Annotated in this window: 114 protein-coding genes, 3 tRNA genes and 4 pseudogenes (1 of these 121 only partly in view); 65 read left to right on the top strand and 56 right to left on the bottom strand. The window is 49.5% G+C overall.

Annotated elements, in window-relative coordinates; genetic code table 11:
- Positions 1-179 precede the first annotated feature (179 nt).
- Positions 180-4,484 (top strand): RHS element core protein, encoded by a 4,305-nt coding sequence (locus FEK47_RS02880; protein WP_138183093.1) that lies wholly within the window; start codon positions 180-182, stop codon positions 4,482-4,484.
- A 12-nt stretch (positions 4,485-4,496) separates the two neighbouring features.
- Positions 4,497-4,871: a DUF6258 family protein gene (locus FEK47_RS02875; protein WP_135487621.1), complete on the top strand. Its 375-nt coding sequence runs from the start codon at positions 4,497-4,499 to the stop codon at positions 4,869-4,871.
- Between the two features lie 346 nt (positions 4,872-5,217).
- Here the strand turns inward: FEK47_RS02875 and FEK47_RS02865 are convergent, their stop codons facing one another.
- Positions 5,218-6,282: a glycosyltransferase family 9 protein gene (locus FEK47_RS02865; RefSeq protein ID WP_135487650.1), complete on the bottom strand. Its 1,065-nt coding sequence runs from the start codon at positions 6,280-6,282 to the stop codon at positions 5,218-5,220.
- 290 nt (positions 6,283-6,572) lie between these two features.
- A complete protein-coding gene (hchA, locus tag FEK47_RS02860) occupies positions 6,573-7,424 on the bottom strand; it encodes a glyoxalase III HchA (protein ID WP_135487623.1) in 852 nt (283 codons plus the stop codon).
- A 694-nt stretch (positions 7,425-8,118) separates the two neighbouring features.
- Between hchA and FEK47_RS02855 the strand changes: the two genes are divergently transcribed.
- A complete protein-coding gene (locus FEK47_RS02855) occupies positions 8,119-8,523 on the top strand; it encodes a universal stress protein (protein WP_130216439.1) in 405 nt (134 codons plus the stop codon).
- Between the two features lie 89 nt (positions 8,524-8,612).
- Here the strand turns inward: FEK47_RS02855 and ompC are convergent, their stop codons facing one another.
- Positions 8,613-9,800 (bottom strand): porin OmpC, encoded by a 1,188-nt coding sequence (gene ompC, locus FEK47_RS02850; RefSeq protein ID WP_135487624.1) that lies wholly within the window; start codon positions 9,798-9,800, stop codon positions 8,613-8,615.
- A gap of 647 nt (positions 9,801-10,447) precedes the next feature.
- Here ompC and drpB point away from each other — a divergent pair.
- Genes drpB through FEK47_RS02830 form a run of 4 tightly spaced genes read left to right on the top strand, consistent with a single transcriptional unit; the run spans position 10,448 to position 13,400 of the window.
- The gene (drpB, locus tag FEK47_RS02845; protein WP_254446237.1) at positions 10,448-10,729 is read left to right on the top strand and encodes a cell division protein DrpB; all 282 of its coding nucleotides are present in this window, start codon (positions 10,448-10,450) and stop codon (positions 10,727-10,729) included.
- Positions 10,730-10,768: 39 nt separating this feature from the next.
- Positions 10,769-11,488 (top strand): phosphohydrolase, encoded by a 720-nt coding sequence (locus FEK47_RS02840; RefSeq protein ID WP_135487625.1) that lies wholly within the window; start codon positions 10,769-10,771, stop codon positions 11,486-11,488.
- A gap of 42 nt (positions 11,489-11,530) precedes the next feature.
- Positions 11,531-12,949, top strand: coding sequence for a DNA-cytosine methyltransferase (dcm, locus tag FEK47_RS02835; protein WP_138183092.1), 1,419 nt, complete (start codon positions 11,531-11,533; stop codon positions 12,947-12,949).
- Positions 12,930-13,400: a very short patch repair endonuclease gene (locus FEK47_RS02830; RefSeq protein ID WP_130257626.1), complete on the top strand. Its 471-nt coding sequence runs from the start codon at positions 12,930-12,932 to the stop codon at positions 13,398-13,400. Before dcm ends, FEK47_RS02830 begins: the two co-directional genes overlap by 20 nt.
- On the opposite strand, the gene yedA is transcribed toward FEK47_RS02830, so the two are convergent.
- The gene (gene yedA / locus FEK47_RS02825) at positions 13,389-14,309 is read right to left on the bottom strand and encodes a drug/metabolite exporter YedA (protein ID WP_135487626.1); all 921 of its coding nucleotides are present in this window, start codon (positions 14,307-14,309) and stop codon (positions 13,389-13,391) included. The genes FEK47_RS02830 and yedA overlap by 12 nt on opposite strands.
- Before the next feature lie 171 nt (positions 14,310-14,480).
- Between yedA and FEK47_RS02820 the strand changes: the two genes are divergently transcribed.
- From FEK47_RS02820 to dgcQ, 3 genes are all read left to right on the top strand, one after another.
- On the top strand, positions 14,481-15,398 hold the full coding sequence (locus FEK47_RS02820) for a DUF808 domain-containing protein (protein ID WP_135487627.1): 918 nt from the start codon (positions 14,481-14,483) through the stop codon (positions 15,396-15,398).
- Positions 15,399-15,476: 78 nt separating this feature from the next.
- Positions 15,477-15,659 carry a DUF2158 domain-containing protein gene (locus FEK47_RS02815; protein ID WP_130216455.1) on the top strand — a complete coding sequence of 61 codons (183 nt, stop codon included), beginning with the start codon at positions 15,477-15,479 and terminating at the stop codon, positions 15,657-15,659.
- 182 nt (positions 15,660-15,841) lie between these two features.
- A complete protein-coding gene (gene dgcQ / locus FEK47_RS02810) occupies positions 15,842-17,536 on the top strand; it encodes a cellulose biosynthesis regulator diguanylate cyclase DgcQ (RefSeq protein WP_135405103.1) in 1,695 nt (564 codons plus the stop codon).
- On the opposite strand, the gene FEK47_RS02805 is transcribed toward dgcQ, so the two are convergent.
- Both FEK47_RS02805 and yodD read right to left on the bottom strand, forming a co-directional pair.
- Positions 17,533-18,348: a mannosyl-3-phosphoglycerate phosphatase-related protein gene (locus tag FEK47_RS02805; protein ID WP_135487628.1), complete on the bottom strand. Its 816-nt coding sequence runs from the start codon at positions 18,346-18,348 to the stop codon at positions 17,533-17,535. The two genes, dgcQ and FEK47_RS02805, sit on opposite strands and share 4 nt — an antisense overlap.
- A 297-nt stretch (positions 18,349-18,645) precedes the next feature.
- Positions 18,646-18,873, bottom strand: a complete 228-nt coding sequence (gene yodD / locus FEK47_RS02800; RefSeq protein ID WP_000844800.1) for a peroxide/acid resistance protein YodD — start codon at positions 18,871-18,873, stop codon at positions 18,646-18,648.
- A 163-nt stretch (positions 18,874-19,036) separates the two neighbouring features.
- Between yodD and dsrB the strand changes: the two genes are divergently transcribed.
- Positions 19,037-19,225 (top strand): protein DsrB, encoded by a 189-nt coding sequence (gene dsrB / locus FEK47_RS02795; protein ID WP_000867217.1) that lies wholly within the window; start codon positions 19,037-19,039, stop codon positions 19,223-19,225.
- Positions 19,226-19,268: 43 nt separating this feature from the next.
- Here dsrB and rcsA read toward each other — a convergent pair whose 3' ends face one another.
- From rcsA to fliF, 14 genes are all read right to left on the bottom strand, one after another.
- Positions 19,269-19,892, bottom strand: a complete 624-nt coding sequence (gene rcsA, locus FEK47_RS02790; protein ID WP_130216461.1) for a transcriptional regulator RcsA — start codon at positions 19,890-19,892, stop codon at positions 19,269-19,271.
- Between the two features lie 289 nt (positions 19,893-20,181).
- Positions 20,182-20,967 carry a flagellar biosynthetic protein FliR gene (gene fliR, locus FEK47_RS02785; RefSeq protein ID WP_135487629.1) on the bottom strand — a complete coding sequence of 262 codons (786 nt, stop codon included), beginning with the start codon at positions 20,965-20,967 and terminating at the stop codon, positions 20,182-20,184.
- Between the two features lie 8 nt (positions 20,968-20,975).
- Positions 20,976-21,245 (bottom strand): flagellar biosynthesis protein FliQ, encoded by a 270-nt coding sequence (fliQ, locus tag FEK47_RS02780; protein ID WP_000187358.1) that lies wholly within the window; start codon positions 21,243-21,245, stop codon positions 20,976-20,978.
- Between the two features lie 9 nt (positions 21,246-21,254).
- Entirely contained in the window at positions 21,255-21,992 is a 738-nt protein-coding gene (gene fliP / locus FEK47_RS02775; protein ID WP_130223627.1) for a flagellar type III secretion system pore protein FliP, read from the bottom strand.
- A complete protein-coding gene (fliO, locus tag FEK47_RS02770) occupies positions 21,992-22,357 on the bottom strand; it encodes a flagellar biosynthetic protein FliO (RefSeq protein WP_135487651.1) in 366 nt (121 codons plus the stop codon). The genes fliP and fliO overlap by 1 nt, the downstream gene beginning before the upstream one ends.
- Positions 22,358-22,359: 2 nt before the next feature.
- Positions 22,360-22,773, bottom strand: coding sequence for a flagellar motor switch protein FliN (gene fliN, locus FEK47_RS02765; protein ID WP_130208597.1), 414 nt, complete (start codon positions 22,771-22,773; stop codon positions 22,360-22,362).
- Positions 22,770-23,774: a flagellar motor switch protein FliM gene (gene fliM / locus FEK47_RS02760; protein ID WP_130216469.1), complete on the bottom strand. Its 1,005-nt coding sequence runs from the start codon at positions 23,772-23,774 to the stop codon at positions 22,770-22,772. The genes fliN and fliM overlap by 4 nt, the downstream gene beginning before the upstream one ends.
- A gap of 4 nt (positions 23,775-23,778) precedes the next feature.
- Positions 23,779-24,243: a flagellar basal body-associated protein FliL gene (gene fliL, locus FEK47_RS02755; protein WP_130223621.1), complete on the bottom strand. Its 465-nt coding sequence runs from the start codon at positions 24,241-24,243 to the stop codon at positions 23,779-23,781.
- Positions 24,244-24,347: 104 nt separating this feature from the next.
- Positions 24,348-25,475, bottom strand: coding sequence for a flagellar hook-length control protein FliK (locus FEK47_RS02750; RefSeq protein WP_135487630.1), 1,128 nt, complete (start codon positions 25,473-25,475; stop codon positions 24,348-24,350).
- Entirely contained in the window at positions 25,472-25,915 is a 444-nt protein-coding gene (gene fliJ, locus FEK47_RS02745; RefSeq protein WP_130208591.1) for a flagellar export protein FliJ, read from the bottom strand. The genes FEK47_RS02750 and fliJ overlap by 4 nt, the downstream gene beginning before the upstream one ends.
- 21 nt (positions 25,916-25,936) lie before the next feature.
- Entirely contained in the window at positions 25,937-27,307 is a 1,371-nt protein-coding gene (fliI, locus tag FEK47_RS02740; RefSeq protein WP_021550941.1) for a flagellar protein export ATPase FliI, read from the bottom strand.
- Positions 27,307-27,993 (bottom strand): flagellar assembly protein FliH, encoded by a 687-nt coding sequence (fliH, locus tag FEK47_RS02735; RefSeq protein WP_130216477.1) that lies wholly within the window; start codon positions 27,991-27,993, stop codon positions 27,307-27,309. Before fliH ends, fliI begins: the two co-directional genes overlap by 1 nt.
- The gene (gene fliG / locus FEK47_RS02730) at positions 27,986-28,981 is read right to left on the bottom strand and encodes a flagellar motor switch protein FliG (RefSeq protein WP_032184453.1); all 996 of its coding nucleotides are present in this window, start codon (positions 28,979-28,981) and stop codon (positions 27,986-27,988) included. Before fliG ends, fliH begins: the two co-directional genes overlap by 8 nt.
- Positions 28,974-30,632 (bottom strand): flagellar basal-body MS-ring/collar protein FliF, encoded by a 1,659-nt coding sequence (gene fliF / locus FEK47_RS02725; RefSeq protein ID WP_138183091.1) that lies wholly within the window; start codon positions 30,630-30,632, stop codon positions 28,974-28,976. Before fliF ends, fliG begins: the two co-directional genes overlap by 8 nt.
- Before the next feature lie 214 nt (positions 30,633-30,846).
- Between fliF and fliE the strand changes: the two genes are divergently transcribed.
- Entirely contained in the window at positions 30,847-31,161 is a 315-nt protein-coding gene (fliE, locus tag FEK47_RS02720) for a flagellar hook-basal body complex protein FliE (RefSeq protein WP_135487632.1), read from the top strand.
- Positions 31,162-31,178: 17 nt separating this feature from the next.
- On the opposite strand, the gene FEK47_RS02715 is transcribed toward fliE, so the two are convergent.
- The 5 genes and pseudogenes from FEK47_RS02715 to FEK47_RS25300 form a co-directional block, all read right to left on the bottom strand.
- Positions 31,179-32,483, bottom strand: coding sequence for a site-specific integrase (locus tag FEK47_RS02715; protein ID WP_135487633.1), 1,305 nt, complete (start codon positions 32,481-32,483; stop codon positions 31,179-31,181).
- Between the two features lie 45 nt (positions 32,484-32,528).
- Entirely contained in the window at positions 32,529-32,774 is a 246-nt protein-coding gene (gene xisR / locus FEK47_RS02710) for an excisionase family protein (RefSeq protein WP_135487634.1), read from the bottom strand.
- A gap of 73 nt (positions 32,775-32,847) precedes the next feature.
- Positions 32,848-33,192 carry a hypothetical protein gene (locus FEK47_RS02705; RefSeq protein WP_135487635.1) on the bottom strand — a complete coding sequence of 115 codons (345 nt, stop codon included), beginning with the start codon at positions 33,190-33,192 and terminating at the stop codon, positions 32,848-32,850.
- A 64-nt stretch (positions 33,193-33,256) separates the two neighbouring features.
- Positions 33,257-33,571, bottom strand: coding sequence for a hypothetical protein (locus tag FEK47_RS02700; protein ID WP_016248830.1), 315 nt, complete (start codon positions 33,569-33,571; stop codon positions 33,257-33,259).
- Positions 33,572-33,603: 32 nt separating this feature from the next.
- Positions 33,604-33,741: pseudogene (locus FEK47_RS25300) on the bottom strand (DNA repair protein); the annotation flags it as partial.
- Positions 33,742-33,955: 214 nt separating this feature from the next.
- Between FEK47_RS25300 and FEK47_RS02690 the strand changes: the two are divergent.
- Entirely contained in the window at positions 33,956-34,657 is a 702-nt protein-coding gene (locus FEK47_RS02690; protein ID WP_135487636.1) for a hypothetical protein, read from the top strand.
- A 250-nt stretch (positions 34,658-34,907) separates the two neighbouring features.
- Here the strand turns inward: FEK47_RS02690 and FEK47_RS02685 are convergent, their stop codons facing one another.
- From FEK47_RS02685 to yedE, 6 genes are all read right to left on the bottom strand, one after another.
- The gene (locus FEK47_RS02685; protein ID WP_001550856.1) at positions 34,908-35,321 is read right to left on the bottom strand and encodes a hypothetical protein; all 414 of its coding nucleotides are present in this window, start codon (positions 35,319-35,321) and stop codon (positions 34,908-34,910) included.
- 543 nt (positions 35,322-35,864) lie between these two features.
- Positions 35,865-36,743 carry a DUF2971 domain-containing protein gene (locus FEK47_RS02680; protein WP_138183090.1) on the bottom strand — a complete coding sequence of 293 codons (879 nt, stop codon included), beginning with the start codon at positions 36,741-36,743 and terminating at the stop codon, positions 35,865-35,867.
- 775 nt (positions 36,744-37,518) lie between these two features.
- Positions 37,519-37,998 carry a GNAT family N-acetyltransferase gene (locus FEK47_RS02675; protein WP_130223609.1) on the bottom strand — a complete coding sequence of 160 codons (480 nt, stop codon included), beginning with the start codon at positions 37,996-37,998 and terminating at the stop codon, positions 37,519-37,521.
- A gap of 403 nt (positions 37,999-38,401) precedes the next feature.
- On the bottom strand, positions 38,402-38,806 hold the full coding sequence (locus FEK47_RS02670; RefSeq protein WP_130218640.1) for a DUF1398 domain-containing protein: 405 nt from the start codon (positions 38,804-38,806) through the stop codon (positions 38,402-38,404).
- Between the two features lie 189 nt (positions 38,807-38,995).
- Positions 38,996-39,229: a sulfurtransferase-like selenium metabolism protein YedF gene (yedF, locus tag FEK47_RS02665; protein WP_000790504.1), complete on the bottom strand. Its 234-nt coding sequence runs from the start codon at positions 39,227-39,229 to the stop codon at positions 38,996-38,998.
- Entirely contained in the window at positions 39,226-40,431 is a 1,206-nt protein-coding gene (yedE, locus tag FEK47_RS02660) for a selenium metabolism membrane protein YedE/FdhT (RefSeq protein ID WP_130208577.1), read from the bottom strand. The genes yedF and yedE overlap by 4 nt, the downstream gene beginning before the upstream one ends.
- 185 nt (positions 40,432-40,616) lie before the next feature.
- On the opposite strand from yedE, the gene yedD reads away from it, so the two are divergent.
- Positions 40,617-41,030, top strand: coding sequence for a lipoprotein YedD (yedD, locus tag FEK47_RS02655; protein ID WP_064529329.1), 414 nt, complete (start codon positions 40,617-40,619; stop codon positions 41,028-41,030).
- 120 nt (positions 41,031-41,150) lie between these two features.
- Here the strand turns inward: yedD and amyA are convergent.
- The 4 genes and pseudogenes from amyA to fliD form a co-directional block, all read right to left on the bottom strand.
- A pseudogene (gene amyA / locus FEK47_RS02650) lies at positions 41,151-42,639 on the bottom strand (alpha-amylase).
- A gap of 70 nt (positions 42,640-42,709) precedes the next feature.
- Positions 42,710-43,108, bottom strand: a complete 399-nt coding sequence (gene fliT / locus FEK47_RS02645) for a flagella biosynthesis regulatory protein FliT (protein ID WP_130257635.1) — start codon at positions 43,106-43,108, stop codon at positions 42,710-42,712.
- Complete coding sequence (gene fliS, locus FEK47_RS02640) at positions 43,108-43,518, bottom strand: flagellar export chaperone FliS (protein ID WP_130208571.1); 411 nt, start codon at positions 43,516-43,518, stop codon at positions 43,108-43,110. The genes fliT and fliS overlap by 1 nt, the downstream gene beginning before the upstream one ends.
- 15 nt (positions 43,519-43,533) lie before the next feature.
- Positions 43,534-44,949, bottom strand: a complete 1,416-nt coding sequence (fliD, locus tag FEK47_RS02635) for a flagellar filament capping protein FliD (RefSeq protein WP_130218648.1) — start codon at positions 44,947-44,949, stop codon at positions 43,534-43,536.
- Positions 44,950-45,195: 246 nt separating this feature from the next.
- On the opposite strand from fliD, the gene FEK47_RS02630 reads away from it, so the two are divergent.
- The 4 genes from FEK47_RS02630 (at position 45,196) to tcyJ (ending at position 49,028) form a co-directional block, all read left to right on the top strand.
- Positions 45,196-46,506: a FliC/FljB family flagellin gene (locus FEK47_RS02630; protein ID WP_135487637.1), complete on the top strand. Its 1,311-nt coding sequence runs from the start codon at positions 45,196-45,198 to the stop codon at positions 46,504-46,506.
- A 317-nt stretch (positions 46,507-46,823) separates the two neighbouring features.
- On the top strand, positions 46,824-47,543 hold the full coding sequence (gene fliA / locus FEK47_RS02625) for an RNA polymerase sigma factor FliA (RefSeq protein WP_064529323.1): 720 nt from the start codon (positions 46,824-46,826) through the stop codon (positions 47,541-47,543).
- Between the two features lie 45 nt (positions 47,544-47,588).
- On the top strand, positions 47,589-48,140 hold the full coding sequence (gene fliZ, locus FEK47_RS02620; RefSeq protein ID WP_130208735.1) for a flagella biosynthesis regulatory protein FliZ: 552 nt from the start codon (positions 47,589-47,591) through the stop codon (positions 48,138-48,140).
- Between the two features lie 87 nt (positions 48,141-48,227).
- The gene (gene tcyJ, locus FEK47_RS02615; RefSeq protein WP_130218652.1) at positions 48,228-49,028 is read left to right on the top strand and encodes a cystine ABC transporter substrate-binding protein; all 801 of its coding nucleotides are present in this window, start codon (positions 48,228-48,230) and stop codon (positions 49,026-49,028) included.
- Positions 49,029-49,049: 21 nt separating this feature from the next.
- On the opposite strand, the pseudogene FEK47_RS02610 reads toward tcyJ, so the two are convergent.
- The 3 genes and pseudogenes from FEK47_RS02610 to FEK47_RS25295 form a co-directional block, all read right to left on the bottom strand.
- Positions 49,050-49,300 (bottom strand): annotated as a pseudogene (locus FEK47_RS02610) (integrase core domain-containing protein); the annotation flags it as partial.
- Positions 49,301-49,311: 11 nt separating this feature from the next.
- Positions 49,312-53,286: an autotransporter outer membrane beta-barrel domain-containing protein gene (locus tag FEK47_RS02605; RefSeq protein ID WP_138183089.1), complete on the bottom strand. Its 3,975-nt coding sequence runs from the start codon at positions 53,284-53,286 to the stop codon at positions 49,312-49,314.
- Between the two features lie 438 nt (positions 53,287-53,724).
- Positions 53,725-53,859 (bottom strand): annotated as a pseudogene (locus tag FEK47_RS25295) (integrase); the annotation flags it as partial.
- Positions 53,860-54,100: 241 nt separating this feature from the next.
- Between FEK47_RS25295 and dcyD the strand changes: the two are divergent.
- The 4 genes from dcyD (at position 54,101) to sdiA (ending at position 57,471) form a co-directional block, all read left to right on the top strand.
- Positions 54,101-55,087 (top strand): D-cysteine desulfhydrase, encoded by a 987-nt coding sequence (gene dcyD, locus FEK47_RS02595; protein ID WP_135487638.1) that lies wholly within the window; start codon positions 54,101-54,103, stop codon positions 55,085-55,087.
- A 14-nt stretch (positions 55,088-55,101) separates the two neighbouring features.
- Complete coding sequence (gene tcyL, locus FEK47_RS02590) at positions 55,102-55,770, top strand: cystine ABC transporter permease (protein ID WP_130223595.1); 669 nt, start codon at positions 55,102-55,104, stop codon at positions 55,768-55,770.
- Positions 55,767-56,519, top strand: coding sequence for an L-cystine ABC transporter ATP-binding protein TcyN (gene tcyN, locus FEK47_RS02585; RefSeq protein WP_130218658.1), 753 nt, complete (start codon positions 55,767-55,769; stop codon positions 56,517-56,519). The genes tcyL and tcyN overlap by 4 nt, the downstream gene beginning before the upstream one ends.
- A gap of 229 nt (positions 56,520-56,748) precedes the next feature.
- Positions 56,749-57,471, top strand: a complete 723-nt coding sequence (gene sdiA, locus FEK47_RS02580; protein WP_130208555.1) for a transcriptional regulator SdiA — start codon at positions 56,749-56,751, stop codon at positions 57,469-57,471.
- Positions 57,472-57,537: 66 nt separating this feature from the next.
- Here sdiA and yecF read toward each other — a convergent pair whose 3' ends face one another.
- Together yecF and FEK47_RS25290 are read right to left on the bottom strand one after the other, a co-directional pair.
- Entirely contained in the window at positions 57,538-57,762 is a 225-nt protein-coding gene (gene yecF, locus FEK47_RS02575; RefSeq protein WP_000106474.1) for a DUF2594 family protein YecF, read from the bottom strand.
- The gene (locus tag FEK47_RS25290; protein ID WP_240727862.1) at positions 57,749-57,883 is read right to left on the bottom strand and encodes a hypothetical protein; all 135 of its coding nucleotides are present in this window, start codon (positions 57,881-57,883) and stop codon (positions 57,749-57,751) included. The genes yecF and FEK47_RS25290 overlap by 14 nt, the downstream gene beginning before the upstream one ends.
- A gap of 338 nt (positions 57,884-58,221) precedes the next feature.
- Between FEK47_RS25290 and uvrY the strand changes: the two genes are divergently transcribed.
- From uvrY to yecA, 7 genes are all read left to right on the top strand, one after another.
- Positions 58,222-58,878, top strand: a complete 657-nt coding sequence (gene uvrY / locus FEK47_RS02570) for a UvrY/SirA/GacA family response regulator transcription factor (RefSeq protein WP_064529316.1) — start codon at positions 58,222-58,224, stop codon at positions 58,876-58,878.
- On the top strand, positions 58,875-60,707 hold the full coding sequence (gene uvrC / locus FEK47_RS02565) for an excinuclease ABC subunit UvrC (protein WP_130208553.1): 1,833 nt from the start codon (positions 58,875-58,877) through the stop codon (positions 60,705-60,707). Before uvrY ends, uvrC begins: the two co-directional genes overlap by 4 nt.
- A gap of 56 nt (positions 60,708-60,763) precedes the next feature.
- A complete protein-coding gene (gene pgsA, locus FEK47_RS02560) occupies positions 60,764-61,312 on the top strand; it encodes a CDP-diacylglycerol--glycerol-3-phosphate 3-phosphatidyltransferase (RefSeq protein WP_001160187.1) in 549 nt (182 codons plus the stop codon).
- Between the two features lie 151 nt (positions 61,313-61,463).
- Positions 61,464-61,539 (top strand) — tRNA-Gly (locus FEK47_RS02555).
- Between the two features lie 53 nt (positions 61,540-61,592).
- A tRNA-Cys gene (locus tag FEK47_RS02550) sits at positions 61,593-61,666 on the top strand.
- Between the two features lie 11 nt (positions 61,667-61,677).
- Positions 61,678-61,764, top strand: a tRNA-Leu gene (locus tag FEK47_RS02545).
- Between the two features lie 194 nt (positions 61,765-61,958).
- Complete coding sequence (gene yecA / locus FEK47_RS02540; RefSeq protein ID WP_130218660.1) at positions 61,959-62,624, top strand: UPF0149 family protein YecA; 666 nt, start codon at positions 61,959-61,961, stop codon at positions 62,622-62,624.
- 104 nt (positions 62,625-62,728) lie between these two features.
- Here the strand turns inward: yecA and tyrP are convergent, their stop codons facing one another.
- Positions 62,729-63,940 (bottom strand): tyrosine transporter TyrP, encoded by a 1,212-nt coding sequence (tyrP, locus tag FEK47_RS02535; RefSeq protein ID WP_130208549.1) that lies wholly within the window; start codon positions 63,938-63,940, stop codon positions 62,729-62,731.
- 190 nt (positions 63,941-64,130) lie between these two features.
- On the opposite strand from tyrP, the gene FEK47_RS02530 reads away from it, so the two are divergent.
- Entirely contained in the window at positions 64,131-64,370 is a 240-nt protein-coding gene (locus tag FEK47_RS02530) for a YecH family metal-binding protein (protein ID WP_130208547.1), read from the top strand.
- 37 nt (positions 64,371-64,407) lie between these two features.
- Here FEK47_RS02530 and ftnA read toward each other — a convergent pair whose 3' ends face one another.
- Together ftnA and yecR are read right to left on the bottom strand one after the other, a co-directional pair.
- Positions 64,408-64,905 (bottom strand): non-heme ferritin, encoded by a 498-nt coding sequence (gene ftnA / locus FEK47_RS02525; RefSeq protein ID WP_000917207.1) that lies wholly within the window; start codon positions 64,903-64,905, stop codon positions 64,408-64,410.
- 178 nt (positions 64,906-65,083) lie between these two features.
- Positions 65,084-65,407: a YecR family lipoprotein gene (gene yecR / locus FEK47_RS02520; RefSeq protein WP_135487639.1), complete on the bottom strand. Its 324-nt coding sequence runs from the start codon at positions 65,405-65,407 to the stop codon at positions 65,084-65,086.
- A gap of 252 nt (positions 65,408-65,659) precedes the next feature.
- Here yecR and azuC point away from each other — a divergent pair, with 252 nt between their 5' ends.
- Together azuC and yecJ are read left to right on the top strand one after the other, a co-directional pair.
- Positions 65,660-65,746: a stress response protein AzuC gene (gene azuC, locus FEK47_RS02515; protein ID WP_010723106.1), complete on the top strand. Its 87-nt coding sequence runs from the start codon at positions 65,660-65,662 to the stop codon at positions 65,744-65,746.
- A gap of 115 nt (positions 65,747-65,861) precedes the next feature.
- Positions 65,862-66,113 (top strand): DUF2766 family protein YecJ, encoded by a 252-nt coding sequence (yecJ, locus tag FEK47_RS02510; protein WP_064529310.1) that lies wholly within the window; start codon positions 65,862-65,864, stop codon positions 66,111-66,113.
- A gap of 82 nt (positions 66,114-66,195) precedes the next feature.
- Here yecJ and FEK47_RS02505 read toward each other — a convergent pair whose 3' ends face one another.
- Positions 66,196-66,699: a non-heme ferritin-like protein gene (locus FEK47_RS02505; protein WP_130208543.1), complete on the bottom strand. Its 504-nt coding sequence runs from the start codon at positions 66,697-66,699 to the stop codon at positions 66,196-66,198.
- A gap of 792 nt (positions 66,700-67,491) precedes the next feature.
- Between FEK47_RS02505 and araF the strand changes: the two genes are divergently transcribed.
- The 5 genes from araF (at position 67,492) to otsA (ending at position 73,432) form a co-directional block, all read left to right on the top strand.
- Positions 67,492-68,481, top strand: a complete 990-nt coding sequence (gene araF / locus FEK47_RS02500; protein ID WP_130208541.1) for an arabinose ABC transporter substrate-binding protein AraF — start codon at positions 67,492-67,494, stop codon at positions 68,479-68,481.
- 70 nt (positions 68,482-68,551) lie between these two features.
- On the top strand, positions 68,552-70,066 hold the full coding sequence (gene araG, locus FEK47_RS02495) for an arabinose ABC transporter ATP-binding protein AraG (protein WP_130218664.1): 1,515 nt from the start codon (positions 68,552-68,554) through the stop codon (positions 70,064-70,066).
- 14 nt (positions 70,067-70,080) lie between these two features.
- Positions 70,081-71,067 (top strand): arabinose ABC transporter permease AraH, encoded by a 987-nt coding sequence (araH, locus tag FEK47_RS02490; RefSeq protein WP_130208537.1) that lies wholly within the window; start codon positions 70,081-70,083, stop codon positions 71,065-71,067.
- A 162-nt stretch (positions 71,068-71,229) separates the two neighbouring features.
- Positions 71,230-72,033, top strand: coding sequence for a trehalose-phosphatase (otsB, locus tag FEK47_RS02485; protein ID WP_130208535.1), 804 nt, complete (start codon positions 71,230-71,232; stop codon positions 72,031-72,033).
- The gene (gene otsA, locus FEK47_RS02480; protein ID WP_130218668.1) at positions 72,008-73,432 is read left to right on the top strand and encodes an alpha,alpha-trehalose-phosphate synthase; all 1,425 of its coding nucleotides are present in this window, start codon (positions 72,008-72,010) and stop codon (positions 73,430-73,432) included. Before otsB ends, otsA begins: the two co-directional genes overlap by 26 nt.
- Before the next feature lie 6 nt (positions 73,433-73,438).
- On the opposite strand, the gene uspC is transcribed toward otsA, so the two are convergent.
- Positions 73,439-73,867 (bottom strand): universal stress protein UspC, encoded by a 429-nt coding sequence (uspC, locus tag FEK47_RS02475; protein ID WP_135487640.1) that lies wholly within the window; start codon positions 73,865-73,867, stop codon positions 73,439-73,441.
- Positions 73,868-74,646: 779 nt separating this feature from the next.
- On the opposite strand from uspC, the gene flhD reads away from it, so the two are divergent.
- The 14 genes from flhD (at position 74,647) to flhe (ending at position 88,756) form a co-directional block, all read left to right on the top strand.
- Positions 74,647-74,997: a flagellar transcriptional regulator FlhD gene (gene flhD / locus FEK47_RS02470; protein ID WP_130218670.1), complete on the top strand. Its 351-nt coding sequence runs from the start codon at positions 74,647-74,649 to the stop codon at positions 74,995-74,997.
- A 2-nt stretch (positions 74,998-74,999) separates the two neighbouring features.
- A complete protein-coding gene (gene flhC / locus FEK47_RS02465) occupies positions 75,000-75,578 on the top strand; it encodes a flagellar transcriptional regulator FlhC (RefSeq protein ID WP_064529301.1) in 579 nt (192 codons plus the stop codon).
- Positions 75,579-75,703: 125 nt separating this feature from the next.
- Positions 75,704-76,591 carry a flagellar motor stator protein MotA gene (motA, locus tag FEK47_RS02460; protein ID WP_130208527.1) on the top strand — a complete coding sequence of 296 codons (888 nt, stop codon included), beginning with the start codon at positions 75,704-75,706 and terminating at the stop codon, positions 76,589-76,591.
- Positions 76,588-77,514, top strand: a complete 927-nt coding sequence (motB, locus tag FEK47_RS02455; protein WP_130218672.1) for a flagellar motor protein MotB — start codon at positions 76,588-76,590, stop codon at positions 77,512-77,514. The genes motA and motB overlap by 4 nt, the downstream gene beginning before the upstream one ends.
- 4 nt (positions 77,515-77,518) lie before the next feature.
- Positions 77,519-79,483: a chemotaxis protein CheA gene (gene cheA, locus FEK47_RS02450; RefSeq protein WP_135487641.1), complete on the top strand. Its 1,965-nt coding sequence runs from the start codon at positions 77,519-77,521 to the stop codon at positions 79,481-79,483.
- A 21-nt stretch (positions 79,484-79,504) separates the two neighbouring features.
- Entirely contained in the window at positions 79,505-80,008 is a 504-nt protein-coding gene (gene cheW, locus FEK47_RS02445; protein ID WP_130218676.1) for a chemotaxis protein CheW, read from the top strand.
- Positions 80,009-80,153: 145 nt separating this feature from the next.
- Positions 80,154-81,815, top strand: a complete 1,662-nt coding sequence (gene tar / locus FEK47_RS02440) for a methyl-accepting chemotaxis protein II (RefSeq protein WP_138183088.1) — start codon at positions 80,154-80,156, stop codon at positions 81,813-81,815.
- Positions 81,816-81,976: 161 nt separating this feature from the next.
- Complete coding sequence (gene cheR, locus FEK47_RS02435) at positions 81,977-82,837, top strand: protein-glutamate O-methyltransferase CheR (protein ID WP_135487643.1); 861 nt, start codon at positions 81,977-81,979, stop codon at positions 82,835-82,837.
- A gap of 2 nt (positions 82,838-82,839) precedes the next feature.
- Positions 82,840-83,889, top strand: a complete 1,050-nt coding sequence (cheB, locus tag FEK47_RS02430; RefSeq protein WP_064529294.1) for a protein-glutamate methylesterase/protein glutamine deamidase — start codon at positions 82,840-82,842, stop codon at positions 83,887-83,889.
- 14 nt (positions 83,890-83,903) lie between these two features.
- Positions 83,904-84,293 carry a chemotaxis response regulator CheY gene (gene cheY, locus FEK47_RS02425; RefSeq protein WP_000763855.1) on the top strand — a complete coding sequence of 130 codons (390 nt, stop codon included), beginning with the start codon at positions 83,904-83,906 and terminating at the stop codon, positions 84,291-84,293.
- Between the two features lie 10 nt (positions 84,294-84,303).
- Complete coding sequence (gene cheZ / locus FEK47_RS02420) at positions 84,304-84,948, top strand: protein phosphatase CheZ (RefSeq protein WP_064529292.1); 645 nt, start codon at positions 84,304-84,306, stop codon at positions 84,946-84,948.
- A gap of 193 nt (positions 84,949-85,141) precedes the next feature.
- Entirely contained in the window at positions 85,142-86,290 is a 1,149-nt protein-coding gene (gene flhB, locus FEK47_RS02415; RefSeq protein ID WP_135487644.1) for a flagellar biosynthesis protein FlhB, read from the top strand.
- Positions 86,283-88,361 (top strand): flagellar biosynthesis protein FlhA, encoded by a 2,079-nt coding sequence (gene flhA, locus FEK47_RS02410; RefSeq protein ID WP_000066967.1) that lies wholly within the window; start codon positions 86,283-86,285, stop codon positions 88,359-88,361. Before flhB ends, flhA begins: the two co-directional genes overlap by 8 nt.
- Positions 88,361-88,756: a flagellar protein FlhE gene (gene flhe / locus FEK47_RS02405; protein WP_135487653.1), complete on the top strand. Its 396-nt coding sequence runs from the start codon at positions 88,361-88,363 to the stop codon at positions 88,754-88,756. The genes flhA and flhe overlap by 1 nt, the downstream gene beginning before the upstream one ends.
- A gap of 52 nt (positions 88,757-88,808) precedes the next feature.
- Here the strand turns inward: flhe and argS are convergent, their stop codons facing one another.
- A complete protein-coding gene (argS, locus tag FEK47_RS02400) occupies positions 88,809-90,542 on the bottom strand; it encodes an arginine--tRNA ligase (RefSeq protein WP_138183087.1) in 1,734 nt (577 codons plus the stop codon).
- 215 nt (positions 90,543-90,757) lie between these two features.
- Between argS and FEK47_RS02395 the strand changes: the two genes are divergently transcribed.
- From FEK47_RS02395 to torZ, 4 genes are all read left to right on the top strand, one after another.
- A complete protein-coding gene (locus tag FEK47_RS02395) occupies positions 90,758-91,324 on the top strand; it encodes a VOC family protein (RefSeq protein ID WP_130257649.1) in 567 nt (188 codons plus the stop codon).
- A gap of 13 nt (positions 91,325-91,337) precedes the next feature.
- Positions 91,338-92,084: a copper homeostasis protein CutC gene (gene cutC, locus FEK47_RS02390; protein WP_135487645.1), complete on the top strand. Its 747-nt coding sequence runs from the start codon at positions 91,338-91,340 to the stop codon at positions 92,082-92,084.
- 387 nt (positions 92,085-92,471) lie between these two features.
- Complete coding sequence (locus tag FEK47_RS02385; protein WP_138183086.1) at positions 92,472-93,572, top strand: NapC/NirT family cytochrome c; 1,101 nt, start codon at positions 92,472-92,474, stop codon at positions 93,570-93,572.
- Positions 93,573-93,596: 24 nt separating this feature from the next.
- Positions 93,597-96,026, top strand: a complete 2,430-nt coding sequence (gene torZ / locus FEK47_RS02380; RefSeq protein ID WP_135487646.1) for a trimethylamine N-oxide reductase TorZ — start codon at positions 93,597-93,599, stop codon at positions 96,024-96,026.
- 164 nt (positions 96,027-96,190) lie between these two features.
- Here torZ and cmoB read toward each other — a convergent pair whose 3' ends face one another.
- From cmoB to FEK47_RS02355, 5 genes are read right to left on the bottom strand one after another with little or no spacing between them, the layout of a single operon-like run.
- On the bottom strand, positions 96,191-97,162 hold the full coding sequence (gene cmoB / locus FEK47_RS02375; protein ID WP_000564727.1) for a tRNA 5-methoxyuridine(34)/uridine 5-oxyacetic acid(34) synthase CmoB: 972 nt from the start codon (positions 97,160-97,162) through the stop codon (positions 96,191-96,193).
- Positions 97,159-97,902, bottom strand: a complete 744-nt coding sequence (cmoA, locus tag FEK47_RS02370; RefSeq protein WP_130208500.1) for a carboxy-S-adenosyl-L-methionine synthase CmoA — start codon at positions 97,900-97,902, stop codon at positions 97,159-97,161. Before cmoA ends, cmoB begins: the two co-directional genes overlap by 4 nt.
- A gap of 40 nt (positions 97,903-97,942) precedes the next feature.
- Complete coding sequence (locus tag FEK47_RS02365) at positions 97,943-98,338, bottom strand: MAPEG family protein (protein WP_130218694.1); 396 nt, start codon at positions 98,336-98,338, stop codon at positions 97,943-97,945.
- 52 nt (positions 98,339-98,390) lie between these two features.
- Positions 98,391-99,209 carry a DUF72 domain-containing protein gene (locus FEK47_RS02360; RefSeq protein ID WP_135487647.1) on the bottom strand — a complete coding sequence of 273 codons (819 nt, stop codon included), beginning with the start codon at positions 99,207-99,209 and terminating at the stop codon, positions 98,391-98,393.
- Entirely contained in the window at positions 99,206-99,772 is a 567-nt protein-coding gene (locus FEK47_RS02355; RefSeq protein ID WP_130218698.1) for a hydrolase, read from the bottom strand. Before FEK47_RS02355 ends, FEK47_RS02360 begins: the two co-directional genes overlap by 4 nt.
- 310 nt (positions 99,773-100,082) lie before the next feature.
- Here FEK47_RS02355 and aspS point away from each other — a divergent pair, with 310 nt between their 5' ends.
- The 4 genes from aspS to ruvC all read left to right on the top strand — a co-directional run bounded on the left by aspS (position 100,083) and on the right by ruvC (position 103,750).
- Positions 100,083-101,855: an aspartate--tRNA ligase gene (gene aspS / locus FEK47_RS02345; protein ID WP_138183085.1), complete on the top strand. Its 1,773-nt coding sequence runs from the start codon at positions 100,083-100,085 to the stop codon at positions 101,853-101,855.
- A 117-nt stretch (positions 101,856-101,972) separates the two neighbouring features.
- Positions 101,973-102,425, top strand: coding sequence for a dihydroneopterin triphosphate diphosphatase (gene nudB / locus FEK47_RS02340; protein WP_001308712.1), 453 nt, complete (start codon positions 101,973-101,975; stop codon positions 102,423-102,425).
- Between the two features lie 28 nt (positions 102,426-102,453).
- A complete protein-coding gene (locus FEK47_RS02335) occupies positions 102,454-103,194 on the top strand; it encodes a YebC/PmpR family DNA-binding transcriptional regulator (RefSeq protein ID WP_000907248.1) in 741 nt (246 codons plus the stop codon).
- Positions 103,195-103,228: 34 nt separating this feature from the next.
- The gene (ruvC, locus tag FEK47_RS02330; protein ID WP_001295503.1) at positions 103,229-103,750 is read left to right on the top strand and encodes a crossover junction endodeoxyribonuclease RuvC; all 522 of its coding nucleotides are present in this window, start codon (positions 103,229-103,231) and stop codon (positions 103,748-103,750) included.
- A gap of 4 nt (positions 103,751-103,754) precedes the next feature.
- On the opposite strand, the gene FEK47_RS02325 is transcribed toward ruvC, so the two are convergent.
- Positions 103,755-104,354, bottom strand: a complete 600-nt coding sequence (locus FEK47_RS02325) for a YebB family permuted papain-like enzyme (protein ID WP_130208495.1) — start codon at positions 104,352-104,354, stop codon at positions 103,755-103,757.
- Positions 104,355-104,627: 273 nt separating this feature from the next.
- Between FEK47_RS02325 and ruvA the strand changes: the two genes are divergently transcribed.
- Entirely contained in the window at positions 104,628-105,239 is a 612-nt protein-coding gene (gene ruvA, locus FEK47_RS02320) for a Holliday junction branch migration protein RuvA (protein ID WP_000580323.1), read from the top strand.
- Between the two features lie 8 nt (positions 105,240-105,247).
- On the top strand, positions 105,248-106,258 hold the full coding sequence (gene ruvB / locus FEK47_RS02315) for a Holliday junction branch migration DNA helicase RuvB (RefSeq protein ID WP_000568522.1): 1,011 nt from the start codon (positions 105,248-105,250) through the stop codon (positions 106,256-106,258).
- A gap of 340 nt (positions 106,259-106,598) precedes the next feature.
- Here ruvB and znuB read toward each other — a convergent pair whose 3' ends face one another.
- The gene (gene znuB, locus FEK47_RS02305; protein ID WP_130208494.1) at positions 106,599-107,384 is read right to left on the bottom strand and encodes a zinc ABC transporter permease subunit ZnuB; all 786 of its coding nucleotides are present in this window, start codon (positions 107,382-107,384) and stop codon (positions 106,599-106,601) included.
- Positions 107,381-108,136: a zinc ABC transporter ATP-binding protein ZnuC gene (gene znuC, locus FEK47_RS02300; RefSeq protein WP_130208493.1), complete on the bottom strand. Its 756-nt coding sequence runs from the start codon at positions 108,134-108,136 to the stop codon at positions 107,381-107,383. The genes znuB and znuC overlap by 4 nt, the downstream gene beginning before the upstream one ends.
- Before the next feature lie 78 nt (positions 108,137-108,214).
- Between znuC and znuA the strand changes: the two genes are divergently transcribed.
- The 3 genes from znuA (at position 108,215) to lpxM (ending at position 111,575) form a co-directional block, all read left to right on the top strand.
- On the top strand, positions 108,215-109,147 hold the full coding sequence (gene znuA, locus FEK47_RS02295; RefSeq protein ID WP_135487649.1) for a zinc ABC transporter substrate-binding protein ZnuA: 933 nt from the start codon (positions 108,215-108,217) through the stop codon (positions 109,145-109,147).
- Positions 109,148-109,162: 15 nt separating this feature from the next.
- Positions 109,163-110,485: a murein DD-endopeptidase MepM gene (gene mepM, locus FEK47_RS02290; protein WP_130218704.1), complete on the top strand. Its 1,323-nt coding sequence runs from the start codon at positions 109,163-109,165 to the stop codon at positions 110,483-110,485.
- Between the two features lie 118 nt (positions 110,486-110,603).
- Positions 110,604-111,575, top strand: a complete 972-nt coding sequence (gene lpxM, locus FEK47_RS02285; RefSeq protein ID WP_130208491.1) for a lauroyl-Kdo(2)-lipid IV(A) myristoyltransferase — start codon at positions 110,604-110,606, stop codon at positions 111,573-111,575.
- 131 nt (positions 111,576-111,706) lie between these two features.
- Here lpxM and pyk read toward each other — a convergent pair whose 3' ends face one another.
- Positions 111,707-113,149, bottom strand: coding sequence for a pyruvate kinase (gene pyk, locus FEK47_RS02280; protein WP_130223539.1), 1,443 nt, complete (start codon positions 113,147-113,149; stop codon positions 111,707-111,709).
- 125 nt (positions 113,150-113,274) lie between these two features.
- Entirely contained in the window at positions 113,275-114,144 is an 870-nt protein-coding gene (gene hexR / locus FEK47_RS02275) for a DNA-binding transcriptional regulator HexR (RefSeq protein ID WP_105289041.1), read from the bottom strand.
- A gap of 336 nt (positions 114,145-114,480) precedes the next feature.
- On the opposite strand from hexR, the gene zwf reads away from it, so the two are divergent.
- Positions 114,481-115,343 carry the 5' portion of a glucose-6-phosphate dehydrogenase gene (gene zwf, locus FEK47_RS02270; RefSeq protein WP_130208489.1) on the top strand. It continues 613 nt past the right edge of the window, so only the first 863 of its 1,476 coding nucleotides appear in the window; it begins with the start codon at positions 114,481-114,483; the stop codon falls past the right edge of the window.

Raw genomic sequence — 115,343 nt, 5'->3', positions numbered from 1 at the left:
GCACTGAATAATATGCAAACGTTTTTCAATAAAAATCCTGTCAGTTAATTCTTCCCGTTGATATCAGTCAAAAAATAAATGTAAAAAGAGCGTATTTCGTTTCATACAGTAACGTTATTTATCATTTTGCCCAGTGCCGCCAGCATCAGGCCAGATGAACCATAAAAAGGATATCAACGATGAGCGGAAAACCAGCAGCACGACAGGGAGACATGACCCAGTACGGCGGCCCGATAGTCCAGGGGTCGGCAGGCGTGAGGATTGGTGCCCCCACCGGCGTGGCCTGTTCGGTGTGCCCCGGCGGGGTGACGTCCGGCCATCCGGTCAATCCGCTGCTGGGTGCAAAGGTCCTTCCCGGTGAAACCGACATCGCCCTGCCCGGCCCGCTGCCGTTCATTCTCTCCCGCACCTACAGCAGTTACCGGACAAAAACGCCCGCGCCGGTGGGGAGCCTCGGTCCCGGCTGGAAAATGCCTGCGGATATCCGCTTACAGCTGCGCGATAACACACTGATACTCAGTGATAACGGCGGCAGAAGCCTGTATTTTGAGCACCTGTTTCCCGGTGAGGACGGTTACAGCCGCAGCGAGTCACTGTGGCTGGTGCGCGGCGGCGTGGCGAAACTGGAGGAAGGTCACCGGCTGGCCGCACTCTGGCAGGCGCTGCCGGAAGAACTCCGCTTAAGTCCGCATCGTTATCTGGCGACAAACAGTCCGCAGGGGCCGTGGTGGCTGCTCGGCTGGTGTGAGCGGGTGCCGGAAGCGGATGAGGTGCTGCCCGCGCCGCTGCCGCCGTACCGGGTACTGACCGGGCTGGTGGACCGCTTCGGGCGCACACAGACGTTCCACCGCGAAGCCGCCGGCGAATTCAGCGGCGAAATCACCGGCGTGACGGATGGCGCCGGGCGTCAGTTCCGCCTGGTGCTGACCACGCAGGCGCAGCGGGCGGAAGAGGCCCGGCAGCAGGCGGTTGCAGCCGGAGCAAAACAGCCGGATATCCCGGATTCACTGCCGGGTTACACAGAATATGGCCGGGATAACGGCATCCGTCTGTCTGCCGTGTGGCTGACGCACGACCCGGAATACCCGGAGAATTTACCTGCCGCGCCGCTGGTGCGCTATGGCTGGACGCCGCGCGGCGAACTGGCGGCGGTGTATGACCGCAGCGATACACAGGTGCGCAGCTTTACTTACGATGATAAATACCGGGGCCGGATGGTGGCGCACCGTCACACGGGCCGACCGGAAATCCGTTACCGTTACGACAGCGACGGGCGGGTGACAGAACAGCTAAACCCGGCAGGCTTAAGCTACACGTATCAGTATGAGAAAGACCGCATCACCATCACCGACAGCCTGGACCGCCGTGAAGTGCTGCACACGCAGGGCGAAGGCGGGCTGAAGCGGGTGGTGAAAAAGGAACACGCGGACGGCAGCGTCACGCAGAGTCAGTTTGACGCGGTGGGCAGGCTTAAGACCCAGACGGATGCCGCAGGCCGGACAACAGAATACAGCCCGGATGTGGTGACGGGCCTCATCACGCGCATCACCACGCCGGATGGCAGGGCATCGGCGTTTTACTATAACCACCACAACCAGTTAACGTCAGCCACCGGGCCTGACGGGCTGGAAATACGCCGGGAATATGATGAATACGGCCGTCTGATTCAGGACACTGCCCCTGACGGCGATATCACCCGCTACCGTTATGATAATCCACACAGTGAATTACCCTCTGCAATTGAAGATGCGACGGGTAGCCGCAAGCAGATGACGTGGAGCCGCTACGGGCAGTTACAGACCTTCACCGACTGCTCAGGCTATGAAACGCATTACGAATACGACCGCTTCGGTCAGATGACGGCAGTACACCGTGAGGAAGGCATCAGTACATACAATACCTATAATCCGCGCGGTCAGTTGGTCAGTTGGAAGGACGCACAGGGCCGTGAAACGCGGTATGAATACAACGCCGCAGGCGACCTGACAGCCGTCATTGCCCCGGACGGCAACCGGAGTGAGGCAAAGTACGATGCGTGGGGAAAGGCCGTCAGCACCGCACAGGGCGGGCTGACGCGCAGCACGGAATACGATGCAGCGGGACGTGTCACCTCGCTGACTAACGAGAACGGCAGCCACAGTGATTTCAGTTACGATGCACTGGACCGCCTGGTACAGCAGCGCGGCTTTGACGGGCGGACACAACGTTACCGTTATGATCTGACCGGGAAACTCACGCAGAGTGAAGATGAGGGGCTTGTCACCCTCTGGCACTACGACGAATCGGACCGCATCACTCACCGCACGGTGAACGGCGAACCGGCAGAGCAGTGGCAGTACGACGAGCACGGCTGGCTGACAGAAATCAGCCACCTGAGCGAAGGCCATCAGGTGGCGGTGCATTACGGTTATGATGATAAGGGCCGCCTGACCGGGGAGCGCCAGACGGTGCATAACCCGGAGACGGGGGAACTGCTGTGGCAGCATGAGACAGAGCACGCATACAACGAACAGGGGCTGGCAAACTGCGTCACGCCGGACAGCCTGCCGCCGGTGGAGTGGCTGACCTACGGCAGCGGTTATCTGGCGGGCATGAAGCTGGGCGGGACGCCTCTGGTCGAGTACACGCGGGACAGGCTGCACCGGGAGACGGTGCGCAGCTTCGGCAGCATGGCAGGCAGTAATGCCGCATACGAACTGACCAGCACATACACCCCCGCAGGCCAGTTACAGAGCCAGCACCTGAGCAGCCTGGTGTATGACCGTGACTACGGGTGGAATGACAATGGTGACCTGGTGCGCATCAGCGGCCCGCGACAGACGCGGGAATATGGCTACAGCACCACGGGCAGGCTGGAGAGTGTGAGCACCCTTGCACCAGACCTGGACATCCGTATCCCGTATGCAACCGACCCGGCGGGTAACCGTCTGCCGGACCCGGAACTGCACCCTGACAGCACGCTCACGGCGTGGCCGGACAACCGTATCACCCGGGATGCGCATTACCTGTACCGTTACGACAGATATGGCAGGCTGACGGAGAAAACGGACCTCATCCCGGCGGGTGTGATACGGACGGACGACGAGCGGACCCACCACTATCACTACGACAGCCAGCACCGTCTGGTGTTCTACACGCGGATACAGCATGAGGAGCCACTGGTCGAGAGCCGCTACCTCTACGACCCGCTGGGCCGCCGGACGGGTAAACGGGTGTGGCGTCGCAGGCGTGACCTGACGGGGTGGATGTCGCTGTCGCGTAAACCGGAGGTGACGTGGTACGGATGGGACGGCGACCGGCTGACGACGGTACAGACCGACACCACGCGTATCCAGACGGTGTACGAACCGGGGAGCTTCACACCGCTCATCCGCATCGAAACAGACAACGGTGAGCTGGAGAAAGCGCAGCGGCGGAGCCTGGCGGAGAAGTTACAGCAGGAAGGGAGTGAGGACGGCCACGGTGCGGTGTTCCCGGCTGAACTGGTGCGGCTGCTGGACAGGCTGGAGGGAGAGATACGGGTAGACCGCGTGAGCAGTGAAAGCCGTCAGTGGCTTGCGCATTGCGGGCTGACGGTGGAGCAACTGGCCAGACAGGTGGAGCCGGAATACACACCGGCGCGAAAAATTCATCTTTACCACTGTGACCACCGGGGCCTGCCGCTGGCGCTCATCAGCGAAGACGGCAATACGATGTGGAGCGCGGAGTATGATGAGTGGGGAAACCTGTTGAATGAGGATAACCCGCATCATCTACACCAGCCGTACCGTCTGCCGGGACAGCAGTACGATGATGAATCGGGGCTGTGCTATAACCGTCACCGGTATTATGATTCGTTACAGGGACGTTATATCACCCAGGATCCGATAGGGCTGGATGGCGGATTAAATCCATACACGTATTCCCTAAATCCTATTGAATATATTGATCCTCTTGGGCTAGAGCAATTACTTTTGCCCTCTCATGGACAAAAAGCAGCAGGGCAATCATGTGTGATTGATCCCTTAACTAAACAGCCAATAGGAAGTTTTGCTGTTGATTCCAAAGGAAATGCGATGGCGGTCCCTATCGGTGGGAAGGTTATTGGATATCCGCCTAATAAGATAAATCCCCCTAGTATACATACAACTTATGCTAACGGTTCAAATATGTATCGTTTAGATCCTTTGGGACATCCTCCTGCCAATACAAAGCCTCACGCACATGCTCATTTGCCAGGAACTGGACCTCATAATACTGGTCAAGGGGCATCCCTTGATATTAACGGAGAAATTGTTCCTGCAAATAGTAAGGCTGCCCATTTTTACAACGTAAAAATGATGGGTATGTTCTCATTTATTAGTTCTATAGTTCATATGTATACATTTGGAAGCTGTAAAAATGGAACTACTGGTCAGTGCTTTTGTGCTATGACTAAAGAGATGGAATACAATGTAAGTCAGGAAGATGCCGATGCCATGTGTGGCTATATTGATCCAATTTAAGATGAGGTAAATATGAACCGTGAAGTATACTTGGGTGATCGGGGAATATTGGGGATTGAAATAAACAGTTGGACATCAGAGGTAAGAGTAAAAATAGATGTTATTTCATTCTTGTTCTCGGAGGGTGATACAAGCGGTGATTGGGATGAATCTGAAAACATTGAAGAGGGTTATCTTGTTTTTGCTGATATCCAATATTTTGAATTATCCCCAATAGGTATGATGCCTGGAGATTATATAATAGAATATGATTTTAAAGAAGAGGGTGAAATGATTATTTTTACTATCCTTTCAATAGGTAGGCCATATTGTGACAAACTAAGTACAATGAAAATAAAGAGCAAAAATAGCTGGGTTGAAGATAAGTTTAAGCAAAAAGTTATCTGACATGAGTGGTAACTTGTGCAAGTGTTTTGTCCTCCGACAGACGCGTATGATCTGCGCAGCAAAAATCGCTCAGTTCAAACGTCGGTTGAATGCACCTTAGAACACAATAAATGGCGTATCTCTTAGGCTGTATACAATAAATCTGGAGCCAGTGTCGTTCAAACAAAAGGTGGTCAGTCTGGTAGTCTTGACAAATTCGATTTTTTGTTTTAGCTTACCAATCAGCCAGTTAATGGCTACGGAGCTCCCAGTCAGAGGAGCCAAATTCAAAAAAGCCTGCTTTCGAGCAGGCTTTTTGCTTTTCTGCAAACGTGCTTTAGTGTTTGAATTTTTGTTAGAGCTTTCATTACGCTGTGACTGAAATTTTCGCGATAATCCTTTTCAGCGTATTGCTGAATTCATCCAAATTTAGATGATCAATAGCCTTTCCTACCACAATCGTCTCTGAAATATCGGCCATGGCAGGCCAGCGAGTCTTATAATCAGCATACACGGCGATGACAGGAACATTATAAGCACTTGCCATGTGTAAAATAGATGTGTCTGGCGTTATTGCAAGGAAGGCATCTCTTATGATTGCTGCAGACCGCATTATTGAAGGTGATAACGACAAATGATAAACGTTATCAAAATGCCGGGTTAGTTCCAGGGCTGTTTCCGAACCTTTCGGACCATGAACAATGACAATTGGCATGTCTGATTGTATTTTAATCATCTCGATTATTTTTTGTGCCATTGTTAGTGAAAATGTTCTCTCTTGCACGCTACCTTCTAAATTAAGAGCAATATATGAACCTAATGAATGCATCTCACAACGTACTTCGTTTAGCACTATTTCGCTGAGGGGCAATTCAAATCTGGGCGGGGGAGCCGGAAATCCTACTTCTCGCATCATGAAGGCCCATGTCAGCGGTACTGGGGCGCGTAGTGACTGATCCATTTTCGACGCTGACTTACATATCGGTGAATAACATTTCATCGTTAAACCCACAACCTGTAAATTTGCATTGGCTCGTAAGTTACTAATAAATAGCATCGTCTTCAGGTTTTTCTTGCGCATTGCTTCAATACAAAGATCAGGAGTTCCATATTGTTCATTGATGTTTTTTGCTAATTTTTTTATTTCTTTAATACTGGCATGATCCTGCATTGTTATACTGACCAATGTTAATTTTGTTTGTTCCAGATGAAGTGCATCAAAAACAGATTTATTAATTGTTGATGTGACAATCAATAAGTGTTTTATTTTATGCATTTCTAGCGATCGGATTATTGGGTAAATAGCCATTGCATCCCCAATTTGATCGGGAATGTGAATAACTACAAATTCACTTTTTGCAATATCAGTATCTTTGCAGCGATAATCATAATACGCAAATGCAACACGTCTGAAAAATGATACAAATGACATTTCCAACCTCGCTTCCATTCTGGTTAAAACGTGGTGAAGTTTAGCAGAAATGATTGATTTCTAAAATCGATAAATAATAACGTGAAATATACTATATATTTATGGTTTATGTGTTAATCATTTTCGGGAATTATTGTTCTATTTAAAAACAGCTTGTGTCGCATTCTTCAGTCTGGGGGCGTAAAGTGAAGGGAAGCGTTAAAAGGTCAGCAATTGGAGGTGGTCGTTTTCATGTTTGTTAAGTGGGGGAGAGCTACCCCCACTTTTACTCCACAGTAAGTGTCAGCCGATTAACCTACGTATGCGGCCAGCATCTCCTGTGCTGCCAGTTTGCCTAACGCATTTGCTGCGAAAGGACTGTCACCGGTTAAAAGTTTGCGATCTTTGTGTACCCGGCCGGTAATATCATCATTGACGATGTTCATGCCCATTTTCTTCAGTTCTTCACCAAAGTACCAGGTCAGATGACCCGGCATGTAGCCAATCTCTGGCGTTTGTTTGTCTGCAGCGTCAGGGAAAGCGCAAATTGAATAACCATTTAATGGGTTATCGCCGTGTCGAAGCGCCAGAAAGGCTGCTGGACCGTGGCAAAGGGAGATAACAAAACGGTCATTTTCGATTGCCCACTGCAGAGCGGCAGCCACGTCTCTGCTTTCTGGTAAACCAATGAGTGCTCCGTGACCGCCAGGAACAAAGATTGCTGCATACTCGCTGTCTGCGTTGAGGCTGGCGACAACATCTGCCAATTTTTTCGGATTGCGGAACAGAGATTTGTGCTGCTCAAAGAATGGCATAATTTTTTCATCTTTCCGCGGCATAGCCCAATATTCAAATTTTGTCATCAGGCCAGAAAGCGTCGCAACCTCGAACTCGAAACCAGCAGCATGCAGATGATATAACGGCAGCAACGTTTCAATCGGATGGTTTCCTGTTGAGAAGAGCTTACCATTATCGGTTGGCAAATAGCGTTCATCGGCGGCGATTACCAGGATTTTTTGCTTTCCGCTATACGGTTTTGGATAGTCTACCCCATCAAGATCAGAAATCGGGCTGGTATATTGGCCTAACGAATATTCTGACGGGAAGAAAGCATTATCTTCAGCCATATCGATTTGCGGATTCTTACTTTGTTGAACAGTCATAGTGTATTCCTTGTTGTTACTTATGTAGGTTAGTCACTATATTCGCGACTGAGCTGGTTGCTATTTTTAACCAGATAGGAAATTGGAGTCAATATATCGAAAGCGGTATGCAAGGGGGAGTGTGCGATGACTATGCTGTACTTGTGTAGGATATTAGTCATGCCAATTTTCTCCTTATTGCGTAAAGTGGTTGGAACTGGTGTTAATTTATTTTAGTCTATTTTTCAGAAATCAGGATATTGACACCCTGGTAGCACAATTTTTAATTGTGGGGATTTTTTGTGCTCACGTGATGCTTAGAGCGGCGCCGGGGGAACTGACAACAGAATGATTTGCCTGAGGCCTGCTTAAGATAGGTAAATGCTGGAGCAAAGAATCTCCCCGGAACATGCGATGAGAGTGTAAGTTAAGAAAATGAGATTATTAGCAAAAAAATAATCGTAAAACTGTCTGGCACGAAAGATTATCGCGAAAGAATGATGATCCAGATTAAGGTTTAACTGATGACAGATATGATTAATTACTTGTCATCAGATGTACTCTTTGCGCAATTTGCCAGAGGGAATGGGCTGGAGACTAAAGTGGGGCAGCAACGATAACTTTTCTAAAGATAATGACATAAATATAGCATTAAAAATATGCACTAATCATTCAAGCGCAGTTGATTAATATTGAATTTTTTCAGGGAATACCTATGTACCGAAATATTGTTATTCCGGTGAATGTTTTTTCTCGGGATGATAGAGAGCAAGCGTTTTTTCATGCGCAATTTTTCGCCAATGTTTCTTCTGGGCATGTTCACTTACTTGGCTTCATACCGGAATATTTAAGAGTTCTCGAGCGTGGGTATATTTCTGATATGCATCGTTTTAAAGAAGCTCTACGTGGGCAGGCTGTGTGCCGTTTAGCTCATATAGCAGAACAACTGGTTTTGCCTGAAGGATTTATTCATACATATGTTCATTTCGGCACTCTTCCGGAAGGGATAAAGGAACTTGCTGAACAACAACTGGCTGATGTTATTGTGCTGGGAGCTACGCAGGAATTAGGGTTTATCGACATGCTACGGCAGTTTAGCGTGCCGCTGTTGGTGATTTGATGTGGGATATAAAAAAGCCTGAATTCGATGAGGGACGAACTCAGGCCGATATTATGTTTTACAGTTACGTGCCGCGGCGCGTTGGCTGATTAGAACTGGTAGACTAAGCCCACAGCAACGATATCGTCGGTCGCGATGCCGTTTTCTTTGTAGAAGTCGTCGCCGTTGTCCAGCAGGTTGATTTTATAATCAACATAGGTGGACATGTTTTTGTTGAAATAGTAGGTCATACCGATATCAACATATTTAACCAGGTCTTTGTTGGTGTAATGATGATTACCCTGGCTGTCAAAGTTATCGCTATTTACACCGCCTAAATCCTTACCTTTTGATTGCAGGTAAGCGATGGACGGACGCAGACCGAAGTCGAACTGATACTGAGCAACAACTTCAAAGTTTTGGGTTTTGTTAGCGATAGCATCAGCATTACCGTAACCAGTCATGTTACGAGTTTCAGCATACATGGCTGCTAAGTAAACGTTATTAGCATCGTATTTAGCACCAACGGTCCATGCTTCAGCTGTTTCACCGCCAGCAGTTGCATCGAAGCGATCTCCGTAACGAGAATCATGCAGACCTTTGTGAACCTGGTTATCAGAACGGTCAGAGTTAGAGTATGCCGCACCCAGACTTAAACCGAAGTCGAAGTCATAAGAAGTTGACATACCGTAACCGTCGCCGTTCTCTTTGGCCAGCTTACGGCCATTACCGTTACCGGAACCTTCTTGACCAAATAATCCGCTTTTCTCGTTATTACCCTGATATTGCAGAGCAAAGTTCAGGCCATCAACCTGACCAAAGAAGCCATTGTTACGGTAGGTTGCAACGCTGTTAGCACGACCGTTCATGAAGTTGTCGGCACCAGCATAGGTATCGCCACCAAATTCTGGCAGCATATCGGTCCATGCTTCTACGTCATATACGACACCGTAGTTACGACCATAGTCGAAAGTACCGTTCTGACCGAAACCTAAACCTGCAAATGCCAGACGAGTTGCGGTATTACCCTTGTCGCTTTCAGGGCCGTTTGCGCCAATGTTAAATTCCCACTGACCATAGCCAGTGAACTGATCAGCGATCTGGGTTTCACCTTTGAAACCGATACGGGCATATGACATGTCGCCATCACTGCCAGAGTCATCAGAGAAGTAGTGCAGACCCGCTACTTTTCCGTATAAATCCAGTTTATTGCCATCTTTATTATAGACTTCAGCCGCATTTGCTGCGCCAGCAACTAATAACGCCGGGACCAGCATTGCCAGAACTTTTCTTTTCATTATGTATTCCCTTGTGATTATAATCTTCATGAATATATCAATAAGTGCCGTTATCCAAAAAAAAGCACATTTGGATACTATTCTATGAAGTTCATTTTATTTTAAAGATTACATGTAACAAATGTATTTAAAAGATTTCAAAATGTTTCTATTATATTTAATATAATTCATGATTATGAATTTCAGACATAAGTATTCATCATATTTATATATGCATATCAATTGGTTATTGTTCTTTTGGAAGGATAGCTTGCGTCAATGGTTGTTGAGCTAAAGACTGAGTGTGATCTACTGCACATAAATAAACGCATAAAAAAAGCCGGCATCATGCCGGCCCAAAAATATAAACAAGACGATAAAAGGCTAATAACGTAGTCATCATGACACAGAAAACAAAAAAGGTATAATTGTATTCAATGCCTATATATTCAAAATATGAATTAATCAATTATGCCCAAACAAAAAACAAATGCCTTCTGACTTGTTTTTTCTGCACATAATGTCACTGGTTAAGATTCATATATTTGTTCAAAAAATGAGTGAGACTTGACTGGCTCGACCGATGTGGAAAAATGTGACTTTTATCACATAACAGTATAAGTCTGAATTTTCCGGGTTATCTCAAAATGGAGTATGGTTCGACAGCAATGGAAGAAAGACTCTCTCGCAGCCCTGGCGGCAAACTGGCTTTATGGGCTTTCTATACCTGGTGTGGTTATTTTGTCTGGGTAATGGCGCGTTACATCTGGGTAATGAGCCGCATCCCCGATGCCCCCGTGTCTGGATTTGAAAGTGATTTAGGTTCAACTGCGGGTAAGTGGTTAGGTGCGTTAGTGGGATTTTTGTTTATGGCCATGGTCGGTGCGTTGTTAGGCGGCATTGCCTGGTACACGCGACCTCGACCCGTACGTAACAGACGCTATGAGTAAAAACTGCTAAGGTTGCGACTCTTTGGCAGCGGAGCGCATATGGACTTACAACACTGGCAGGCACAATTCGAGAACTGGTTGAAGAGCCATCATCAGTATCAGGACGCGGCCCATGACCTGTGTCATTTTCGCCGCGTCTGGGCGACGGCACAAAAACTGGCGGTAGATGAAGACGTGGACATGCTGGTGATTTTAACCGCCTGTTATTTTCACGATATCGTGAGTCTGGCGAAAAATCATCCGCAACGGCAGCAATCTTCAATGCTGGCAGCAGAAGAGACGCGTCGCCTGCTATGTGAAGAGTTTGCGCAATTTCCAGCGGAGAAAATAGAGCCCGTTTGTCATGCCATTGCCGCACACAGTTTCAGTGCGCAAATTACGCCCTTAACGGCGGAAGCTAAAATCGTGCAGGATGCGGACCGGATGGAAGCCTTAGGCGCGATTGGCCTGGCGCGTGTGTTTGCGGTTTCAGGCGCGTTAGGTGTGGCGCTGTTTGATGGCGAAGATCCGTTCGCGCAGCATCGCCCGCTCGATGATAAACGTTACGCGCTGGACCATTTCCAGACCAAGCTGCTAAAACTACCCCAAACGATGCAAACCGCAAAAGGCAAACAACTGGCGCAACACAACGCCCGTTTTCTGGTGGAGTTTATGGCCAAACTTAGTGCGGAACTGGCGGGGGAGAATGAAGGTATCGATCACAACGTGATTGATGCGTTTTCGTCAGCTGACTGCGCGCGTGGCCCTAAACCGATGTAATTATGTTAACCTGTCGGCCATCTCATATGGCCGGTTAAATCTATGCAGGAAAATATTTCAGTAACCGATTCATACAGCACCGGGAATGCCGCACAGGCAATGCTGGAGAAACTGCTGCAAATTTATGATGTTAAAACGCTGGTGGCGCAACTTAATGGTGTGGGTGAGAACCACTGGAGCGCGGCGATTTTAAAACGTGCGCTGGCGAATGATTCGGTATGGCACCGTTTAAGTGAAAATGAGTTCGCCCACCTGCAAACGTTGCTACCCAAACCGCCAGCACATCATCCGCATTATGCGTTTCGCTTTATCGATCTCTTTGCCGGGATTGGTGGCATCCGTCGCGGTTTTGAGTCAATTGGCGGTCAGTGCGTATTTACCAGTGAATGGAATAAACATGCGGTGCGCACCTATAAAGCCAACCATTATTGCGATCCGGCAACTCATCATTTTAATGAAGATATCCGTGACATCACCCTGAGTCATAAAGAGGGCTCGAGTGATGACGCGGCGGCGGAACATATCCGTCAGCACATTCCTGAACACGATGTTTTACTGGCCGGTTTTCCTTGTCAGCCGTTTTCACTGGCTGGCGTATCGAAAAAGAACTCGCTTGGGCGGGCGCACGGTTTTGCCTGCGATACCCAGGGGACGCTGTTCTTTGATGTGGTGCGCATTATCGACGCTCGTCGTCCGGCGATTTTTGTGCTCGAAAACGTTAAGAACCTGAAAAGCCACGACCAGGGTAAAACGTTCCGCATCATCATGCAGACGCTGGACGAACTGGGCTATGACGTTGCCGACGCAGAAGATAACGGCCCGGACGATCCGAAAATCATCGATGGCAAACATTTTCTACCACAGCACCGTGAGCGCATCGTGCTGGTGGGCTTTCGTCGCGACCTTAATCTGAAAGAAGATTTCACCCTGCGTGACATTAGCGATTGTTTCCCGGTGCAGCGAGTGACGCTGGCGCAGTTGCTGGACCCGATGGTCGAAGCGAAATATATCCTGACGCCGGTGCTATGGAAGTATCTCTATCGCTATGCGAAAAAGCATCAGGCGCGCGGTAACGGCTTCGGTTATGGGATGGTTTATCCGAACAATCCGCAAAGTGTCACGCGCACGCTTTCTGCCCGTTATTATAAAGACGGCGCGGAAATCTTAATCGATCGCGGCTGGGATATGGCGACAGGTGAGAAAGACTTTGACGATCCGCAGAATCAGCAACATCGCCCACGAAGATTAACGCCTCGCGAATGCGCGCGTCTGATGGGCTTTGAAGCGCCGGGAGAAGCGAAATTCCGTATACCGGTTTCTGATACGCAAGCCTATCGTCAGTTCGGTAATTCGGTGGTAGTACCGGTCTTTGCCGCGGTGGCAAAACTGCTCGAGCCAAAAATCAGACAAGCGGTGGCGTTGCGTCAGCGAGAAACACAACATGGCCGATGTTCACGATAAGGCCACGCGTAGCAAAAATATGCGCGCGATTGCCACGCACGATACGGCAATCGAGAAACGTCTCGCCAGCCTGTTAACTGAGCAGGGGCTGGCGTTTCGTGTTCAGGAGGCCAATCTTCCCGGACGTCCGGATTTTGTCCTTGATGAATTTCGCTGTGTGATATTTGCCCACGGTTGCTTCTGGCACCATCACCATTGTTATCTGTTTAAAGTCCCCGCCACGCGAACAGATTTTTGGCTGGAGAAGATTGGTAAAAATGTCGAGCGCGATCGGCGCGATATCAGTCGTTTGCAGGAACTCGGCTGGCGCGTGTTGATTGTCTGGGAATGTGCGTTACGCGGGCGGGAGAAATTAACGGACGCGGCACTTACCGAGCGTCTGGAAGAGTGGATCTGCGGCGAGGGCGCCAGCGCGCAGATCGACACTCTGGGGATTCATTTACTCGCTTGATGCATCCTGAATGACGGGAGCGACAACGGGTTTTGCCGGGAAGAGATATTTCCCCAACGTGACCAGTACCACGGCGAAAACAATCACTCCTAGCGCCAGCCATTCAATCTTCGACAGCGTTTCGCCGCCCAGACCCGTACCCAGCAATACCGCGACCACGGGATTAACATAGGCGTAGCTGGTGGCCAGAGCCGGACTGACATTGCGGATTAAATACATATAAGCGTTGATGGCGATAATCGAGCCAAACAGCGTCAGATAACCGACTGCAAGGAAACCAGAAAGCGAAGGGACTGCTGTCAGTTTTTCACCCGCAATCATCGACGCAATCATTAACACTACGCCAGCCGCCAGCATCTCAATGGCACCGGCCATCATCCCTACCGGTAAGGTAATGCGTGAGCCATAAACCGACCCAAACGCCCAGCTAATTGAGCCGATTAAAATCAGCATTGCACCCCACGGGTTACCGCTTAAATTACCGCCACTATTGAGCATGATGATCCCGGCAAGCCCAATGGAGATACCCACCCATTCCAGTTTGCGCGTTTTAATGCCAAACAGGCGGCTGAAGCAAAGAGTAAAGAGTGGCACCGTTGCCACCACCACGGCGGCAATGCCGGAAGGGACGTTTTGATGTTCGGCAACCGTCACCATACCGTTACCGACAGCCAGCAGTAACAGGCCAATAAGCGCGGCGTTGAGCAGGGGACGTAGCGGCGGCAATTTGTGCCCACGCAGCAGTAAAAACGCCATCAATAAAATACCTGCTGCCAAAAATCGCACCCCCGCCATCATTAACGGTGGCCAGCTTTCAACGCCAATCCGAATGACAAAATAGGTCGAACCCCAAATGATATACAACGCAAACAGCGCGCCAAAAAGCGGTAACAACTGGCGGAAACGCATAATCCCTCACGGTGGAAATAAAAAGGTGGTTCATAGTAAACGTGAAAATCATTCTGCTGGCGAGAGATATAATTGAGCTTGATTGTTAAAAAAATGTTGACCTGTGAAGCAAGTATCAGGCAAGCCGATTTTGCTTCATACTTAGCGCGTCAACGATAAACATGAGAGGGAATGCTTTTGGCCGGGAGTAGTTTATTGACGTTGCTCGATGATATCGCCACTTTGCTGGACGATATCTCCGTGATGGGCAAGCTGGCGGCGAAGAAAACCGCCGGTGTATTAGGGGATGACTTGTCGCTTAATGCGCAACAAGTTTCAGGTGTGCGTGCCAACCGGGAACTTCCTGTGGTCTGGGGCGTGGCGAAGGGATCGCTAATCAACAAAGTGATTCTGGTGCCGCTGGCGCTGATCATCAGTGCATTTATCCCGTGGGCAATTACGCCACTGTTGATGATTGGTGGTGCGTTTCTCTGCTTTGAAGGGGTAGAGAAAGTGCTACATATGCTGGAGGCGCGTAAACACAAAGAGGATCCGGCGCAGAGTCAGCAGCGTCTGGAAAAACTGGCGGAGCAAGACCCGCTCAAGTTTGAAAAGGACAAAATAAAAGGGGCCATTCGCACCGATTTTATTTTGTCTGCGGAAATTGTCGCCATAACGCTGGGCATTGTGGCGGAAGCGCCGCTGATTAATCAGGTGCTGGTGCTCTCAGGGATAGCTCTGGTGGTAACGATTGGCGTGTATGGCCTGGTGGGGATTATCGTTAAGATTGATGACCTGGGTTACTGGCTGGCAGAAAAGTCCAGTACGTTGATGCAGGCGTTGGGTAAGGGGCTGTTGATTATCGCGCCCTGGCTGATGAAAGCATTATCGGTTGTCGGCACGCTGGCGATGTTCCTGGTTGGTGGCGGTATTGTGGTGCATGGCGTTGCGCCGCTGCATCATGCCATTGAACATTTTGCCGGACAGCAGAACGCGCTGGTGGCGATGATATTACCGACTGTTTTAAATCTGATTCTTGGATTTATCATCGGTGGCATCGTGGTGCTGGGAGTGAAAGTGGTAGCGAAAATGCGCGGCCAGGCACATTAAAATTCACATTGGCTGTTATGCAAAATTCGCCATCCTCGACTAAGGTGAACAAGTTTCACTCGAAAAAAGGAGGCGAGTATGAGCTTTATGGTTAGTGAGGAAGTCACAGTAAAAGAGGGCGGCCCGCGGATGATTGTCACCGGGTATTCCAGCGGTATGGTTGAGTGCCGGTGGTATGACGGTTATGGGGTCAAGCGGGAAGCTTTTCATGAAACCGAGCTTGTTCCGGGGGAGAGGAGTTGTTCGTCGGAAGAAGTTTGAAAGTGTGCAATTAACACCAGGCCGGATGTGGCGTTCACGCCGCATCCGGCAGTTGTGCCAGTGTCAGTATCGAATGCCTGATGCCTCGTATCATGCCTACATTATAAAATTATCGTTGTTTGGCGGTACGCTATCGCCAGGTTATGCCAGAATCATTAAAAAGCAGGTTGGGAGTCGTCAGGGTGCAGCACGAGACAAAAATGGAAAACCAGAGCTGGCTAAAAAAACTCGCGCGCCGCCTGGGGCCTGGTCATGTCGTTAATCTGTGCTTTATCGTGGTGTTGATCTTCTCCACTTTGCTCACCTGGCGTGAAGTTGTGGTGCTGGAAGACGCCTATATCTCCAGCCAGCGTAATCACCTGGAAAACGTTGCCAACGCGCTCGACAAGCAATTGCAATATAACGTCGATAAACTGATTTTTTTGCGTAATGGAATGCGTGAAGCTCTTGTTGCGCCGCTGGATTTCACTTCTATGCGAAACGCTGTTATCGAGTTTGAACAACATCGCGACGAGCACGCCTGGCAAATCGAACTCAACAGACGACGCACTCTGTCAGTAAACGGTGTCTCGGATGCGTTAGTGAGCGAGGGAAATCAGCTTTCTCGCGAAAATGAATTACTCGACAATGAAATTACCGCCGCACTGGAAGTCGGCTACTTACTGCGACTGGCGCACAACTCTTCTTCGATGGTTGAACAGGCGATGTATGTCTCGCGCGCCGGATTCTACGTTTCGACGCAGCCGACGTTGTTTACCCGAAATATCCCTACGCGTTACTACGAATTTGTCACACAACCCTGGTTTATCGGCCAATCAGAACGAGAAAATCGTCAACGTGGCGTACGTTGGTTTACCTCTCAGCATGACCATAACAATGTTACTGAACCGCAGGTCACCGTAAGCGTGCCGGTCGACAGTAATAATTACTGGTATGGCGTGTTGGGGATGAGTATCCCTGTGCGCTCAATGCAGCAATTTCTAAAAAACGCTATTGATAAAAACCTGGATGGCGAATATCAACTCTACGACAGTAAACTGAAATTATTAACTTCCTCTAACCCGGAACACTCGGCGGAGGATCTCTTTGATCCTCGAGAGCTGGCATCTCTGGCGCAGGCTATGGAACACGATACGCGCGGTGGCATCAGGATGAGCAGTCGCTATGTTAGCTGGGAGCGACTGGACCATTTTGACGGCGCATTGGTGCGCATTCATTCGCTCAGTGAAGGTGTGCGTGGTGATTTCGGCAGCATCAGCATTGCGTTAACCCTTCTGTGGGCGCTTTTTACGACGATGTTACTTATCTCCTGGTATGTGATTCGCCAGATGGTCAGCAATATGTTTGTCCTGCAAAGCTCGTTGCAGTGGCAGGCGTGGCATGACACCTTAACGCGCTTGTATAACCGTGGCGCATTGTTCGAAAAAGCGCGTCCGCTTGCTGAATTGTGTCAGATACACAAACATCCGTTTTCTGTCATCCAGGTCGACCTTGACCATTTTAAAGCGATTAATGACCGCTTTGGTCATCAGGCAGGCGATCGTGTGCTGTCGCATGCTGCCGGATTAATCAGTCATTCATTGCGTTCACAGGACGTTGCCGGCCGCGTGGGCGGCGAGGAGTTTTGTGTGATTCTGCCTGGCGCTAACCTGGCGCAGGCAACGGAAGTGGCCGAACGTATTCGCCTGAAGCTGAATGAAAAAGAGATGTTGATCGCCAAGAGCACGACCCTACGCATCAGTGCTTCGCTGGGGGTGAGTAGCAGTGAGGAAACTGGCGATTATGATTTTGAACAATTACAGTCTCTGGCCGACCGACGGTTGTATCTTGCAAAACAAGCGGGGCGCAATCAGGTTTGCGCCAGCGATAGCCCTTAACTGGCCGTGAAAAAGTGATCCAGCCCTTCGCGCCAGCCTTCCGGTCCTTCTCGCTGTGTCCGCCAGACACGGGCCGGATCCTCATTTTGCAAATGCACGCCTTCCCGGTTTAGCCCTTTTACGATCACCACATAATCCATCACTTCCAGTAATGGTGCGTCATTTGGGCCATCGCCTAAGCCAAGCGTGGTCGGACGTTTTCCACTCGATTGCTGATATGCCGCAATGATCCAGTTGGCTGCCTGATCTTTCCCGGCTGAGACATCCAGCACATGCCAGAAACGCGCACCTTGCACAAACTGCAAGCCCAGTTCATTCAGGCGAGCGGTAAATTGCGCCATCCGCTCGTCAGTGTCGCGCCAGATAAGCGTGACAGAAGCCTCATGCAACTGCGTCAGTGCTGCCTGGCTGTGGCTTAAGCCAGTCCATTCAGCGATGGTTGTATCATCCACGTCATCAAAGGTGGTGAATTTGAAGTGTTCTTTCTCACGCAGCGTATTTAATACCAGGCTGATTTCACTATGAGCAATCCCCGAGATGATGCGTGGAAAGCCGTCCAAATCCTGCCAGTGTTGATCCAGTTGGATCACCGCGCCGTTCTCTGCAATGAGTGACAATCCTTGCAGACCTAACATCTTTTGCAGGTACAGCATCTCAGCCGAGGTTTTACTACTACACAGGATCACGGGGATATCCGCTTCCCGCAGGCGGATTAACCAGGAGGCGGCAGGTTGCCAGTCATAGCTATGGCTGTCCAACAGGGTGCCATCAAGATCGGTAAAAATCAGCAGCGGTTGATGAATTGAAAGCATGATCGCGCAGTACTCCCCTTGCCTGGATGTTTCTTAAAACAGCACGAATAATAAAAAATCGTTTTTCGGGAGCGATCACGTGAACGCCAGAGCCTTCAAGGGGTGACGTGGATCACACTTCCATTCATAAGTGACGTTAATCATTCATATCAAGAATATTTTCTTGTCAGCATAAAAAATTGCGGATAAGGTGATGAACGCATCAGATTTCCTGGTGTAACGAATTTTTTAAGTGCTTCTTGCTTAAGCAAGTTTGATCCCGACCCCAACAAGGGCCGGGATTTTTTTATGACGCATTTAGCGATTCACTTCAGAGACGCTAAAGTCATGAATATCAAGTTCAAAGGCATCGGCTAATTCACGCCATGTATGATATTCACGGCCATCGACGCTGACGTGTTCTGAATCGTTCTGGCTGCGATGAACTTCGCTTTCGCTAATTTCATTGATCGCCGCCAGCAGGGCATCGACATCGACGCTGACCTCACGTTTTGCAGTATCGCTGTACTCTTTTGCGGTTTTCATCATCTATCCTCGCAACCGTTGCTTATATGTTGCTGCCGACACGTCATGTCAGCCAGGCATTTCTTAAGTATAGACCGTTGAGAAAATCAGCACTCGCACGCGCCTGGCGCTGTCAGAAAAACGAAATTGTTCTAAACTGGCACAAAGCCACAGGAGGAAAACGATGAAGGTGAATGATCGGGTAACAGTCAAAACGGATGGCGGTCCGCGTCGTCCTGGCGTGGTACTGGCAGTTGAGGAGTTTAGTGAAGGCACAATGTACCTGGTTTCGCTGGAAGACTACCCGCTCGGCATCTGGTTCTTTAATGAAGCAGGGCATCAGGATGGTATCTTTGTGGAGAAAGCAGAGTAATTTCTGTCAGCCTGACTGGTGGAATACCACCAGTCAGTATGCCCTAGCGCATGTTGACAAAAATACCATTTGTCACATTATCCGTCAGTCGGACGACATGGTAGATAACCTGTTTATTATGCGTTTTGATCTTACGTTTAATATTGCCTTTATGCGATGAAACGGTCTTGGCTTTAATATTCATTTGGTCGGATATTTGAATCGTTCCCTGGCCAGCCATCCACATTCGCAACATACTCGATTCGGTCCGGCTTAATGATAGCGTTGGCATATTTAAAATGCTGGCCATCGTTGTCTCTTTTTTCAGAATATCGCCAAGGATATCATCAAGAGATTCCGGTTTAATCGATTTGGAACTGATCAATAAATTTTTTCTGACCAATAGATATTCATCAAAATGAACATTGGCAATTGCCATAAAAACGATAAATAACGTATTGGGATGTTGATTAATGATGTACTTGATACGTTGACTGTTAGAAGCATCGTGGATAAAACAGTCCTCATTAATAAACACCACTGAAGGGTGCTGTGAATCACAAGCGATGGCAAGGTCATCAACGGTTTCAATGTCGTTGATTTCTCTTTTTTTCACCCCTCTACTCAACAGATACCCGGTCAAACCCAGCCGGGTGTAACTACATAAATCCATAATAATCGTTGACATGGCATACCCTCACTCAATGCGTAACGATAATTCCCCTTACCTGAATATTTCATCATGACTAAACGGAACGACATGGGTCACCTAATGCGCCACTCTCGCGATTTTTCAGGCGGACTTACTATCCCGTAAAGCGTTGTATAATTTGCCTGGAATTGTCTTAAAGTAAAGTAAATGTTGCGATATGTGAGTGAGGTTAAAACAAATATTTCGCCACAGGAGTATCCTGGAAGATGTTCGCTGGTATTATTTTTCAGATAATCCTTAGGATAACAAGAGAAACATTAGGGAATCATATTACAGGCAATTCGCTGATAATATCCGCCAGCAAATTAAAAATTTCACTAAATAAATGTTCGCAAAAAGGAGCAATTAACGGCATTAATGCCGCCATTAATGAGATGCCGACAGTCAACGTTAATGGAAAACCAATAACAAAAATTGATAATTGCGGGGCCATACGATTCAATAAACCTAATGCCAGATTCAGGGTCAGCAACAGGGTAATCAGCGGTAACGCCAGCATCAGCCCGTTAAGGAAAATCAAACTCCCTGCTTTGGTGAGTGCCAGAAATGCATTGCTGTTCAGCGGTTCGCCACCAATGGGTAGAGTGTGAAACGTATCGACCAGCAGTGAAATCAACCATAAATGACCGTTAAATGTCAGGAACAGCAGTAACGCCAGCATATCCATAATGCGCGCTAAGACGGGCATATTGAGATGACTGCCAGGATCGACAAACGTCGCAAATGACAGCCCCATTTGCAGACCGATAATTTCGCCAGCGGTTCGCACAGCGGCAAAGGCAAATTGCATGGTAAAGCCAAGTGCAATGCCAATCAGGATTTGCTGCACCGCCAGCCATAGGGCATAGAACGAAAAAACGGCAACATCGTTGGCGGGTATTGTCGGAGCAATGGCGAACGTAATCATCATTGCGAGGCCCAGTTTTACCCGTTTTGGTACGCTGCGTTCGCTCAAAATGGGCGCGGTGGAGATCAGCGCCAGCACGCGCAGTAATGGCCAGAAATACAGGCTTAACCAGGAAAGCCATTGATCGCTTGTTACCTGCAACATTACATCGATTACCCGATGATATACGGCAGGTTAGTGAATAAGGTACGAACGTAATCCAGCAACAGGTTGAGCATCCACGGTCCGGCAATAATAATGGCGATAAATACGGCGATGATTTTCGGAATAAACGACAGCGTCATTTCGTTAATCTGCGTGGCGGCCTGCAAAATACTGATGATAAGGCCAGTGACCAGCGCCACCAGCAACAGCGGGGCAGCCAGTGCCAGCGCGACTTTCATCGCTTCTGTCCCCATCATCATGACCGATTCGGGTGTCATTTGGCCTCTCTAGCTGTAAAAGCTTTGTGCCAGTGAACCGACCAGCAATTGCCAGCCATCCACCAGTACAAACAGCATCAGTTTAAACGGCAGAGCAATGGTCGCGGGGGGAACCATCATCATCCCCAATGCCATCAACACGCTTGCAATAACCAGGTCGATAATCAAAAACGGAATGAAAATCGTGAAGCCTATCTGGAAGGCGGTTTTCAACTCGCTGGTCACGTAGGCCGGGAGCAAAATGCGCATCGGTACTGCTTCAGGTCCCTGCAACGGGCCGGTATTCGCCAGCCTGGCAAACAACCCTAAATCCGCCTCGCGGGTCTGGCGCAGCATAAACTCACGCAGTGGCTGCGCCCCTTTTTCCAGCGCCTCCTGCATTGATATTTTCTCTTCGCTGAACGGCTGATACGCATCGACATAAATTTTGTCGATTACCGGAGACATAATAAAAAAGGTCAAAAACAGCGCCAGCCCCAGCAATACCTGGTTGGGCGGCGCGGAGGGCGTTCCCAGTGCGTTACGCAATAAACCAAAAACAATGATGATGCGGGTGAAGCTGGTCATCATCAGTAAAATTGCCGGAATAAAAGTCAGCGAGGTGATGAACACCAGCGTCTGCACCGGGAGTGACCAGCTTTGTCCACCGCCAGGCAGCGGCTGGCTGGTGATGCCAGGCAGTTGAGCAAAGGCGAGGGGAGTAAACAGCCAGAGAAGGGCCGGTGCGGCAGACAAGAGACGACGCATCAGGCTCTCCCGCCACGCTTAAGTAAATTTTTCATGACCGACTGAAAATCGGCTTGAGGTAAATCTTCCGTTGGCGCAGAAGGGGGAAGTTTATGCAGCAGATTGATTTGCCCGGCAGTAACACCGAGCACCAGTCGTGCATCTTCCACATCGACCACCACGACCCGTTCACGCGCCCCCAACGAGGCACTTGCGCTGACTTTCAGCCCGTTCGTGCCATTACGTTTGGGAGCAAATCCCAGCCTTTTTACCAGCCAGGCCGCAGCGAGGATCAGGACAATAATGGCAATTAGCGCGCCGCTCACCTGAAGGAGCGGAGCAGCAGAAACCGGCGCGGAAGGTTGTACAGTAGCGTGGTTATTCATCACTAACGGCTCAGGCGGCGCATTCGCTCGGACGGGGTAATGATATCGGTGATCCGCACGCCATATTTATCAGCGACTACGACAACTTCGCCCTGAGCAATTAAATAACCGTTGATCAGAATATCCAGTGGTTCGCCCGCCAGACCGTCCAGCGCCACGACTGACCCTTGCGTCAGACGCAACAACTCTTTGATGGTCATTCGTGTGCGGCCCAGTTCGACGGTCAGCTTGACCGGAATATCCATAATCAGGTCGATATCCTGCAATGTTCCACTGACGTCGCCGCCGCCAAGCTGCTGGAACACCGCTTCAGCCGCGCTTTTGCCGCTTGTTGATTTTTGTTCGCCTAACGCTTCAGCCCACAGATCGTCCATTGCGCCGTTGTTGTCATCGGCCGGATTATTCAAGTCACTCATTTGGGCTGTTCCTCGTTCAGAGAATTCAAAATCGGGTTAATCAAATGTTCTATCCGTAACGCATACTGACCGTTGATGGTGCCGTACTGGCTGGTCAGTACCGGAACGCCGTCAACATGGGCGATAATGCGATCGGGTTTTTCAATCGGCAGGACATCGCCGGGCTTCAGCTTTAAAATCTGCGACAGGCGCAGCGAAATATCGGCAAAGTTGGCGACCAGCTCCAGTTGTGAATGCTGAACCTGGCGCACCAGGTTATCGCGCCAGTTCTGATCTTCATTACGCGAGTTTTCCAGCGGCGGGTTAACCAACAATTCCCTCAGCGGCTCGATCATGCTGAATGGCAGGCAGATATTAAATTCGCCGGTCAGGTTGCCAATCTCCACATGGAACGGCGTGTTAACTACAATGTCGTTCGGTGAGGTGGTGATATTGGTAAATTTCACCTGCATTTCGGAACGCACGTACTCGACTTCCAGCGGATTAATCGCCTTCCACGCGTCGCTATAGCCTTCAAGTGCCAGCTTCAACATGCGATTGATGACGCGCTGTTCGGTATGAGTAAACTCGCGTCCTTCTACTTTGGTAGGGAAGCGTCCATCGCCGCCAAACAGGTTATCCACGGCGATAAACACCAGACTCGGCGAAAATACCACCAGCCCTGTTCCGCGCAGCGGTTTCAGATGGATAAGGTTCAGGTTGGTCGGCACCGGCAGGTTGCGGGCAAATTCATGGTACGGCTGTATGCGGATGGCCCCGACGGTAATGTCCGGGCTACGGCGCAGCAGGTTGAACAGCCCCATACGAAAATGGCGGGCAAAACGTTCATTGATGATTTCCAGCGCCTGTAACCGTTCGCGAACAACCCGGCGTTGCGTGTTGGGATCGTACGGACGAATGTCACTTTCGCCGCTAACACTGGTTGTCGGTTCGTCTTTGACCTCGCTGTCACCATTCAACAGCGCATCAATTTCAGCTTGAGAAAGAATACTATCGCCCATGTCGTTATCGCAGAATAAAAGCGGTATACAGCACGTCGGTGACATCCTGTTTCGGTTGCCCGGCAACAAGCGGGGGGGAGAGTGTGGCTTTAATTGCGGCAATCAGTTTTTGCTTGCCTTCTTCCGTTGCCAGCACGGCGGCATCCTGGCGCGAAAACAGTAACAGCAAGCGACTGCGGACTTCCGGCAAGTACTCGCTCAACCGCGAACGGGTGGCTTCATCTTTCAGCCGCAGCGTTATACCGATATAAAGCACGCGATCTGCATCGCCAAGATTGACCGTAAAAGTGTCCAGCGCATAGAAGACAGGTGAGAGTACGACGCGTTGCTGTGCTTTGTCGCCAGCGGTCACTTGTTGCGAATGCCAGTAGCTGTAACCCGCGCTGGCACAAGCCGCGAGAGTGATGAATACCAGGATCGGGAGCCAAAGCGATCGCCTGCTTTTCTTGCTTATCGCGTAATCAGTCATGTGTTGCGGTCTTCCTGTGTCGCTACTGCTTATCGGCTAATTATCCTGCGTCTTAAGTGTGGCAAAGCGGGGAAAAGACGCGGATTAAGGTGCTACCTCTGACGTTAGGCGAAAATATCGACGCCGCTATTGCCCGATGAAACTCTCTGGAGAGTTGTGGGAACTGGCAATGCATCGTCATCCTCGGTTGTCAGGCCTTCATGGCCTGATGTGCGTGGACGTTGTTGTTGCTCGGAAGCTGCCTGCTGCTGACCGCTAAAACTCTCTCCGCTGATATTGCTCTGCCCCAACTGAATTCCGCTTTCTGCCAGTTGTGTGCGCAGTACCGGCAAAGCCGCTTCCAGAGCGGCTCGCACGTGCTGATGCGGCGAAACCATCTGAATTTGCGCCTGGTTGTCATCCACCTTAAGGGAGATTTGCACTTCGCCTAAATCTTGCGGATGCAAACGCAGTTCGGCACTTTGTTGCCCCTGGCGGGTAAACAGCGAAATATGCTGGCTTAAGGATTGTTGCCATTCGTGGGAACCCAGAGGTGCGCTCAAAACAGGCGCTGCGACGGTGGGCAGCGCCTGCGTCTGGTGCGGAGTAATTAGCGGACTGGCGACAGTAGTAACAGGTGAAGGCGTGCTGATGACCTCCGCTTTACTCTGGGCTTCAGCGACCAGCGGTGTTAATGGCTGATCTGGCGCGCCAGGGGCGTCGTCAGGTTGTGCTGTTGCGAGTTGCGCGGTAGTCAGTTTTGTTGAGAGTGCTTGCTTCTGCGTCGGTAACGTTGTTACAGGCGCATCAGTCACTTTGGGGGTATTGTCAAAACCGGGCAGCATAGCAAAAAGGGCGCTCAGGCTGGCGACAGCATCTTCATTAAGGTCATCCGTTTTATCGTCGGCGACCGTCTCCTTTTCTGGCATGGCTGCCAGCGTATTAACCAGAGCCGTCGTCAGCGGCGTTGTATCGGGTAGTGCTGCGGTTATTTCAGCCAGCGTTTCGTCAATAGCGATGTGTAAATCAGACGGCAGTACCCCGGCCAGGATTTCGTTGGCGCGTTCTTTACCTTGCGCGTGTGGGGTATCCACTGCAACCTGAAGCAATGGCGAAGCTTTGCCTGGTGCTGCATCTCCTGCTAATGCCCCGCTCAACAACGCAAGAAAATCCTGTGCCGTGTCAGTGGCGCTAGCACCGGGCAATGTGGATGTGTCAACGTCAGCGGTAATCAAGGGCGCTAAACGAATCATTCAGTTTTCCTCATGGCGGCGCGCTGGGCGAACTCGTCCATCTTTTTCTGATCGAGGCGGTTTTCTGCTAACAGGGCCGCCGTGGATTGCCGTTCCTGGAGGGTCTGCCAGGCCTGCAAGCGTTGTTTCTTTTCTCGCCAGCTATTCAGAGCAATGTCAACTTTCTGCGTCCACTGATTAAGCTGCTGGCGGTGCTGGGTAATGGCCTTTTCCAGCGTCTGAATGAACTGCTGGTAGTTGATCCAGCGATTACTGGTCATTCCTGCACTCATGTCGTTGTTCAGGTTGCTGCGATATTCGTTTTGATAATCGATCAGCATTTTGAGTTGTTCTTCCGCTTGCTGACATCCGCGACGCATTTCACCCAGCAGGCGGGCCGCATTATCCACCTCTTTTTCTGCCAGATCTTTCAGGGTCGCCAGGGCGCCATGTTCTGCCATCTGTTGCTATCTCCTGCGTAATCACACCGTCGGAAAAATACGTTCCAGCCCCTGGAGAGAGTCTTCCCAGTCCGCGCGTTCAAAAATGCCTTGTTGCAAATAGCCCTCCAGCTGCGGCCACAAGGCGATAGCTTTATCGAGCATTGGATCGCTGCCTTTGGCATACGCGCCGACGCTGACCAGATCGCGGTTACGTTGAAAACTCGACAACAGCTGTTTGAACGTACGTACCCGCGCGTAATGCTGCTCGCTGATCAACGCCGTCATTGCACGGCTGATTGAGGCTTCAATATCAATCGCCGGATAGTGTCCGGCTTCTGCCAGACGGCGAGACAGCACGATATGACCGTCGAGGATCGCCCGCGCGGAGTCGGCAATCGGATCCTGCTGGTCATCGCCTTCGGTGAGCACGGTATAAAACGCGGTAATCGAGCCGCCGCCACTGATTCCGTTTCCGGCACGTTCGACCAGCGCCGGTAATTTGGCGAATACCGACGGCGGATAACCTTTGGTGGCTGGTGGTTCGCCAATCGCCAGCGCAATCTCACGCTGGGCCATCGCGTAGCGGGTGAGGGAGTCCATAATCAGCAACACATGCTGACCACGATCGCGAAAATCTTCGGCAATGCGCGTGGCATAGGCGGCACCTTGCATTCGCAGGAGCGGAGAAACATCCGCCGGAGCGGCAATCACCACGGAGCGCGCACGCCCTTCGGCACCGAGAATATTTTCAATAAAATCTTTTACTTCTCGCCCACGTTCACCAATCAAACCAACGACGATCACATCGGCACGGGTGTAGCGCGCCATCATTCCCAGCAGCACACTTTTACCGACGCCGGAACCGGCAAACAGCCCCATACGCTGCCCGCGCCCAACGGTAAGCAGGGCATTAATTGGGCGCACGCCCGTATCCAGCACATGCTCAATCGGTGTACGTTGCAACGGGTTAAATGGCGGGGTAATCAGGGCGCCAGTTTCAGTCGTATCGGGGGAGGGCAGACCATCGAGCGGTTTACCGCTGCCGTCCAGAACGCGACCTAATAACGCCGGACCAAGTGGAAGCTGCTTGCCGCTTTGCAGCCCATCGCCGGAGATATTTTTGGCGTAAACACGTGCGCCGGGCAGCACGCCTTCCACTTCCTCCAGCGGCATTAAAAACAGCCGTTGACCGTTAAAGCCAACCACTTCGCTTTCCACTTCGTGCGTTTCAGTGCCGTTCTGACGTTCAATGACACAGGTTGCGCCGAGCGGCAGTTGCAATCCGGTGGCTTCCAGCACCAGCCCGGTGGCGCGGGTTAATCGCCCGTAGCGACGCACCGCAGGCAACTGAGCCATTTTGGCTTCAAAATTATCCAGCGTGGTTAGCCAACGTGTCAGGCGCGTGGTCATTACACCACTCCTGGCGCTGCCAGACGGCAGAGTTCTTGCCAGCGGGTGGCGACACTGGCGTCGAGATCGCCTTCATCAGCGGAGACTTTACAACCGCCAGGATGGAGGGTCGGGTCGCCGCGCAAGCGCCAGCCATGCAAACTTAAGGTTGCGCCGAGCATCTCATCAACACGTTGCAGATCATCCGGGTGCACGCGTAGCTGCGGTTTGCCACTGAATAACGGTTCTTGCTGTAACAACTGTTGGATCTGTTTGATCAGTGCCGAGTTGTCCACCGTTGGCGTCTGGCCGATCACCTGACGCGCTGCCTCCAGCGCCATCTGCATCAGGCGTGAAGCAATCACGCTATCCAGCGCGTCAAGGGTGGTCTGAAACTCGCTGACCAGTTGCTGCATCCGGGCATGAATCGGCGCTTGCTGGGATTTTGCTTGCGCCAGTCCTTGTTCCAGCCCCTGAGCCAGACCTTCCTGATAGCCCTGTTCGTGACCTTGCTGGCGACCTTCGGCAATCCCCGCCTGATAACCTTGCTCGTGGGCCTGCATTTGCAGTTGCGCCAGTTGTTGCTCAAGGCTGGGTTCGGCCTCTTCAGTGACGGTTTCTTCTGGCTCCATCAGTGGCACAAACTCCGCCTGGGGTGGCGCGAGATCGTCCGGTGTCCAGGTTTTCCACGGCAGATTATCAGACATAGGTATCCTCGCCGCTGCCAATCACCATCTCGCCGGTTTCGGCAAGGCGGCGCACAATCAGCAGAATCGCTTTCTGTTCGTTTTCCACCTGCGACAGACGCACCGGACCACGGTTGGCGAGATCGTCGCGCAGAATATCGGCGGCACGTTGCGACATATTGCGCAGGAATTTTTCGCGTAGCGGCTGCTCGGCCCCTTTCAGCGCGATCAGTAACGATTCGGAATCCACTTCCTGCAACAGACGCTGGATGCTGCGATCGTCGACATCCACCAGATTTTCGAACAGGAACATCTCGTCGATGATTTTCTGCGCCAGTTCACCGTCAAATTCACGCACGGCGGTAATAACCGCTTCTTCCTGCTGAGTTTTCATCAGGTTGATAATTTCCGCTGCTGTTCTCACGCCGCCCATTTTGCTGCGTTTGAGATTCTGGCCATCGAGCAGGCCATTCAGCACTTCTGTCAGTTCAGCCAGTGCGGCAGGTTGTACGCCGCCAAAGGTAGCGATACGTAGCATCACGTCGTGGCGCAGGCGTTCATCGAACAACGCCAGAATATCGGCGGCTTGAGCGCGTTTCAGATGCACCAGAATGGTGGCGATAATCTGCGGATGTTCATCGCGAATCAGATCGGCGGCGCTCTGCGGCTCCATAAAGTTGAGCGTTTCTATACCGCTGGCAGTGTCGCGGGTTTCGAGAATATCTTCCAGCAGGCTGGCGGCACGCTCTTCGCCCAGCGCTTTGACCAGCACTGAACGCAGATAATCATTGGCGTTAATATTCAGTGCGGCAAACTGTTCGGCTTCTTGTTCAAACTCTGCCAGTACTTCAGTTAATTGTTTGTTGGAGATCTGCGAGACGTTCGCCATTGCCGCGCTCAGGGTCTGCACTTCTCGTTGGGACAGGTGCTTGAATACCTCTGCCGCCCGGTCTTCGCCAATGGTCATCAGCAGAATGACGCTTTTATCGGTGCCTGTCAGGTTACTCATGATCGTTATTTATCCACTGGCGAATGACCAGCGCCACTACGCGCGGATCGTTATCAGACATGTCGCGGATGCGCTGGCTCATTACCTCAGCCCCCAGACGCTGGTTAGCGCGGCGTTGTTGCAGTTGTTCGTCTTTGCTCAGGCGTACTTCCACTGCATCTTCCGTCTCCTGGCGAGTTTGTGTCTGTTGCTGAACGGCTTTCACCACCTCAGCGCGGCGGATTAATTGCGGACGTACCGCTTTACGCCACAGCAGCCACGCCACCAGCAGTACCAGCAACCAGCGACCGGCAGCCAGCAACTGATCGATAAACGCTTGTTGTTGCCAGAACGGCAACTCACCGCCACTTTCATCACTACTGGTAAACGGCGAGTTGACGACATTGAGCGAATCACCGCGTTTTTCCGAAAAGCCCATTGCCTCGCGGGTCAGATCATCAATTTGTTTCATCTGTTCGGCGCTCAGTGGCAACGGTTTGCCATCCGGCAGCGTTTTGTAATTCACCACTACCGCGACAGACAGACGTTGCACGTCGCCGACGTTCATTTTGGTATGACGAATGGTGCGATCGACTTCGTAGTTGCTGGTTTCATTACGCTGTGTGCTGCGCGGCCCACTATTGCTGGTGGTGCTCGTCTGTTGTTGGCGATTGTTTTGATTTGCCGGAGGCGTACTGATCGGCGCGTTATTTGCAGGCGCGGGCTGATTAGACAATGCACCCGGCACGCCGCCCGGATAACCGGAACCGCTCTGCTCGCTTTCATTCAGTTGACGGGAACGAAGTGCTGCCTGTGACTCATTGCCATTAGGGCGATACTGCTCTTCTGTTTGCTCTTTACTGGCGAAATCCAGCTGCGCTGTGACTTGCGCATGAATATTGCCGTTGCCGACAATAGGCGACAGAATTGCTTCAATACGACGCTGAATGCGGCCTTCGACATCGCTGGTATATTTCAACTGAACATCATTGAGATCGCGCCCGCTGGTATTGGACTGGGTTAACAGATGCCCACCTTGATCCACCAGCGTAACGTTACCCGGTGGCAGCCCAGCTACTGCACTTGAAACCAGATGCACAATGGCGCTAATTTGCCCTTCATCCAGCGCACGTCCTGGCAACAAATTCACAGTCACCGATGCGGAAGGGGATTTTTGTTCACGGACAAATAAAGACGGTTTCGGCATCGCCAGATGCACGCGCGCCCCTTTTACCGGGCCGATAGTTTCGATGGTACGAGAAAGTTCGCCTTCCAGTGCTCGCTGATAATTCACCTGTTCGCTGAACTGGCTGATACCAAACTTTTCCTGATCGAGCAGTTCAAAGCCGACCGCTCCGCCTTTAGGTAAGCCTTGCTGCGCCAGACGCAGACGCAACTCGTGAACCTTATCCGCCGGAACTTCAATTGCACCACTGGCTTCACTAAAGCGGTAGGGGATGTTCATCTGCGTCAGTTGGCTGACGATCGCGCCACCATCCTGATCGGAAAGGTTGCTGAATAACGTGCGGTAATCAGGGGCTTTTGCCCATAGAACTAACGCGACTATCACTGCCACAGCAGCGGAACCAGCAACAATCAAAGGGATTCTCGGATTCGCGCGTAGGCGATTAAGCCACTCAAGAGATTTTGTCTGGGCTGCAGTCGTATTCATCGCGCACCTCGCGGCAGATGAAAGACGGCGTTATTGGCAAAGTGGAACAAGACGCACTCCCGGGTCAGCAAACTCGAAAAATTGACGGCCTCATTATTTGTGGTTTTATTTTTTTCTATGCGCCAATTAACCCGGTTTTTTATCGTTATTTAACGCCTTTATCTTATTGACTTACTGTTAATCTCTGCTACCAGAAATGATCCAGGAGATGAATATGTCAGCCATACAGGGGATTGAAGGGGTTATCAGCCAGTTACAGGCTACGGCGATGAGTGTCCGTGCGCAGGAATCACTACCACAACCGACCATCAGTTTTGCCGGGCAGCTGCACGCCGCGCTCGATCGTATAAGTGATACGCAAACCGCCGCCCGCACCCAGGCAGAAAAATTCACCCTCGGCGAACCCGGCGTGGCGCTAAACGATGTGATGACCGATATGCAAAAAGCGTCGGTTTCGATGCAAATGGGGATTCAGGTGCGTAATAAGCTGGTGGCGGCGTACCAGGAAATGATGTCCATGCAGGTGTAGGTTTTGTAACCTGTTGACTATACTTGTTTAATTACATCCGATCCCACAGCGTGGGGCATGGATGGGGCAAACTCACTCAATTTCTGGTTTAAAATGGATACCTGATCCTGATTGTTTTCTGCCATCCACGATCCGTAAACGCGATAAACCATCTGAGCATCAGAGTGTCCCATTTGCTTCGCGATGAAGTTAGGGTTAGCTCCAGCGGTCAAAGACCAACATGCATAAGTGTGCCTGGACTGGTATGCTTTGCGGTAGCGAATCCCGGCGCGTCGCATTGCAGTTTCCCATGACTGATTAATCGACCCAACTGCATAATGGTACCCGGCAAGGCCATTACGCGTAACGATTTGCGGATTGAAAACAAAAGTGCACGGATGCATTTCAGTTCGACCATACTCACGAAGTTTCACTTCAACCTGATACTGCTTACCAAGCCGTGTCATTTCAGCCTGATTCTTAAGCACGTCTATTGCTGGTTGAATAAGGTTGATAACACGGTTTGTTCCCGCTTCGGTTTTAGGAAGAGTGAACTCTTTCGTTAATGTGTGGTTTCTTCTGATCGTCATTGTCCCTGCCTTCAGGTCTATATCTTCCCATGCCAGAGAAACCAACTCCCCGTGGCGAACTCCCGTATACACAGCCAGCGACCACATATTTTTTAATTGCTGATGCTTAAATGCGTTAATCAACCTGACAAACTCATCACGGGTTAACGGATCTGGTTCCGTTCGTGATCTCTTCAGTTGCGAAATGGCTGCAAACGGATTTTCTTTGATGTATCCGCTGTCGGCTGCGAACTGAAACATCCCCGCCATGGTGTTCATGTAGTTATTAACTGTTGGCACGGAACGTCCCTTAATGGGTGTTTTTTGCCCACGTTTCAGAACATGATATCCGGTCAGCAAATCCTTTCGTATGAACAGCAGTTCTTCCTGGGTCACAGCAGATGCAAGTCTGTTGCCTCCGATTCGGGGAACCATATTTCTTACAATGGAGCTGTAACGCCCCATCGCATTGGTACTGATTTCCAGCTTTTTCAGATCCAGCCATTTCTCAGCCAGGTCTGCGACGGTAATTTCCTTACTTTCCGCACCAAATTTTCTCAGGTTGGGAGAGTCCGGAAACTGAGCGGCATAGTCGAAATTACCCGTCTTAATGGAAAAACAAACAGACGCTCGTAGCTCGCCAGCTATTTTCCTGTTTTTTGGTGTATCCGGCACACCGAGACTTTCCCGCACTCGTGTGCCTTTATACATAAACCATATGCGGAGTGATCCGCCATGGTTCTCAACGCCTGTTGGGTATGCTGTCTTAGCCATTGTTCCCTCCTGACGCCCAAGAGCGTATTAAGCATAAACGGTTCTTCATCGACGCGCACCAGGCTGTTTTTTTGACATACTTTCAACCCACTGGTCGATAGCCTTGCGGTTATACATGCATTCGCTGTTTTCTTTTGGAATACCGTCCGGTGCAACATGGAGATATTCACGACCGACAAGCCAGGATTGTTTACGTGCTCTCTCAATGGTTTCTGGGCGTAAACCTGTAATTTCGATCAGTTTTTGCTCTGTCACCCAGTCATTGGGCACAATTAAGTTAACTTCGCTCATTGTTTTCTCCGGTGCTGGAATGAAAGGGGGGATTAACAGACCTCATTGGGTTTGAGGCTGTGTGATTCCATGGTTAGTCCTTGCGTAGTTCGCTAATTCTTCTGTAAGTCTCTGGTGCTTTGTTTCCGTGTATCTTCATTTCAGACTTCAACAGAGCAACGAGGGAATCCCATTCGTTGAGGATGTCTTTGAATGCCGGAACGCGCTTTGCAACCTTGTCGAATGAATCTCTGATTTCTGGAATCTGCTCAACAAGTGCAACGCATCGTCGGAAATCGGCTGCGTCATGTGGAGCGCCGAAGTGATGACCATAGATATTCTTTTTCAGTCCACATGCGATTGAGGCAAGAGTTGCGCTACTGATGTCGACATCGCCAGTCGTTTGCCATTTCAAAATCTTCATAGCCAAATCTGACATTTCTTGTCTCCAATAAAAAACCGCCATCAGGCGGCTTGGTGTTCTTTCAGTTCTTAAATTCGAATCAGCCTTTGGTCACCCAGCATTGTGAGTCACCATTACACGGGCATGAATTAACAGGAACTCTCTCGCCGCACTTACCGCAACGTTTTCTGCTGATCGATTTTATACGCCAGCGCACAAGTGCATCATCCTGGCGGCTCAGTAACGCGATGTACTCACCAAACTCGTAAGGCGCACGCCTGAAGCGACGCGTGGCACAGTTACGCTCCAGCATTTCAATTTCCTGAGCATCAAGTACAAGCTCCAGCTTACGCATACCGGATGATGCTTGCTTGGCTCTCTGATCGGCTTTGCGCTCTGCTGCTGATTTAGCCATTCTGCTTTTCCTGCATCAGGAGAAAGACAATCATGGCGGCGCGGATGCTTCCGATATCTCTTTATGCGATAAGCACATACAAGCAGCGAACCATCAACTGGAGTGAGTGAGGAATCGACCACAAGCAACGCCCCTTGCAATATGCCTTCGCGGTAATGGCTGTCACCCACGGAACAATTTTATCTGCTGACTTTCCACCGTTAACGCGACACAACCTTAATATGCCACAAAGGTTTTTGTTAACGAACTGCATCTTTTTCTTTTCTGGGTGATGATTGTTTTATAATAAACAAATAACAACATTTATTCTTGTAAAAGTAATAATATCTCTCTGGCGGTTGAATTTACTGGCCGCATTTCAATTAAACAAATAAGGAGTTTTTTATGCCAAAAATTACCGGTGTTCTGGTGAGCCACCATGTTTTCGATATAAAAAAAGACATGGCTAATGGTTCATTCCCGAAAACATTATTTCCAGGGGCGACATTTCAGATGGTGGTTGACAATGATGTTGTCAGTAATAATACGTTGGACTGGAGTGTTGTCACCAATGCGGGAGACAATTTGCTGACTGTAAATCAGGACGGCGTGGTGTCATTTTCAAAAGATATTGATGAAAGTTGCATTGGTAAAACATTTGTTATTTTTGCGAAGGATAAAGCCACAGGGAAATTTGTGTCATCTTATTTAATTAAACCTCATCGCTTCTTTAAACCTTGTACCGTAACGTGGAAAAGATTTGACGATGCATGGTTTTGGATTGAAGATAAAAAAGGGACTGTCCCGGCACGACGCGATATCAATAATGTCCCTTTCGATGAACTGACGGGAGAAATGTTTCATGATGTAAAACGTGAAGTGAATTCCGGGCTTTTTCAGGAATGGGGATTTTTACTGTTTAGTGGGTGGACTAATCCTGTACGTGGTGATATTGGTAGTCTCGAATCGGAAATTTTTACTTTAGAAAATGACAGGATATTTATATCGACAGTCAACTCCCTCCCATACTCCAGAGATATCCGGGATGATATGGACTCCCAGCCTGTGCAGGCTGTAGCGTTTTACGGGGAATCTGTTGTTTCCTGATGTTTTAATGAGTTTTTAATAGTCTCCGTCTTTTTAATTTAAAGAGACGGAGATTACCGGCTCTGCAACGCGAAGCTCAGGAACAAAGGTTGTGTCGCGTTAACGGTGGAAAGTCAGCAGATAAAATTGTTCCGTGGGTGACAATCCATCACCCTGAGGATGCTGATATTGCCCCTTGCGCATCTGTAGTGGCATAGTGAATTTTTGCACGAGAGGATTTGAGCCTCCGTCCCAGCCCCATAACGGCTTTTTATCTAACGTAGGCGTTACAAGTATTACATTTGTATTTTCCAGCAATAGTTGCATGCCCCGTTACTTGACTCATTGAAGATAGCTTCTTCTCTGAACTTTCATAACATCTTGGGCAAAAAGGACCGTTTGGTTTGCCATTGATAGGTGAGGCCCTCCAGTATACGTTTTCCCTATATTCAAGCTCGTCCGATGCATCAAGCTTAGCTTGCAACTCTTCGATCTTCAGCTTTAGTTCATACATTTCTAGCTGTGTATCAGCCAGTTCTATTTTGGCTTCAGATAGCGCGCTATAAAGCTCACTAAACTTAAGCCTCATTTCTGCATCATTGTATGCGCCAGTGGCATTTTTTATATCTTTTGCTAAATCAAAGGCGGTTTTGAGTGCGGTCAAACCAGTGACAATGTCAGCCATAAATTCCTCTTGAGAAAATACAATGTATAGATATTAGCTTATCATCTTGTCAATAAAATTTATGTGAGCAAAATCAATAATTTGTTATCATTTTTTAAATATTGCACCTTTTTTATATGTATAACAGGATGAAGATTTTTATCTGGAAATTAAATAATAATGGAGGGGGGTATGGATGAATCTGATAGAGACAGATAACAAATGTGGATTAAAATTCCGTTGTTGTGAAGTATTTGATAAGCATGAGGGGGGTGAATAAATGATAATTAAATATTAAAAATATGTATTAACAATCAATAAATTGTCTGAAAGCTAAATGCTAGTTTAGAAATAATAAGGTTTGTGGCATTGTTTTATTAGTCATTGCTTGTGTTTAAACTATTTAACAACCAATTGATTATACCTTAGCGCGAACATCTGCTTTTCGCTCATGAAGAACAACCATACTCAAATCTTCCATGTCGCAGGATATTTGAGTATGAATATGTTACCGTGGGATAAATGCAACGCTTAGGAGAAAATATCTGTTCGATTATAATGCCATCAGCTAAAAACTTCATCACGAATAGATAATAAATATTCTCCTTGTGTTATTGTAGCTCTCTTCAACTTAATGTGTTTAGAATGTTTTTTTATTGCTGAAACTATAAGTTTTTTATCATGCTCACTTGTCTTCTCACCTAGGATAACACTTTTAATGCATCCTTCAGGGAGTGATATGTTTATGCCAGTTTTATAATTTTTTGCCAATTTGTCTTCTTGTGAGAAGGATAAAATATATATTAGCCGTTTTTCTTGTTCATAAGACCATTCTTGAGATTTAGTTGCCAATATTCCATTGTAAATTTCCAAAAGCAAATTTCTTCCCTCGTCAAATGCTTGTTCATAAAGATGTTTGAACTTTTCTTGATAATCATCATAAATTGCATCATGATTATAGTTCACCTGATCAGCTATTAATGTTAGTACTGCAGTATCAATAGTCGGAGGGCGATCTTTATATTTGACGTCAAAGATATAGAAATCCTCTAGTTCTCTTATTTTGTCTTGATCGAATTCTATACATATACCTGTTCTGTTGTTAGCATAATGAGCCCACATTGTAGGGTTTAACGCCGTATTCGTAAAGCATGATATCCTTGCAGAGTCCAGCAATTGCGGGACATTTGGTTCCAGTTCTCTCATTGAATCGATATATTCGTTATATTCATATTCAGAAGGTAGCCAGCCAGACTCTCCACACCATGTTTTTATTATCAAATCATATCTCTCAGTTTTTTCATTATAATCTGGGAAACCACTTATTATCTTACAAAAACCTTCAGCACTGTCATTCATCATGTTGAGATGATTAAGATATAGTTTGTTTTCCACTAGAGATTTAATTGAATACTCATTAATAGGACAATATTTAAACAGCATTTATTTCTTCATTCTTAGTGTGATTAGGATGTTTAAGTAAATTAAGTCTAATTTTTTAATGTATCATATATTATACTGTCTGGGCAATATGGTAGAGCTAAAATACTTAGTTCAGTACTCTCTTGCATTATCAATTTATGGGGTTGTTATGTTTAACTTTATGCAAAATAGTTAAAGTGTCAATAGCTTAAACTATTAACTGCTATAATAGTGTGTAAATCAAATCTTTCTCCAGTTACTTGTTTTCCTATTACTTAACACAGATAGTACCAGCAAATCGCCATGGATGATGACAATTACGAATTTCCTCTCCTTGCTCATAATAGACATTCATTTCAGCTGTGGCAGAAAGGTATGTATGCTGGGTGGGGGAAAGTGTGAAAGAAAAGAAGACTGCTGCGTCGTTTGACATCACTGCTATCTTCTTACTGGTTATGCGGGCCGTAGTGGGGACACACAAAGCTTTGCACTGGATTGCAAGGCTTTGTGTTCTTCGATGCTGAGTGGTGGGGCATATATGGGGCAAATCACACCGTTAGATCTACGGAGAACTACGATGTTTGATGTTTCAGTCAACTCTAACCGCCTGTTATCTGGTGTGCTCTTGGGCGATCTTTGTCATTTATGAAAAATACATGGTCATATGATGTCCATGCAGGTGTAGGTTTTGTAACTGAGGCGATAAAACAAAAAATGGCCTACGAAACCTGGGGCGGCGGTTAGTGAATGCAAACGCATAATCAGCATTCCCTGCTGCAGTTGGTGGGTTTACCAGTCATGACAATTGATGATTTTCACATAAGTTCAAGGTCATAAAACGGCTATTTGGATCCGGTTTATAATCAGCGAAGGGCTCGCAGGCAGTGAAGCCATGTTTGAGATAAAGTTGATGGCAGGCCGTAAACCCAGCATGTGTTCCTGTTTCTAAACTCAGGCGATGAAGGCGTCTGTCATGTGCAACCCGCAAAATATGCCGTAGAATCAGATTTGCAACGCCACGACGTAAAAAGTCTGGCGCAGTACGCATTGATTTCAACTCGCCATGTTCATCATCCAGTAACTTCAGCGCGCCAATTCCGGCGAGTCGATCTCCTTCCCATGCTGACCAGAATGTCACTGCCGGATCACGTAGTTTTTGTACGTCCAAAGCATGGATGCTTTCTGGTGGAGATTGTTCCTGCATACCGGAAATATGGTAATTCACTAATTCTTGTACTGCAGGATGGGAGAGATCATCTGTTTTGACAGTGAACATGATTGTTTCTTGTTGGTTGTCTAATTACAACATACCAACAGACGAAAACATCGTTGTCTAATAGATGTTTCTTATGACACGGTTCTGTTTGTAAAAAATGACCGCTCACCATTGTATGGAGCCATCGCTGGAAGAAAGCTTCGCAGTAACTTGCTTTCAGAATGCCCATCGAGTGATGGGCGGGTACGGGGTATGACACACCGGGAGATCTACGGTGAACGATGATGCTTGATGATGCACCCTGCCTGCTGTCTGGCGCGCGCCAGGGCTTTCTTTGTCATCAACGAAAAATACATGGTCACAGGCATGAACATGAAGCCGTTAGTTAATCGCTATTTCAGAACCGTTCATTGAAAATTTTATTAATAACCAGCCACTGTCAGACCTGAGCTGGCGAGAACAGCTAAATAAGTGGTTTGTTGTTCTCGATATCTTCAATATATAAAAGTGTATTATCGATAGAATAGTAACGCCGCTTATTATCACCGACGTCAGTAACCCACCGAAAAACACCAGCCTTTGCAAGCGTTATACAATATTCCCGAAATGTAGACCGTCTTGAAATGTGAGTTCGGGCTGCTTTTTTGACTTGCTCAGGATCCTTGATGGCACTGACTTTTAAAAGACTTCTGCTTCCTCTTATTAACAAAACATTGTCATCGTGCGTGACGATCCTGATGTTATCTGTGGCAAGATAGTAAATATAATGCGCAATATGATGACGTTTTAACTCAGCATAAAACCAGGAAAAATTTAGCTCCGTTCTCACTTGCTCAAACATCTTTTGAAAATTAGCAACCTGATCCATCAGGGAAATAATCTCTCGTCAGTTGTGAGGGAGAGTAGTTTGCATGATCGGTGTTATTCCTTCAATCTGGTCCGATCACTTAATGCTGTGTCTGTGTGAATGAATAATAATTCAACTGTGGTACGGAAAATAGACAACGGAGTATTCGTAGCAAGTGACTCCCGCTGCCTGAAACAGCGGGAGAAAAGATTACTTCTGAATTAAATAACGAATGGTCGGCCCGTCTTGCTGAATATCCAGTACCGTATAGCCGTGATTACGCGCATCCAGCGGAATATTGTTAATCGACTGTGGACAATCGCTGACCACTTCGAGGATCTCGCCTTTTTTTAACTGCGGCATAGCCTCAAGGGTTGCAACCGCCGGGTAAGGGCAGGGCTCACCCACCATATCAAGACGGTAATCAGGAACGATATTTTTCATGCGATCTCCTTAGCTGTCTGCGGCGCCGCACGGCGGAAGAAGCGTTTTTCCCAGCCGATAATCAGCATCAGCGCAGCGAACAATAGTAAATATGTCACCAGCAGGCCGCCCATTGGACCAAAGGTTTTTAGCAGGTTGATTTTGTCCCAGTCGGTTGCCAGTGCCGGGGCGAAATCATCCCAGTAATACGCCAGAATCGTGGAGCCAATAACGTTGCCCAGACCGACCCACCAGTAATGCACCTGGCCTTCCACCGCGCGGTACATCCATCCCGTTTCGCAGCCGCCCGCCAGCACAATACCAAAACCAAACAGTAATCCACCAATTACCGCGTTCGGACCCGCCCACATGATTTTAGGTTCTACGCCTAACTGTACATAACTGAAAATCCCGATGGCACTTACCGCCATACCGAAAATGATCGCTTTCGCCATGTGGGTTCGTCCGGTGATCCACATGTCGCGGAACGCCGAAGTAAAGCAGATTTGTGCACGTTCTATCAGTAAGCCAAAGCCGACGCCAAACAGCATCGCCAGCCCCAGCTTTGGTTGGTTCATCGCCGTCAGCAGCGCCCAGCCAAGCATGCCGAAAAAGACCAGCATCCCGAGACGAAAACGGCGCCGCGCCTGATCTGGTTTCTGCGTCAGCGGTGAGGCGGCAGAGACTTTCTGCATTTTCACGGGGATACGAAAAACAGGCAGCAGGGTAAAGCGCGCGCCAAACCATGAGCCGATGGCGGTGGCGATGGCAAAGAACCAGGCGTGCAGCGAGAACTGAGGAATGCCGGTAAAGAATGCCGCCAGGTTACAGCCCATCGCCAGACGCGCACCAAAACCAGCAATAATCCCGCCAATAATGGCCTGCATAATGCGGATACGGCTACGCGGCATGCGCAGTTTGACGTTGTTGGCCCATAATGCCGCGGCAAAACAGCCGCCGAACATACCGAGAATCATCATCCCGTCAATGCGGGTTAATGGCGATCCTTCCAGATGGATAATTTTAAAATAGCCCCACTCTTCAGCATGGACGCCAAACAGTTGCAGGAGCTGACCGCCCCAGCGGGTAAATTCACCCGTAACTGCCCAAAAAGTGCCGGTAATGCCAAAATAGTAAGTGGAGAGAATACCCGCCGCGATGACCGCAGGGATTGGCGCCCAGAATTTAATCAACCAGGCTTGTTTGAATTGCTGCCATGACATGTATGTAGCCTCTGAACTCAGAAGGTTTAAACAAGAGTCGCGAATCATACATCAGGAGAATTTATTTGCGTGGCAATAATTCACAAAAATAATAGTTAGATCAAATTTCTCTTTGGGCCTGGAAAGGCTGGCAGCGTCAGGGCTTTAATGCCACAATCCACTTTTCTTCTCATGCAGGACGAATGATGAAAAAACTCGCAATTGCAGGCGCACTCATGTTGTTGGCGGGCTGTGCCGAAGTCGAAAACTATAATAATGTTGTAAAAACCCCCGCGCCAGACTGGCTGGCAGGGTACTGGCAGACCAAAGGGCCGCAACGTGCGCTGGTCAGCCCGGAAGCGATTGGTAGCCTGATTGTCACTAAAGAGGGTGATACCCTGGATTGCCGTCAATGGCAGCGAGTGATTGCGTTACCGGGTAAGCTGACGCTGATGTCTGATTCTCTCACTAACGTTACTGTGAAACGTGAGCTGTACGAGATTGAGCGTGACGGTAACACTATTGAGTATGATGGCATGACGATGGAACGCGTGGCTCGTCCGACGGCAGAGTGTGCCGCCGCGCTGGAAAAAGCGCCGTTACCGACGCCGCTGCCGTAATGAAATTCCCCTGGCCCAGGGGGATTTTCATGTCAAAAAAAGTGCCCGATACGCAAGCTTATCGGGCCTGGAACTGTAACGGCGCCGCAATAACGATGCGTGTATTGTCAGCGATCGGTTTTAAATCACCTCTTCGATAACCCAAACGCTGACGCTGCCGCCGTTGCAAAAAAAAAGTCGCTTCGCCATTTTCATCGGTAACTATGCTCTCTTGTCGATTACCGAGGAAATCGCGCCAGGTTTTATTGCCATAGTTCTCCCCCAGATTAATCGTCTTTTCGCCATCGTCACCGTTCGACATAACCACAACGCAGCCAGGATATTCATCGGTGCCACTGCGACTAAACGCAATGCAGTTCGGATGATCGAAAAATAGCGTCTGTACACCGTGGGCAAAACGCTGGCGGGCGAGGATTAGCTCATCAAGTTGTTCGATTATTGGCATATCGATTGGATAGGTTTGACCGTCACCGCCGACATCTTCGTAATGAGCCCCGTACAGATCAGGGTAAAACACCGAAGGCACGCCATTTTCCCGTAGCAAAATAAGGGCATAAGCCAGCGGCTTAAACCACGGCTCCACCGGAGCTTCAAGGGCTTGTAACGGCTGGGTGTCGTGGTTGGCGACCAGCGTCACAGCGTGGAAAGGATCGACTTCAACCAATGTGCCGCTAAAAATCTCAGTCATATCATAATCACGCCCCATACGAGACGCTTCGTGGAATTTCATCTGCAGCGGTGCATCAAACAGCATGGTTTTACCTTCCACCTGGTCAATATACGTTTGCAGTTTCTCGACCTCGCGCGACCAGTATTCCGCCACAATAAATAGTGGTTTCGGCGCAACTTCTTGCACATGCTCTATCCACTCTTTATAGAACCACGCCGGAATATGTTTTACCGCGTCGAGACGAAAACCATCGCACTGAGTTTGTTCCATTACCCAGCGCGCCCAGTATTTGAGCTCTTCGGTGACGGCATGGTTACGAAAATCGATATTTTCGCCCATCAGATAATCGAAATTGCCTAATTCATCATCGACCTGATCATTCCAGCCTTCGCCAGTGTAATCGTTGACGATTTTAAAGATGCCATCTTCATGCGGGTTTTCGATATGGTCGATACCGCTAAAACATTTGAAGTCCCATATAAATTGTGAATATTTTCCGGCTCGTGCAGGGAAGGTGTAACGGGTCCAGCCTTCGCATTCGATAATTTCATCATCAATTTGCGTGCGACACTCTTCGTTAACTCGTTGAACGCGAATCGCTTCTTTTTCGTCGGCACCCATTTTGTGGTTCACCACCACATCCAGCAGTACGGCGATGTCGTTGCGTTTAAGCGCGTCGATGGCCGCCAGCAATTGCGCTTTATCACCATATTTCGTCGCGACAGTGCCTTTTTGATCAAACTCGCCTAAATCAAATAAATCATAGGAATCGTAGCCGACAGAATATCCGCCCGATGCGCCTTTATAGGCAGGCGGCAGCCAGACCATATTGATACCAATATCATTTAAACCGTCGGCGCGCTCGGCAAGCTCGGGCCAGAGCTTGCCGCCTTCAGGGTAATACCAGTGAAAGCATTGCAACAGCGTGGGATTACGCATTCTTCGACTCCACATGAGGGGAACATTAGAAGCGTAGCCGTAATCAGGTTATTCGCGAGTAATCCCACTTTTATGCTTTGCCAAAATTCAGATGGGGAGAAAAATTGACGATATTCTCCTGCGGCGCCAGTACGTAGCCGCCCTGGTCGCCGTAAGCACTTAATACGGATTTTTGCATCGATGACTGACCAACCAGCTTCGCCAGCTCATCCATTCGCACCTGCAATAACTGCTTAACGTTGCTTTCGTTGTCCAGGACGAGGCGTAGCATCGGTTTGAGTTGTTCCTGCATCATGGCAGAGGGTTCCATTTCTTCCGTCAGGTGCGCGATTTGTTGCACCGCATTCACATAATCCATTTCGCTGGCGATGAGTTCATCCCATCGTCCTTCTGTCGCCAGGCGTAACATGAGCTGGCTTTTTTCGACAAGTTGTTGCCAGGCAAAATACAAGTGCGGTGCATGGTTCATCAGACAGGGTCCTGAATCAAAGAAGGGGAGAGTAAAGTCTCTTTCCAGGCATCGGCAATATTGCGCATCAACGTTTCCACTTCTTCTACTGCGGAGACATCGTTACGCAAATTCGCTTGCAGCAAACGCCTGACCATATAGCTATAGAGCGCAATTAAATTCTGGGTTAATTCATCCTGGCTTTCTTCTTCGAGGCTCACCTTCAGCCCATTCTCAATGATGTTGATAGCTTTCGATAAAGAAACGCCTTTACCTTCCAGGTTGTTGTCCTGCATAAACAGGCGTGCTCTTACCAGCGCACTCAACACGCCGTCAAATAGCATGGTAACCAGTTGCTGTGGACTGGCGCTCATCACGGCGCTCTCAACGCCAATTTGTGCATAGGCCTGCGTGCCTTTTGCGCTGTACATAGTCTCTCCTGAAGATTATTTCGAGCTGCTATTTGAGGTGTCGAATTGCTGTGTCAGATAGCTACTGGTGGAGTTAAGCGAGTTCATTAGCACATCCAGTTGGGTGAACTGGGCTTTGTAGCGCGCCATTAATGTATCGATACGTTCACTGGCAGCGTTGTACTGATCCGTCAAATTGTTCAGTGTTTTGCTTACGCCATCTTTTGCAGCCTGGATTATCCCGGTGGAGGAGAGCCAACTGGTCAGGTTGCTGCTAATGCTGGTGGTTACGCCAGTGCTTTTACCGTCACCAATAAACATTTCACCTACGCCAGCGGCATCTTTCTTCAGGGCTGTTTGCAGCTTGTCGGTCGCTATTTCCAGTTTTCCGCTACTGGCGTCGGTGGTAATACCGATCTGTGCCAATGTTTTATAGGCCGAACTGCTATGCGTATTGGCAAGCAGCGTTTTTAACTGGGTCTGGATGGTGCGCAGCGTGGAGTCACCGAGTAACGCGCCGTTGCTGGAGTCCTGACTTTCTGCCCCGGCATCGACTGCGGTGTATTTTGTTAAGCTGCTGAACGTATCCTGTAACGTGTTATAGGCATCCACCCACGCTTTAACCGCATTTTCAGCTTTAGATGTGTCTTTGCTGATGGTGAGGGTCTGATTACCGGTGGTGACGTCATTCAGGTTGAGAGTGATATCTTCCAGCGCGTCACTGATAGTGTTGCTGCTGTTTTCAATCTCAACGTTATTAACCGTAAGTTTGGCGTTCTGCGCGGTGACGCTTTCAATCATGCCATTACTGCTATCACCCGACGTTCCGTTGTAACCCATAAAACTTTGCAGGGCGCTGTCGCCGCTGACGCTCAGTTTCATGGCGTTATCGCTACCGGTATCATTGGCGGTGATAGACAAACGATACTCGCCGTTACCCACATTGATGATACTGGCGCTGACACCGGCTTTGGCGTTGTTAATTGCATCGCGGATACCAGAGAGTGACGAGTTAGCCGCGCTGATATCAATCGTGACGGGATCTTTTCCACCGCCTTGCTGGATGGTCAGGACGCTATCGCTGGTGGCGATGGCGGCTTTGTTGTCTTTTTGGCTGTTTTGGGTCGTGAGCGTCTGTGCCTGTGCCAGTTGGCTGACACTAATGGTGTATTTTCCGGCAATTGCGCTGCCCGTGGTGGTGGCGCTAAAAGCCGAGGAACTGCTGGTGGTTGAGGTAGCGGTAAATAAGTCGGCTTTATTCAGTGCCGTGTTGGCGGTCTGAAAACTCTCCAGCGCGCTTTTCAGCGTCCCGTAGGCGCTCAGTTTCGCGGTGTACGAGCTTTGCTGTTTTGATATCGGCGTCAGGGTAGATTTTTCTGCCGCCTCAAGACTGTCGAGGATGCTGCTGAGATCCAGCCCCGACCCAACCCCGAGCGTTGAAATACTAGCCATATATATTCCTTAATCATGCGACATGTAGAACGAATACCGGGGTTATCGGCGGAAGCGGGGCAAAGTTTACGATTTATTTTTTGGCTTAATGACACGAACAGCAACGAGGAAGGGGAGTATTTCGACGGCTAGAAAAAAATTCTAAAGGTTGTGAGTGACCAGACGATAACAGGGTTGACGGCGACGAAGCCGAAGGGTGGAAGCCCAATACTTAAACCGTAGAGCTAAAAAACAGGAATAAAAATTATGGCACAAGTCATTAACACCAACAGCCTCTCGCTGATCACTCAGAACAACATCAACAAAAACCAGTCTGCGCTGTCGACTTCTATCGAACGCCTGTCTTCTGGCCTGCGTATCAACAGCGCGAAAGATGACGCCGCTGGTCAGGCGATTGCTAACCGCTTCACTTCTAACATTAAAGGGCTGACTCAGGCCGCGCGTAACGCCAATGACGGTATTTCTCTGGCGCAGACCGCAGAAGGCGCACTGTCTGAAATCAACAACAACTTGCAGCGTGTGCGTGAGTTGACCGTTCAGGCGACGACCGGCACTAACTCTGATTCTGACCTGTCTTCTATTCAGGACGAAATCAAATCCCGTCTGGATGAAATTGACCGTGTTTCCGGTCAGACCCAGTTCAACGGCGTGAATGTGCTGGCTAAAAACGGTTCTATGGCGATTCAGGTTGGCGCGAATGATGGGCAGACCATCTCTATCGATTTGCAGAAAATTGATTCTTCAACGCTGGGATTGAATGGTTTCTCCGTTTCGGGTCAGTCGCTGAATGTTAGCAGTTCCATTACTCAAATTACGGGTGATAAAGGAACGGAACCCTTTGGTGTTGATTTCACTGCTGTTGCGAAAGATCTGACTACTGCGACAGGTAAAACAGTCGATGTTTCTAGCCTGACGTTACACAATACACTGGATGCGAAAGGGGCTGCCACTGCACAGTTCGTCGTTCAATCCGGCAGTGATTTCTACTCCGCATCGATTGATCATACAAACGGTAAAGTCACGTTGAATAAAGCCGATGTCGAATATAAAGACACCGATAATGGACTAACGACTGCTGCTACTCAGAAAGATCAACTGATTAAAGTTGCCGCTGACTCTAAAGGCGCGGCTGCGGGATATGTAACATTCCAGGGTAAAAACTACGCTACAACGGTTACAACAGCGCTTGATGACGACACTGCAGCAACAGCCACAGGGAACAAAGTTGTTGTTGAATTATCTACTGCAACTCCGACTGCACAGTTCTCAGGGGCTTCTTCTGCTGATCCACTGGCACTTTTAGACAAAGCTATCTCGCAAGTTGATACTTTCCGCTCCTCCCTCGGTGCCGTTCAAAACCGTCTGGATTCTGCGGTCACTAACCTGAACAACACCACCACCAACTTGTCTGAAGCGCAGTCCCGTATTCAGGACGCCGACTATGCGACCGAAGTGTCCAACATGTCGAAAGCGCAGATCATCCAGCAGGCGGGTAACTCTGTACTGTCTAAAGCTAACCAGGTGCCGCAGCAAGTTCTGTCTCTGCTGCAGGGTTAATCGCCAAAACCGGACTAACCGATAATGACAGCAAACGCCAAATTGTCTGATGCGCGGCGCTTATCATGCCTACAAGGTGAATCGCAATTAATTAAATTTGCATATTCGTCCAGGCTGGATAAGGCATTTACACAGCATCCAGCAAGATAAAGCGTACCTTGTCAGATCTCTTAACCCCGCTTCCGGCGGGGTTATTCTGCTCGTTATTTACCGATCACCCTAAATAACCGCTTATTTCACCCATTAATCGTCCGATTAAAAAACCTGCAGAAACGGATAATTATGCCGATTACTTATATAACGCAGGGTTGTTTATCGTGAAATCACTCTATACCGCTGAAGGTGTAATGGATAAATACTCGCTGTGGCAGCGTTATATCCCGCTGGTGCGTCACGAAGCATTGCGCCTGCAGGTCCGACTGCCCGCGAGTGTAGAACTTGATGATCTCCTACAGGCGGGCGGCATTGGATTACTTAATGCCGTTGAACGTTATGACGCCCTGCAAGGAACGGCATTTACAACTTACGCAGTGCAGCGAATCCGTGGTGCTATGCTGGATGAACTTCGCAGCCGTGACTGGGTGCCACGAAGCGTGCGACGCAATGCGCGTGAAGTGGCACAGGCAATGGGGCAACTGGAGCAGGAACTTGGCCGTAACGCCACAGAAACTGAAGTGGCAGAACGTTTAGGGATCGAAATCGCCGATTATCGACAAATGTTGCTTGATACTAATAACAGCCAACTCTTTTCCTACGATGAGTGGCGTGAAGAGCACGGCGATAGTATTGAACTGGTAAGTGACGATCATCAGCGCGAAAACCCGTTACAAAAATTACTGGAAAGTAATCTGCGTCAACGGGTGATGGAAGCCATCGAAATGTTGCCGGAGCGTGAACAGTTAGTATTAACGCTCTATTACCAGGAAGAGCTTAATCTCAAAGAGATTGGCGCGGTGCTGGAAGTCGGTGAATCGCGGGTCAGTCAGTTACACAGTCAGGCCATTAAACGGTTACGCACCAAACTGGGTAAGTTATAACTTAAGTAAATGCCGCACATTAATTTTGAATACCAGGAGTTCTTAATAATGATGCAGCACCAGAAAAGGCGGCCATTGAGTCGCTATCTTAAAGACTTTAAACACAGTCAAACCCATTGCGCATTTTGCCGTAAACTACTTGATCGCATTACGCTGGTTCGCGACGGCAAAATAGTGAATAAAATCGAGATTTCCCGTCTCGATACACTGCTTGATGAAAATGGCTGGCAGGAAGAACAAAAATCATGGTCCGCGTTGTGTCGTTTTTGCGGCGATTTACACTGCAAAACGCAGAGTGATTTTTTTGATATTATCGGCTTCAAGCAGTTTCTCTTTGACCACACTGAAATGAGCCCCGGTACTGTGCGCGAGTATGTGGTGCGTCTGCGTCGTTTGGGTAATTATTTAAGCGAGCAAGATATTTCCACCGACCTGCTGCAGGATGGTTTTCTTGATGAAAACCTGGCGCCATGGCTACCCACCACAAGCACCAATAATTACCGCATCGCATTACGTAAGTATCAGTGTTACCAGACGCAAACCCGCGGTGATCTTGCGCAGAATTCCCCCTGCATGTCAGCTTCTGATATATATTAAATAAGAATAAGATGTAGCAGACTTGTTTTTGTGTTTACAAACAATAGCTCTACACTGCAAACCAACAAAACAACATTCGGGGTGAATATGAAACTAGCACATCTGGGACATCAGGCGTTGATGGGCGTTATGGCCGTGGCGCTGGTTGCGGGTATGAGCGTGAAAAGTTTTGCCAACGAAGGCCTGCTCAATAAAGTAAAAGAGCGTGGCACGTTGCTGGTGGGACTGGAAGGGACTTACCCGCCGTTCAGCTTTCAGGGCGATGACGGCAAGTTGACTGGTTTTGAAGTGGAATTTGCCCAACAACTGGCAAAACATCTGGGCGTTGATGCCGCATTAAAACCGACCAAATGGGACGGGATGCTGGCGTCACTGGATTCTAAACGCATCGATGTGGTGATTAACCAGGTCACCATTTCTGATGAACGTAAGAAAAAATACGACTTTTCTACCCCTTACACCATTTCCGGTATTCAGGCGCTGGTGAAAAAAGGTAATGAAGGCACAATAAAAACCGCAGACGACCTGAAAGGTAAAAAAGTTGGTGTTGGTTTAGGCACCAACTATGAAGAGTGGCTGCGTCAGAATGTTCAGGGTGTTGATGTGCGCACCTATGATGACGACCCGACCAAGTACCAGGATCTGCGCGTAGGCCGTATTGATGCTATCCTGGTTGACCGTCTGGCGGCGCTGGATTTGGTGAAGAAAACCAATGATACGCTGGCAGTAACTGGCGAAGCCTTCTCCCGCCAGGAGTCAGGTGTCGCGCTGCGTAAAGGCAACGAAGACTTGCTGAAAGCAGTCAACGATGCCATTGCAGAAATGCAAAAAGATGGAACCTTGCAAGCCCTTTCTGAAAAATGGTTTGGTGCTGATGTGACCAAGTAATCAACGTATTGACTGGCCCCGCTATAAGTTGACAGTTTTTTGTCTGTAAAACGCCTGATGAACGTCATCGGGCGTTTTGTATTTTAGTGCCAGGTGCGGCCGCTCATGGTTATAAATAGCCACGGATTTTTTACTATTTCCCGGGCCTGCAGGACGCGAGTTTTTCAGGAGCCGAGCCCGTTTATTCGTTCAGCCAGCGCATTCTGGTCGCAGTCATAACCAACGGTCATTGAGCAGGTTATCCCGTTTCTCTCATGCACTGACTGATAAAGAGCTACCCGGTTCAGAATGTATACTTCATACCCAGCATGGCAGAGGCGTCGCTGTATCCCTCGTCACCGAGTTGTACACCCACATTGCCCCACAGGTTCAGATGGTCATTTATCTGTCCCTCAACACCGGTTATTACTTCTCCGATATTGCTGGCGCCGTCCTGATGTACCGTCACACCGTTCATGCGAGTGCCAAAATCACGGGTGTTGTGCAGCCAGTTCAACTCAACGAACGGACGGAACTCATGGGATTTGCCGCCGTTCATTGTGTTGTGTCCCTTAATCCAGGTCTTCACGCCCAGACGGGTACCGACGTTACCGTCACCGGTGCTTTCAACACGGGTACCATTGCGTTCGCGGTGCTCATCAGCTTTTACGCCCATCCAGATAACCTGAGCCTGAGGCTGGACATACCATTCGTTCAGACTGCCATGGCTGCCGGTAAACTCACCGGCTTTCCAGGCATAACCGGTTTCCAGTGAGGCTGTCAGACCTTTTGATTTCCAGGATTCCCCCGGCAGTCCGTCACCTTTCACATCGTTATCGAACCAACTGTACTGTGCCCAGCTATCCAGATAAGCCCCGCTATGTGTCTCATCATTAGCATACCAGGTGGCATACAGACCTGTGTTGTATCCTTTCACACTGCCTTTTGAACTGTATCCGGTACGTACAGAATCTGTATTGTTATGGTCATTACCGTAACCAGCCATAACTCCCAGATGCCAGCGGTCAGAGCTGTTCCGGCTCCACTGAGCCAGGTCACCACCCAACTGCAGGACGTAACGGTTACCCTGTGTTTTCAGTTGGCCTGTACCGTCACGCCAGCGGTTGTGTTCCCCTTCATGGTGCATCCACATGCTGGTTTTTTTCTGCTCGCCGGTAATCACATCGGTGTAATGCATCGGCCCCAGGCGTTCATGAAGACGGGATACGAACATGGTGTTTGCGGCAGCCATGTTCGCCGTGTAGGAGCCAGCTTCCGGGCGTAGGTCGTTGTCATGACCATCCGGAGCAGGTTCAGGGGCAGGGGGTTGCATTGCTTTCAGAGCGCGCAGCAGGAACGGCGTGTTTTTACCACTGGTCAGATACCAGTTATCACGGTTGCTTCCCTGACCACGTCCCAGCGTGTAGTCATAAGCCCCGGCGGCAATACGCCCGGCCTGAATAAATTCAGCACTGTCAGCATTTCCGTCGACATGAATCAACTCAATACCGTTTAGTGTCTGTGCTCCGGTACCACCTGCATTTATAACAACCACACGGGTCTGACTGGAAGCATCGCCTCGGATTACCAGTTTGTCTGTTGCGGAGCTGTCATTTCCCAGAGCGGTGTTCATGAGCAGTAAGCCATTATTACCGGTATAGTTACCTCCAATCGTCAGTACATTACCCGGAGCATCGGCTCTCAGGTCAAGAGTACCGCTGTTGGTTACGTTTCCGGCGACACCACCAGAGCCGGAGAGTGTCCCCTGCTGAGCGATGGTGACCTGGCTGTTAGCAAGCATGACAGGTGCATCAGCCTTGCCCAGAATCAGTGTGCCGACAGTGTTAACCGAGCCTGCTCCCAGTCCGTCAGTATTAAGCACCTTCACCATTGCCTTATCTGCGATAGCAATGGTGGCATTCAGGGCGCGGCTGGCACCAGTAATATCGAACACGCCACCGCTGATGTTCAGGGAGCCAGAGCCGATGAGGGTACCTGCAGACAGGCCTCCACCTGTGAGGGTCAGATTACCGCCATTAATGTTCAGTATGGAACCTGCTGCGCTGTTCAGTTTACCTGCGGTCTGGCTGTGACCGTTCATGTCCAGCATGGTGTCAGCTGCCAGGCGAATCTCGCTGGTCTGCCCCAGAGCACTGTTGCTGTTCATGCGGACATTGCCGCCGCGGATGTCTGTTACACCCGTGTAAGTGTTTTGGGAGGACAGAATCAGTGTTCCTTCGCCGGCTTTGGTCAGCGTTTTTCCATCCCAGCCATGAGATAACTGAGCCGCATTGTTATCTGCAAGTCGTACCTTCAGCTCTAACACCGCGCCATATCTCAGGTCAAACGTGCCATATCCATTTCCTGAAGGGTCATTCCACTTCAGGGAAGAACTAACCTCGTTTGCTGTCTGCCCGTTACCACTAAGTGATGTTAAAACATAGTCTTCAGCACCATCACTCAGTAGATTATTATGCTGATAAATATTATTTTCAGAGAGCCCTGTTATGCCCTTGGAGGTCGTCAACAAGCCGTACTCATTTTTCTTCCATATTGTCATGGCAGTATCAACATTAAGCACTGCACCGTTATTGAACTGAATACTTTTGGCAGTTAAATGACTGGAACCTGTACCTATATTTAGCGATGAATCTGTGTCAAATACCGAACTTCCGCTAAAGGTGACATCAGCTCCCGAAACGGAAATATGTGTACCTGTACCCGCACTCAGATTGCCTTTTATCTCAGAGCTGGCGGAGTCTTTATTTGTAATGGACAGAGAATTACCATCAGCATTATTTTCAACATTATTCAAAACAATATCACCTTGAATGGTAGAACCGGCGTAGAGATTCAACGAGTTAGTTCCACCATTCAGAGATATTGCGGTATCACAATCTTGCCCTCTGTTACCCGGTATCCCTCCGTAGAAGGCCATGTTGCCTCTACCGTCCTCTCCTCCACTACCAGGCAAAATCCTACCATGATTATTTATCGTAATATCACTCCCGGATATAGCAGTACCACCATTACCTCCGTTGCCACCATTACCTCCGGCACCAGTTTTATTATTATCAAGGGAACGCCCTCCATCGCCACCATTACCACCAGTACCGCCATTTCCACCAATAATATTTCCATAATTATTTATTTCCATATTATTTCCAGATATGGCAATTCCCCCGGTGCCACCAATACCACCAGTACCACCAGAACCAAGGGGCGCTGAGTCAGTGTGATCATATTCATCTGTACCACCTTCACCACCTTCACCACCAGTGCCCCCCTGTCCGCCAGTTATATCTCCCGTATTATTTATCTTAATATTATTACCATATATAGCAGACCCTCCAATACCACCACTACCACCGGTACTCCCATTAATATTCGGAACGGTAGAAAATTCGACACTACCTTCACCACCGCGAGCACCATCCCCCCCTTGGCCACCTGTAATGTGATTATTATTTGTTATCTCCATATTATTTCCGGATATGGCCGTGCCTCCATTCCCTCCTGTGCCGGCAGAAGACCCCCATACCGCCCACCAGGCACCACTACTACCTTGCCCGGCAGTGATGTTTCCGTTATTGCTTATTTGAAGATTATTGCCAGATATGGCCGTCCCACCAACAGCAGGAGTCCCAGTTAAACCACCGCTCTCATCGCCATAACCACTGGCTCCAGGCATACCGCCATCGCCACCTGTAATGCTTCCGTTGTTCGTAATGGTAAGATCATCTCCGGAAATAGCGGTACCTGCTTCACCTCCATCGCCCCCGCCATTACCATAACCTCCCCACCCCCCCTTACCACCGGAAATATCACCATAATTAACAAGAGTAAAATTATTTCCAGTAATAGCTGTACCGCCCTGGCCTCCTGCAGCGCCCTTCATAGTATGATCATCATCATGACCAGCCCATCCGCCTTCACCGCCACTAATGCGAGTTCCGCTGTTAATTGTCAGGATATTTTCATCCTGTAACGAACCGGGTACAACATTAACAATGAGAGCATCTTCACCGGCTTCTCCATCATCACTACCCAACCTATCCTGCGGGCCATCAGCACCAATGATATGTTCAGATATTTCAGCAGGGTTTCCTTCAGAAAGAGTAACTTCCTTTTTAGCTCCCAAAGCAGGCTGAATGGCCAGAGTGGCAGATATAAGGCTGAATAGTAATGTTGTCTTCATTCCCTCTTGTGTTACGCCGAATGTTTTTCTGTTTTTTATATAGACATAAAACTTTTCTTTTTTATTAATTTTGATTTTCACAAAAGCTCCAATTTCTTGTTTAAGAATGGTGGGTTAAATGTTTTGGCTGTGTAAATGCCATTGAGAAATAATATGTATTATCTAATCATCATACAAATGATCGATGCGAGCATTATTGCAAATAAACAGAAAAAATCCATCTCAAGCAATCAGGTTGATTTTTTTTTGACGAGTAATTTGAAATTGTAATGTTTTCTGGATGTTAGTTTGTTTATTGATTGGTGTAATTTTAGATAGTGAGTGTTTCTCTGCTTTTTTATAAGAAAAGTGCCTGAAAATATCGTCATGGAATATAATATTTTTATCCTAAAAACAGACCTGGATATAAATAATAATTAATGCAGAGATAATGATTGCCATATTAATGAACGGGTATGGATAACCAGGCTTGATCAACCTAAAATACCAGGAGAAGTTATCCCCGTAACCAGGGGACATCAGATTTTCTGCTTTATGGACATAAGCAGCCTTTACACCGTTACGTTCCTGATGACCCATCGGACATTCAACAGTATCACGGGACCACAAATCTGATTCTATTAACACACTATCTGCTATCGCCCGGTATCCATGGGTACTACAGTTGCCATATGCTCAACGAAAGACTGAGAAAAACGCTAAACTATGAATCATCCGCAGATCGGTTCAACCAGTGTGTTGCATCCCTCGGTTGAGCTCACAGCCAGGAACGTGTCAACGCTACTCTGGGCGGGGCATAATGACAAAAAAGGGCGCTTTAATCGGCGCATTTTTTATTTATACGTTTCCTGCGTGCATAATAACAAGATCACAACAACACACATCGGAGGCTTTTATGCCACTGCATAATTTAACTCGTTTTCCACGGCTGGAGTTTATCGGCGCACCGACACCGCTCGAATATCTGCCACGTTTTTCTGATTATCTCGGGCGGGACATTTTCATCAAACGGGATGACGTCACCCCGTTGGCAATGGGCGGAAATAAGTTACGCAAACTGGAATTTCTCGCAGCAGACGCCTTGCGCGAAGGTGCTGATACACTGATTACAGCCGGAGCGATTCAGTCTAACCATGTGCGCCAGACTGCCGCAGTGGCCGCAAAACTTGGTCTGCATTGCGTGGCGCTGCTGGAAAATCCCATTGGTACTACCGCAGAAAACTATTTAACTAACGGCAACCGCTTGTTGCTGGATCTGTTCAATACTCAGATTGAAATGTGCGATGCGCTGACCAATCCTGATGCCCAACTGGAAGAGTTAGCGACTCGCGTCGAAGCGCAAGGCTTTCGCCCATACGTCATTCCGGTTGGCGGCTCCAATGCTTTAGGTGCGTTGGGCTATGTGGAGAGTGCGCTGGAAATCGCCCAGCAGTGTGAAGGGGCGGTTAACATATCGTCGGTGGTGGTGGCATCAGGCAGTGCCGGAACTCACGCCGGGCTTGCAGTAGGGCTGGAACAACTGATGCCTGAAACAGAACTGATTGGCGTGACCGTTTCACGTTCTGTTGCTGACCAGTTGCCGAAAGTGGTTAGCCTACAACAGGCGATCGCGAAAGAACTGGAGCTGACTGCATCAGCGGAAATTTTACTCTGGGATGACTATTTTGCGCCTGGCTACGGTGTGCCGAATGACGAAGGCATGGAGGCGGTGAAACTGCTGGCGCGTCTGGAAGGCATTCTGCTTGATCCCGTGTATACCGGAAAAGCGATGGCGGGGCTGATTGATGGTATAAGTCAGAAACGCTTCAAAGATGAAGGACCGATTCTGTTTATTCATACCGGGGGCGCGCCTGCACTGTTCGCCTATCATCCCCACGTTTAGCGCCGGAAATGCTCATGCAAGAAAGTATACAACTGGTTATTGATTCTCTGCCGTTTCTGTTGAAAGGGGCAGGGTATACGCTGCAACTCAGCATCGGCGGCATGTTTTTTGGCTTACTGCTGGGATTTATTCTCGCGCTGATGCGCTTGTCGCCCGTCTGGCCTGTGCGCTGGCTGGCGCGTTTTTATATCTCCATCTTCCGTGGTACGCCACTCATCGCACAGCTGTTTATGATCTACTACGGTTTACCGCAGTTTGGTATTGAATTAGACCCGATTCCGTCAGCGATGATTGGCCTGTCATTGAACACCGCCGCCTATGCAGCCGAAACGCTGCGGGCAGCGATTTCGTCCATTGATAAAGGTCAGTGGGAGGCGGCTGCCAGTATCGGCATGACGCCGTGGCAAACTATGCGTCGTGCTATTTTGCCACAGGCCGCGCGGGTAGCACTGCCGCCGCTGTCGAACAGTTTTATCAGCCTGGTAAAAGATACTTCTCTGGCTGCGACGATTCAGGTGCCAGAGTTGTTCCGTCAGGCGCAGTTGATTACTTCGCGCACACTGGAAGTTTTCACCATGTATCTGGCGGCTTCGCTCATCTACTGGATTATGGCGACGGTGTTATCGACGTTGCAGAACCATTTTGAGAATCAACTTAATCGCCAGGAGAGGGATCCAAAATGAGTGCCATTGACGTTAAAAACCTGGTGAAAAAATTCCACGGTCAGACGGTGCTGCATGGCATAGATCTGGAGGTTAAAACCGGCGAAGTGGTGGCGATTATAGGTCCAAGCGGCTCCGGGAAAACCACGTTGCTACGCAGCATAAATTTGCTGGAACAACCCGAAGCGGGGACGATTACCGTCGGGGATATCACCATTGATACCGCGCGTTCGTTAAGTCAGCAAAAATCCCTGATTCGTCAGTTGCGCCAGCACGTTGGTTTTGTTTTCCAGAACTTTAATTTGTTTCCGCATCGTACGGTGCTGGAAAACATTATTGAAGGGCCGGTGATTGTTAAAGGCGAACCTAAAGAGGAAGCCACAGCGCGCGCACGTGAATTGTTGGCGAAAGTTGGCCTTGCAGGCAAAGAAACCAGCTATCCACGTCGTTTATCTGGCGGTCAACAGCAGCGAGTTGCGATTGCCCGGGCGCTGGCGATGCGCCCCGAGGTGATTTTGTTTGATGAGCCAACCTCGGCTCTGGACCCAGAGTTGGTGGGCGAAGTCCTGAATACTATCCGTCAGCTGGCACAGGAAAAGCGCACAATGGTGATTGTGACACACGAAATGAGCTTTGCCCGAGATGTTGCTGACCGCGCGATCTTTATGGACCAGGGGCGGATAGTAGAGCAGGGATCGGCGAAAGCGTTATTTGCCAATCCACAGCAGCCCCGTACCCGCCAGTTTCTCGAGAAGTTTCTACTGCAATAATAAGAAAAAATCAGCCCCGGTGAGTTAGTGACCGGGGCGAACCACTCTTCTGAAGACTCAATAAACGGTCAATAAATCAGCATAACTCATTAATAACATAAGAGAATGCGATGTCTTGCAAAAGTAATTCATTATCTGAATAATATAAATTATATATAAATCTTATTTATGTGATAGCTTGAGTTTTCAGTATAAATGATACTCACTCTCAGGGGCATTGCGGTTTACTATGCAGGATACGGATTTTTTTAGCTGGCGTCGCACAATGCTGTCGCGCTTTCAGAGGATGGAGGCCGCAGAAGAGGTCTACCATGAAATAGAGCTTCAGGCTCAGCAGCTCGAGTACGATTACTATTCGTTATGTGTTCGCCACCCGGTGCCATTCACGCGACCCAAAGTGGCTTTCTACACCAATTACCCTGAGTCGTGGGTTAGTTATTATCAGGCAAAAAACTTTCTCGCTATTGATCCCGTGCTCAACCCTGAAAACTTCAGTCAGGGCCATTTATTGTGGAATGATGACTTATTCAGTGAAGCCCAGCCATTATGGGAGGCTGCGCGTGCACATGGTTTACGCAGGGGAGTGACTCAGTATTTAATGCTACCGAACCGGGCGTTGGGATTTTTGTCATTTTCTCGTAGCAGTACGCGCGAAATACCTGTTCTTAGTGATGAGCTGCAATTAAAAATGCAGCTACTGGTGCGCGAAAGTCTGATGGCGCTGATGCGTTTAAATGATCAAATAGTGATGACGCCGGAGATGAATTTCAGTAAGCGGGAAAAGGAAATTTTGAAATGGACCGCGGAAGGTAAGACATCGGCAGAGATTGCGATGATCTTGTCAATCTCCGAGAACACGGTTAATTTTCATCAGAAAAACATGCAGAAAAAAATCAACGCGCCGAATAAGACCCAGGTTGCCTGTTACGCCGCCGCAACTGGCTTAATATGACCTCTATTACATTCTGCGTGCCAGGTGTAAAACCGGCTGAAAGGTGTTCTTTCAGCCGGTTTTATATTACTGACGGTAGGCCTGTTTAATTTGCTTAACCGTTTTGGAAAATACCGCAGCCTGGGTTTCGTCTTCGATCAGCGCAAGCTGTTTTTCCATCTTTAACATCACGCGGCCCGCGTCAGCTTGTCCCATCGCCTGCAGCATCAGCGTCAGCATCGCTTTCAGGCAGGAGACTTCATTTGCCAGTTCTTGATTATTCTCGGCAGTAGAAAAATCAGGCGTACTCATTTATTTTCCTCGTCATGTTGCAATGAAAATTTGCAGTAAAAAATGTTAAGGCGGCGGAGTATACCATAAGCTTTGCTAAAAATAGCAGTGGTTGTTTTTTGGTCACTGGATCATCATTGATATTAAATTAGTTAATATAGTGGTTAATAAATATTTATATCATGAATGTTTTTTGTGCGTATTTATTGAGTTAATTAATGTTACATATTCATGCTGATGATTTTTCATTTGTGCTGAATGAAGTCAATTTTTGTCACATTTCAGTCTAACCGGCAGGTTACAACGCTGCGGAAGCTTTTTGGTGACGGACGTGACCATAACTGCGGACAATCGAATTATCAAAAATGAGAGAAAAATCGAATACCCACCATTTTTAACGTTTCAAAGTTGCAATAAAACCCGCTAATATACGGATGACTAACTATCAGTAGCGTTATCCCTATTTCTGGAGATATTCCTTTGATCAACGTTCTACTTGTTGATGACCACGAACTGGTGCGCGCAGGGATACGACGCATTCTGGAAGATATAAAGGGTATTAAAGTCGTTGGTGAGGCTTCCTGTGGTGAAGATGCCGTTAAGTGGTGCCGGGCAAATTCCGTCGACGTGGTGCTAATGGACATGAGTATGCCTGGCATTGGCGGCCTTGAGGCGACGCGTAAAATCGCCCGTTCAACCGCAGATGTCAAAATCATCATGCTTACGGTTCACACCGAAAACCCTTTACCAGCAAAAGTCATGCAGGCTGGCGCTGCGGGCTATCTAAGCAAAGGTGCGGCCCCGCAGGAGGTGGTGAGCGCGATTCGTTCTGTCTATTCTGGGCAGCGTTATATTGCTTCTGACATTGCGCAACAAATGGCGTTAAGCCAGATCGAACCAGAAAAAACAGAAAGCCCATTTGCCAGTTTGTCTGAACGCGAATTGCAGATTATGCTGATGATTACCAAAGGCCAGAAGGTCAATGAGATTTCAGAACAGCTTAATCTCAGCCCGAAAACGGTGAACAGCTATCGCTACCGTATGTTCAGTAAATTAAACATTCATGGCGATGTTGAGCTGACTCACCTGGCTATTCGCCATGGTTTGTGTAATGCGGAGACGTTAACAAGTCAGTGAGTGTTCAGTTTGACGCAAAAGCGTTTTTAAAAACCGTCACCAGCCAGCCGGGCGTATATCGCATGTATGATGCTGGTGGTACGGTTATTTATGTCGGTAAAGCGAAAGACCTGAAAAAACGGCTTTCAAGCTATTTCCGTAGCAATCTCGCTTCGCGCAAAACGGAAGCGTTGGTCGCCCAGATCCAGCAAATCGATGTCACGGTGACTCATACTGAAACCGAAGCATTATTGCTGGAACACAACTACATCAAACTCTATCAGCCGCGTTACAACGTTTTGTTACGCGACGACAAATCTTACCCCTTTATTTTCCTCAGTGGCGATACACATCCACGTCTGGCGATGCATCGCGGTGCGAAGCACGCCAAGGGAGAGTATTTCGGCCCGTTCCCGAATGGTTATGCGGTGCGTGAAACTCTGGCGTTGCTGCAAAAGATTTTTCCCATTCGCCAGTGCGAAAATAGCGTTTATCGCAATCGCTCGCGTCCATGTCTGCAATACCAGATAGGGCGCTGTCTTGGGCCGTGCGTAGCCGGGTTGGTTAGCGAAGAAGAGTATGCCCAGCAGGTTGAATATGTGCGCCTGTTTTTATCGGGTAAAGACGATCAGGTGCTTAAGCAACTGATTAGCCGCATGGAAACAGCCAGCCAGAATCTGGAGTTTGAAGAGGCGGCACGTATTCGCGACCAAATTCAGGCGGTGCGACGCGTCACCGAAAAACAATTTGTCTCTAATACGGGCGACGACCTTGATGTTATTGGCGTGGCGTTCGATGCTGGCATGGCATGTGTCCATGTTTTGTTTATTCGTCAGGGCAAAGTGCTCGGTAGCCGTAGCTATTTCCCGAAGGTGCCGGGCGGTACGGAACTGGGCGAAGTAGTGGAAACCTTTGTTGGTCAGTTCTATTTACAGGGCAGCCAGATGCGCACTCTCCCGGGAGAGATCCTGCTCGATTTTAATCTTAGCGATAAAACGCTGCTCGCCGATTCATTATCAGAACTGGCGGGGCGCAAGATTAACATTCAGACCAAACCGCGTGGCGACAGGGCGCGTTACCTGAAACTGGCGCGGACGAATGCAGCAACAGCGTTAACCACCAAACTTTCGCAGCAATCAACAGTTCATCAGCGACTGACAGCGCTTGCCAGCGTGTTGAAATTGCCGGAAGTGAAACGGATGGAATGTTTCGATATCAGCCATACGATGGGCGAACAAACCGTTGCCTCGTGCGTGGTGTTTGATGCTAATGGCCCACTGCGTGCGGAGTATCGGCGCTATAACATCAATGGCATTACGCCGGGCGATGATTATGCGGCGATGAATCAGGTGCTGCGTCGGCGTTATGGTAAAGCCATCGATGACAGTAAGATTCCGGACGTGATCCTGATTGATGGTGGCAAGGGACAACTTGCGCAGGCGAAAAATGTCTTCGCCGAGCTGGACGTCCCCTGGGATAAAAACCATCCGTTGTTACTTGGCGTTGCCAAAGGGGCCGACCGTAAGGCTGGGCTGGAAACATTGTTCTTCGAGCCTGAAGGAGAGGGCTTTAGCTTACCGCCAGATTCGCCTGCGTTGCACGTCATCCAGCATATTCGCGATGAATCACACGATCATGCGATTGGCGGACATCGCAAAAAACGGGCGAAGGTCAAAAATACCAGCACCCTGGAAACCATTGAAGGCGTCGGGCCAAAACGTCGGCAAATGTTGTTGAAATATATGGGCGGTTTGCAAGGTTTACGTAACGCCAGCGTCGAAGAAATTGCAAAAGTGCCGGGTATTTCGCAAGGTCTGGCAGAAAAGATCTTCTGGTCGTTGAAACATTGATGTCTCTGTAGCAACATAGGGGTAATCTTACTGACAACAGATAGTTACCCGTCATTATGCAATTTAATATCCCTACGTTGCTCACACTGTTCCGTGTCATCCTTATCCCATTCTTTGTATTGGTTTTTTATCTACCTGTTACCTGGTCGCCGTTTGCTGCCGCGCTCATTTTCTGCGTCGCGGCGGTGACTGACTGGTTCGATGGTTTTCTGGCGCGTCGCTGGAACCAGAGTACCCGTTTTGGTGCCTTCCTTGATCCAGTAGCAGACAAAGTGCTTGTCGCCATCGCCATGGTGCTGGTAACCGAGCATTATCATAGCTGGTGGGTGACCTTACCGGCGGCAACGATGATCGCCCGTGAAATTATCATTTCTGCTCTGCGTGAATGGATGGCTGAACTCGGTAAACGTAGCAGTGTGGCCGTATCCTGGATTGGTAAAGTCAAAACGACTGCCCAGATGGTCGCGCTGGCCTGGTTGCTGTGGCGCCCGAATATTTGGGTTGAGTACGCCGGTATTGCCCTTTTCTTTGTGGCTGCGGTGCTGACACTCTGGTCAATGTTGCAATATTTGAGCGCTGCTCGCGCAGATTTGCTTGATCAGTGATCGTTTCGACGCAAATTTCAGCAAACGATCAAAAGTGGTGAAAAATATCGTTGACTCAACGCGTCAGGTAAGTAGAATGCAACGCATCGAACGGCGGCACTGATTGCCAGACGATAATAAAATCAAGTGATTAGCTGATTGCTTGATGATTGCGGGAATAGCTCAGTTGGTAGAGCACGACCTTGCCAAGGTCGGGGTCGCGAGTTCGAGTCTCGTTTCCCGCTCCAGTTTAAAAGGCATCGGCTTAAGCGGGTGTCTGGCTGAAAAGCCTGAAGAATTTGGCGCGTTAACAAAGCGGTTATGTAGCGGATTGCAAATCCGTCTAGTCCGGTTCGACTCCGGAACGCGCCTCCAATTTTTCCCGAGCCCGGATGGTGGAATCGGTAGACACAAGGGATTTAAAATCCCTCGGCGTTCGCGCTGTGCGGGTTCAAGTCCCGCTCCGGGTACCATGGGAAAATAAGAATAAAATCAAAGCAATAAGCAGTGTCGTGAAACCACCTTCGGGTGGTTTTTTTGTATGTGCAACTTGTCGTTACACCCTCTCTGATTTTTAATCTCCGGGTAATCCACTCGAAAAGTATCTCTATGCCAGACCGACATGTAAGATAGGCGCTGGCGAGTCGAGATCCACAAGGAAAAGCGTATGAAAACTGGACCGTTAAACGAAAGTGAGCTGGAATGGCTGGATGATATCTTGACCAAATACAACACAGACCACGCCATCCTTGATGTGGCAGAGCTGGACGGTTTGTTGACGGCGGTGTTGAGTTCTCCGCAAGAAATTGAACCAGAACAGTGGCTGGTTGCTGTGTGGGGTGGGGCGGATTATGTGCCGCGCTGGGCATCAGAGAAAGAGATGACGCGCTTTATGAACCTGGCGTTTCAACATATGGCCGATACTGCAGAGCGACTCAACGAGTTTCCTGAACAGTTTGAACCGTTATTTGGTCTACGAGAAGTTGACGGTAGGGAGCTGACGATTGTCGAAGAGTGGTGCTTTGGCTATATGCGAGGCGTTGCGCTTTCTGACTGGTCAGCATTGCCTGACTCATTAAAACCGGCGCTTGAAGCGATTGCGCTGCACGGAACTGAGGAAAACTTCGAGCGGGTAGAGAAGATGTCGCCAGAAGCGTTTGAAGAAAGCGTGGATGCCATTCGACTGGCGGCGCTTGATTTGCATGCTTACTGGATGACGCATCCTCAGGAAAAAGCTGTTCAGCAACCGATTAAAGCTGAAGAAAAACCAGGTCGTAACGACCCTTGCCCATGTGGTAGTGGCAAGAAATATAAGCAGTGCTGCCTGCATTAAGAGGCTATATTGGGTGTCAGAATTAACTCTGGCACCCATGTTTTATGGGCCTGATAAGGATGCGGACAAAAATCTGGAGTATGTCCATATACACGGCAAAGCATTTATCCCACTTCTGGCAACAATCCTGCCGCAATCAAAAATTGCACGCCAATCACGCCAATGCCACAGATAAACACCAACACCAGAGCCGGACGTCCACCTTTCACCCGATAGCTTGCTTGTGGATTATGCTTCCTGCTCTGCCAGGTCAGCAGTGAAGGAATTATCAACGCCAATACTGCCAGCGCTACGCCAGCATACCCGAGCGCCATTACAAAACCACGTGGATAAAACAGCGCAAACGCCAGTGGCGGCAGAAAGGTAATTACACCGGTTTGCAGTCTTCCACCAACGGTGTTGGAACGCTGAAACAAATCCGCCAGGTAATCAAATAAGCCTAACGCTACGCCCAGGAAAGATGTAGCGAGGGCTAAATCAGCGAATAAATGCACTGCCAACTCGACATGTGGCGAGGCCACCACTTCGCGTAATGCCTGTAACAGCCCATTTAATCCAGCATGATTCGCCAGCAGTCCCATAAAGGTTGTTGAATCAATGCTGCCCAGTGTCGCCAGTTGCCAGAAAATATATGCCACCAGAGGGATCGCGCTACCGGTAATAAACACCCAGCGCAATTTACGAATGTTGCCATCCATATAGCTGACGATGCTCGGTACGCTACCGTGAAAACCAAACGAGGTAAAAATCACCGGAATTGCAGACAATGCCAGACCCTGTTGCAGTGGCAGCGTTAGCAGATTGATTTTATGAATATGTGGTAGCAGCAATACCAGCATTAGCACCAGGAAAATAATCTTGGCGCTGAACAAAAAACGGTTAAACAAATCGACCAGCGACGTCCCAACACAAACCACACCACCGGCAACAAAAGTAAACAACAGCACGCCAGCGGTTGTGGTCATTGAAATGCCTGTCCAGTCGCTGATGCTGGAGGCCAGCAATTCACCAGCACCGCTGATATATGCTGCGGTCAGGGCGTACATTAAAAACATCATACTGAAGCCGGTCAGCCACTGACCGTAGCGGCCCAGATAGCGTTTTGCCAGCGTGCCTAAGCCGGTATCTGCAGGGACATGCTGATACACCTCCAGCAGTAACAGCGCGGTGTAACACATCAAGGCCCACAGGCCAATTAACAATGTCAGAGTGACGGTAAAACCGACGCCAGCCGCTGCCAGCGGCATTGCCAGCATACCTGCGCCAATTGTGGTTCCCGCCACGATAAAAACACTTCCCAGAGTTCTGTTTTTCACGCTTTCTTCTGTCCTGACGATCTTTATGAGTGATATCTGCGGCGCAGGTTAAGGCATTATCCAAACTTCGTCAAATCGACGTTACATCTAGTGTAAATAAAAATGTACGATAAATGCATTCAGAACTGAGCTGGCGCAAAGCCATAAGGCGCGGGGATCGTTACGCTATGCTTTTTTTTGAGGAGGAACGATGGAATCGATTCACGGTCATGAAGTGTTAAATATGATGATTGAATCAGGTGAGCAATATACGCACGCCAGCCTGGAAGCGGCGATCAAAGCGCGTTTTGGTGATCAGACACGTTTTCATACTTGCTCGGCTGAAGGGATGACTGCGGGAGAGTTGGTGGCTTTTCTGGCGGAAAAAGGCAAATTTATTCCCTGCGAAGAGGGGTTCTCAACCGATAAAAGTAAGATTTGTCGTCACTGATCTGAAACGGCGGCAGAAAATCTGCCGCCAGAGAAGATTAGTTTTGTGCGTCGAGGGTAGAGAGTTCTTTATCGATGAAATAAAGTCCTTCGCCGCTTTTCCCCGCCAGGCTCAATTTATCAATAATAGATTTGAACAATTTCTCTTCTTCGTGTTGTTCAGATACATACCATTGCAGGAAATTGAACGTTGGGTAGTCCTGATTAGTCATGGCAGCGTGAGCGAGCTCGTTAATTTTTTGCGTAATTAATTGTTCGTGTTTATAGGTTTCCTGGAATAATTCATCAAGTGAAGAATATTCAGCAAACGGTGATTCAACGGTATTAATTCGCGGTAAATTTCCGGTATCGGTCAGGTAATCAAACAGACGCTGCATATGCGTCATCTCTTCCTGGGCGTGGCGACGCAGAAACGCGGCAGCACCTTCGAAGGTGTGATAGCTGCACCATGCGCTCATTTGCTGATAAAGCAGTGAAGAGTAGAGTTCCAGGTTCATCTGCTCATTAAGTTTTTCAATCATTTCTGGTTTCAGCATGATAGTGCTCCACAAAGGTTATATTTGTTGCTGTGGCGCCACTATAATTTGTTATTTTATTATTTGCAAAAGGTAAAATATTAAATTCAATTATTAAAAATGCGAATGTGAATAAAACGCATTAACGCTATTTGTGATGTTAATTAACCAGCGAAGCCTCCCTCGCTGATATCAATCTTTATTGATAAGCCGAGGATGTTAAGTATCGGCACTGATACGACAGTGTAAATTGCGTATTCAGACATAATGATCCCGCAAACAAACTACAGTTACTTACAGGTTGCCCAAACGCAAAAGCGCGGGTAAATCCAACCTGCTGACATGCGCGGTTCGCGATTCCCTGATCGAGATAGTTGTCAGTGCGGGCGTGTTGTAAAAAAGCCTGATTGTAAACGAGGCGGACAATGCCACTCGTGGCGTCAACATCGCTCAGGTGAGCCTGACGAGTTACGGTACAGCCCGCTACTGTTAAAAGTGAAAAAACAATTATCAGATGTTTCATGTCACAGCCTGAAGAGGGAGAAGAAACAGGTATTGTACTTGTGGACACAGCCAGGCTATGGACAGAAAAGACGACGGATTAGCGCTATTCCTTGCTTTCTGCAGAACGCAGAGGTTTTGTGGTTATCATTTTTATAACATTAAAGAGGTATTTATGTGATGCATATCACATAAAGATTGATTTTTATGATGAATGTCATATTATAAACGCAAAGACGATAACACCTGCATAACAAATAATCGGAGTGGCGCGATGAAACTGCGTAAGATCCTGAAAAGCATGTTTAATAATTATTGCAAGACGTTCAAAGACGTACCGCCTGGCAATATGTTCAGATAACAAAAAAACCTGCTTCGGCAGGTTTTTTTGTACCCTGATGCGGGCTGATGTGACTATCGTTGAGGAAGGGAAGCCGCTACTATAACGGCTTTCAAAATGCTATCAGGAGTTTAGGATGTCCCAGCCGCTGAATGCCGATCAGGAACTGGTTTCTGATGTTGTTGCTTGCCAGTTGGTGATCAAACAAATTCTCGACGTGCTCGATGTGATCGCGCCTGTTGAGGTACGTGAAAAAATGTCCAGCCAGCTGAAGAATATTGATTTTACTCACCATCCGGCTGCTGCTGACCCAGTCACTATGCGCGCTATTCAAAAAGCCATCGCGTTGATTGAGCTAAAGTTCACCCCACAAAACGAATCCCATTAAAAAAACCGCTGCCTCAGTAATGTGAGGCAGCGGTTTTCACCACTTTTTTGTATTCGGCGCATCTTTTTATGCGCCGATTTTATTAATGTATCTGATGCGACACGACATTCAGAACATGCTGGTCGGTCTGGACAGGGCACATACCGGCCAGTTTCGCACTGCGTACTTCATCAAGAATGGTTTGCAGTAAGAGGCCATCGTGCTGCTGTTCTTTTTCCAGATCGCGCAGAAAATCGACAGTAGAATCATCATTCAATTCTTTAGCTTCATTTGCTAATTGCGCCAGCGTGCTTGAACGCTGCTCATATTCTTCCAACGTTTTTTGGAAGAGTTCTTCCAGAGAGTTCAGTTTTTCTCCAGGTACATCAATGGCTTTAACGATGGGCGTCGCTCCGACACTTTTCATGAAGTTAAACATGCGCATCATTTGAGTCACGTTACTTTGTGCCTGGGAGCGAAGAAAAGTCGCGGTGCCATTCAGACTTTGTTCAGAACACCAGTTGCTCAGGTGAAGGTAGAGATTGGATGCATAAAACTCGCGGTTCATTTGGGTGTTGAGTTTGAGAAGCATTCCAGTGGTTGCCATACCTAATATCCTTATATCCAGAAGACGAGAGGTGCAAGATAAATCAAAACACCGTAATTACTGTTTGCAGAATAATTCCTTTCTGCGGGTCCGAAATGTGATCCTGGAGTCAATTCTGACGATGATCTGAAATAAGCATAACGTCTGAAGGATTATAAGAAAATCCTTAAATCACCAAGTTTATATTTTTTTACATTTCATTGATTAGGGTTATTGATTTGCAATAACTCTCAATGTTGTGATTTCTCGTATCTCATTGATATTAAATTATTTTATCAATATCATGATGCCGTTCTTATATTTTCAGGTATTTTTTCAGTTTTGGGATGATGCTCGCATTATGGATTTATCCATTAATTAATGAAGCTGGTGATAATTTACAGCGAAAGGAATTTTGTCTGGAGTTTTGATACTTCTTCCCTGATTTACCATTCACCTGTAATGCGCAGTATCTTGCCCGAGCAAATTAGATTAAAAAGAAGACACGCCTGAGCTATCAAATGATGCTACAAGGATTTCCAGGCTGATCTTATGGATTAATCTGCTAAGACACTTCTCATTTGTCATACAATTAACGTCTTCTGTATGTCTTTTATTGCTAAATTTATGCACGTTCTCACTGTAATTCTGCGGTGTGATATTGCTCTCCTATGGAGAATTAATTTCTCGCTAAAACTATGCCAACACAGTCACTTACCTTTTCGCCAAAGGTAATGCTTTGTTTTCCGATTGAATTAACAAAAGTTCTTAGGTTTTGCCCTACACAAAATGATGCTAAAGCTGGAGATAACCATGCACAAATTTACTAAAGCTCTTGCAGCCATCGGTCTGGCTGCCGTTATGTCACAATCCGCTATGGCGGAAAATTTGAAACTCGGTTTCCTGGTGAAGCAACCAGAAGAACCGTGGTTTCAGACTGAATGGAAGTTTGCCGATAAAGCCGGGAAAGATTTAGGCTTTGAAGTTATTAAGATAGCCGTACCTGATGGCGAAAAAACACTGAACGCTATTGATAGCCTGGCAGCCAGTGGTGCGAAAGGTTTTGTTATCTGTACCCCGGACCCGAAACTGGGTGCAGCCATCGTGGCGAAAGCGCGTGGCTACGATATGAAAGTTATTGCCGTGGATGATCAGTTTGTTAATGCTAAAGGTAAGCCGGTTGATACCGTTCCGTTGGTGATGATGGCTGCGACGAAAATTGGCGAACGTCAGGGCCAGGAACTGTATAAAGAGATGCAGAAACGTGGCTGGGATGTGAAAGAAAGCGCCGTAATGGCGATTACTGCCAACGAATTGGATACCGCCCGCCGTCGTACTACCGGTTCTATGGACGCGCTGAAAGCCGCCGGATTCCCGGAAAAACAAATTTATCAGGTTCCTACCAAATCTAACGATATTCCGGGGGCGTTTGACGCCGCCAACTCAATGTTGGTTCAGCATCCTGAAGTTAAACACTGGTTGATCGTCGGTATGAACGACAGCACCGTGCTGGGTGGCGTACGCGCGACGGAAGGTCAGGGCTTTAAAGCAGCTGATATTATCGGTATCGGTATTAACGGTGTGGATGCGGTGAGCGAACTGTCAAAGGCACAGGCTACGGGTTTCTATGGTTCACTGCTGCCAAGTCCGGACGTTCATGGCTATAAATCCAGCGAAATGCTTTACAACTGGGTAGCAAAAGACGTTGAACCGCCAAAATTCACTGAAGTTACCGACGTGGTGCTGATCACGCGTGACAACTTTAAAGAAGAACTGGAGAAAAAAGGTTTAGGCGGTAAGTAATCTGCCGGAAAAATTCCCCTCTGCGTTATGCAGAGGGGGTGTAAAACGACCAGTGATTCACGGAGACGTTATGCAACAGTCTACCCCGTATCTCTCATTTCGCGGCATTGGTAAAACCTTTCCAGGCGTCAAGGCGCTTACGGATATCAGTTTTGACTGTTATGCCGGTCAGGTTCATGCATTGATGGGTGAAAATGGCGCCGGAAAATCAACACTTTTAAAAATCCTTAGTGGAAACTATGCGCCAACCACGGGTTCTGTAGTGATTAATGGGCAGGAAATGTCCTTTTCCGATACCACCGCAGCACTGAATGCGGGTGTCGCGATTATTTACCAGGAACTGCATCTCGTGCCGGAAATGACCGTCGCGGAGAACATCTATCTCGGCCAGCTTCCTCATAAAGGCGGCATCGTGAACCGTTCACTGCTGAATTATGAAGCTGGGATACAGCTCAAACATCTGGGTATGGATATTGACCCGGATACGCCGCTGAAATATCTCTCCATTGGGCAATGGCAGATGGTTGAAATTGCCAAAGCTCTGGCACGTAACGCCAAAATTATCGCTTTTGATGAACCAACCAGCTCCTTATCCGCGCGTGAAATAGACAATCTGTTTCGCGTCATTCGTGAACTGCGAAAAGAGGGACGGGTGATCTTATACGTTTCTCACCGTATGGAAGAAATTTTTGCGCTCAGCGATGCCATCACTGTCTTTAAAGATGGTCGTTACGTCAAAACCTTTACCGACATGCAGCAGGTAGATCATGACTCGCTGGTACAGGCAATGGTTGGTCGCGACATCGGCGATATCTACGGCTGGCAACCGCGCAGCTACGGCGAGGAGCGCTTGCGTCTGGATGCGGTAAAGGCACCTGGCGTGCGTACGCCAATAAGCCTGGCTGTTCGCAGTGGCGAAATCGTTGGTCTGTTTGGTCTGGTGGGGGCAGGGCGCAGCGAATTAATGAAAGGCATGTTTGGCGGTACGCAAATTACCGCTGGTCAGGTTTATATCGACCAACAGCCGATCGATATCCGTAAACCGGGCCACGCCATTGCCGCTGGCATGATGCTCTGCCCGGAAGATCGCAAAGCGGAGGGCATTATTCCAGTGCATTCGGTGCGCGACAATATCAACATCAGCGCTCGTCGCAAACATGTGCACGGCGGGTGCGTGATCAACAACGGCTGGGAAGCCAATAATGCCGATCACCACATTCGTTCTCTCAACATCAAAACGCCAGGTGCAGAGCAATTGATCATGAATCTTTCCGGCGGTAATCAGCAAAAAGCCATTTTGGGGCGCTGGTTATCCGAAGAGATGAAAGTCATTTTGCTTGATGAACCTACGCGCGGCATCGATGTGGGGGCTAAACATGAAATTTATAACGTGATTTATGCGCTGGCCGCGCAGGGCGTGGCGGTACTGTTTGCCTCCAGTGACCTGCCCGAAGTCCTTGGTGTCGCCGACCGCATCGTAGTTATGCGGGAAGGTGAAATCGCCGGTGAATTGCTACACGAGCAGGCAGATGAGCGTCAGGCACTAAGCCTTGCTATGCCTAAAGTCAGCCAGGCAGTTGCCTGAGTAAGGAGAATAAGATGTCTTCTGTTTCTACATCGGGTTCTGGCGCACCTAAGTCGTCATTCAGCCTCGGGCGTATCTGGGATCAGTACGGTATGCTGGTGGTGTTCGCAGTGCTTTTTATCGCCTGTGCCATCTTCGTGCCGAACTTTGCCACCTTTATTAATATGAAAGGGCTGGGACTGGCAATCTCCATGTCGGGGATGGTGGCTTGCGGTATGTTGTTTTGCCTGGCCTCAGGTGACTTTGACCTTTCTGTCGCCTCGGTGATTGCCTGCGCAGGCGTAACCACTGCAGTGGTTATTAACCTGACCGAAAGTTTGTGGATTGGCGTGGCGGCAGGTTTACTGCTGGGCGTTCTGTGCGGTCTGGTGAATGGCTTTGTTATCGCTAAATTGAAAATCAACGCCCTGATTACCACGCTGGCGACGATGCAGATTGTCCGTGGTCTGGCGTATATTATCTCTGACGGTAAAGCGGTGGGCATCGAAGATGAAAGCTTCTTTGCACTCGGTTATGCCAACTGGTTCGGCCTGCCTGCGCCAATCTGGCTCACTGTGGCTTGCCTGGTCGTCTTTGGTTTGCTGCTGAACAAAACCACTTTTGGTCGTAATACATTGGCAATTGGCGGTAACGAAGAGGCGGCACGTCTCGCGGGTGTACCGGTGGTCCGTACCAAAATTATTATCTTCGTTCTCTCTGGTCTGGTATCGGCGATTGCCGGGATCATTCTGGCTTCTCGTATGACCAGCGGCCAGCCAATGACGTCTATTGGTTATGAGCTGATTGTTATCTCTGCCTGCGTTTTAGGTGGCGTTTCTCTGAAAGGCGGCATCGGAAAAATCTCATATGTAGTGGCGGGTATCTTAATTTTAGGCACCGTGGAAAACGCCATGAACCTGCTTAATATTTCTCCGTTTGCACAGTATGTTGTCCGTGGCTTAATCCTGCTGGCTGCGGTGATCTTCGACCGTTATAAGCAAAAAGCGAAACGCACTGTTTAATGCTTTATCCGACCATTATTTAGTTCAAAAATCCTCCACAGCCAACCGCCACAACGGTTGGCTGTTCTTTTTGCCAATGGCGAGCCTCGTCACACTGTCTATACTTACATGTCTGTAAAGCGCGTTCTGCGCGAACAATAAAAAGATAAGGAGGAGTACCGGGTGACAGAACCGTTAACCGAACCCCCTGAACTATCCGCGAATTATGCCTGGTTTTTTGATCTCGATGGAACGCTGGCGGAAATCAAACCGCATCCCGATCAGGTCGTCGTACCTGAAAATATTCTGCAAGGACTCCAGCTGCTGGCAACCGCAAGTGATGGTGCATTGGCATTGATATCAGGGCGCTCAATGGTAGAGCTTGACGCACTGGCGAAACCTTATCGCTTCCCGTTAGCGGGTGTGCATGGGGCGGAGCGCCGTGACATCAATGGTAAAACGCATATTGTTCATTTGCCGGAAGCGATTGCCCGGGATATTAGCGTTCAACTGCATACGGCCATCGCCAGGCTTCCCGGTGTAGAGGTTGAGGCTAAAGGGATGGCGTTTGCGCTGCATTATCGTCAGGCACCGCAGCATGAGGACGCCTTGTTGACATTAGCGCAACGCATTACCCAGATTTGGCCGCAAATGGCGTTACAACAGGGAAAGTGTGTCGTTGAGATAAAACCGAGAGGTACCAGCAAAGGGGACGCGATTGCCGCATTTATGCAGGAAGTTCCCTTTATTGGCCGCAAGCCTATTTTTTTAGGCGATGACTTAACCGATGAGTCTGGTTTCTCGGTCGTTAACAGGCTGGGCGGAATGTCAGTGAAAATTGGCACAGGCGCAACTCAGGCATCATGGCGGCTGGCGGGCGTGCCGGATGTCTGGCGCTGGCTTGAAATGATAACCAACGCATTACAACAACTAAAAAGAGACAATAACAGGAGTGATGACTATGAGCCGTTTAGTCGTAGTATCTAACCGGATTGCACCACCAGACGAGCACGCCGCCAGTGCCGGTGGCCTTGCTGTCGGTATACTGGGGGCGCTGAAAGCCGCAGGTGGACTGTGGTTTGGCTGGAGTGGCGAAACAGGGAATGAGGATCAGCCGCTAAAAAAGGTGAAAAAAGGAAATATCACCTGGGCCTCTTTTAACCTCAGTGAAAAGGATCTCGACGAATACTACAATCAATTCTCCAATGCTGTTCTCTGGCCCGCATTTCATTATCGACTCGATCTGGTGCAATTTCAGCGTTCCGCCTGGGAAGGTTATTTACGCGTGAATGCATTGCTGGCAGATAAATTACTGCCGTTGCTGGAAGACGATGACATTATTTGGATCCACGATTATCACCTGTTGCCATTTGCGCATGAACTCCGTAAACGTGGCGTGAATAATCGTATTGGTTTCTTCCTGCATATTCCTTTCCCGACGCCGGAAATTTTCAACGCGCTGCCGACTTATAACACGTTGCTTGAACAGCTTTGTGATTATGATTTGCTGGGGTTTCAGACAGAAAACGATCGCCTGGCGTTTCTGGATTGCCTTTCCAACCTGACGCGCGTCACGACGCGTAGTTCGCGCAATCATACGGCCTGGGGCAAGGCATTTCGCACCGAAGTTTACCCTATTGGTATTGAACCGGATGAAATAGCCAAACAGGCTGCCGGACCGCTGCCGGCCAAACTGGCGCAATTAAAAGCGGAGCTGAAAAGCGTACAAAATATCTTTTCTGTCGAACGACTGGATTATTCCAAAGGTCTGCCTGAGCGTTTTCTTGCCTATGAAGCCTTGCTGGAAAAATATCCGCAGCATCATGGCAAAATACGTTATACCCAGATAGCGCCAACCTCGCGTGGTGATGTGCAGGCGTATCAGGATATTCGTCATCAGCTGGAAAATGAAGCCGGGAGAATTAACGGAAAATATGGGCAATTAGGCTGGACACCGCTTTATTATCTGAACCAGCATTTCGACCGTAAATTACTGATGAAAATCTTCCGCTATTCCGATGTCGGATTAGTGACGCCGCTGCGTGACGGGATGAATCTGGTGGCGAAAGAATATGTCGCCGCCCAGGATCCTGCCAATCCCGGTGTACTGGTACTTTCACAATTTGCGGGGGCGGCGAATGAACTGACGTCAGCGTTAATCGTTAACCCATACGATCGTGATGAAGTCGCGGCGGCGTTGAATCGGGCATTGACTATGTCGCTGGCAGAACGTATTTCCCGTCATGCAGAAATGTTGGAAATTATCGTGAAAAACGATATTAACCACTGGCAGGAGTGCTTTATTAGCGACCTAAAGCTGATAGTTCCGCGCAGCGCGGAAAGCCAGCAGCGCGATAAAGTTGCGACCTTTCCAAAGCTGGCGTAATTGCGCTTAATCTCCCTTAAGCGGAACCAACAGCACATCAACCTCACTTGAGGCAATCACACTTTTCGCAGAGCAGGATGCTCGCGAAAAGAAACTGTGATTATGATTACCGCAAATCACCAAATCGAATTTATGTTTACGGCATACCGCCAGAATATGTTCGCTCAACTCTCCGTAAGCTATAAACTTTTCTTCAACGGGATATCCAGCATCCTGAATTAATTTGTCCAGAAAGTTTTGTGTTTCTTCATGCATCACACTGCGTAAATCCTCAAGCATCGGCGCGGATAATTGATTGTACATTTCTGGATCGGACGCGAGGGTGATTAAACTGATACGCCCATTAACGGGACGGGCGATAGATACCGCTTTTGCTAACAGTTGCTGGCTTTCCGGTGAGACAGCAACGGCAACAAGAATATTGGCGTAACTCATAACCTGCTCCTTATTCTATGAACTTCAGGTGAGATCACAGCTTTACCCTGAATGAGCTATAGATGCAATAACAACTTGGTCAAAAACGCAAATATTAGCATGGTCATTAATAAATATATTTAATCAATTGCGTGGTGTTACTGTGTAGTCATGCGGGGGATGATGAGGAAGTGGATAAATTGATTTCTCTCATTAAACAAATGGTTAATTTTAATAAAACATCTTGTTAACATTAGTGTTGTTGGCAGCCTTAATTTTTCTTAAATGGAAGCGTATTATTTAATTGACTGTTTTTTAATGATTTACAGAGATCAACGATATTTATCCCATATCCGGGATATGGTTATTCACGGTGATTTATATTAACAGTGCGCAACATCTCAATTTTATCCCTTCTCATCATTTTTGCTGACAGATAAGCTGAAAAACTTTTTAACAGAATGAAATATACGCAAAACAAAAGTATGACTTATACATTAATGTTAAGTAATTGAGTGTTTTGTGTGATCCGTGTCACACATTGTCGAAAATCGCAGCTCCGCTCCGTTGTATGTATGAGTGGTGACGAGTACAGTTGCGTCGAATTAGGAAAAATCTTAGATAAGTGTAAAAAGCATCACTCTGTGTAAGACGTGTTTCACCTCTTATGATGTCTGTGTGTTTTTTCGTTGATCGCTACTATTCCATTTTTATTTACTTTTTACCGGGATTTCCCGGCGACATCACGGGGTGCGGTGATACCGCATAAAAAATAAAGTTAGTTCTTCTGGGTGGGAATAATGCATACCTCCGAGTTGCTGAAACATATTTATGACATCAATTTGTCATATTTACTTCTTGCACAGCGTCTGATCGTTCAGGACAAAGCGTCCGCCATGTTTCGTCTCGGTATTAATGAAGAAATGGCAACAACGCTGGCGACGCTGACTCTTCCACAAATGGTTAAACTGGCCGAAACCAATCAACTGATTTGTCAATTCCGCTTTGACAGCCACCAGACTGTTAACCAACTGACGCAGGATTCCCGTGTTGACGATCTCCAGCAAATTCATACCGGTATTATGCTCTCCACGCGTTTGTTGAATGATGTTAATCAGCCCGAAGAAGTACAACGTAAGAAAAGGGCCTGATCATGAGTGAAAAAAGCATTGTTCAGGAAGCCCGTGATATTCAACTCGCCATGGAGTTGATAACCCTCGGTGCTCGTTTGCAAATGCTGGAAAGCGAAACACAATTAAGTCGCGGACGCCTGATCAAACTCTATAAAGAGCTGCGCGGAAGTCCGCCGCCGAAAGGTATGTTGCCGTTTTCCACCGACTGGTTTATGACATGGGAACAAAATGTCCATGCGTCGATGTTCTGTAATGCATGGCAGTTTTTACTGAAAACCGGGCTATGTAATGGCGTTGATGCGGTAATCAAAGCCTATCGTTTATACCTTGAACAGTGCCCACAAGCCGAAAACGGACCACTGCTGGCGCTAACCCGCGCCTGGACTCTGGTGCGATTTGTCGAAAGTGATTTACTACAACTTTCCAGTTGCAACTGCTGCGGCGGTAATTTTATCACCCATGCTCATCAACCTGTCGGCAGTTTTGCCTGCAGCTTATGTCAACCGCCATCGCGCGCCGTAAAAAGACGTAAACTTTCTCAGAACCCTGCCGATATTATCCCTCAACTGCTGGATGAACAGAGAATACAGGCTGTTTAACTCATACGGTGTGGCGAAACACTCCAGCAGCGGTAAGCAATTGCCGCTGCTTTTTTTTCTCCTGCCGTAAGGTAACGTCTGCCGACTGAACATCCTGTCATGGTCAACAGTGGAAGGATGATGTCGTGCTTATCTTATTAGGTTACCTGGTTGTTCTCGGTACAGTTTTCGGCGGTTATTTGATGACCGGTGGAAGCCTTGGAGCACTCTATCAACCCGCTGAACTGGTGATTATTGCCGGTGCAGGCATTGGGTCGTTTATCGTCGGCAATAATGGCAAAGCAATCAAAGGTACGCTGAAGGCGCTGCCATTATTGTTTCGTCGCTCTAAATATACCAAAGCAATGTATATGGATTTGCTGGCGCTGCTTTACCGCCTGATGGCGAAATCGCGACAAATGGGCATGTTCTCACTGGAACGCGATATTGAAAATCCACGAGAGAGCGAGATCTTCGCCAGTTATCCGCGCATCCTCGCGGATGCCGTTATGCTGGATTTTATCGTCGATTATCTGCGCCTGATTATCAGCGGCCACATGAATACCTTCGAAATTGAAGCCCTGATGGACGAAGAGATAGAAACGCACGAAAACGAAGCGGAAGTCCCGGCGAACAGCCTGGCGTTGGTCGGAGACTCTCTTCCTGCGTTTGGTATTGTTGCGGCTGTAATGGGGGTGGTGCACGCACTAGGATCAGCCGATCGTCCTGCCGCCGAGTTGGGGGCGCTCATCGCACATGCGATGGTGGGGACTTTCCTCGGTATCTTATTGGCTTACGGATTTATTTCCCCGTTGGCGAGTGTTTTGCGCCAGAAAAGCGCCGAAACCAGCAAAATGATGCAGTGCGTCAAAGTCACACTGCTTTCTAATCTGAACGGTTACGCACCGCCTATCGCCGTTGAATTTGGTCGCAAAACGCTCTATTCCAGTGAACGTCCGTCGTTTGTTGAACTGGAAGAGCATGTGCGCGCGGTGAAAAATCCGCAGCAGCAGACGACAACCGAGGAAGCATGAAGAATCAAGCGCACCCGATTATTGTCGTCAAACGACGCAAAGCGAAATCCCACGGCGCAGCACATGGTTCGTGGAAGATTGCTTATGCTGACTTTATGACCGCGATGATGGCTTTTTTTCTGGTGATGTGGCTTATCTCCATCTCCAGCCCAAAAGAGCTGATTCAGATTGCGGAATACTTCCGTACGCCGCTGGCGACAGCGGTAACGGGCGGCGATCGCATTTCTAATAGTGAAAGCCCAATTCCCGGCGGCGGTGATGATTTCACCCAAAGCCAGGGGGAAGTGAATAAGCAGCCGAACATTGAAGAACTTAAAAAACGCATGGAGCAAAGTCGGCTGCGGAAATTGCGTGGCGATCTCGACGAGCTTATTGAATCAGACCCGAAACTACGGGCGATGCGTCCACATCTCAAAATCGATCTGGTACAGGAAGGTTTACGTATCCAGATAATTGATAGCCAGAATCGCCCGATGTTTAAAACCGGCAGTGCTGATGTCGAGCCCTATATGCGCGACATTCTGCGCGCCATTGCGCCGGTGCTGAACGGTATTCCTAACCGTATCAGCCTTTCAGGCCATACCGATGATTTCCCTTACGCCAATGGTGAGAAAGGTTACAGCAACTGGGAGCTTTCCACTGAACGCGCCAATGCGTCGCGCCGTGAGCTAATGGTGGGAAGTCTGGCTGATGGCAAAATTTTACGTGTTGTCGGCATGGCGGCGACCATGCGCTTAAGCGATCGCGGCCCGGATGATGCCGTTAATCGTCGAATCAGTCTGTTGGTACTGAATAAACAAGCCGAACAGGCCATTTTGCATGAAAACGCCGAAAGCCAGAATGAGCCAGTAAGCGTCCTGGAAAAACCTGGGGTAACACCGCAGGTCAGTGTTTCCACAATGCCATCAGCCGAACCGAGGTGACAGCGTGAGCATGGATATAAGCGATTTTTATCAGACATTTTTTGATGAAGCGGACGAACTGTTGGCCGATATGGAACAGCATCTGCTGAATTTACAGCCAGAAGCGCCAGATGCCGAACAATTGAATGCCATCTTTCGTGCGGCCCACTCCATCAAAGGAGGGGCGGGAACCTTTGGCTTTAGCGTATTGCAGGAAACCACGCATCTGATGGAAAACCTGCTCGACGAAGCCAGACGCGGTGAAATGCTGCTTAACACCGACATTATCAATCTGTTTTTGGAAACGAAGGACATCATGCAGGAACAGCTCGACGCTTATAAACAGTCGCAAGAGCCGGATGCCGCCAGCTTTGACTATATCTGCCAGGCCTTACGTCAACTGGCAATAGAAGCGAAAGGCGAATCGACCCCCGCCATGGCCCGGTTAAGTGTGGTTGCCAAAAGTGAACCGCAAGATGAACAGGGTAACAGTGAGTCGCCGCGACGAATTCTACTTTCGCGTCTGAAAGCGGGAGAAGTCGATCTCCTGGAAGAAGAGCTGTGTCATTTGACAACGTTGACTGATGTGGTGAAAGCCGCTGATTCTCTTTCGGCAATATTACCGGGCGACATCGCGGAAGATGATATCAAAGCGGTGCTCTGTTTTGTGATTGAGGCCGATCAGATTGCCTTTGAAACAGTAGAATCCGCGCCAAAAATATCCCCGCCACCGGTACTTAAACTGGCAGCCGAACAAGCGCCAGCAGGACGTGTGGAACGGGAAAAACCGACGCGCGGTAGCGAATCTACCAGTATCCGCGTGGCGGTTGAGAAGGTTGATCAGCTGATTAACCTCGTTGGCGAACTGGTGATTACTCAGTCAATGCTGGCCCAGCGCTCCAGTGAACTGGACCCGGTGAATCATGGGGATTTGATTACCAGCATGGGGCAGTTACAACGTAACGCCCGTGATTTGCAGGAATCAGTGATGTCGATTCGCATGATGCCGATGGAATATGTCTTTAGCCGCTATCCCCGGCTGGTGCGCGACCTGGCGGGTAAACTTGGCAAACAGGTGGAGCTGACGCTGGTGGGCAGTTCCACCGAACTCGACAAGAGTCTGATAGAACGCATTATCGATCCTCTGACCCACCTGGTACGCAATAGCCTCGACCATGGTATTGAATTGCCGGAAAAACGACTTGCTACGGGCAAAGATAGCGTTGGAAATTTAATCCTGTCTGCTGAACACCAGGGCGGCAACATCTGCATCGAAGTGACCGACGATGGCGCGGGGCTTAATCGAGAGCGGATTCTGGCAAAAGCCGTCTCACAAGGTCTGAGCGTTAGCGACAATATGACTGACGACGAAGTGGCGATGTTGATATTCGCCCCTGGTTTTTCCACGGCGGAGCAGGTCACCGATGTTTCCGGGCGCGGCGTCGGCATGGATGTCGTTAAACGTAATATCCAGGAGATGGGGGGCCACGTTGAAATCCAGTCGAAGCAGGGCGTTGGCACCACAATCCGCATTTTACTGCCGCTTACGCTGGCGATCCTCGATGGCATGTCGGTACGCGTTGCTGACGAAGTTTTCATTCTGCCGCTGAACGCCGTCATGGAATCACTACAACCTCGTGAAGCCGATCTCCATCCACTGGCAGGCGGCGAGCGAGTACTGGAAGTGCGTGGTGAATATCTGCCCATCGTCGAACTGTGGAAAGTGTTCAACGTCGCAGGCGCGAAAACCGAAGCTACACAGGGGATTGTTGTCATCCTGCAAAGTGGCGGTCGCCGCTACGCCTTGCTGGTGGATCAGTTAATTGGTCAACATCAGGTGGTGGTTAAAAACCTTGAAAGTAACTATCGCAAAGTCCCTGGCATTTCTGCTGCAACCATTCTTGGCGACGGCAGCGTGGCACTGATTGTTGATGTCTCCGCCTTGCAGGCGATAAACCGCGAACAACGTATGGCGAATACTGCCGCCTGATTGAGTAAAAAGGGAATAAATATGACCGGTATGACAAATGTAACAAAGCTGGCCAGCGAACCGTCAGGCCAGGAGTTTCTGGTATTTACCCTCGGTGACGAAGAGTACGGCATCGATATTCTGAAAGTGCAGGAGATCCGTGGCTACGATCAGGTTACGCGGATTGCCAATACACCCGCGTTTATCAAAGGCGTCACTAATCTGCGCGGCGTGATTGTGCCAATTATCGATTTGCGTATTAAGTTCAGCCAGGTGGATGTGGAGTACAACGATAACACGGTGGTTATCGTTCTGAATCTTGGGCAGCGGGTGGTCGGCATTGTGGTAGATGGCGTTTCAGATGTTCTTTCGTTGACGACGGAACAAATTCGCCCGGCACCGGAATTTGCTGTGACGCTTTCCACAGAATACCTCACCGGCCTGGGCGCGCTGGGCGATCGCATGCTAATTCTGGTTAATATCGAAAAACTGCTGAATAGCGAAGAGATGGCGCTGTTGGATAGCACGGCATCAGAAGTCGCATAATTTATCCCACTGTACTCAAATGAAATGAGCCCGATACCCTGCGGATCGGGTTTTTCATTTTAATTTCGCCATGACTGGCATCAGAAATAAAGTTTCCCTCCTTCCTGCCGATAACGGAATCAACTTGTTTTCAGGAAGGTGCCTTATGATTAACCGTATCCGCGTAGTCACGCTGTTGGTAATGGTGCTGGGGGTATTCGCACTGTTACAGCTTATTTCCGGAAGTCTGTTTTTTTCTTCTCTTCACCATAGCCAGAAAAGTTTTGTGGTTTCCAATCAATTACGCGAACAACAGAGCGAGTTGACCTCAACCTGGGATTTAATGCTGCAAACGCGCATTAATCTGAGTCGTTCAGCCGTGCGGATGATGATGGATTCATCCAATCAGCAAAGTAACGCCAAAGTTGAATTGCTTGATAGCGCCAGGAAAACATTGGCCCAGGCTGCAATCCATTATAAAAAATTCAAAAGCATGGCACCGTTACCGGAAATGGTCGCTACCAGTCGTAATATCGACGAAAAATATAAAAACTATCACACAGCATTAACAGAACTGATTGATTATCTTGATTATGGCAATACTGGAGCCTATTTCGCTCAGCCAACCCAGGGAATGCAAAATGCGATGGGCGAAGCCTTTGCCCAGTACGCCCTCAGTAGTGAAAAACGGTATCAAGATATCGTCACTGACAACGCGGATGATTACCGATTTGCCCAGTGGCAACTGGCGGTTATCGTGCTGGTGGTGGTATTGATTCTGCTGGTGGCGTGGTACGGCATCCGTCGCATGCTACTTAACCCGTTAGCGAAGATCATTTCTCACATCCGAGAAATTGCTGGTGGCAATCTGGCGAATACCCTCAGCATTGCCGGGCGTAGTGAAATGGGCGACCTGGCACAGAGCATTTCACATATGCAAGGTTCTCTTACTGACACGGTCAACCATGTGCGAGAAGGTTCAGATGCCATCTATGCCGGTACACGTGAAATTGCTGCGGGTAATACCGATCTTTCCTCCCGTACTGAACAGCAAGCATCGGCGCTGGAAGAAACGGCCGCCAGCATGGAACAGCTCACTGCAACGGTGAAACAGAACGCCGATAACGCCCGTCAAGCCTCGCAACTGGCGCAAAGTGCCTCCGACACTGCTCAGCATGGTGGCAAAGTCGTGGACGGTGTGGTGAAAACCATGCACGAAATTGCCGACAGTTCGCAGAAAATTGCCGACATTATTAGCGTTATTGATGGCATTGCTTTCCAGACCAATATCCTGGCACTGAACGCGGCTGTTGAAGCCGCCCGAGCCGGGGAACAGGGGCGTGGTTTTGCCGTGGTGGCGGGCGAAGTGCGTAATCTCGCCAGTCGCAGCGCCCAGGCGGCAAAAGAGATCAAAGCGCTGATTGAAGATTCCGCCTCCCGCGTTGATACCGGTTCGGTGCTGGTAGAAAGTGCCGGGGAAACCATGACTAATATTGTCAATGCCGTCACCCGTGTTACCGACATTATGGGCGAGATTGCCTCGGCATCGGACGAACAGAGTCGCGGTATCGATCAAGTGGCGTTGGCAGTGTCCGAAATGGATCGCGTTACGCAACAGAACGCATCGCTGGTGCAGGAATCAGCTTCCGCCGCAGCTGCGCTGGAAGAACAGGCCAGTCGTTTAACGCAAGCGGTTTCCGCGTTCCGTCTGACTGCCCGCTCGCAAACGAATAAACCACAATCACAATCCCGCCATGGTACTGAACAACCACCCGCACAGCCGCGATTGCGTATTACTGAACAAGATCCAAACTGGGAAACATTTTGATGTTTTTTTACTCAAGCACCATCGCCGCCAGATGAGGCTGATGATGCAACAGAACCTCGCGCTTATCATCTCTGGTGGCGTTATTTATAGGTCGTTATACAACACAATTGGCGCAGTTACAGGCTGCGCCAGGGGTATCCTGAAGTGACTGAGAAGGCGCTATGACATCATCTCTGCCCTGCGGGCAAACGTCTTTATTGTTACAGATGACCGAGCGCCTGGCGCTTTCCGACGCGCATTTTCGGCGGATAAGTCAATTGATCTATCAACGTGCGGGGATAGTCCTGGCGGACCACAAACGCGACATGGTTTACAACCGCCTGGTGCGCCGTTTGCGCTCGCTGGGGCTTGCAGACTTCGGCCATTATCTGAATTTACTGGAATCTAATCAGCACAGCGGCGAGTGGCAGGCGTTTATTAATTCGTTGACCACAAACCTGACGGCATTTTTCCGCGAGGGGCATCATTTCCCATTGCTCTCGGAGCACGCTCGCCACGCCTCTGGTGAATATCGCGTATGGAGTGCGGCGGCATCGACAGGTGAAGAACCGTACAGCATTGCGATGACGCTGGCGGACACGCTGGGCACCGCGCCCGGACGCTGGAAAGTGTTCGCCAGCGATATCGACACCGAAGTGCTGGAGAAAGCCAGAAGCGGCATTTATCGCCATGAAGAGCTGAAAAACCTGACGCCGCAACAACTCCAGCGCTACTTCATGCGCGGCACAGGGCCGCATCAAGGGCTGGTGCGTGTGCGTCAGGCACTGGCGAACGCTATCGATTTTTCCCCGCTGAATTTGCTGGCGAAACAGTACGCTGCGCCGGGGCCGTTCGATGCGATCTTCTGTCGTAACGTCATGATCTACTTCGATCAAACGACCCAGCAGGAGATTTTGCGCCGCTTTGTACCGCTGCTTAAACCCGACGGATTATTGTTTGCGGGTCACTCTGAAAACTTTAGCCACCTTGAGCGCAGCTTCACATTGCGTGGACAGACGGTGTATGCGCTAAGTAAGGATTAACGATGAGCAAAATCAGGGTGTTGTCGGTCGATGATTCGGCACTGATGCGCCAGATAATGACAGAAATCATCAATAGTCATAGTGACATGGAAATGGTAGCGACGGCTCCCGATCCGCTGGTCGCGCGTGATTTGATTAAGAAATTCAACCCTGATGTGCTGACGCTGGATGTCGAAATGCCGCGTATGGATGGACTGGATTTCCTCGAAAAATTAATGCGTTTGCGACCGATGCCAGTAGTGATGGTTTCTTCTCTGACTGGCAAAGGTTCCGAAGTCACGCTGCGTGCTCTGGAGTTGGGGGCGATAGATTTTGTCACCAAACCGCAACTGGGGATCCGCGAAGGAATGCTGGCGTATAGCGAAATGATTGCCGAAAAGGTGCGTACAGCAGCAAGGGCAAGCCTTACTGCGCATAAACCGTTATCGGCACCGACAACGCTGAAGGCCGGACCGCTCTTGAGTTCAGAAAAACTGATTGCGATTGGCGCCTCAACGGGGGGAACTGAGGCGATTCGTCACGTATTGCAACCGTTGCCGCTTTCCAGCCCGGCACTGTTAATTACCCAGCATATGCCGCCCGGTTTTACCCGCTCTTTTGCCGACAGACTTAATAAGCTGTGCCAAATCGGCGTGAAAGAAGCCGAGGACGGAGAACGCGTCTTGCCGGGGCATGCCTATATCGCCCCGGGCGATCGGCATATGGAACTGGCGCGTAGCGGCGCGAATTATCAAATCAAAATTCACGATGGTCCGGCGGTTAATCGCCATCGGCCATCGGTAGATGTGTTGTTCCATTCGGTGGCCAAACAGGCGGGGCGTAATGCGGTTGGGGTGATCCTGACGGGCATGGGCAACGACGGCGCGGCGGGAATGTTAGCAATGCGTCAGGCGGGGGCATGGACTCTTGCGCAAAATGAAGCAAGCAGCGTGGTGTTCGGCATGCCGCGCGAGGCCATCAATATGGGTGGCGTTTGCGAAGTGGTCGATCTTAGCCAGGTAAGCCAGCAAATGCTGGCAAAAATCAGTGCCGGACAGGCGATACGTATTTAAATCAGGAGTGTGAGATGGCGGATAAAGAGCTTAAATTTTTGGTTGTGGATGACTTTTCCACCATGCGACGCATCGTGCGTAACCTGCTGAAAGAGCTTGGATTTAATAATGTTGAGGAAGCGGAGGATGGCGCCGATGCTCTCAATAAGTTGCAGGCGGGAGGATATGGTTTTGTTATCTCCGACTGGAACATGCCAAACATGGACGGCCTGGAATTGCTGAAAACGATTCGTGCTGATGGCGCGATGTCAGCCTTGCCGGTGTTAATGGTGACTGCGGAAGCGAAGAAAGAAAACATTATTGCCGCAGCACAAGCGGGGGCCAGTGGCTACGTGGTTAAGCCATTTACCGCCGCGACGCTGGAGGAAAAACTCAACAAAATCTTTGAGAAACTGGGCATGTGAGGATGCGACTATGATGCAACCATCAATTAAACCTGCTGATGAAAATTCTGCTGGCGATATCATTGCGCGCATCGGCAGCCTGACGCGTATGCTGCGCGACAGTCTGCGGGAGCTGGGGCTGGACCAGGCCATTGCAGAAGCGGCGGAAGCCATCCCCGATGCCCGCGATCGTTTGTACTACGTTGTGCAGATGACTGCCCAGGCTGCGGAGCGGGCGCTGAACAGTGTTGAGGCCTCACAACCGCATCAGGATCACATGGAGAAATCAGCAAAAGCGTTAACCCAACGCTGGGATGACTGGTTTGCCGATCCCATTGACCTTGCCGACGCTCGCGAACTGGTGACCGATACACGGCAATTTCTGGCGGATGTGCCGACGCATACCGGTTTTACCAATGCGCAGTTGCTGGAAATCATGATGGCGCAGGATTTTCAGGACCTCACCGGGCAGGTCATTAAACGAATGATGGATGTCATTCAGGAGATTGAACGCCAGTTGCTAATGGTGCTGCTGGAAAATATCCCAGAGCAGGATGCACGTCCGAAACGTGAAAGCCAGAGTTTGCTGAATGGACCGCAGGTTGATACCAGCAAAGCCGGTGTAGTAGCCAGTCAGGACCAGGTGGACGATTTGTTGGATAGCCTTGGATTCTGATTTGTATTGCCTGATGTGACGCGGCCGCGTCACATCAGGCGGTCGGATGACGCCGCATCCGACAAACGCACACTATGCATGATGTGTGGCAGCAAAAGCCCTAAATCCCGCCTTTTTTACCCCTTACTCAAACCATTGAACGCTTTGCGCTCTGGCATCATTCACGCTTATTACTCTTTCCAGGATTGGCGACGTGTCTGACGAGAGCGACGACAAAACAGAAGCCCCCACACCTCACCGACTTGAAAAAGCGCGGGAAGAGGGGCAAATCCCGCGTTCCCGTGAATTAACGTCGCTGCTGATTTTGTTAGTGGGCGTGTGTGTTATCTGGTTTGGCGGTGTGTCGCTGGCTCGTCGATTGTCGGGCATGCTCTCCGCGGGATTGCATTTTGATCACAGCATCATCAATGACCCGAATCTGATCCTCGGGCAGATTATTCTGCTGATCAGAGAAGCCATGCTGGCGCTGCTGCCGCTGATTAGCGGCGTGGTGCTGGTGGCGCTCGTTTCGCCGGTGATGTTGGGTGGCCTGGTATTTAGCGGCAAATCCTTGCAGCCGAAGTTTTCCAAACTCAATCCGCTACCGGGCATTAAACGGATGTTTTCGGCACAAACCGGTGCGGAGTTGCTTAAAGCGATTTTGAAATCCATCCTGGTCGGCAGTGTGACGGGGTTTTATCTCTGGCACCACTGGCCGCAAATGATGCGCTTAATGGCCGAGTCTCCGGTTACCGCCATGGGTAATGCGATGGATCTGGTAGGGCTGTGCGCACTGCTGGTGGTGCTTGGCGTTATTCCGATGGTGGGATTTGACGTCTTTTTCCAAATCTTCAGCCACCTGAAAAAGCTGCGTATGTCACGGCAGGATATTCGTGATGAGTTCAAACAAAGCGAAGGCGACCCTCATGTCAAAGGGCGAATCCGTCAGATGCAGCGAGCTGCGGCGCGGCGGCGGATGATGGCCGATGTGCCGAAAGCGGACGTTATCGTCAATAACCCAACTCACTACTCAGTGGCTTTGCAGTACGACGAAAACAAAATGAGTGCGCCAAAAGTCGTTGCCAAGGGCGCGGGGCTGGTGGCATTACGCATTCGTGAAATAGCCGCTGAAAATAGCGTCCCGACCCTCGAAGCGCCGCCGCTGGCGCGCGCGCTGTATCGACATGCGGAGATCGGTCAACAAATACCTGGTCAACTATATGCCGCCGTGGCGGAAGTGCTGGCCTGGGTCTGGCAACTGAAACGTTGGCGTCTGGCTGGTGGACAGCGCCCTGTACAACCAACTCATCTTCCGGTGCCGGAAGCCCTGGATTTTATTAACGAGAAACCGACCCATGAGTAATCTGGCCGCGATGCTGCGCCTGCCTGCAAACCTGAAATCGACACAATGGCAGATCCTTGCCGGACCGATTTTGATCTTGCTGATTTTGTCGATGATGGTGCTGCCATTGCCTGCATTCATTCTCGACCTGCTGTTTACCTTTAATATCGCCTTGTCGATCATGGTGTTGCTGGTGGCGATGTTTACCCAGCGCACGCTTGAGTTTGCCGCCTTTCCGACAATCCTGCTGTTCACCACGCTGTTGCGTCTGGCTCTTAACGTGGCTTCAACCCGTATCATTTTGATGGAAGGACATACGGGCGCGGCGGCGGCAGGGAAGGTGGTCGAAGCGTTCGGTCACTTCCTCGTTGGTGGCAATTTCGCTATCGGTATCGTGGTGTTCGTCATCCTCGTGATCATCAACTTTATGGTCATTACCAAAGGTGCCGGGCGTATCGCAGAAGTGGGTGCGCGCTTTGTTCTCGATGGTATGCCGGGTAAGCAGATGGCGATTGACGCCGACCTGAACGCCGGATTGATTGGTGAAGATGAGGCGAAAAAACGCCGCTCTGAAGTGACTCAGGAAGCCGACTTTTACGGCTCAATGGACGGGGCAAGTAAATTTGTTCGTGGTGATGCCATCGCCGGGATCCTCATCATGGTCATTAACGTTGTCGGCGGATTGCTGGTCGGTGTGCTGCAACATGGCATGAGCATGGGACACGCGGCGGAAAGTTATACGCTATTGACCATTGGCGACGGTCTGGTGGCACAAATCCCGGCGCTGGTGATTTCTACCGCCGCGGGGGTCATCGTTACGCGTGTCAGCACCGATCAGGATGTTGGCGAGCAGATGGTGAATCAGCTTTTCAGTAACCCAAGCGTTATGTTGTTAAGCGCCGCCGTGCTCGGTTTACTCGGCCTGGTGCCTGGAATGCCGAACCTGGTATTTTTGCTGTTCACGGCGGGATTGCTCGGGCTGGCCTGGTGGATCCGCGGACGCGAACAAAAAGCGCCTGCCGAACCCAAACCGGTAAAAATGGCAGAGAATAATGCCGTTGTCGAAGCGACGTGGAACGATGTGCAACTGGAAGATTCTCTGGGAATGGAAGTGGGCTATCGACTGATCCCGATGGTTGATTTCCAGCAGGATGGCGAGTTGCTGGGCCGTATTCGTAGTATTCGTAAGAAATTTGCTCAGGAAATGGGCTTCCTGCCGCCGGTGGTGCACATTCGCGACAATATGGATTTGCAACCGGCACGTTATCGTATTTTGATGAAAGGCGTAGAGATTGGCAGTGGCGATGCTTATCCGGGGCGTTGGTTGGCGATTAACCCTGGTACCGCTGCCGGGACGTTACCTGGTGAAGCGACCGTCGATCCGGCTTTTGGTCTGAACGCTATCTGGATCGAAAGTGCGCTAAAAGAACAGGCGCAGATTCAGGGGTACACCGTGGTTGAGGCCAGCACAGTGGTGGCAACGCATCTTAACCATCTCATTAGCCAGCATGCCGCAGAGTTGTTTGGTCGCCAGGAGGCGCAACAGCTGCTGGATCGCGTCGCTCAGGAGATGCCAAAGCTGACGGAAGATCTCGTTCCTGGTGTTGTCACGCTCACCACGCTACATAAAGTGCTGCAAAATCTGCTCGATGAAAAGGTGCCGATTCGCGATATGCGCACCATTCTCGAAACGCTGGCGGAGCATGCGCCCATCCAAAGCGATCCACATGAATTAACCGCCGTCGTGCGCGTGGCGTTGGGACGGGCGATTACCCAGCAGTGGTTTCCTGGCAAAGATGAAGTCCATGTTATTGGCCTCGATACACCGCTGGAACGTTTGTTACTACAGGCGTTGCAGGGCGGGGGCGGACTGGAACCAGGGCTGGCGGATCGTTTACTGGCGCAAACTCAGGAAGCGCTATCCCGTCAGGAGATGTTGGGTGCGCCGCCAGTTTTGTTGGTGAACCACGCGCTGCGACCATTATTGTCTCGCTTCCTGCGCCGCAGCTTGCCGCAGTTAGTGGTGCTGTCGAATCTTGAACTATCTGATAACCGACATATCCGCATGACGGCGACAATTGGCGGTAAATGATGAGAACCTTATTAGCAATATTATTGTTTCCGCTGCTGGCGCAAGCCGCCGGGGAGGGGATGTGGCAGGCAAGTAGTGTCGGAATTACGCTAAATCATCGCGGGGAGTCGATGTCTTCTGCGCCCCTTTCTTCGCGACAACCTGTTTCAGGATTGATGACGCTGGTGGCGTGGCGTTATCAGCTTATCGGTCCGACCCCCGCGGGACTGCGGGTACGTTTATGCTCACAATCTCGTTGTGTCGAATTAGAGGGGCAGAGCGGAACCACCGTGGCCTTTTCCGCTATAGCGGCGGCAGAACCGTTGCGCTTTATCTGGGAAGTGCCTGGCGGTGGGCGGTTAATTCCGCCGCTGAAAGTACAACGTAATGAAGTGATTGTGAATTATCGGCGGTGATAAAAAAGCCGATGTCCGTAACTGCGACATCGGCCTTTGACACATAACGCGATTACATACGCTCTACAGTCTCAATACCCAGCGTATCCAGACCCAGCTTCAGCGTCTTCGCTGTCAGTTGTGCCAGTTTCAGACGGCTGTTACGCACTTCTTCGTTTTCTGCGCTGAGGATCGGGCAGTGCTCGTAGAAGCCAGAGAACAGACCAGCCAGATCGTACAGGTAAGCACACATCACGTGCGGCGTGCCTTCACGGGCAACCACGGTGAGGGTTTCTTCAAACTGCAGCAGACGAGCAGCCAGTTGCGCTTCACGATCTTCACGGATGATTACTGGAGCTGAAGCCAGTTGCTCTTCGTTAATTTCTGCTTTACGGAACACAGACAAAACACGCGTGTAAGCATACTGCATGTATGGCGCGGTATTACCCTCAAACGCCAGCATGTTGTCCCAGTCGAAGATGTAGTCGGTAGTGCGGTTTTTGGAGAGATCCGCGTATTTCACCGCGCCGATACCCACCGCATTGGCCAGTTTTTCCAGCTCGTCAGCTGACATATCCGGGTTCTTTTCTGCCACCAGACGACGTGCACGCTCCAGGGCTTCATCCAGCAGATCGGCCAGTTTCACCGTACCGCCCGCGCGGGTTTTGAACGGTTTGCCGTCTTTGCCCAGCATCATGCCGAACATGTGGTGTTCCAGCGGTACGGATTCCGGCACATAGCCTGCTTTACGGACGATCGCCCATGCCTGCATCAGGTGTTGATGCTGACGGGAGTCGATGTAATACAGCACGCGATCGGCATGCAGTGTTTCATAACGATATTTCGCACAGGCGATATCAGTAGTGGTGTAAAGATAGCCGCCATCTTTCTTCTGAATGATCACGCCCATCGGTTCGCCTTCCTTGTTTTTGAACTCATCAAGGAATACGACGGTTGCGCCTTCGCTTTCTACTGCCAGACCTTTGGCTTTCAGGTCCGCTACGATACCCGGCAGCATCGGGTTGTAGAGGCTTTCGCCCATCACGTCATCGCGGGTCAGCGTCACGTTCAGACGATCGTAGGTGATCTGGTTCTGCGTCATGGTGATGTCGACCAGTTTGCGCCACATCTCGCGGAAGTATTCGTCACCGCTTTGCAGTTTTACCACGTAGTTACGTGCGCGCTCAGCGAACTCTTCATCTTCATCGTAATGCTTTTTCGCATCGCGGTAGAAACCTTCAAGGTCAGCCAGTTCCATTTCACCGGCGTTTTCCTGCTGCTGTTTTTCCAGCCACGCAATCAGCATACCGAACTGAGTACCCCAGTCGCCGACGTGGTTCGCGCGAATCACTTTGTGACCGAGGAACTCCAGAGTACGCACTGCCGCGTCACCAATAATGGTAGAGCGCAGGTGACCGACATGCATCTCTTTCGCCACGTTCGGCGCAGAGTAGTCAACCACAATGGTCTGTTTTTCTGGCGTAGCAACACCGAGACGATCTGACGCCAGCGCCTGCTGAACATGTTCAGCCAGGAATGCCGGATCAAGGAAAATGTTGATAAAGCCTGGACCGGCGATCTCAACTTTGCTGGCGATACCGTTAAGATCCAGATGAGTCAGCACCTGCTCTGCTAATTGTCGCGGTGCCATACCCAGTTTTTTAGCAACTGCCATCATGCCGTTAGCCTGATAGTCGCCGAACTGAACTTTTGCTGACTGACGAACCTGCGGTTCGCAATCCGCAGGCGCGCCTGCCGCAATCATGGCCTGACGGACTTTTTCTGAGAGAAGAGCCTGAATATTCACCGGAATACCTTACATTGATGAAGCGAGCAAAAATTGCCCGCACCAGTTAAAGAAATTAGGGCGGGAGTATACTGCAAATGGCTGTTTTCGTCAGCAACGTGCGCGTGGCGTATTGCCGTTTTCACTATTGCATCAGAAGCGGCGTGAAATCAGCGGTTGGTTGGCGCAGGGCAACAGGGTAAATTAACGCTTTTACTGAAAGACGAAGAGTGATTATGGCGAACTGGCAATCTATCGACGAGCTGCAGGATATTGCATCGGATTTACCGCGATTTACCCACGCATTAGATGAACTTTCCCGCCGTCTGGGGCTGGATATCACTCCGCTGACTGCCGATCACATTTCTTTGCGTTGCCATCAAAACGCCACCGCTGAACGCTGGCGTCGCGGGTTTGAACAGTGCGGCGAACTCCTGTCAGAAAATATGATCAATGGCAGGCCGATTTGTCTGTTTAAATTGCATGAACCGGTACAGGTTGCGCACTGGCAGTTTTCCATTGTGGAGCTACCGTGGCCCGGGGAAAAACGTTACCCGCACGAAGGTTGGGAACATATTGAAATCGTTCTGCCGGGCGAGCCAGAAACGCTGAATGCCCGTGCGCTGGCGTTGCTTTCTGATGAAGGTCTCAGCCTGCCAGGGATCTCAGTTAAAACCAGTTCGCCAAAAGGTGAGCATGAGCGATTACCGAATCCGACGCTGGCGGTCACCGATGGCAAAACGACGATTAAATTTCATCCGTGGTCCATTGAAGAGATCGTTGCCAGCGAGCAGTTGGCGTAATTAAGGAGCAAAAATGGCATTACTGGAAATTTGCTGTTACAGCATGGAATGCGCACTAACGGCGCATCAAAATGGCGCTGACAGAATTGAATTGTGTGCGGCTCCGAAAGAAGGGGGTTTAACGCCGTCGCTGGGCGTGCTTAAATCCGTGCGCCAGCAGATAACGATTCCCGTACATCCGATCATCCGCCCGCGCGGTGGTGATTTTTGCTACAGCGACGGCGAGTTTGCCGCCATTCTTGAGGATGTTCGTACTGTCCGCGAATTAGGCTTTCCGGGACTGGTGACGGGCGTTCTCGATGTTGACGGTAATGTCGATATGCCACGAATGGAAAAAATAATGTCAGCTGCCGGTCCGTTGGCCGTTACTTTTCATCGTGCCTTCGATATGTGTGCTAACCCATTAAATACACTGAATAATCTTGCACAATTGGGCATTGCCCGGGTACTGACTTCCGGGCAAAAATCAGACGCTCTGCAAGGTTTATCAAAAATTATGGAACTTATTGCCTATGGTGATACTCCAATCATCATGGCCGGAGCAGGAGTCCGTGCAGAAAACCTGCACCACTTCCTCGATGCCGGAGTGCTGGAAGTCCATAGCTCCGCGGGAGCGTGGCAAGCCTCACCGATGCGTTATCGTAATCAAGGATTGTCCATGTCATCAGATGCACACGCGGACGAGTATTCGCGTTATGTCGTAGACGGGGCGGCGGTTGCTGAAATGAAAGGAATCATTGAACGCCATCAGGCCAAATGATTTTTACCGTTGCATCATGTCGCCCAATATGATGCTTGCTCGTACCAGGCCCCTGCAATTTCAACAGGGGCCTTTTTTTATTCCCTGTCAGTATAAAAAATGAACGATTGCCGTGATGTGTAGAACGGGTGACAGTGCGCATAGCGTGGTGCTTAAAATGTATTATATATTCACATTAATTATGCGATTTAAATTACTAAAACTGACAAATATATATTATAAATAACGACTGGGTTATTCTTTCGCAATTAATGATTACATTGTAATAAATCATATTCTTTATCGATTATTTCAGGCAGTGTTGTGCCGAATTAAGCAAGTGGTCAATTCGTTGTATATTTATTTATACAATGATATCGGTGTCCTGGAATTTAATTAGAGGAATCTATGCGAGGGAAAAAACGCATTGGGTTATTTTTTCTGCTGATAGCGGTTGTGGTTGGTGGCGGCGGGTTATTGCTTGCGCAAAAAGCCTTACATAAAACGTCGGATACAGCATTTTGTCTTTCCTGCCACTCGATGAGTAAACCTTTTGAGGAATATCAGGGAACTGTCCACTTTTCGAACCAGAAAGGGATACGTGCGGAATGTGCCGATTGCCATATTCCAAAGTCAGGGATGGATTATTTATTTGCCAAATTAAAAGCATCTAAAGATATTTATCATGAATTTGTTAGCGGCAAAATAGACAGTGACGATAAGTTCGAAGCGCATCGTCAGGAAATGGCCGAAACAGTATGGAAAGAATTAAAAGCATCGGATTCTGCAACGTGCCGTAGTTGCCATTCTTTTGATGCGATGGATATTGCCTCGCAAAGTGAATCTGCGCAGAAAATGCATACCAAAGCGCAAAAGGACGGTGAAACGTGTATTGATTGTCATAAAGGAATTGCCCATTTCCCGCCAGAAATAAAAATGGATGACAACGCGGTGCATGAACTGGAAAGTCAGGCTGCCACTTCTGTGACCAATGGCGCACATATTTATCCTTTCAAACCTTCCCGCATAGGCGAACTGGCCACTGTGAATCCTGGTACCGATCTCACCGTCGTTGATGCCAGTGGCAAACAGCCGATCGTTCTGTTGCAGGGTTATCAAATGCAGGGCAGTGAAAGCACGCTCTACCTGGCGGCAGGTCAACGTCTGGCGCTAGCCACATTAAGTGAAGAAGGTATCAAGGCGCTAACGGTAAACGGGGAATGGCAGGCTGACGAATACGGCAATCAATGGCGTCAGGCGTCTTTACAAGGGGCGCTAATCGATCCCGTATTAGCGGATCGTAAACCGTTATGGCAATACGCTGAAAAACTCGATGACACCTATTGTGCTGGCTGCCATGCGCCTATTGCCGCTGACCATTACACCGTCAATGCCTGGCCCTCTATCGCCAAAGGAATGGGGGCGCGAACCAGCATGAGCGAAAACGAACTGGACATTTTGACGCGGTACTTCCAGTACAACGCCAAAGATATTACCGAAAAACTGTGATCCTCGTAGATCAGGGAGGAAGTTATGACATTAACAAGACGTGAGTTTATTAAACATAGCGGTATTGCTGCCGGGGCGCTGGTGGTGACATCGGCTACGCCGTTACCCGCATGGGCAGAAGAGAAGGGCGGAAAAATCCTCACCGCGGGTCGTTGGGGAGCGATGAGTGTAGAAGTGAAGGACGGTAAGATTGTTTCTTCTACAGGCGCGCTGGCGAAGACCATCCCGAACTCCTTACAGTCTACGGCGGCGGATCAGGTACACACTACGGCGCGTATTCAGCATCCGATGGTGAGAAAAAGTTATCTCGACAATCCATTGCAACCGGCAAAAGGTCGTGGCGAAGATACCTATGTACAGGTGAGCTGGGAACAAGCATTAAAACTGATTCATGAGCAACACGATCGCATTCGTAAAGCTAACGGACCATCGGCCATTTTTGCTGGATCTTACGGCTGGCGTTCATCAGGGGTGCTGCATAAAGCGCAAACGCTGATGCAACGTTATATGAATCTGGCGGGGGGATATTCCGGGCATAGTGGCGATTACTCTACCGGGGCCGCGCAGGTGATCATGCCGCACGTTGTCGGTTCTGTGGAGGTCTATGAACAGCAGACTTCCTGGCCGCTGATTCTGGAAAACAGTCAGGTGGTGGTGTTGTGGGGCATGAACCCGCTGAATACCTTAAAAATTGCCTGGAGCAGTACCGATGAGCAAGGGCTGGAATACTTCCATCAGCTGAAAAAATCGGGCAAACCGGTGATTGCCATCGACCCTATCCGTTCCGAAACCATCGAGTTCTTTGGCGATAACGCGACCTGGATTGCGCCGAATATGGGGACCGACGTGGCGCTGATGTTAGGCATCGCGCATACCCTGATGACACAAGGTAAGCACGATAAAGCCTTCCTTGAGAAATACACCACCGGCTATTCGCAGTTTGAAGAGTATCTGACCGGCAAGAATGATAATACGCCGAAGAGCGCGGCCTGGGCGGCAGAAATTACTGGCGTACCGGAAGCGCAGATTGTCAAACTTGCAGAACTGATGGCGGCGAATCGCACGATGCTGATGGCTGGTTGGGGGATCCAACGCCAGCAATACGGTGAACAGAAACACTGGATGCTGGTGACGCTGGCGGCGATGTTAGGGCAAATTGGTACACCGGGCGGCGGTTTTGGATTCTCTTATCATTACTCCAACGGTGGCAACCCGACGCGAGTTGGCGGCGTGCTGCCAGAAATGTCTGCGGCGATTGCCGGACAGGCAAGTGAGGAAGCTGATGATGGCGGAATGACCGCGATTCCGGTCGCCCGTATTGTCGATGCGCTGGAAAATCCTGGCGGGAAATATCAGCACAACGGTAAAGAGCAAACGTACCCAAATATCAAAATGATCTGGTGGGCGGGTGGCGGTAACTTTACCCATCACCAGGATACGAATCGTCTGATCAAGGCATGGCAGAAACCGGAGATGATCGTCGTTTCTGAATGCTACTGGACCGCAGCAGCCAAACACGCAGATATCGTATTACCGATCACCACATCGTTTGAGCGCAATGACTTAACGATGACCGGTGATTACAGCAACCAGCATATTGTGCCGATGAAGCAAGCTGTCGCTCCGCAATTTGAAGCGCGTAACGATTTTGACGTGTTTGCCGATCTTGCGGAATTACTGAAACCTGGCGGAAAAGAGATCTATACCGAAGGTAAAGATGAAATGGCGTGGCTGAAATTTTTCTATGATGCCGCTCAGAAAGGTGCGCGTGCGCAACGCGTGACTATGCCAATGTTTAATGCCTTCTGGCAGCAAAATAAACTGCTTGAAATGCGCCGCAGCGAGAAGAACGAGCAATATGTTCGCTATGGTGATTTCCGCGCCGATCCGGTGAAAAATGCGCTGGGTACGCCAAGCGGCAAAATTGAAATCTATTCAAAAACGCTGGAAAAATTTGGCTATAAGGATTGCCCGGCACACCCAACCTGGCTTGCGCCTGATGAGTGGAAAGGTACCGCCGACGAGAAGCAGTTGCAGCTTCTGACCGCGCATCCGGCACATCGTCTACACAGTCAGCTTAACTATGCGGAGCTGCGTAAAAAATATGCGGTTGCCGATCGTGAGCCGATCACAATTCACACCGAAGATGCTGCTCGCTTTGGTATTGAGAATGGCGATCTGGTCCGTGTCTGGAATAAACGTGGTCAGATCCTGACAGGCGCTGTGGTGACTGACGGGATCAAAAAAGGCGTGGTATGCGTGCATGAAGGTGCATGGCCAGATCTGGAAAATGGCTTGTGTAAAAACGGCAGTGCGAACGTGTTAACGGCGGATATCCCCAGTTCGCAGCTGGCGAATGCCTGTGCCGGTAACTCTGCGCTGGTGTATATCGAAAAATATACGGGCAATGCGCCGAAGTTAACGGCATTTGATCAGCCTGCTGTTCAGGCGTAAGAAGTGAATAGCGCCCGGAAACGGGCGCTGAGGTTATGCAAACGCAAAACTGCCTGATGCGCTATGCTTATCAGGCCTACATAGTCCCTGCAATATATTGAATTAGCAAGGTTTTGTAGGCCGGATAAGGCGTTCACGCCGCATTCGGCAGTAATACCAGACCTTTACGGCTTACGCGCAATCAGCACCGCGCGTTTAGGCGCAGGATAACCTTCTACCGTTTTACCCGGATCATGTGAATCAAGAAAATCTGCCAGCGATTCGGTGACCATCCACTCGGTACGACGCTGCTCTTCTGTAGTGGTGACGCTCACATCCGCAATGCGAATATCAACAAAACCACACTTCTTCAGCCAGTTTTTCAACGCCAGGGCCGACGGGATGAAATAAACATTACGCATTTGTGCGTAACGATCGCCTGGTACCAGCACCGTGTTTTCGTCGCCATCAATAACCAGCGTTTCAAGCACCAGTTCACCTTCATTGACCAGTTGGTCTTTTAACTGCCAGAGATGCTCCAGCGGTGAACGACGATGATAAAGCACGCCCATCGAAAAGACGGTATCAAAGGCTTTCAGTGCCGGAAGTTGTTCAATCCCTAACGGCAGCAGATGCGCCCGTTGGTCGTTACCTAACAGTTTACGCACTGCTTCAAACTGGCAGAGGAATAGTTGCGTAGGGTCGATACCCACCGCAAGGTGTGCGCCTGCGCCAATCATGCGCCACATGTGATAGCCGCTGCCGCAGCCGACATCAAGGATGGTGCGCCCGGTTAAATCAGAAAGATGTGGCAGAACACGATCCCATTTCCAGTCGGAACGCCATTCGGTATCAATGTTGACGCCATACAGTGAGAACGGCCCTTTGCGCCACGGCATCAGGTTGCGCATCAGCGTTTCAATGCGCTTAATCTGCCCAGCGCTGAGTGGTTCTTCGCTTTCGGCAGTTACGCTATGCAATAAATCCAGACGATACGGTTTAATTTCAGGCAGAAATTCCACCGCGTTGGACCACTGTTTAAACAGACCGTGCTGCTGCTCGCGCTGCCAGTTAGCAATCTGCGCGGGCAGCGTTTCGAGCCAGTGTGAAAGATGATTTTTGGCAATCAGAGAATAAAAGTTACCAAAGTCGATCATGCAGCGTCCTCTGCTTTTAATGCCACCAGTGAACCAAAGTTAAAGCACTGGAACCACAGCTCGCTATGCTCAAAACCGGCTTTATGCAGGCGTGCCTTGTGGGTTTCCACGGAATCGGTCAGCATTACGTTTTCTAACATGCTGCGCTTCTGACTGATTTCCAGCTCGCTGTAGCCGTTGGCACGTTTAAAATCGTGGTGCATGTTGAACAGCAGTTCACCAACTTTGGCATCTTCGAAACTGAATTTTTCCGAAAGCACCAGCGCGCCGCCCGGGTTTAGCCCTTGATAAATTTTATCCAGTAACGCCTGGCGCTCGGAAGGTTCCAGGAATTGCAGGGTAAAATTCAGTACCACCATCGACGCGTTTTCAATGGCAATATCGCGAATATCACCTTCAATAACGTCAACAGGCGTAGGCGCTTTATAGGCGTCAATATGACGACGGCAGCGTTCAATCATTGCCGGGGAATTGTCGATGGCGATAATTTTACAATTATCATGATGAATGTTGCGACGCACTGAGAGCGTCGCCGCGCCCAAAGAACAGCCCAGATCGTAAATCTGCGTACCCGGTTGAACGAAGCGTTCAGCTAACATACCAATCATGGAAATAATATTGGAGTAGCCGGGAACGGAACGTTGGATCATATCCGGGAAGACTTCAGCTACCCGTTCATCAAAGGTCCAGTCGCCCAGTCTGGCGATAGGAGCAGAAAATAGCGTGTCGCGGTGAGACATAACGTAAAAATCCGGGAAAAAGAAAGTGGCGTATTGTGCGCTAACGCAGGGAGAAAACCAACTCCCAGGGCATATACCAAAGATTCGCCAGCACCATCAGCAATAGCGCACACCAGGTGGCGCTCATACCAGAACGTCGCCAGCGAAACAGACGGTGATGGAAACCGTAATAATGCATCAGGCGACCTGCAAGCAAAACGAGGCCGCATATATGCACCATCCAGGTTTCAGCACCATTCATTTCCATAAATAGCATCAATACAATCGCGATAGGAATATATTCCACCGCATTGCCATGAATACGAATAGCACTTTGTAGTTCGCTAAAACCGCCGTCACCATAGGCAACGCGATACTGCATTCGCAGGCGAACAACATCAAAAGAGAACTTCATTAATAACAACGCACTTAAAACGGCATACAGCGCGCTTACCATACAAACTCCCTTTAAAATGGCCGATGGCACTTGTCTATGATAGGTGGCAAATTCAGAAAAGAGAAGATTGCTGTGGAATAGCCGGGACTGCTCCGATCTCTGGAAGCATTTTACGTAAGTCTTCCCACAGTGTATGTACCAACTCCGGTGCCTGAGCAATATCTGGCGTGTGCAGAAAAAGATAAGGCGTGGTGTTCTGCTGCCACTGCGCTAATTTCTTTAACCAGACCTGAAATAATTCCCTGTTTTGCGCCATATCATCGCTGCCGATAAAACGGATCAGCGGATTTGTCGCCGTTAGTACGGCATGTACAGGAACCTTCGGTTTCTTCCGTTGAGCGTCGCGTATGGCTTCATTATGCGGACGTGCTGCATGAACCGGGCGGCTGTCTAAAATTACCCGATTAACGGCGCGCTGATGTAAACCGCGATTAAGCGTTTGTTCCTCTTCCCCTTTGGCGAAAAACTGCGGATGACGCACTTCCACACCATAATTAAATTCGCCGGGAAGAGAATCGAGAAAATGCCAAAGCGCAGGCAAATCCTGTGGGCCGAAGGTGGCAGGCAGTTGCAGCCAGTATTGCCCAATGCGCGGAGCCAGCGGTGACATACGGGTCAAAAATTCACTGGTTAAATCATCGCAATGACGCAACGCTGCCTGATGCGAAATGGTCGCCGGAAACTTAAAACAGAAGCGGAAGTCATCTGTGGTCTGCTCCCGCCAGCGCAGGACAACCTCGGGTTTCGGCAGGGCGTATAGCGTGGTGTTGCCCTCCACGCAGTTAAAGTAGCGGGCATACTCTTCAAGGCTGGTGATCCCCAACCGCACCCATTTAGGATGCGACCATTGCGGTAGACCGATGTAAATCATAACGCGTTGAGGATCTCTTCCACGCTGCGCACACGGGCGATGCGTGGATAGATATGGTTGATGCTGTTATTGTGCTGCTCGGCACTGGCGGCGCTACAGGCATCTTCGGCAATCACCAAATTAAAACCGAGTTCCCAGGCATTGCGGGCGGTGGACTCAACGCCGATATTGGTCGAGATCCCACATAACACTATTGTATCGATACCCCGGCGGCGTAATTGCAACTCCAGATCCGTACCGTAAAACGCACCCCATTGACGTTTGATGATTTCGATATCGCTGTCGGTTGCGCCTAATGCAGCAGGATGTTGCCACCAATTTTCGGGCAACACTTTAGCGGGGGAGGGCGCATCGACCGGCTGTTTTAATGCTTCAGCATAATCGGCAGACCAGCCAACACGCACCAGAAACACGGGCTGACCGCTCGCGCGAAATTTCGCCGCCAGCTTCCCGGCGCGATTTACCACGTCTTCGGCAGTATGCGGACCACCGGCAAAAGGCAAGATGCCTTCCTGTAAATCAATCACCACTAGCGCTGTGGATTTGGCATTAAGTTCAAGCATGATCACTCCAGATAAAACAAAATCGTGCCTCTCACCTTAATGCGATTAGCCGATGGCGGAACGACAAATTTTGTTAATTTTTATGAGTTCGGGCAACACCTTTATAGCAAACTGGCGTAGAGTCTGAATCCAGGCCCGATATAAACTGGTAACGAGGCGTTCCAGCGCGGGCCAGGCTCTTACGGTGCGGCAGAATTTCCAGTATAATAGCCGCCTTTTTTCATTCAGTTGTGACATACAGCTAACGCTGCGACTCAGGTCACCTGCACAGCAGGGGACATCCGCCAGCAGCTAAGTTAAGGGATATCTCATGCGTACAGAATATTGTGGACAGCTCCGTTTGTCCCACGTGGGGCAGCAGGTGACTCTGTGTGGTTGGGTCAACCGTCGTCGTGATCTTGGTAGCTTGATCTTTATCGATATGCGCGACCGCGAAGGTATCGTGCAGGTATTTTTCGATCCGGATCGTGCGGACGCGTTAAAGCTGGCCTCTGAACTGCGTAATGAGTTCTGCATTCAGGTCACGGGCACCGTACGTGCGCGTGACGAAAAAAATATCAACCGCGATATGGCGACTGGCGAAATCGAAGTGCTGGCTTCCTCGCTGACCATCATCAACCGCGCAGACGTTCTGCCGCTTGACTCCAACCACGTCAACACCGAAGAAGCGCGTCTGAAGTACCGCTATCTTGACCTGCGTCGTCCGGAAATGGCTCAGCGCCTGAAAACCCGCGCTAAAATCACCAGCCTGGTGCGTCGTTTTATGGACGACCACGGCTTCCTCGACATCGAAACTCCGATGCTGACTAAAGCCACGCCGGAAGGCGCGCGTGACTACCTGGTGCCTTCTCGTGTGCACAAAGGTAAATTCTACGCGCTGCCGCAATCCCCGCAGTTGTTCAAACAGCTGCTGATGATGTCCGGTTTTGACCGCTACTATCAGATCGTTAAATGCTTCCGTGACGAAGACCTGCGCGCTGATCGTCAGCCTGAATTTACTCAGATCGATGTGGAAACCTCTTTCATGACCGCGCCGCAAGTGCGTGAAGTGATGGAAGCGCTGGTGCGTCATTTGTGGCTGGAAGTGAAGGGCATTGATCTGGGCGATTTCCCGGTAATGACCTTTGCGGAAGCTGAACGCCGTTACGGTTCCGACAAACCGGACCTGCGTAACCCGATGGAACTGACCGACGTTGCCGATCTGCTGAAATCCGTTGAGTTCGCGGTATTTGCGGGTCCGGCGAACGATCCGAAAGGCCGTGTTGCCGCTCTGCGTGTTCCGGGTGGCGCATCGCTGACCCGTAAGCAGATCGACGAATACGGTAACTTCGTTAAAATCTACGGTGCGAAAGGTCTGGCTTACATCAAAGTTAACGAACGCGTGAAAGGTCTGGAAGGTATCAACAGCCCGGTAGCGAAGTTCCTTAATGCGGAAATCATCGAAGCCATCCTGGATCGTACTGCCGCGCAAGATGGCGATATGATTTTCTTCGGTGCCGACAACAAGAAAATTGTTGCCGACGCGATGGGCGCACTGCGTTTGAAAGTGGGTAAAGACCTTGGCCTGACCGACGAAAGCAAATGGGCGCCGCTGTGGGTTATCGACTTCCCGATGTTTGAAGACGACGGTGAAGGCGGCCTGACGGCAATGCACCATCCGTTCACCGCGCCGAAAGACATGACGGCGGCAGAGCTGAAAGCTGCACCGGAAAATGCGGTGGCGAACGCTTACGATATGGTCATCAATGGTTACGAAGTGGGCGGTGGTTCAGTGCGTATCCATAATGGTGATATGCAGCAGACGGTGTTTGGCATTCTGGGGATCACCGAAGAGGAACAGCGCGAGAAATTCGGCTTCCTGCTCGACGCCCTGAAATACGGTACTCCGCCGCACGCAGGTCTGGCATTCGGTCTTGACCGTCTGACCATGCTGCTGACCGGCACCGACAACATCCGTGACGTTATCGCCTTCCCGAAAACCACGGCGGCAGCGTGTCTGATGACTGAAGCACCGAGCTTTGCTAACCCGACTGCACTGGCTGAGCTGAGCATTCAGGTTGTGAAGAAGGCTGAGAATAACTGATATGACTCAAATACACGAAATCATTCGCGTTGCATCGAGGCGGCAACTGAGTGAACTCCCATGAGCATAGATAACTATGTGAATGGGATGAGCGAAGGCAGTCAACGAAGAGGCAGCGTGAAGGATAAAGTGTATAAGCGTCCCGTTTCGATCTTAGTGGTCATCTATGCACAAGATACGAAACGGGTGCTGATGTTGCAGCGGCGTGACGATCCCGATTTCTGGCAGTCGGTAACCGGCAGCGTGGAAGAGGGGGAAACCGCGCCGCAAGCTGCCATGCGCGAAGTAAAGGAAGAGGTCACCATCGATGTTGTCGCTGAACAACTGACCTTAATTGACTGTCAGCGCACGGTAGAGTTTGAAATTTTTTCACATTTACGTCATCGCTATGCGCCGGGCGTGACGCGTAATACGGAATCATGGTTCTGTCTTGCGCTCCCGCACGAACGCCAGGTAGTCTTCACTGAACATCTGGCTTACAAGTGGCTTGATGCGCCTGCTGCGGCGGCGCTTACTAAGTCCTGGAGCAACCGGCAGGCGATTGAACAGTTTGTTATTAACGCTGCCTGAACAGGCAGGGCTATCTGGAGATATTTTTATGGCAGGTCATAGTAAATGGGCCAACACCAGACATCGTAAAGCTGCGCAGGATGCTAAGCGCGGTAAAATCTTCACTAAAATCATTCGTGAGCTGGTAACTGCGGCTAAGCTGGGCGGTGGCGATCCGGACGCTAACCCGCGTCTGCGTGCGGCGGTGGATAAAGCACTGTCTAACAACATGACCCGTGACACCCTGAACCGCGCAATTGCACGTGGTGTGGGCGGTGATGATGATGCAAACATGGAAACCATCATCTACGAAGGTTACGGTCCTGGCGGCACGGCAATCATGATTGAATGTCTGTCTGACAACCGCAACCGTACCGTTGCTGAAGTGCGTCACGCATTCAGCAAATGTGGTGGTAACCTCGGTACTGACGGTTCCGTAGCCTATCTGTTCAGCAAAAAAGGCGTGATCTCCTTCGAGAAAGGCGATGAAGACACCATCATGGAAGCAGCTCTGGAAGCAGGTGCTGAAGACGTTGTGACCTATGATGACGGCGCAATCGACGTCTACACTGCATGGGAAGAGATGGGTAAAGTACGCGACGCTCTGGAAGCGGCAGGTCTGAAAGCAGACAGCGCGGAAGTTTCCATGATCCCGTCAACCAAAGCCGATATGGATGCAGAAACTGCACCGAAACTGATGCGTCTGATCGATATGCTGGAAGATTGCGACGACGTGCAGGAAGTTTACCATAACGGTGAAATCTCTGATGAGGTTGCAGCGACTCTCTGATGAGGCCTGCTAAACAGCAAAACGGAGACGCGTGATGGCTATTATTCTCGGCATTGACCCGGGTTCGCGCGTGACCGGCTACGGTGTAATTCGCCAGGTAGGGAGGCAACTGTCCTACCTGGGTAGCGGATGCATACGCACCAAAGTGGATGATTTACCGTCTCGTCTGAAACTGATCTATGCGGGCGTGACGGAAATCATCACCCAGTTCCAGCCCGATTATTTCGCAATCGAACAAGTCTTTATGGCAAAGAACGCTGACTCTGCCCTGAAACTGGGGCAGGCACGAGGCGTGGCGATTGTGGCAGCGGTGAATCAGGAATTGCCGGTGTTTGAATATGCTGCGCGTCAGGTGAAGCAAACAGTGGTGGGCATTGGTAGCGCCGAAAAAAGCCAGGTGCAGCATATGGTGCGTACCTTGCTGAAATTACCTGCTAATCCACAGGCGGATGCCGCCGATGCGCTGGCGATTGCCATCACCCACTGCCATGTCAGCCAGAATGCGATGCAGATGAGCGAATCGCGGCTGAACCTGGCGAGAGGGCGACTGCGCTAAATTATCACGCTTCAGTCAGTTCAGGCTGAGGCGTTTCTACTCCCTCCGCATGAATCAACATTAGACTCGGATGATGCCACAAACTCGCTGGCGTAACCGTTTTACGATCCCACGGAATTGCACCTAAGAACCAGAATTTCCAGAAAGTGAGTTTTGCATTCGGATTGCTATTTAACAGTTCTCCAAATGTCTCTATTTCACCCACCGGAATACATAGCGCCTCTTTATAAATATCAAAGACAAATTTTGAACAGAACTGGCGTGAAGATTCGTATTTAAAACCGGTGTGGTAGAGTTTGCGTAGCCGGGAGGGAACCTGTTCAACAATTCGTTGTTTTTGTTGTTCTGTTAGCCCTGCGTCTAATCGCTTTATAGCATAGCGTTGGTTAGAAGAACGTTTAATAAAACGGGATAGAGTAGTGATGGTTGAGAGGGGAACACGGCTTTCTGCAACCAGGAAGTCCTCACCGTTATGACCGATAATGATCCCGACGTGATTACTCCAGCAATTTGATGCCGCTGATATTTGACCAAATAAGGCAGCACCTATACATGTAAAGACGATATCACCAATTTCATATTCAGCAGGGTAATTAATATTCACGTTGTCATTCCATTGAAATAAATATGAATACACGTAATAACATAAAAAAGTTTATTTTTCAGGAGTCGAAATGTATATTTTTTTACGCATTAACTCACTGAATATGTAATATTCAAATATTTGCTTCCAATATAACTTGTAGAATAAATTATACTGTGCCATTTTTCAGAACATCGGGACGCCTCGCAAGTTTTCTTCATCCTTCGCTGGATATCTATCCAGCATTTTTTTATCATACAGCATTATCTTTGATTCGTTACGCAGGAGCGTCATGTGATAGGCAGACTCAGAGGCATCATCATTGAAAAACAACCCCCGCTGGTGTTAATCGAAGTGGGCGGCGTAGGCTATGAAGTGCATATGCCGATGACCTGTTTTTATGAACTCCCTGAAGCGGGACAGGAAGCGATTGTTTTCACCCACTTTGTGGTGCGTGAAGACGCGCAGCTGCTGTACGGCTTTAACAATAAGCAAGAGCGCACGTTGTTTAAAGAGTTAATCAAAACCAACGGCGTCGGCCCGAAGTTGGCGCTGGCGATCCTCTCCGGAATGTCAGCGCAGCAGTTCGTTAATGCCGTTGAACGTGAAGAAGTGGGAGCACTGGTGAAACTGCCGGGCATTGGTAAAAAAACCGCCGAGCGTTTAATTGTCGAAATGAAAGACCGATTTAAAGGTTTGCACGGCGATCTCTTTACGCCAGCCGCCGATCTGGTGCTCACGTCGCCTGCCAGCCCGGCAACCGACGATGCTGAACAGGAAGCGGTTGCTGCGCTGGTGGCGCTGGGCTATAAACCACAAGAAGCCAGCCGCATGGTGAGCAAAATCGCCCGCCCTGACGCCAGCAGTGAAACATTAATTCGCGAAGCCCTACGCGCCGCGTTATGAGGTAAAGGATGATTGAAGCAGACCGTCTGATTTCTGCCGGTACGACTTTGCCGGAAGATGTAGCAGATCGCGCCATTCGCCCCAAATTACTGGAAGAGTATGTTGGTCAGCCGCAGGTTCGTTCACAGATGGAGATTTTCATCAAAGCAGCGAAACTGCGCGGCGACGCCCTCGATCATCTGTTGATTTTTGGCCCTCCGGGTTTAGGTAAAACCACGCTTGCTAATATTGTCGCCAATGAAATGGGCGTTAATTTACGCACGACTTCCGGTCCGGTGCTGGAAAAGGCGGGCGATCTGGCAGCAATGCTCACTAACCTTGAACCGCATGACGTGCTGTTTATTGATGAGATCCACCGTCTTTCACCAGTGGTGGAAGAGGTGTTGTATCCGGCAATGGAAGACTACCAGTTAGATATCATGATTGGTGAAGGTCCGGCGGCACGCTCCATTAAAATTGATTTGCCGCCGTTTACACTGATTGGCGCAACCACGCGCGCAGGTTCGCTGACATCACCGTTGCGCGACCGTTTTGGTATTGTGCAACGTCTGGAGTTTTATCAGGTGCCGGATCTGCAATATATCGTTAGTCGTAGTGCACGCTTTATGGGGCTTGAGATGAGTGATGACGGCGCGCTGGAAGTTGCTCGTCGCGCTCGCGGTACGCCACGCATTGCCAACCGTCTGCTGCGTCGAGTGCGTGATTTCGCCGAAGTGAAGCACGATGGCACCATCTCGGCAGATATCGCCGCCCAGGCGCTGGATATGCTGAATGTCGATGCCGAAGGTTTCGATTATATGGACCGCAAATTGTTGCTGGCGGTAATCGATAAATTCTTTGGTGGGCCTGTAGGTCTGGATAACCTGGCGGCGGCTATTGGCGAAGAACGTGAAACCATTGAGGATGTGCTGGAGCCTTATCTGATTCAGCAAGGCTTTTTGCAGCGTACACCACGCGGGCGTATGGCGACAGTGCGGGCGTGGAACCATTTCGGCATCACACCGCCAGAAATGCCGTAGGTCGGTTCGGTCGCTCGCGTCGCATCCGACACTGGCAATGTGCCTGATGCGACGTCGTTCGCGTCTTATCAGGCCTACCCGGTATAGCGAACCGTAGGTCGGATAAGGCGCTCGCGCCGCATCCGACACTGGCAATATGCCTGATGCGACGCTGTTCGCGTTTTATCAGGCCTACCTGATATAGCGAACCGTAGGTCGGATAAGGCGCTCGCGCCGCATCCGACACTGGCAGTGTGCCTGATGCGACGCTGTTCGCGTCTTATCAGGCCTATCCGGTATAGCGAACCGTAGGTCGGATAAGGCGTTCGCGCCGCATCCGACAATTGTGTTTAGGTACAAATTAGCTGGCCTGTTTTTTCATCATACTCAAAATAAACAACAGCGCAGCACATAGCACCACTGACGGACCCGCAGGCGTATCGTAAAACGCTGAAAAAGTTAAACCGCCAGTTACAGCAATCATCCCCACTAAAACGGCGACACCTGCCATCTGTTCCGGCGTACGGGCAAAACGACGTGCGGTAGCAGCCGGAATGATCAGCAGCGAGGTAATAATCAACGCCCCGACAAATTTCATTGCCACACCAATCGTCAATGCTGTTACCAGCATCAACAGCAATTTCACTCGCTGTAATTTCACACCATCGACAAATGCCAGATCCGGGCTAATGGTCATCGACAGTAAATTACGCCATTGCCAGAACAGAATTGCCACCACAATGACCACGCCAATGGCGATGGAGATGAGATCTTCCGGCGTCACTGCCAGCAAATCACCGAACAGGTATGCCATCAAGTCAACGCGAATGTTAGACATCAGACTGACAACGACCAGGCCCAGCGACAAGGCACTGTGCGCCATAATTCCCAATAACGTGTCGATCGCCAGCTGTGGACGCTTCTCCAGCCATACCAGACCGCCCGCCAGCAGCAGCGTAACGGCAATCACTGCATAGAAGGGATTCACGTCCAGCAACAGACCAAACGCCACTCCAAGTAAAGACGCATGGGCCAGCGTATCGCCGAAATAAGACATACGACGCCAGACAACAAAAGAACCCAAAGGACCTGCGGCACAGGCCAGCATAATCCCGGCTAACCAACCGGGAAATAATAATTCAATCATGAGCGATCACTTCCCCGACGCAGAACAATTCGCCCCTGTAAATCGTGGCGATGATTATGATGATGGCGATAAATACCCAGCTGTTCAGCTCCGCGAGGCCCGAACATCGAAATAAATTCCGGATGCAGGGAAACGACTTCTGGTGTGCCAGAACAACAGATGTGATGGTTAAGGCAAAGTACTTCATCGGTTTTTGCCATTACCAGATGTAGATCGTGAGACACCATTAAAACGCCACAGTCCAGTTCGCGACGTAACTGGTCAATAAGGTCATATAACGCCACCTGACCATTCACATCCACGCCCTGGGTGGGTTCGTCCAGAACTAATAACTGGGGTTGATTTAACAATGCGCGCGCTAGCAGTACACGCTGCGTTTCACCGCCAGAGAGCTTTTGCATTGGCGCGTCAATAAGATGCCCAGCCTGAACGCGTTTTAGTGCAGGCAGAATATCTTCCTTATGTGTTCTGGGGCGTAAGCGTAAGAAACGGTTTACGGTCAGTGGCAACGTGGTGTCGAGATACAGCTTCTGCGGCACATAACCAATGCGCAGTTTTCCGTGGCGCTTGATAACTCCTTCATCTGGTGTTACCAGCCCGAGTACAACCCGAACCAATGTCGACTTACCTGCGCCGTTCGGCCCAAGTAAGGTCAAAATTTTACCAGGCTTGAGTTCCAGCGACACATCAGAGAGGACGCGGCGTTGGCCAAATGAAACCGAGACATTTTCCAGGGAAACCAGACTTGTCATGTTAATTTTAGTCTTGCAGTAGTCATGAAATGTTATAATATCACACTTCTTATATTCATTACGATGATTGGTCGCATTATGTTACATAAAAAAACGCTTCTTTTCGCAGCATTATCTGCTGCTCTCTGGGGCAGTGCAACTCAGGTAGCAGAAGCTGCCGTTGTCGCTTCGCTTAAACCTGTTGGATTCATTGCTTCCGCTATTGCTGATGGAGTAACAGAGACGGAGGTGTTACTTCCTGATGGGGCCTCTGAACATGATTATTCACTGCGTCCATCTGATGTAAAACGCTTACAGAACGCGGACTTAGTTGTCTGGGTTGGACCGGAAATGGAAGCGTTTATGCAAAAGCCCGTGAGTAAATTACCCGAGGCGAAGCTGGTAACCATTGCGCAGCTTGAGAGTGTAAAACCGCTGCTGATGAAAAGCATTCACGACGCTGATGATGATCATGACCACGCGGAAAAAAGTGACGAAGATCACCATCACGGCGATTTCAACATGCACGTTTGGCTTTCCCCAGAGATAGCGCGGGCTACAGCGGTTGCAATCCATGGAAAATTAGTGGAACTTATGCCGCAAAGTCGAGCCAAACTTGACGCCAACCTGATGGAATTTGAGGCACAATTAGCTTCAAGTAGGAAACAGGTTGGTAACGAGCTCGCGCCGCTCAAGGGAAAAGGTTATTTCGTTTTTCATGATGCTTACGGCTACTTCGAAAAACAATTCGGACTGACACCGCTTGGTCACTTTACCGTAAACCCTGAGATTCAACCTGGCGCGCAGCGTTTACATCAAATAAGAACACAGTTGGTTGAGCAAAAAGCAACCTGCGTTTTTGCTGAGCCACAGTTCAGGCCTGCGGTCGTTGAAAGCGTCGCACGAGGGACATCCGTTCGTATGGGAACGTTGGATCCCCTTGGGACGAATATCAAACTGGGCAAAACAAGCTATTCAGAATTCCTGAATCAATTAGCTAACCAGTACGCGAGCTGCCTGAAAGGAGATTAATGAGGAAGTGATTACGTGCAACAGATAGCCCGCTCTGTCGCCCTGGCGTTTAATAATTTACCGCGACCACACCGCGTTATGTTGGGGTCGCTTACCGTTCTTACTCTGGCCGTCGCTGTCTGGCGGCCTTATGTTTACCACCGAGACGCCTCGCCTATTGTCAAAACCATTGAGCTTGAACAGAACGAAATTCGTTCTCTCTTACCTGAGGCCAGTGAGCCGATTGATCAAGCCGCGCAAGAAGATGAAGCCATTCCCCAGGACGAACTCGACGACAAAATCGCTGGTGAAGCCGGCGTTCATGAATATGTCGTTTCTACGGGCGACACGTTAAGTAGCATCCTTAATCAATATGGTATTGAGATGGGTGATATCACCCAACTTGCTGCTGCTGATAAAGATCTGCGTAACCTGAAAATTGGTCAACAACTTTCCTGGACATTAACCGCTGAAGGCGAGTTACAGCGTCTGACCTGGGAAGTGTCTCGCCGCGAAACCCGTACCTATGACCGCACCGCCGCTAATGGTTTTAAAATGACCAGCGAAATGCAGCAAGGGGAGTGGGTTAACAATCTGGTGAAAGGAACCGTTGGGACAAGTTTTGTTGCCAGCGCCAAAAATGCAGGTTTAACCAGTGCTGAAGTGAGCGCGGTGATTAAAGCAATGCAGTGGCAGATGGACTTCCGCAAAGTGAAAAAAGGTGACGAATTTGCGGTATTAATGTCACGTGAGATGCTTGATGGCAAACGTGAACAAAGCCAACTGCTGGGCGTGCGTTTGCGTTCAGAAGGCAAAGATTACTATGCTATTCGCGCTGAAGATGGCAAATTCTACGACCGCAACGGCACGGGCCTGGCGAAGGGGTTCTTACGATTCCCGACGGCAAAACAGTTCCGCATTTCGTCTAACTTTAACCCGCGTCGTCTGAACCCGGTAACCGCTCGCGTTGCGCCGCACAGAGGTGTTGATTTTGCGATGCCGCAGGGTACGCCGGTGCTTTCGGTGGGAGACGGTGAAGTGGTAGTTGCTAAACGCAGTGGCGCAGCGGGTTATTATGTCGCGATTCGTCACGGTCGCAGCTACACCACGCGATATATGCACCTGCGTAAGATTCTGGTTAAACCGGGGCAGAAAGTGAAGCGTGGCGATCGTATCGCGCTTTCCGGTAACACCGGGCGTTCAACTGGGCCACATCTGCATTATGAGGTATGGATTAACCAGCAGGCGGTGAACCCGTTGACAGCGAAACTGCCGCGTACTGAAGGGCTAACCGGTTCAGATCGTACCGATTTCCTGGCGAAGGCCAAGGAGATTGTACCGCAGCTACAGTTTGATTAATTAATACCCATTGGCAGCCGGTACGCAGTCAGTGCCGGCTTTTTTATTTGGTGCGGGGCAAGTTGCGCCGTTACACTACCACCAGATTGATTATTGCCTTATCCGAAACTGGAAAAGCATGGAAACGAAAAAAAATAATAGCGAATATATTCCTGAGTTTGATAAATCCTTTCGTCACCCTCGTTACTGGGGAGCCTGGTTGGGCGTGGCGGCAATGGCCGGTATTGCCTTAACACCAGCGAAATTCCGTGATCCCATTCTTGCGCGGTTGGGGCGTTTTGCCGGAAGACTGGGTAAAAGCTCACGTCGTCGGGCGTTGATCAATCTGTCTCTCTGCTTTCCAGAACGTAGCGAAGCCGAACGCGAAGCGATTGTGGATGAGATGTTTGCCACCGCGCCGCAAGCGATGGCAATGATGGCTGAACTGGCGATACGTGGGCCGGAGAAAATCCAGCCTCGCGTCGACTGGCAGGGGCTGGAGATCATCGAAGAGATGCGGCGTAACAACGAGAAAGTGATCTTTCTGGTACCGCACGGCTGGGCAGTTGATATCCCCGCTATGCTGATGGCCTCACAAGGGCAGAAAATGGCAGCGATGTTCCATAATCAGGGCAACCCGGTTTTTGATTATGTCTGGAACACGGTGCGTCGTCGTTTTGGCGGTCGTCTGCACGCGAGAAATGATGGTATTAAACCTTTCATCCAGTCGGTTCGTCAGGGCTACTGGGGCTATTATTTACCGGATCAGGATCATGGACCTGAACACAGCGAATTTGTTGATTTCTTCGCAACGTATAAAGCAACGCTGCCAGCAATTGGTCGCCTGATGAAAGTATGTCGCGCGCGTGTCGTTCCGCTGTTCCCAATCTATGATGGCAAGACCCATCGTCTGACGATTCAGGTTCGTCCACCGATGGATGACCTGTTAGAGGCGGATGACGCTACCATTGCGCGGCGTATGAATGAAGAAGTCGAGATTTTTGTTGGTCCGCGACCAGAGCAGTACACCTGGATTTTAAAATTGCTGAAAACGCGCAAACCGGGCGAAATCCAGCCGTATAAGCGTAAAGATCTTTATCCCATCAAATAAAAAAAGCCTCTCGTGAGGAGAGGCCTTCGCCTGATGATAAGTTCAAGTTTGCTTCAGAAGATTAGAAATCTATTGAATTATCATTGAGCTGTAGGCCGGATGAGGCGTCTTCGCCACATCCGGCAACGTACTTACTCTACCGTTAAAATACGCGTGGTATTAGTCGAACCCACGGTACTCATCACGTCGCCCTGGGTGACAATCACCAGATCACCAGACATCAGGTAGCCTTTATCGCGCAGCAGATTTACTGCTTCGCTGGCAGCAACCACGCCTTCATTTGCACTGTCAAAATAGACCGGCGTAACACCACGATAAAGCGCAGTCAGATTCAGAGTGCGTTCATGACGAGACATGGCGAAAATCGGCAGACCGGAGCTGATACGGGAAGTCATCAGCGCGGTACGACCGGATTCGGTCATGGTGATGATCGCGGTAACGCCTTTCAGGTGGTTAGCCGCGTACATTGCGGACATTGCAATAGCTTCTTCCACATTGTCGAACTGAACGTCCAGGCGGTGTTTAGACACATTGATGCTCGGGATTTTTTCGGCACCGAGGCAAACACGTGCCATTGCAGCAACGGTTTCAGATGGATACTGACCTGCGGCGGTTTCCGCAGACAACATTACGGCGTCAGTACCATCCAGAACGGCGTTCGCCACGTCCATGACTTCTGCACGCGTCGGCATTGGGTTGGTAATCATCGACTCCATCATCTGGGTAGCAGTAATGACTGCGCGGTTCAGCTGACGCGCGCGACGAATCAGTGCTTTCTGAATCCCAACCAGTTCCGGATCGCCAATCTCTACGCCGAGGTCACCACGCGCGACCATCACCACGTCAGAAGCGAGGATGATGTCATCCATTGCATCCTGGCTGCAAACGGCTTCTGCACGTTCAACTTTGGCGACAATTTTCGCATCACAACCTGCATCGCGCGCCAGACGACGAGCATAATTCAGATCTTCGCCGCAGCGTGGGAAAGAGACAGCCAAATAATCTACGCCAATCAATGCCGCAGTTTTAATGTCTGCTTTGTCTTTCTCTGTCAGCGCTTCAGCAGACAGACCACCACCGAGTTTGTTGATCCCTTTATTATTGGAAAGAGGGCCGCCGACGGTCACTTCGGTGAACACTTTCATGCCCTGAACTTCTAGTACTTTTAACTGTACGCGACCGTCGTCCAGCAGCAGAATGTCGCCAGGCACGACGTCAGCAGGCAGACCTTTATAGTCGATACCGACTTTTTCTTTATCGCCTTCACCTTTGCCCAGGTTGGCATCCAGCAGGAATTTATCCCCAATATTGAGGAAAACCTTACCTTCTTTAAAAGTTGATACGCGAATCTTTGGCCCCTGAAGGTCACCGAGAATAGCCACATGACGACCCAGTTTTGCGGCAATTTCACGAACTTTATCCGCGCGCATTTTATGGTCTTCAGGCGAGCCATGAGAAAAGTTCATTCGTACGACGTTTGCACCCGCTGCGATGACCTTTTCAAGGTTATTATCGCGATCGGTAGCCGGGCCTAACGTGGTAACGATTTTGGTTCTGCGAAGCCTTCTGGACATGTAATACTCCGTTGACTGAAACAACCAGGTGTTGCTTGAACATGAATTCGCATAAACTAAAACCATTATGGTTGTAATTTAAACACATGCGAATATCGTATAAGGATAGAACAGTGATAATCGATTTAGCGATCGTCACTCAATTTAAGTAACTGCTTATCAAAGCGCGATTCCTTGAGCGCTTCCTTGACCCGCTTCAAGTTATCTCTGAATTTTGTGCCGCGTCGCAAAGTAAATCCTGTTGCCAGCACATCTATCACGGTCAACTGCGCAAGTCGAGACACCATGGGCATATAAATGTCAGTATCTTCAGGTACGTCGAGGGTAATTGCCAGCGTTGCTTCCCGGGCGAGTGGCGTACCGGCGGAGGTGAGGGCAATTACCATCGCGTCGTTTTCCCGTGCTAACTGCGCCAGTTCAACCAGATTTTTGGTTCTTCCGGTGTGAGAAATCAGCACAACCACGTCTCCGTCGCTACAATTCATACAACTCATGCGTTGCAACACAATATCGTCGGAGTAAACCACTGGAACATTAAAGCGAAAAAACTTATTCATCGCATCGTGGGCGACGGCGGCAGAAGAGCCCAGACCGAAAAAAGCGATTTTTTTGGCCTGAGTCAGGAGATCGACGGCACGGTTGACGGCAGATTTGTCCAGCGAGTGACGGACGTGATCGAGCGTGGCCATTGCCGACTCAAATATTTTCCCCGTGTATGATTCAACGCTGTCATCTTCATTAACGTTGCGATTAACATAGGGCGTGCCATTTGCCAGGCTTTGTGCCAGATGGAGTTTAAAATCAGGAAAACCGCGGGTGTCCATGCTGCGACAGAAACGATTCACCGTTGGTTCGCTAACATTGGCCTCAAGCGCCAGAGCAGCAATACTCGAATGGATCGCGTTGTCAGGCGAAGCAAGAATGACCTCGGCGACTTTTCGTTCTGATTTGCTCAAATGTTCCAGTTGAGACTGGATTTTTTCCAGCATATTCATGATGTAAAGAGACTCACGGTAATGACGATTTCCACACTGAAAGAAATCAAAATGCAGTTTGGTCTGATATTACGCCTGTGTGTCGTATTAATGACAAAAGCGGATAAAAAAGTTGTCATTTTTTTTCATAACATGATCAGTGTCAGATTTTTACCCAATGGAAAACGATGATTTTTTTATCAGTTTTGCCGCACTTTGCGCGCTTTTGCCGTAATCGCACAGGTGGATAAGCGTTTACAGTTTTCGCAAGCTCGTAAAAGCAGTACAGTGCACCGTAAGAAAATTACAAGTATACCCAGGCTTAAGTACCGGGTTAGTTAACTTAAGGAGAATGACATGGCGGTAACGCAAACAGCCCAGGCTTGTGACCTGGTCATTTTCGGCGCGAAAGGCGACCTTGCGCGTCGTAAATTGCTGCCTTCCCTGTATCAACTGGAAAAAGCCGGTCAGCTCAACCCGGATACCCGTATTATCGGCGTAGGGCGTGCTGACTGGGATAAAGCGGCATATACCAAAGTAGTCCGCGAAGCGCTGGAAACCTTCATGAAAGAAACTATTGATGAAGGTTTATGGGACACCCTGAGTGCACGTCTGGATTTTTGTAATCTCGATGTCAATGACACCGCTGCATTCAGCCGTCTTGGTGCGATGCTGGATCAAAAAAATCGTATCACCATTAACTACTTTGCCATGCCGCCAGGCACTTTTGGCGCAATCTGCAAAGGGCTTGGTGAGGCGAAACTGAACGGCAAACCGGCGCGTGTGGTGATGGAAAAACCGCTGGGTACGTCGCTGGCGACCTCGCAGGAAATCAACGATCAGGTCGGTGAATATTTCGAGGAGTGCCAGGTATACCGTATCGACCATTACCTTGGTAAAGAAACGGTGCTGAACCTGTTGGCGTTGCGTTTTGCTAACTCCCTGTTTGTGAACAACTGGGACAACCGCACTATTGATCATGTTGAGATTACCGTGGCAGAAGAAGTGGGGATCGAAGGGCGCTGGGGCTATTTTGATAAAGCCGGTCAGATGCGCGACATGATCCAGAACCACCTGCTACAAATTCTCTGCATGATTGCGATGTCTCCGCCGTCTGATCTGAGCGCAGACAGCATCCGCGATGAAAAAGTGAAAGTACTGAAGTCTCTGCGCCGCATTGACCGCTCCAACGTACGCGAAAAAACCGTACGCGGGCAATA

The sequence above is a fragment of the Escherichia sp. E3659 genome (genome assembly GCF_005781135.1).
GTDB lineage: Bacteria > Pseudomonadota > Gammaproteobacteria > Enterobacterales > Enterobacteriaceae > Escherichia.
Note: the sequence above shows the minus strand (reverse complement) of the source record. Positions and strands in the feature narration are given on the sequence as shown.

Coding starts and splice junctions, on each gene's coding strand:
- FEK47_RS02880 (WP_138183093.1), top strand. CDS start 180: ATGAGCGGAAAACCAGCAGCACGACAGGGAGACATGACCCAGTACGGC.
- FEK47_RS02875 (WP_135487621.1), top strand. CDS start 4,497: ATGAACCGTGAAGTATACTTGGGTGATCGGGGAATATTGGGGATTGAA.
- FEK47_RS02865 (WP_135487650.1), bottom strand. CDS start 6,282: ATGTCATTTGTATCATTTTTCAGACGTGTTGCATTTGCGTATTATGAT.
- hchA (WP_135487623.1), bottom strand. CDS start 7,424: ATGACTGTTCAACAAAGTAAGAATCCGCAAATCGATATGGCTGAAGAT.
- FEK47_RS02855 (WP_130216439.1), top strand. CDS start 8,119: ATGTACCGAAATATTGTTATTCCGGTGAATGTTTTTTCTCGGGATGAT.
- ompC (WP_135487624.1), bottom strand. CDS start 9,800: ATGAAAAGAAAAGTTCTGGCAATGCTGGTCCCGGCGTTATTAGTTGCT.
- drpB (WP_254446237.1), top strand. CDS start 10,448: ATGGAAGAAAGACTCTCTCGCAGCCCTGGCGGCAAACTGGCTTTATGG.
- FEK47_RS02840 (WP_135487625.1), top strand. CDS start 10,769: ATGGACTTACAACACTGGCAGGCACAATTCGAGAACTGGTTGAAGAGC.
- dcm (WP_138183092.1), top strand. CDS start 11,531: ATGCAGGAAAATATTTCAGTAACCGATTCATACAGCACCGGGAATGCC.
- FEK47_RS02830 (WP_130257626.1), top strand. CDS start 12,930: ATGGCCGATGTTCACGATAAGGCCACGCGTAGCAAAAATATGCGCGCG.
- yedA (WP_135487626.1), bottom strand. CDS start 14,309: ATGCGTTTCCGCCAGTTGTTACCGCTTTTTGGCGCGCTGTTTGCGTTG.
- FEK47_RS02820 (WP_135487627.1), top strand. CDS start 14,481: ATGCTTTTGGCCGGGAGTAGTTTATTGACGTTGCTCGATGATATCGCC.
- FEK47_RS02815 (WP_130216455.1), top strand. CDS start 15,477: ATGAGCTTTATGGTTAGTGAGGAAGTCACAGTAAAAGAGGGCGGCCCG.
- FEK47_RS02805 (WP_135487628.1), bottom strand. CDS start 18,348: ATGCTTTCAATTCATCAACCGCTGCTGATTTTTACCGATCTTGATGGC.
- yodD (WP_000844800.1), bottom strand. CDS start 18,873: ATGAAAACCGCAAAAGAGTACAGCGATACTGCAAAACGTGAGGTCAGC.
- dsrB (WP_000867217.1), top strand. CDS start 19,037: ATGAAGGTGAATGATCGGGTAACAGTCAAAACGGATGGCGGTCCGCGT.
- rcsA (WP_130216461.1), bottom strand. CDS start 19,892: ATGTCAACGATTATTATGGATTTATGTAGTTACACCCGGCTGGGTTTG.
- fliR (WP_135487629.1), bottom strand. CDS start 20,967: ATGTTGCAGGTAACAAGCGATCAATGGCTTTCCTGGTTAAGCCTGTAT.
- fliQ (WP_000187358.1), bottom strand. CDS start 21,245: ATGACACCCGAATCGGTCATGATGATGGGGACAGAAGCGATGAAAGTC.
- fliP (WP_130223627.1), bottom strand. CDS start 21,992: ATGCGTCGTCTCTTGTCTGCCGCACCGGCCCTTCTCTGGCTGTTTACT.
- fliO (WP_135487651.1), bottom strand. CDS start 22,357: ATGAATAACCACGCTACTGTACAACCTTCCGCGCCGGTTTCTGCTGCT.
- fliN (WP_130208597.1), bottom strand. CDS start 22,773: ATGAGTGACTTGAATAATCCGGCCGATGACAACAACGGCGCAATGGAC.
- fliM (WP_130216469.1), bottom strand. CDS start 23,774: ATGGGCGATAGTATTCTTTCTCAAGCTGAAATTGATGCGCTGTTGAAT.
- fliL (WP_130223621.1), bottom strand. CDS start 24,243: ATGACTGATTACGCGATAAGCAAGAAAAGCAGGCGATCGCTTTGGCTC.
- FEK47_RS02750 (WP_135487630.1), bottom strand. CDS start 25,475: ATGATTCGTTTAGCGCCCTTGATTACCGCTGACGTTGACACATCCACA.
- fliJ (WP_130208591.1), bottom strand. CDS start 25,915: ATGGCAGAACATGGCGCCCTGGCGACCCTGAAAGATCTGGCAGAAAAA.
- fliI (WP_021550941.1), bottom strand. CDS start 27,307: ATGACCACGCGCCTGACACGTTGGCTAACCACGCTGGATAATTTTGAA.
- fliH (WP_130216477.1), bottom strand. CDS start 27,993: ATGTCTGATAATCTGCCGTGGAAAACCTGGACACCGGACGATCTCGCG.
- fliG (WP_032184453.1), bottom strand. CDS start 28,981: ATGAGTAACCTGACAGGCACCGATAAAAGCGTCATTCTGCTGATGACC.
- fliF (WP_138183091.1), bottom strand. CDS start 30,632: ATGAATACGACTGCAGCCCAGACAAAATCTCTTGAGTGGCTTAATCGC.
- fliE (WP_135487632.1), top strand. CDS start 30,847: ATGTCAGCCATACAGGGGATTGAAGGGGTTATCAGCCAGTTACAGGCT.
- FEK47_RS02715 (WP_135487633.1), bottom strand. CDS start 32,483: ATGGCTAAGACAGCATACCCAACAGGCGTTGAGAACCATGGCGGATCA.
- xisR (WP_135487634.1), bottom strand. CDS start 32,774: ATGAGCGAAGTTAACTTAATTGTGCCCAATGACTGGGTGACAGAGCAA.
- FEK47_RS02705 (WP_135487635.1), bottom strand. CDS start 33,192: ATGTCAGATTTGGCTATGAAGATTTTGAAATGGCAAACGACTGGCGAT.
- FEK47_RS02700 (WP_016248830.1), bottom strand. CDS start 33,571: ATGGCTAAATCAGCAGCAGAGCGCAAAGCCGATCAGAGAGCCAAGCAA.
- FEK47_RS02690 (WP_135487636.1), top strand. CDS start 33,956: ATGCCAAAAATTACCGGTGTTCTGGTGAGCCACCATGTTTTCGATATA.
- FEK47_RS02685 (WP_001550856.1), bottom strand. CDS start 35,321: ATGGCTGACATTGTCACTGGTTTGACCGCACTCAAAACCGCCTTTGAT.
- FEK47_RS02680 (WP_138183090.1), bottom strand. CDS start 36,743: ATGCTGTTTAAATATTGTCCTATTAATGAGTATTCAATTAAATCTCTA.
- FEK47_RS02675 (WP_130223609.1), bottom strand. CDS start 37,998: ATGTTCACTGTCAAAACAGATGATCTCTCCCATCCTGCAGTACAAGAA.
- FEK47_RS02670 (WP_130218640.1), bottom strand. CDS start 38,806: ATGGATCAGGTTGCTAATTTTCAAAAGATGTTTGAGCAAGTGAGAACG.
- yedF (WP_000790504.1), bottom strand. CDS start 39,229: ATGAAAAATATCGTTCCTGATTACCGTCTTGATATGGTGGGTGAGCCC.
- yedE (WP_130208577.1), bottom strand. CDS start 40,431: ATGTCATGGCAGCAATTCAAACAAGCCTGGTTGATTAAATTCTGGGCG.
- yedD (WP_064529329.1), top strand. CDS start 40,617: ATGAAAAAACTCGCAATTGCAGGCGCACTCATGTTGTTGGCGGGCTGT.
- fliT (WP_130257635.1), bottom strand. CDS start 43,108: ATGAACCATGCACCGCACTTGTATTTTGCCTGGCAACAACTTGTCGAA.
- fliS (WP_130208571.1), bottom strand. CDS start 43,518: ATGTACAGCGCAAAAGGCACGCAGGCCTATGCACAAATTGGCGTTGAG.
- fliD (WP_130218648.1), bottom strand. CDS start 44,949: ATGGCTAGTATTTCAACGCTCGGGGTTGGGTCGGGGCTGGATCTCAGC.
- FEK47_RS02630 (WP_135487637.1), top strand. CDS start 45,196: ATGGCACAAGTCATTAACACCAACAGCCTCTCGCTGATCACTCAGAAC.
- tcyJ (WP_130218652.1), top strand. CDS start 48,228: ATGAAACTAGCACATCTGGGACATCAGGCGTTGATGGGCGTTATGGCC.
- dcyD (WP_135487638.1), top strand. CDS start 54,101: ATGCCACTGCATAATTTAACTCGTTTTCCACGGCTGGAGTTTATCGGC.
- tcyL (WP_130223595.1), top strand. CDS start 55,102: ATGCAAGAAAGTATACAACTGGTTATTGATTCTCTGCCGTTTCTGTTG.
- tcyN (WP_130218658.1), top strand. CDS start 55,767: ATGAGTGCCATTGACGTTAAAAACCTGGTGAAAAAATTCCACGGTCAG.
- sdiA (WP_130208555.1), top strand. CDS start 56,749: ATGCAGGATACGGATTTTTTTAGCTGGCGTCGCACAATGCTGTCGCGC.
- yecF (WP_000106474.1), bottom strand. CDS start 57,762: ATGAGTACGCCTGATTTTTCTACTGCCGAGAATAATCAAGAACTGGCA.
- pgsA (WP_001160187.1), top strand. CDS start 60,764: ATGCAATTTAATATCCCTACGTTGCTCACACTGTTCCGTGTCATCCTT.
- yecA (WP_130218660.1), top strand. CDS start 61,959: ATGAAAACTGGACCGTTAAACGAAAGTGAGCTGGAATGGCTGGATGAT.
- FEK47_RS02530 (WP_130208547.1), top strand. CDS start 64,131: ATGGAATCGATTCACGGTCATGAAGTGTTAAATATGATGATTGAATCA.
- ftnA (WP_000917207.1), bottom strand. CDS start 64,905: ATGCTGAAACCAGAAATGATTGAAAAACTTAATGAGCAGATGAACCTG.
- yecR (WP_135487639.1), bottom strand. CDS start 65,407: ATGAAACATCTGATAATTGTTTTTTCACTTTTAACAGTAGCGGGCTGT.
- azuC (WP_010723106.1), top strand. CDS start 65,660: ATGAAACTGCGTAAGATCCTGAAAAGCATGTTTAATAATTATTGCAAG.
- yecJ (WP_064529310.1), top strand. CDS start 65,862: ATGTCCCAGCCGCTGAATGCCGATCAGGAACTGGTTTCTGATGTTGTT.
- FEK47_RS02505 (WP_130208543.1), bottom strand. CDS start 66,699: ATGGCAACCACTGGAATGCTTCTCAAACTCAACACCCAAATGAACCGC.
- araF (WP_130208541.1), top strand. CDS start 67,492: ATGCACAAATTTACTAAAGCTCTTGCAGCCATCGGTCTGGCTGCCGTT.
- araG (WP_130218664.1), top strand. CDS start 68,552: ATGCAACAGTCTACCCCGTATCTCTCATTTCGCGGCATTGGTAAAACC.
- araH (WP_130208537.1), top strand. CDS start 70,081: ATGTCTTCTGTTTCTACATCGGGTTCTGGCGCACCTAAGTCGTCATTC.
- otsA (WP_130218668.1), top strand. CDS start 72,008: ATGAGCCGTTTAGTCGTAGTATCTAACCGGATTGCACCACCAGACGAG.
- uspC (WP_135487640.1), bottom strand. CDS start 73,867: ATGAGTTACGCCAATATTCTTGTTGCCGTTGCTGTCTCACCGGAAAGC.
- flhD (WP_130218670.1), top strand. CDS start 74,647: ATGCATACCTCCGAGTTGCTGAAACATATTTATGACATCAATTTGTCA.
- flhC (WP_064529301.1), top strand. CDS start 75,000: ATGAGTGAAAAAAGCATTGTTCAGGAAGCCCGTGATATTCAACTCGCC.
- motB (WP_130218672.1), top strand. CDS start 76,588: ATGAAGAATCAAGCGCACCCGATTATTGTCGTCAAACGACGCAAAGCG.
- cheW (WP_130218676.1), top strand. CDS start 79,505: ATGACCGGTATGACAAATGTAACAAAGCTGGCCAGCGAACCGTCAGGC.
- tar (WP_138183088.1), top strand. CDS start 80,154: ATGATTAACCGTATCCGCGTAGTCACGCTGTTGGTAATGGTGCTGGGG.
- cheR (WP_135487643.1), top strand. CDS start 81,977: ATGACATCATCTCTGCCCTGCGGGCAAACGTCTTTATTGTTACAGATG.
- cheB (WP_064529294.1), top strand. CDS start 82,840: ATGAGCAAAATCAGGGTGTTGTCGGTCGATGATTCGGCACTGATGCGC.
- cheY (WP_000763855.1), top strand. CDS start 83,904: ATGGCGGATAAAGAGCTTAAATTTTTGGTTGTGGATGACTTTTCCACC.
- cheZ (WP_064529292.1), top strand. CDS start 84,304: ATGATGCAACCATCAATTAAACCTGCTGATGAAAATTCTGCTGGCGAT.
- flhA (WP_000066967.1), top strand. CDS start 86,283: ATGAGTAATCTGGCCGCGATGCTGCGCCTGCCTGCAAACCTGAAATCG.
- flhe (WP_135487653.1), top strand. CDS start 88,361: ATGAGAACCTTATTAGCAATATTATTGTTTCCGCTGCTGGCGCAAGCC.
- FEK47_RS02395 (WP_130257649.1), top strand. CDS start 90,758: ATGGCGAACTGGCAATCTATCGACGAGCTGCAGGATATTGCATCGGAT.
- cutC (WP_135487645.1), top strand. CDS start 91,338: ATGGCATTACTGGAAATTTGCTGTTACAGCATGGAATGCGCACTAACG.
- FEK47_RS02385 (WP_138183086.1), top strand. CDS start 92,472: ATGCGAGGGAAAAAACGCATTGGGTTATTTTTTCTGCTGATAGCGGTT.
- torZ (WP_135487646.1), top strand. CDS start 93,597: ATGACATTAACAAGACGTGAGTTTATTAAACATAGCGGTATTGCTGCC.
- cmoB (WP_000564727.1), bottom strand. CDS start 97,162: ATGATCGACTTTGGTAACTTTTATTCTCTGATTGCCAAAAATCATCTT.
- cmoA (WP_130208500.1), bottom strand. CDS start 97,902: ATGTCTCACCGCGACACGCTATTTTCTGCTCCTATCGCCAGACTGGGC.
- FEK47_RS02365 (WP_130218694.1), bottom strand. CDS start 98,338: ATGGTAAGCGCGCTGTATGCCGTTTTAAGTGCGTTGTTATTAATGAAG.
- FEK47_RS02360 (WP_135487647.1), bottom strand. CDS start 99,209: ATGATTTACATCGGTCTACCGCAATGGTCGCATCCTAAATGGGTGCGG.
- FEK47_RS02355 (WP_130218698.1), bottom strand. CDS start 99,772: ATGCTTGAACTTAATGCCAAATCCACAGCGCTAGTGGTGATTGATTTA.
- aspS (WP_138183085.1), top strand. CDS start 100,083: ATGCGTACAGAATATTGTGGACAGCTCCGTTTGTCCCACGTGGGGCAG.
- FEK47_RS02335 (WP_000907248.1), top strand. CDS start 102,454: ATGGCAGGTCATAGTAAATGGGCCAACACCAGACATCGTAAAGCTGCG.
- ruvC (WP_001295503.1), top strand. CDS start 103,229: ATGGCTATTATTCTCGGCATTGACCCGGGTTCGCGCGTGACCGGCTAC.
- ruvB (WP_000568522.1), top strand. CDS start 105,248: ATGATTGAAGCAGACCGTCTGATTTCTGCCGGTACGACTTTGCCGGAA.
- znuB (WP_130208494.1), bottom strand. CDS start 107,384: ATGATTGAATTATTATTTCCCGGTTGGTTAGCCGGGATTATGCTGGCC.
- znuC (WP_130208493.1), bottom strand. CDS start 108,136: ATGACAAGTCTGGTTTCCCTGGAAAATGTCTCGGTTTCATTTGGCCAA.
- znuA (WP_135487649.1), top strand. CDS start 108,215: ATGTTACATAAAAAAACGCTTCTTTTCGCAGCATTATCTGCTGCTCTC.
- lpxM (WP_130208491.1), top strand. CDS start 110,604: ATGGAAACGAAAAAAAATAATAGCGAATATATTCCTGAGTTTGATAAA.
- pyk (WP_130223539.1), bottom strand. CDS start 113,149: ATGTCCAGAAGGCTTCGCAGAACCAAAATCGTTACCACGTTAGGCCCG.
- hexR (WP_105289041.1), bottom strand. CDS start 114,144: ATGAATATGCTGGAAAAAATCCAGTCTCAACTGGAACATTTGAGCAAA.